At 62.7% G+C, this 110,642-nt stretch carries 115 protein-coding genes, 1 tRNA gene and 3 pseudogenes (1 of these 119 running past the window's edge); 48 read left to right on the forward strand and 71 right to left on the reverse strand.

The genetic code is table 11. The features are described 5' to 3' along the window. Positions 1-156: 156 nt before the first annotated feature. The 4 genes and pseudogenes from NKJ20_RS14135 to gcvA (NKJ20_RS14150) form a co-directional block, all read right to left on the reverse strand. The gene (locus tag NKJ20_RS14135) at positions 157-1,461 is read right to left on the reverse strand and encodes an ABC transporter substrate-binding protein (protein WP_352744751.1); all 1,305 of its coding nucleotides are present in this window, start codon (positions 1,459-1,461) and stop codon (positions 157-159) included. Between the two features lie 162 nt (positions 1,462-1,623). After that, a pseudogene (locus tag NKJ20_RS14140) lies at positions 1,624-3,064 on the reverse strand (hypothetical protein). Positions 3,065-3,233: 169 nt separating this feature from the next. Then, positions 3,234-4,538, reverse strand: coding sequence for a nicotinate phosphoribosyltransferase (gene pncB, locus NKJ20_RS14145; protein ID WP_254815847.1), 1,305 nt, complete (start codon positions 4,536-4,538; stop codon positions 3,234-3,236). A 192-nt stretch (positions 4,539-4,730) separates the two neighbouring features. Beyond that, on the reverse strand, positions 4,731-5,705 hold the full coding sequence (gene gcvA, locus NKJ20_RS14150) for a transcriptional regulator GcvA (RefSeq protein ID WP_352588631.1): 975 nt from the start codon (positions 5,703-5,705) through the stop codon (positions 4,731-4,733). A gap of 183 nt (positions 5,706-5,888) precedes the next feature. Here gcvA (NKJ20_RS14150) and speB point away from each other — a divergent pair, with 183 nt between their 5' ends. The 4 genes from speB to NKJ20_RS14170 all read left to right on the forward strand — a co-directional run bounded on the left by speB (position 5,889) and on the right by NKJ20_RS14170 (position 9,215). Next, positions 5,889-6,950: an agmatinase gene (speB, locus tag NKJ20_RS14155; RefSeq protein WP_352744756.1), complete on the forward strand. Its 1,062-nt coding sequence runs from the start codon at positions 5,889-5,891 to the stop codon at positions 6,948-6,950. A 136-nt stretch (positions 6,951-7,086) separates the two neighbouring features. Then, a complete protein-coding gene (locus NKJ20_RS14160; RefSeq protein WP_352744758.1) occupies positions 7,087-7,896 on the forward strand; it encodes a transporter substrate-binding domain-containing protein in 810 nt (269 codons plus the stop codon). A 6-nt stretch (positions 7,897-7,902) separates the two neighbouring features. Further along, positions 7,903-8,571, forward strand: a complete 669-nt coding sequence (locus NKJ20_RS14165; RefSeq protein WP_292662374.1) for an amino acid ABC transporter permease — start codon at positions 7,903-7,905, stop codon at positions 8,569-8,571. Continuing rightward, positions 8,568-9,215, forward strand: a complete 648-nt coding sequence (locus NKJ20_RS14170; RefSeq protein ID WP_352744761.1) for an amino acid ABC transporter permease — start codon at positions 8,568-8,570, stop codon at positions 9,213-9,215. The genes NKJ20_RS14165 and NKJ20_RS14170 overlap by 4 nt, the downstream gene beginning before the upstream one ends. Before the next feature lie 16 nt (positions 9,216-9,231). Here the strand turns inward: NKJ20_RS14170 and NKJ20_RS14175 are convergent, their stop codons facing one another. Next, complete coding sequence (locus tag NKJ20_RS14175; protein ID WP_352683033.1) at positions 9,232-10,635, reverse strand: MATE family efflux transporter; 1,404 nt, start codon at positions 10,633-10,635, stop codon at positions 9,232-9,234. Positions 10,636-10,868: 233 nt separating this feature from the next. Between NKJ20_RS14175 and NKJ20_RS14180 the strand changes: the two genes are divergently transcribed. Next, positions 10,869-11,450 (forward strand): histidine phosphatase family protein, encoded by a 582-nt coding sequence (locus tag NKJ20_RS14180; protein WP_352456011.1) that lies wholly within the window; start codon positions 10,869-10,871, stop codon positions 11,448-11,450. A 14-nt stretch (positions 11,451-11,464) separates the two neighbouring features. Here the strand turns inward: NKJ20_RS14180 and NKJ20_RS14185 are convergent, their stop codons facing one another. From NKJ20_RS14185 to gcvA (NKJ20_RS14225), 9 genes are all read right to left on the reverse strand, one after another. Next, complete coding sequence (locus NKJ20_RS14185; protein WP_352744763.1) at positions 11,465-13,051, reverse strand: FGGY-family carbohydrate kinase; 1,587 nt, start codon at positions 13,049-13,051, stop codon at positions 11,465-11,467. Continuing rightward, positions 13,048-13,731: an HAD family hydrolase gene (locus NKJ20_RS14190; RefSeq protein ID WP_352455927.1), complete on the reverse strand. Its 684-nt coding sequence runs from the start codon at positions 13,729-13,731 to the stop codon at positions 13,048-13,050. Before NKJ20_RS14190 ends, NKJ20_RS14185 begins: the two co-directional genes overlap by 4 nt. A gap of 15 nt (positions 13,732-13,746) precedes the next feature. Next, a complete protein-coding gene (locus NKJ20_RS14195) occupies positions 13,747-15,225 on the reverse strand; it encodes a mannitol dehydrogenase family protein (RefSeq protein WP_352455926.1) in 1,479 nt (492 codons plus the stop codon). A 71-nt stretch (positions 15,226-15,296) separates the two neighbouring features. Then, the gene (locus tag NKJ20_RS14200) at positions 15,297-16,067 is read right to left on the reverse strand and encodes an L-iditol 2-dehydrogenase (protein WP_023676990.1); all 771 of its coding nucleotides are present in this window, start codon (positions 16,065-16,067) and stop codon (positions 15,297-15,299) included. After that, positions 16,064-17,068: an ABC transporter ATP-binding protein gene (locus NKJ20_RS14205; protein WP_023676991.1), complete on the reverse strand. Its 1,005-nt coding sequence runs from the start codon at positions 17,066-17,068 to the stop codon at positions 16,064-16,066. Before NKJ20_RS14205 ends, NKJ20_RS14200 begins: the two co-directional genes overlap by 4 nt. Positions 17,069-17,119: 51 nt before the next feature. After that, on the reverse strand, positions 17,120-17,944 hold the full coding sequence (locus tag NKJ20_RS14210) for a carbohydrate ABC transporter permease (RefSeq protein WP_352744765.1): 825 nt from the start codon (positions 17,942-17,944) through the stop codon (positions 17,120-17,122). 11 nt (positions 17,945-17,955) lie between these two features. After that, positions 17,956-18,828, reverse strand: a complete 873-nt coding sequence (locus NKJ20_RS14215; RefSeq protein WP_023676993.1) for a carbohydrate ABC transporter permease — start codon at positions 18,826-18,828, stop codon at positions 17,956-17,958. Positions 18,829-18,941: 113 nt separating this feature from the next. Continuing rightward, positions 18,942-20,252, reverse strand: coding sequence for an ABC transporter substrate-binding protein (locus NKJ20_RS14220; RefSeq protein ID WP_352744767.1), 1,311 nt, complete (start codon positions 20,250-20,252; stop codon positions 18,942-18,944). A 207-nt stretch (positions 20,253-20,459) separates the two neighbouring features. Continuing rightward, positions 20,460-21,371 carry a transcriptional regulator GcvA gene (gcvA, locus tag NKJ20_RS14225; RefSeq protein ID WP_292662413.1) on the reverse strand — a complete coding sequence of 304 codons (912 nt, stop codon included), beginning with the start codon at positions 21,369-21,371 and terminating at the stop codon, positions 20,460-20,462. Positions 21,372-21,481: 110 nt separating this feature from the next. On the opposite strand from gcvA (NKJ20_RS14225), the gene NKJ20_RS14230 reads away from it, so the two are divergent. After that, positions 21,482-21,667, forward strand: coding sequence for a hypothetical protein (locus tag NKJ20_RS14230; protein ID WP_254815832.1), 186 nt, complete (start codon positions 21,482-21,484; stop codon positions 21,665-21,667). Between the two features lie 75 nt (positions 21,668-21,742). Here the strand turns inward: NKJ20_RS14230 and NKJ20_RS14235 are convergent, their stop codons facing one another. Beyond that, positions 21,743-22,702 (reverse strand): sugar-binding transcriptional regulator, encoded by a 960-nt coding sequence (locus tag NKJ20_RS14235; protein WP_023676997.1) that lies wholly within the window; start codon positions 22,700-22,702, stop codon positions 21,743-21,745. A 360-nt stretch (positions 22,703-23,062) separates the two neighbouring features. Here NKJ20_RS14235 and NKJ20_RS14240 point away from each other — a divergent pair, with 360 nt between their 5' ends. Next, positions 23,063-23,695: an HAD family hydrolase gene (locus tag NKJ20_RS14240; RefSeq protein ID WP_352744770.1), complete on the forward strand. Its 633-nt coding sequence runs from the start codon at positions 23,063-23,065 to the stop codon at positions 23,693-23,695. 22 nt (positions 23,696-23,717) lie between these two features. Here NKJ20_RS14240 and NKJ20_RS14245 read toward each other — a convergent pair whose 3' ends face one another. The 8 genes from NKJ20_RS14245 to ureC all read right to left on the reverse strand — a co-directional run bounded on the left by NKJ20_RS14245 (position 23,718) and on the right by ureC (position 29,804). Next, positions 23,718-24,485 carry a class II aldolase and adducin N-terminal domain-containing protein gene (locus NKJ20_RS14245; RefSeq protein ID WP_352619420.1) on the reverse strand — a complete coding sequence of 256 codons (768 nt, stop codon included), beginning with the start codon at positions 24,483-24,485 and terminating at the stop codon, positions 23,718-23,720. 83 nt (positions 24,486-24,568) lie between these two features. Then, entirely contained in the window at positions 24,569-25,210 is a 642-nt protein-coding gene (gene ureG, locus NKJ20_RS14250; RefSeq protein WP_352588667.1) for an urease accessory protein UreG, read from the reverse strand. Continuing rightward, positions 25,207-25,647 (reverse strand): DUF3995 domain-containing protein, encoded by a 441-nt coding sequence (locus tag NKJ20_RS14255; protein ID WP_352744773.1) that lies wholly within the window; start codon positions 25,645-25,647, stop codon positions 25,207-25,209. The genes ureG and NKJ20_RS14255 overlap by 4 nt, the downstream gene beginning before the upstream one ends. Next, positions 25,644-26,108, reverse strand: a complete 465-nt coding sequence (locus tag NKJ20_RS14260; protein ID WP_352744776.1) for a hypothetical protein — start codon at positions 26,106-26,108, stop codon at positions 25,644-25,646. Before NKJ20_RS14260 ends, NKJ20_RS14255 begins: the two co-directional genes overlap by 4 nt. Beyond that, positions 26,105-26,806 (reverse strand): urease accessory protein UreF, encoded by a 702-nt coding sequence (locus NKJ20_RS14265; RefSeq protein WP_502894894.1) that lies wholly within the window; start codon positions 26,804-26,806, stop codon positions 26,105-26,107. The genes NKJ20_RS14260 and NKJ20_RS14265 overlap by 4 nt, the downstream gene beginning before the upstream one ends. Further along, a complete protein-coding gene (locus NKJ20_RS14270; RefSeq protein ID WP_352744781.1) occupies positions 26,787-27,395 on the reverse strand; it encodes an urease accessory protein UreE in 609 nt (202 codons plus the stop codon). The genes NKJ20_RS14265 and NKJ20_RS14270 overlap by 20 nt, the downstream gene beginning before the upstream one ends. A 55-nt stretch (positions 27,396-27,450) precedes the next feature. Beyond that, entirely contained in the window at positions 27,451-28,044 is a 594-nt protein-coding gene (locus NKJ20_RS14275; RefSeq protein ID WP_023677004.1) for a hypothetical protein, read from the reverse strand. A 47-nt stretch (positions 28,045-28,091) separates the two neighbouring features. Continuing rightward, on the reverse strand, positions 28,092-29,804 hold the full coding sequence (gene ureC / locus NKJ20_RS14280; RefSeq protein ID WP_502894895.1) for an urease subunit alpha: 1,713 nt from the start codon (positions 29,802-29,804) through the stop codon (positions 28,092-28,094). A gap of 179 nt (positions 29,805-29,983) precedes the next feature. Between ureC and NKJ20_RS14285 the strand changes: the two genes are divergently transcribed. Together NKJ20_RS14285 and NKJ20_RS14290 are read left to right on the forward strand one after the other, a co-directional pair. Then, positions 29,984-30,367 (forward strand): hypothetical protein, encoded by a 384-nt coding sequence (locus NKJ20_RS14285; protein ID WP_023677006.1) that lies wholly within the window; start codon positions 29,984-29,986, stop codon positions 30,365-30,367. Between the two features lie 126 nt (positions 30,368-30,493). Beyond that, positions 30,494-30,988: a hypothetical protein gene (locus NKJ20_RS14290; RefSeq protein WP_352744784.1), complete on the forward strand. Its 495-nt coding sequence runs from the start codon at positions 30,494-30,496 to the stop codon at positions 30,986-30,988. A 26-nt stretch (positions 30,989-31,014) separates the two neighbouring features. On the opposite strand, the gene NKJ20_RS14295 is transcribed toward NKJ20_RS14290, so the two are convergent. Genes NKJ20_RS14295 through NKJ20_RS14310 form a run of 4 tightly spaced genes read right to left on the reverse strand, consistent with a single transcriptional unit; the run spans position 31,015 to position 32,800 of the window. Beyond that, the gene (locus NKJ20_RS14295) at positions 31,015-31,320 is read right to left on the reverse strand and encodes an urease subunit beta (protein WP_023677008.1); all 306 of its coding nucleotides are present in this window, start codon (positions 31,318-31,320) and stop codon (positions 31,015-31,017) included. 29 nt (positions 31,321-31,349) lie between these two features. Then, positions 31,350-31,607: a DUF1272 domain-containing protein gene (locus NKJ20_RS14300; protein WP_352744787.1), complete on the reverse strand. Its 258-nt coding sequence runs from the start codon at positions 31,605-31,607 to the stop codon at positions 31,350-31,352. Positions 31,608-31,626: 19 nt separating this feature from the next. Further along, the gene (locus tag NKJ20_RS14305; protein WP_023677011.1) at positions 31,627-31,929 is read right to left on the reverse strand and encodes an urease subunit gamma; all 303 of its coding nucleotides are present in this window, start codon (positions 31,927-31,929) and stop codon (positions 31,627-31,629) included. A 28-nt stretch (positions 31,930-31,957) separates the two neighbouring features. Beyond that, positions 31,958-32,800 (reverse strand): urease accessory protein UreD, encoded by an 843-nt coding sequence (locus NKJ20_RS14310; RefSeq protein WP_352744789.1) that lies wholly within the window; start codon positions 32,798-32,800, stop codon positions 31,958-31,960. Between the two features lie 202 nt (positions 32,801-33,002). Between NKJ20_RS14310 and NKJ20_RS14315 the strand changes: the two genes are divergently transcribed. The 3 genes from NKJ20_RS14315 to NKJ20_RS14325 all read left to right on the forward strand — a co-directional run bounded on the left by NKJ20_RS14315 (position 33,003) and on the right by NKJ20_RS14325 (position 35,311). After that, positions 33,003-33,257 carry an acyl carrier protein gene (locus NKJ20_RS14315; RefSeq protein ID WP_023677013.1) on the forward strand — a complete coding sequence of 85 codons (255 nt, stop codon included), beginning with the start codon at positions 33,003-33,005 and terminating at the stop codon, positions 33,255-33,257. Positions 33,258-33,261: 4 nt separating this feature from the next. Further along, positions 33,262-34,470 carry a beta-ketoacyl-[acyl-carrier-protein] synthase family protein gene (locus NKJ20_RS14320; RefSeq protein ID WP_352744792.1) on the forward strand — a complete coding sequence of 403 codons (1,209 nt, stop codon included), beginning with the start codon at positions 33,262-33,264 and terminating at the stop codon, positions 34,468-34,470. A 136-nt stretch (positions 34,471-34,606) separates the two neighbouring features. Then, on the forward strand, positions 34,607-35,311 hold the full coding sequence (locus tag NKJ20_RS14325) for a glutathione S-transferase family protein (protein WP_352455912.1): 705 nt from the start codon (positions 34,607-34,609) through the stop codon (positions 35,309-35,311). A 21-nt stretch (positions 35,312-35,332) separates the two neighbouring features. On the opposite strand, the gene NKJ20_RS14330 is transcribed toward NKJ20_RS14325, so the two are convergent. From NKJ20_RS14330 to NKJ20_RS14345, 4 genes are all read right to left on the reverse strand, one after another. Next, positions 35,333-35,461: a hypothetical protein gene (locus NKJ20_RS14330; protein ID WP_302893450.1), complete on the reverse strand. Its 129-nt coding sequence runs from the start codon at positions 35,459-35,461 to the stop codon at positions 35,333-35,335. Continuing rightward, positions 35,448-35,708, reverse strand: a complete 261-nt coding sequence (locus NKJ20_RS14335) for a hypothetical protein (protein ID WP_352455911.1) — start codon at positions 35,706-35,708, stop codon at positions 35,448-35,450. The genes NKJ20_RS14330 and NKJ20_RS14335 overlap by 14 nt, the downstream gene beginning before the upstream one ends. Positions 35,709-35,778: 70 nt before the next feature. After that, entirely contained in the window at positions 35,779-36,399 is a 621-nt protein-coding gene (locus NKJ20_RS14340) for a nucleoside triphosphate hydrolase (protein WP_352744795.1), read from the reverse strand. 76 nt (positions 36,400-36,475) lie between these two features. After that, entirely contained in the window at positions 36,476-37,582 is a 1,107-nt protein-coding gene (locus NKJ20_RS14345; RefSeq protein ID WP_352744798.1) for a hypothetical protein, read from the reverse strand. A 247-nt stretch (positions 37,583-37,829) separates the two neighbouring features. Here NKJ20_RS14345 and NKJ20_RS14350 point away from each other — a divergent pair, with 247 nt between their 5' ends. Next, the gene (locus NKJ20_RS14350) at positions 37,830-38,720 is read left to right on the forward strand and encodes a D-alanyl-D-alanine carboxypeptidase family protein (protein ID WP_352744800.1); all 891 of its coding nucleotides are present in this window, start codon (positions 37,830-37,832) and stop codon (positions 38,718-38,720) included. Between the two features lie 33 nt (positions 38,721-38,753). Here NKJ20_RS14350 and NKJ20_RS14355 read toward each other — a convergent pair whose 3' ends face one another. Further along, positions 38,754-39,560 carry an AraC family transcriptional regulator gene (locus tag NKJ20_RS14355; RefSeq protein WP_352449499.1) on the reverse strand — a complete coding sequence of 269 codons (807 nt, stop codon included), beginning with the start codon at positions 39,558-39,560 and terminating at the stop codon, positions 38,754-38,756. 202 nt (positions 39,561-39,762) lie between these two features. Here NKJ20_RS14355 and NKJ20_RS14360 point away from each other — a divergent pair, with 202 nt between their 5' ends. Beyond that, positions 39,763-40,683, forward strand: a complete 921-nt coding sequence (locus NKJ20_RS14360) for a zinc-binding dehydrogenase (protein WP_352449500.1) — start codon at positions 39,763-39,765, stop codon at positions 40,681-40,683. Between the two features lie 163 nt (positions 40,684-40,846). After that, positions 40,847-40,923: transfer RNA gene (locus NKJ20_RS14365), tRNA-Arg, on the forward strand. Here the strand turns inward: NKJ20_RS14365 and NKJ20_RS14370 are convergent. Beyond that, complete coding sequence (locus NKJ20_RS14370) at positions 40,894-42,177, reverse strand: hypothetical protein (RefSeq protein ID WP_352449510.1); 1,284 nt, start codon at positions 42,175-42,177, stop codon at positions 40,894-40,896. The genes NKJ20_RS14365 and NKJ20_RS14370 overlap by 30 nt on opposite strands. A gap of 466 nt (positions 42,178-42,643) precedes the next feature. Here NKJ20_RS14370 and NKJ20_RS14375 point away from each other — a divergent pair, with 466 nt between their 5' ends. The 3 genes from NKJ20_RS14375 to NKJ20_RS14385 all read left to right on the forward strand — a co-directional run bounded on the left by NKJ20_RS14375 (position 42,644) and on the right by NKJ20_RS14385 (position 46,459). Next, positions 42,644-45,049 carry a DGQHR domain-containing protein gene (locus NKJ20_RS14375; RefSeq protein WP_352744803.1) on the forward strand — a complete coding sequence of 802 codons (2,406 nt, stop codon included), beginning with the start codon at positions 42,644-42,646 and terminating at the stop codon, positions 45,047-45,049. A 40-nt stretch (positions 45,050-45,089) separates the two neighbouring features. Next, on the forward strand, positions 45,090-45,920 hold the full coding sequence (locus tag NKJ20_RS14380) for a DNA adenine methylase (protein WP_352449513.1): 831 nt from the start codon (positions 45,090-45,092) through the stop codon (positions 45,918-45,920). 305 nt (positions 45,921-46,225) lie between these two features. Continuing rightward, positions 46,226-46,459, forward strand: a complete 234-nt coding sequence (locus NKJ20_RS14385; RefSeq protein ID WP_352449514.1) for a hypothetical protein — start codon at positions 46,226-46,228, stop codon at positions 46,457-46,459. A 106-nt stretch (positions 46,460-46,565) separates the two neighbouring features. On the opposite strand, the gene NKJ20_RS14390 is transcribed toward NKJ20_RS14385, so the two are convergent. From NKJ20_RS14390 to NKJ20_RS14400, 3 genes are all read right to left on the reverse strand, one after another. Continuing rightward, entirely contained in the window at positions 46,566-46,880 is a 315-nt protein-coding gene (locus NKJ20_RS14390; protein WP_352744924.1) for a hypothetical protein, read from the reverse strand. Between the two features lie 73 nt (positions 46,881-46,953). Next, positions 46,954-48,249 (reverse strand): cytochrome P450, encoded by a 1,296-nt coding sequence (locus tag NKJ20_RS14395; RefSeq protein ID WP_352744806.1) that lies wholly within the window; start codon positions 48,247-48,249, stop codon positions 46,954-46,956. Positions 48,250-48,299: 50 nt separating this feature from the next. Beyond that, a complete protein-coding gene (locus NKJ20_RS14400) occupies positions 48,300-48,827 on the reverse strand; it encodes a metallophosphoesterase (RefSeq protein ID WP_352744807.1) in 528 nt (175 codons plus the stop codon). 227 nt (positions 48,828-49,054) lie between these two features. Here NKJ20_RS14400 and NKJ20_RS14405 point away from each other — a divergent pair, with 227 nt between their 5' ends. Beyond that, positions 49,055-49,384, forward strand: coding sequence for a hypothetical protein (locus tag NKJ20_RS14405; RefSeq protein ID WP_352744809.1), 330 nt, complete (start codon positions 49,055-49,057; stop codon positions 49,382-49,384). Positions 49,385-49,485: 101 nt separating this feature from the next. Next, positions 49,486-50,034 (forward strand): DNA-3-methyladenine glycosylase, encoded by a 549-nt coding sequence (locus NKJ20_RS14410; RefSeq protein ID WP_352744812.1) that lies wholly within the window; start codon positions 49,486-49,488, stop codon positions 50,032-50,034. A gap of 33 nt (positions 50,035-50,067) precedes the next feature. Here NKJ20_RS14410 and NKJ20_RS14415 read toward each other — a convergent pair whose 3' ends face one another. Beyond that, complete coding sequence (locus NKJ20_RS14415) at positions 50,068-50,334, reverse strand: DUF3606 domain-containing protein (RefSeq protein ID WP_352744814.1); 267 nt, start codon at positions 50,332-50,334, stop codon at positions 50,068-50,070. Between the two features lie 175 nt (positions 50,335-50,509). On the opposite strand from NKJ20_RS14415, the gene NKJ20_RS14420 reads away from it, so the two are divergent. Further along, entirely contained in the window at positions 50,510-51,028 is a 519-nt protein-coding gene (locus NKJ20_RS14420) for an EF-hand domain-containing protein (RefSeq protein ID WP_352744816.1), read from the forward strand. A 170-nt stretch (positions 51,029-51,198) separates the two neighbouring features. Then, positions 51,199-51,540, forward strand: coding sequence for an antibiotic biosynthesis monooxygenase family protein (locus NKJ20_RS14425; RefSeq protein WP_352744819.1), 342 nt, complete (start codon positions 51,199-51,201; stop codon positions 51,538-51,540). Positions 51,541-51,571: 31 nt separating this feature from the next. On the opposite strand, the gene NKJ20_RS14430 is transcribed toward NKJ20_RS14425, so the two are convergent. From NKJ20_RS14430 to NKJ20_RS14480, 11 genes are all read right to left on the reverse strand, one after another. Continuing rightward, positions 51,572-52,405, reverse strand: a complete 834-nt coding sequence (locus NKJ20_RS14430; RefSeq protein ID WP_352744821.1) for an SMP-30/gluconolactonase/LRE family protein — start codon at positions 52,403-52,405, stop codon at positions 51,572-51,574. Between the two features lie 11 nt (positions 52,406-52,416). Beyond that, positions 52,417-54,195, reverse strand: coding sequence for a CoA-transferase (locus tag NKJ20_RS14435; protein ID WP_352744823.1), 1,779 nt, complete (start codon positions 54,193-54,195; stop codon positions 52,417-52,419). After that, a complete protein-coding gene (locus tag NKJ20_RS14440) occupies positions 54,192-54,977 on the reverse strand; it encodes an enoyl-CoA hydratase/isomerase family protein (protein ID WP_352682969.1) in 786 nt (261 codons plus the stop codon). Before NKJ20_RS14440 ends, NKJ20_RS14435 begins: the two co-directional genes overlap by 4 nt. A 2-nt stretch (positions 54,978-54,979) precedes the next feature. Next, on the reverse strand, positions 54,980-56,185 hold the full coding sequence (locus NKJ20_RS14445; protein WP_352682967.1) for a CaiB/BaiF CoA transferase family protein: 1,206 nt from the start codon (positions 56,183-56,185) through the stop codon (positions 54,980-54,982). Between the two features lie 18 nt (positions 56,186-56,203). Further along, entirely contained in the window at positions 56,204-56,989 is a 786-nt protein-coding gene (locus NKJ20_RS14450; protein WP_352744826.1) for an SDR family NAD(P)-dependent oxidoreductase, read from the reverse strand. 1 nt (position 56,990) lies between these two features. Then, the gene (locus NKJ20_RS14455) at positions 56,991-57,986 is read right to left on the reverse strand and encodes an ABC transporter permease (protein ID WP_352501149.1); all 996 of its coding nucleotides are present in this window, start codon (positions 57,984-57,986) and stop codon (positions 56,991-56,993) included. 30 nt (positions 57,987-58,016) lie between these two features. Continuing rightward, the gene (locus NKJ20_RS14460; RefSeq protein ID WP_352449528.1) at positions 58,017-59,549 is read right to left on the reverse strand and encodes a sugar ABC transporter ATP-binding protein; all 1,533 of its coding nucleotides are present in this window, start codon (positions 59,547-59,549) and stop codon (positions 58,017-58,019) included. Next, the gene (locus tag NKJ20_RS14465) at positions 59,539-60,522 is read right to left on the reverse strand and encodes an ABC transporter permease (protein ID WP_352744829.1); all 984 of its coding nucleotides are present in this window, start codon (positions 60,520-60,522) and stop codon (positions 59,539-59,541) included. Before NKJ20_RS14465 ends, NKJ20_RS14460 begins: the two co-directional genes overlap by 11 nt. 138 nt (positions 60,523-60,660) lie before the next feature. After that, positions 60,661-61,692 (reverse strand): sugar ABC transporter substrate-binding protein, encoded by a 1,032-nt coding sequence (locus NKJ20_RS14470; RefSeq protein WP_352744832.1) that lies wholly within the window; start codon positions 61,690-61,692, stop codon positions 60,661-60,663. Between the two features lie 23 nt (positions 61,693-61,715). Further along, a complete protein-coding gene (locus NKJ20_RS14475) occupies positions 61,716-62,567 on the reverse strand; it encodes an IclR family transcriptional regulator (protein WP_352744835.1) in 852 nt (283 codons plus the stop codon). Continuing rightward, complete coding sequence (locus NKJ20_RS14480; protein ID WP_352744837.1) at positions 62,567-63,709, reverse strand: extracellular solute-binding protein; 1,143 nt, start codon at positions 63,707-63,709, stop codon at positions 62,567-62,569. Before NKJ20_RS14480 ends, NKJ20_RS14475 begins: the two co-directional genes overlap by 1 nt. A gap of 613 nt (positions 63,710-64,322) precedes the next feature. Here NKJ20_RS14480 and cyoA point away from each other — a divergent pair. The 4 genes from cyoA to cyoD are packed head-to-tail and all read left to right on the forward strand — an operon-like array spanning position 64,323 to position 68,327. Next, a complete protein-coding gene (gene cyoA / locus NKJ20_RS14485) occupies positions 64,323-65,246 on the forward strand; it encodes a ubiquinol oxidase subunit II (protein WP_352455886.1) in 924 nt (307 codons plus the stop codon). Between the two features lie 2 nt (positions 65,247-65,248). Continuing rightward, positions 65,249-67,255, forward strand: coding sequence for a cytochrome o ubiquinol oxidase subunit I (gene cyoB, locus NKJ20_RS14490; RefSeq protein ID WP_023677047.1), 2,007 nt, complete (start codon positions 65,249-65,251; stop codon positions 67,253-67,255). Next, positions 67,252-67,902 carry a cytochrome o ubiquinol oxidase subunit III gene (gene cyoC / locus NKJ20_RS14495; RefSeq protein ID WP_352744839.1) on the forward strand — a complete coding sequence of 217 codons (651 nt, stop codon included), beginning with the start codon at positions 67,252-67,254 and terminating at the stop codon, positions 67,900-67,902. The genes cyoB and cyoC overlap by 4 nt, the downstream gene beginning before the upstream one ends. Beyond that, entirely contained in the window at positions 67,899-68,327 is a 429-nt protein-coding gene (gene cyoD, locus NKJ20_RS14500; protein ID WP_352744842.1) for a cytochrome o ubiquinol oxidase subunit IV, read from the forward strand. Before cyoC ends, cyoD begins: the two co-directional genes overlap by 4 nt. A 178-nt stretch (positions 68,328-68,505) precedes the next feature. On the opposite strand, the gene NKJ20_RS14505 is transcribed toward cyoD, so the two are convergent. Then, the gene (locus NKJ20_RS14505; protein WP_352744844.1) at positions 68,506-68,973 is read right to left on the reverse strand and encodes a YbhB/YbcL family Raf kinase inhibitor-like protein; all 468 of its coding nucleotides are present in this window, start codon (positions 68,971-68,973) and stop codon (positions 68,506-68,508) included. Positions 68,974-69,153: 180 nt separating this feature from the next. On the opposite strand from NKJ20_RS14505, the gene NKJ20_RS14510 reads away from it, so the two are divergent. The 3 genes from NKJ20_RS14510 (at position 69,154) to NKJ20_RS14520 (ending at position 71,030) form a co-directional block, all read left to right on the forward strand. Further along, entirely contained in the window at positions 69,154-70,335 is a 1,182-nt protein-coding gene (locus tag NKJ20_RS14510; RefSeq protein ID WP_352744846.1) for a DUF3182 family protein, read from the forward strand. Between the two features lie 90 nt (positions 70,336-70,425). Further along, complete coding sequence (locus tag NKJ20_RS14515; protein WP_023677052.1) at positions 70,426-70,797, forward strand: SpoIIAA family protein; 372 nt, start codon at positions 70,426-70,428, stop codon at positions 70,795-70,797. 17 nt (positions 70,798-70,814) lie between these two features. Continuing rightward, a complete protein-coding gene (locus NKJ20_RS14520; RefSeq protein WP_352449539.1) occupies positions 70,815-71,030 on the forward strand; it encodes a hypothetical protein in 216 nt (71 codons plus the stop codon). A 39-nt stretch (positions 71,031-71,069) separates the two neighbouring features. On the opposite strand, the gene NKJ20_RS14525 is transcribed toward NKJ20_RS14520, so the two are convergent. Beyond that, positions 71,070-71,393, reverse strand: a complete 324-nt coding sequence (locus NKJ20_RS14525) for a hypothetical protein (protein WP_352449540.1) — start codon at positions 71,391-71,393, stop codon at positions 71,070-71,072. 200 nt (positions 71,394-71,593) lie between these two features. Continuing rightward, positions 71,594-72,031 carry an Lrp/AsnC family transcriptional regulator gene (locus tag NKJ20_RS14530; RefSeq protein WP_352449541.1) on the reverse strand — a complete coding sequence of 146 codons (438 nt, stop codon included), beginning with the start codon at positions 72,029-72,031 and terminating at the stop codon, positions 71,594-71,596. Positions 72,032-72,160: 129 nt separating this feature from the next. On the opposite strand from NKJ20_RS14530, the gene rocF reads away from it, so the two are divergent. Further along, entirely contained in the window at positions 72,161-73,081 is a 921-nt protein-coding gene (gene rocF / locus NKJ20_RS14535; protein WP_352449542.1) for an arginase, read from the forward strand. A gap of 3 nt (positions 73,082-73,084) precedes the next feature. Then, the gene (ocd, locus tag NKJ20_RS14540) at positions 73,085-74,152 is read left to right on the forward strand and encodes an ornithine cyclodeaminase (protein ID WP_352571844.1); all 1,068 of its coding nucleotides are present in this window, start codon (positions 73,085-73,087) and stop codon (positions 74,150-74,152) included. Between the two features lie 16 nt (positions 74,153-74,168). On the opposite strand, the gene NKJ20_RS14545 is transcribed toward ocd, so the two are convergent. Continuing rightward, positions 74,169-74,330 carry a hypothetical protein gene (locus NKJ20_RS14545; protein WP_352449544.1) on the reverse strand — a complete coding sequence of 54 codons (162 nt, stop codon included), beginning with the start codon at positions 74,328-74,330 and terminating at the stop codon, positions 74,169-74,171. Positions 74,331-74,601: 271 nt separating this feature from the next. Here NKJ20_RS14545 and NKJ20_RS14550 point away from each other — a divergent pair, with 271 nt between their 5' ends. From NKJ20_RS14550 to NKJ20_RS14565, 4 genes are all read left to right on the forward strand, one after another. Beyond that, positions 74,602-76,551, forward strand: a complete 1,950-nt coding sequence (locus NKJ20_RS14550) for a PrkA family serine protein kinase (RefSeq protein WP_352449545.1) — start codon at positions 74,602-74,604, stop codon at positions 76,549-76,551. A gap of 19 nt (positions 76,552-76,570) precedes the next feature. Next, the gene (locus NKJ20_RS14555) at positions 76,571-77,893 is read left to right on the forward strand and encodes a YeaH/YhbH family protein (protein WP_352449546.1); all 1,323 of its coding nucleotides are present in this window, start codon (positions 76,571-76,573) and stop codon (positions 77,891-77,893) included. Then, positions 77,893-79,431 (forward strand): SpoVR family protein, encoded by a 1,539-nt coding sequence (locus NKJ20_RS14560; protein WP_352701946.1) that lies wholly within the window; start codon positions 77,893-77,895, stop codon positions 79,429-79,431. The genes NKJ20_RS14555 and NKJ20_RS14560 overlap by 1 nt, the downstream gene beginning before the upstream one ends. 99 nt (positions 79,432-79,530) lie before the next feature. After that, positions 79,531-80,022 (forward strand): DUF1772 domain-containing protein, encoded by a 492-nt coding sequence (locus NKJ20_RS14565; RefSeq protein ID WP_352449548.1) that lies wholly within the window; start codon positions 79,531-79,533, stop codon positions 80,020-80,022. Positions 80,023-80,142: 120 nt separating this feature from the next. On the opposite strand, the gene NKJ20_RS14570 is transcribed toward NKJ20_RS14565, so the two are convergent. Beyond that, positions 80,143-80,388 carry a hypothetical protein gene (locus NKJ20_RS14570; protein ID WP_023720508.1) on the reverse strand — a complete coding sequence of 82 codons (246 nt, stop codon included), beginning with the start codon at positions 80,386-80,388 and terminating at the stop codon, positions 80,143-80,145. Between the two features lie 48 nt (positions 80,389-80,436). Further along, positions 80,437-82,437 carry a protein-L-isoaspartate(D-aspartate) O-methyltransferase gene (locus NKJ20_RS14575; RefSeq protein ID WP_352449549.1) on the reverse strand — a complete coding sequence of 667 codons (2,001 nt, stop codon included), beginning with the start codon at positions 82,435-82,437 and terminating at the stop codon, positions 80,437-80,439. 302 nt (positions 82,438-82,739) lie between these two features. Between NKJ20_RS14575 and NKJ20_RS14580 the strand changes: the two are divergent. Both NKJ20_RS14580 and NKJ20_RS14585 read left to right on the forward strand, forming a co-directional pair. Continuing rightward, a pseudogene (locus NKJ20_RS14580) lies at positions 82,740-85,149 on the forward strand (phosphoketolase family protein). Then, positions 85,149-86,330, forward strand: a complete 1,182-nt coding sequence (locus NKJ20_RS14585; protein WP_352449551.1) for an acetate/propionate family kinase — start codon at positions 85,149-85,151, stop codon at positions 86,328-86,330. Before NKJ20_RS14580 ends, NKJ20_RS14585 begins: the two are co-directional and overlap by 1 nt. A 37-nt stretch (positions 86,331-86,367) precedes the next feature. Here NKJ20_RS14585 and NKJ20_RS14590 read toward each other — a convergent pair. Beyond that, positions 86,368-86,524, reverse strand: a pseudogene (locus NKJ20_RS14590) (histidine kinase); the annotation flags it as partial. Between the two features lie 160 nt (positions 86,525-86,684). Next, positions 86,685-86,900, reverse strand: a complete 216-nt coding sequence (locus tag NKJ20_RS14595) for a KTSC domain-containing protein (protein ID WP_352449552.1) — start codon at positions 86,898-86,900, stop codon at positions 86,685-86,687. Positions 86,901-87,029: 129 nt separating this feature from the next. Here NKJ20_RS14595 and NKJ20_RS14600 point away from each other — a divergent pair, with 129 nt between their 5' ends. Next, positions 87,030-87,632: an alpha-ketoglutarate-dependent dioxygenase AlkB gene (locus NKJ20_RS14600; protein WP_352744850.1), complete on the forward strand. Its 603-nt coding sequence runs from the start codon at positions 87,030-87,032 to the stop codon at positions 87,630-87,632. A gap of 54 nt (positions 87,633-87,686) precedes the next feature. Here NKJ20_RS14600 and NKJ20_RS14605 read toward each other — a convergent pair whose 3' ends face one another. Further along, positions 87,687-88,151 carry an NUDIX hydrolase gene (locus NKJ20_RS14605; RefSeq protein WP_352449554.1) on the reverse strand — a complete coding sequence of 155 codons (465 nt, stop codon included), beginning with the start codon at positions 88,149-88,151 and terminating at the stop codon, positions 87,687-87,689. Between the two features lie 120 nt (positions 88,152-88,271). Here NKJ20_RS14605 and ku point away from each other — a divergent pair, with 120 nt between their 5' ends. The 4 genes from ku (at position 88,272) to NKJ20_RS14625 (ending at position 91,591) form a co-directional block, all read left to right on the forward strand. Beyond that, complete coding sequence (ku, locus tag NKJ20_RS14610) at positions 88,272-89,105, forward strand: non-homologous end joining protein Ku (protein ID WP_352744852.1); 834 nt, start codon at positions 88,272-88,274, stop codon at positions 89,103-89,105. Positions 89,106-89,198: 93 nt separating this feature from the next. Then, positions 89,199-90,599 (forward strand): PAS domain-containing HWE histidine kinase family protein, encoded by a 1,401-nt coding sequence (locus tag NKJ20_RS14615; RefSeq protein WP_352744855.1) that lies wholly within the window; start codon positions 89,199-89,201, stop codon positions 90,597-90,599. A gap of 75 nt (positions 90,600-90,674) precedes the next feature. Beyond that, positions 90,675-91,046: an avidin/streptavidin family protein gene (locus NKJ20_RS14620; protein ID WP_352457824.1), complete on the forward strand. Its 372-nt coding sequence runs from the start codon at positions 90,675-90,677 to the stop codon at positions 91,044-91,046. Positions 91,047-91,174: 128 nt separating this feature from the next. Continuing rightward, entirely contained in the window at positions 91,175-91,591 is a 417-nt protein-coding gene (locus tag NKJ20_RS14625) for an HD domain-containing protein (protein WP_352457823.1), read from the forward strand. 31 nt (positions 91,592-91,622) lie between these two features. On the opposite strand, the gene NKJ20_RS14630 is transcribed toward NKJ20_RS14625, so the two are convergent. Further along, positions 91,623-92,033, reverse strand: a complete 411-nt coding sequence (locus NKJ20_RS14630; protein WP_352473066.1) for a DUF427 domain-containing protein — start codon at positions 92,031-92,033, stop codon at positions 91,623-91,625. 63 nt (positions 92,034-92,096) lie between these two features. After that, positions 92,097-92,999 (reverse strand): alpha/beta fold hydrolase, encoded by a 903-nt coding sequence (locus NKJ20_RS14635; RefSeq protein WP_352744857.1) that lies wholly within the window; start codon positions 92,997-92,999, stop codon positions 92,097-92,099. A 243-nt stretch (positions 93,000-93,242) separates the two neighbouring features. Here NKJ20_RS14635 and NKJ20_RS14640 point away from each other — a divergent pair, with 243 nt between their 5' ends. The 3 genes from NKJ20_RS14640 to NKJ20_RS14650 all read left to right on the forward strand — a co-directional run bounded on the left by NKJ20_RS14640 (position 93,243) and on the right by NKJ20_RS14650 (position 96,289). Continuing rightward, entirely contained in the window at positions 93,243-94,058 is an 816-nt protein-coding gene (locus tag NKJ20_RS14640; RefSeq protein WP_023677076.1) for an endonuclease/exonuclease/phosphatase family protein, read from the forward strand. Between the two features lie 63 nt (positions 94,059-94,121). Beyond that, positions 94,122-95,522 (forward strand): phospholipase D family protein, encoded by a 1,401-nt coding sequence (locus tag NKJ20_RS14645; protein ID WP_352449561.1) that lies wholly within the window; start codon positions 94,122-94,124, stop codon positions 95,520-95,522. 479 nt (positions 95,523-96,001) lie between these two features. Then, the gene (locus NKJ20_RS14650; RefSeq protein ID WP_352744861.1) at positions 96,002-96,289 is read left to right on the forward strand and encodes a hypothetical protein; all 288 of its coding nucleotides are present in this window, start codon (positions 96,002-96,004) and stop codon (positions 96,287-96,289) included. A gap of 47 nt (positions 96,290-96,336) precedes the next feature. Here NKJ20_RS14650 and NKJ20_RS14655 read toward each other — a convergent pair whose 3' ends face one another. The 12 genes from NKJ20_RS14655 to NKJ20_RS14710 are packed head-to-tail and all read right to left on the reverse strand — an operon-like array spanning position 96,337 to position 108,211. Beyond that, positions 96,337-96,591, reverse strand: a complete 255-nt coding sequence (locus NKJ20_RS14655; protein WP_352744863.1) for a cytochrome C oxidase subunit IV family protein — start codon at positions 96,589-96,591, stop codon at positions 96,337-96,339. Next, positions 96,588-97,226: a cytochrome c oxidase subunit 3 gene (locus tag NKJ20_RS14660; RefSeq protein ID WP_352744865.1), complete on the reverse strand. Its 639-nt coding sequence runs from the start codon at positions 97,224-97,226 to the stop codon at positions 96,588-96,590. Before NKJ20_RS14660 ends, NKJ20_RS14655 begins: the two co-directional genes overlap by 4 nt. Beyond that, on the reverse strand, positions 97,223-98,860 hold the full coding sequence (ctaD, locus tag NKJ20_RS14665) for a cytochrome c oxidase subunit I (RefSeq protein WP_352744867.1): 1,638 nt from the start codon (positions 98,858-98,860) through the stop codon (positions 97,223-97,225). The genes NKJ20_RS14660 and ctaD overlap by 4 nt, the downstream gene beginning before the upstream one ends. Next, positions 98,857-99,828 carry a cytochrome c oxidase subunit II gene (gene coxB / locus NKJ20_RS14670; RefSeq protein WP_352701979.1) on the reverse strand — a complete coding sequence of 324 codons (972 nt, stop codon included), beginning with the start codon at positions 99,826-99,828 and terminating at the stop codon, positions 98,857-98,859. Before coxB ends, ctaD begins: the two co-directional genes overlap by 4 nt. Continuing rightward, complete coding sequence (locus NKJ20_RS14675; RefSeq protein ID WP_352744870.1) at positions 99,825-100,577, reverse strand: SCO family protein; 753 nt, start codon at positions 100,575-100,577, stop codon at positions 99,825-99,827. The genes coxB and NKJ20_RS14675 overlap by 4 nt, the downstream gene beginning before the upstream one ends. Next, the gene (locus NKJ20_RS14680; protein ID WP_352744873.1) at positions 100,574-101,026 is read right to left on the reverse strand and encodes a hypothetical protein; all 453 of its coding nucleotides are present in this window, start codon (positions 101,024-101,026) and stop codon (positions 100,574-100,576) included. The genes NKJ20_RS14675 and NKJ20_RS14680 overlap by 4 nt, the downstream gene beginning before the upstream one ends. Further along, positions 101,019-102,167, reverse strand: a complete 1,149-nt coding sequence (locus NKJ20_RS14685; protein ID WP_352744875.1) for a hypothetical protein — start codon at positions 102,165-102,167, stop codon at positions 101,019-101,021. Before NKJ20_RS14685 ends, NKJ20_RS14680 begins: the two co-directional genes overlap by 8 nt. Further along, entirely contained in the window at positions 102,164-102,697 is a 534-nt protein-coding gene (locus NKJ20_RS14690; protein WP_352457837.1) for a c-type cytochrome, read from the reverse strand. The genes NKJ20_RS14685 and NKJ20_RS14690 overlap by 4 nt, the downstream gene beginning before the upstream one ends. Positions 102,698-102,699: 2 nt before the next feature. Further along, positions 102,700-103,227 (reverse strand): DUF3341 domain-containing protein, encoded by a 528-nt coding sequence (locus NKJ20_RS14695; protein WP_352744878.1) that lies wholly within the window; start codon positions 103,225-103,227, stop codon positions 102,700-102,702. Next, on the reverse strand, positions 103,224-104,591 hold the full coding sequence (nrfD, locus tag NKJ20_RS14700; RefSeq protein ID WP_352744881.1) for an NrfD/PsrC family molybdoenzyme membrane anchor subunit: 1,368 nt from the start codon (positions 104,589-104,591) through the stop codon (positions 103,224-103,226). Before nrfD ends, NKJ20_RS14695 begins: the two co-directional genes overlap by 4 nt. Beyond that, complete coding sequence (locus NKJ20_RS14705) at positions 104,584-107,571, reverse strand: TAT-variant-translocated molybdopterin oxidoreductase (RefSeq protein ID WP_352744883.1); 2,988 nt, start codon at positions 107,569-107,571, stop codon at positions 104,584-104,586. Before NKJ20_RS14705 ends, nrfD begins: the two co-directional genes overlap by 8 nt. Then, positions 107,555-108,211: a cytochrome c3 family protein gene (locus NKJ20_RS14710; RefSeq protein ID WP_502902808.1), complete on the reverse strand. Its 657-nt coding sequence runs from the start codon at positions 108,209-108,211 to the stop codon at positions 107,555-107,557. Before NKJ20_RS14710 ends, NKJ20_RS14705 begins: the two co-directional genes overlap by 17 nt. 202 nt (positions 108,212-108,413) lie before the next feature. Here NKJ20_RS14710 and NKJ20_RS14715 point away from each other — a divergent pair, with 202 nt between their 5' ends. From NKJ20_RS14715 to NKJ20_RS14725, 3 genes are all read left to right on the forward strand, one after another. Continuing rightward, positions 108,414-108,737 (forward strand): hypothetical protein, encoded by a 324-nt coding sequence (locus tag NKJ20_RS14715; protein WP_352744888.1) that lies wholly within the window; start codon positions 108,414-108,416, stop codon positions 108,735-108,737. A gap of 9 nt (positions 108,738-108,746) precedes the next feature. After that, positions 108,747-109,844, forward strand: a complete 1,098-nt coding sequence (locus NKJ20_RS14720; RefSeq protein ID WP_352744890.1) for an FAD-dependent oxidoreductase — start codon at positions 108,747-108,749, stop codon at positions 109,842-109,844. 62 nt (positions 109,845-109,906) lie between these two features. After that, positions 109,907-110,642: the 5' portion of an SDR family oxidoreductase gene (locus tag NKJ20_RS14725; protein WP_352449577.1), read on the forward strand. 236 nt of this gene lie beyond the right edge of the window; only the first 736 of its 972 coding nucleotides appear in the window; it begins with the start codon at positions 109,907-109,909; its stop codon lies beyond the right edge, outside the window.

The following is a 110,642-nucleotide window of genomic DNA, read 5'->3' on the forward strand; positions in this document are numbered from 1 at the left end:
ATCCCGAACCCCCTCGCGCAAAACGCGCAAAACTGTTCGCGATGTCCTCGCACACCTGTTCGCGATGTCTCCGGTCCAAACACCCCCTTGAGGGGGAGATGTCCGGCAGGACAGAGGGGGGTGGGCCGAAGCGCACTGTGCTTAATGAAACCAAGCTCACAGCGCCTGCGTCGTGTAATCCCCTTCCGGCTCGTAGAGGCCGTCCTCGATCTTGGTCTTGTGGACGACATTCAGCCGGCCGCCTTCGACCTTGGAGATGTTCTGGATACCAAAGCACTGGTGGATTTTGCCGTTGAAGGTTTTCGGTCCCTGCGGATGCTCGGGCCCCTCGGCGAACTCGGTTAACGCCTCGGTCGCCTCGACCAGCTTGGCGCGGTCTTCCGGCCCCTTGTAGCCGGCGTCTTCCATCGCCTTCTTGACGACGTAGAGCGTTTCCCAGCAGCCGAACATATGCGCGGCGGTGGAGACGTCCTTGGGGTCGCCGACAGCGGCACCGTTGTCGTCGATGCCGACGGCGGCGCGGTAGGCCTTCTGTGCGGGGGAATCATCGGGCTGCGCGTAGCGCGGCGAACCTTCCCAGAAATGGCTACCGTCGAGGAATTCGAGGCCGGGGCTGTTGATGTCGGTAGCTTCAAGCGAATCGATGAAGCCGAACAGCTGCGGCCGATTGGAGCCGTAGAACTCGCCGAGCTCCTTGACGAAGGTGAGCACCGCCGGGCCGACCATGACGTGGTAGATCACCTCGGTCTCTGCGGGGATCTGCGGGAAATATTTGGTGAAGGAGGATTCCGTCGGGGGGATGGCGATCTGGGCGATAACCTCGGCGCCTTGCGCCTTCAGGGCCGGCGGAAGGTAGTCGCGATGGTCGTAGCCGAAGGCGAAATCGGGAAATATCTGCGTCACCTTCTTGCCGGCATTGGCGGCAATCCATGGTGCCATCGACTGGATCTGGCTCTTCACATCGGTGATGCCGGGCTGGAAGACGTAGCGGTTCAATTTGGTCGAGGCGACGTGGTGGCCTTCGCTGACAACGAAATAGGGCATCTTGGCCTCGCCGGCGGCCGGCGCCGAGCCGATGACGACATGCGAAAACAGCGTGCCGTAGACTATATCGGTCTTGTGCTGGGAGGCGAACTTGCCGACGACTTCGGCGCCCCGGCCGGGATCGGTGCCGTCATCCTCGATGATCACCTCGACCGGCCGGCCGTTGATGCCGCCGGCTTCGTTGATCGCCTTGACCGCGGCGGCAGTGGTCTTCTCGTACCAGCGGCCGTAGGCGGCGCCGATGCCGGTGCGGTGCGACTGGAAGCCGATCTTGATCGGCGCCGAGCTCTGCGCCTGGCTGTAACGCACGAAACCCGGCGCGACGGCAAGACCGGCGCCGGCGGCAAGGCCCTTCAGCACCGTGCGGCGGGTGAGAGCGGATCTGGAGAGATCGAAAAACCCATTCTTGTCAGTCACGGCAGTTCCCCTTGTTTTTGAGCTTTGACCAATGGCTGTAGCAGGCAGGCCACTCTTGTTAAGAGGGGCGAAAATTGCATGTGTACAAACTAAATCACCAAAGCTCTGACGTGGCAAGCGAGCTTTCCCCAAGGTTCGATTGACGGGCATCGCACACCTCGTTCATCCGGCGCTCGGCGTCGCAAGCAGCCATAGGCCGAGGACGGTGTAGGCGATCATCAGCACGGTGAGCGGGAACTGGCTGAGCGCGGCGCGAGCCGGAATGGCGTGCAGCCGCCAGGCCAAGCCATGGGCGACAAGCACAGCAAGCATGTGGCCGGCTATGATGACGCCAGCCTGGAGGTTCCACAGCCGCCACGCCGAACCGGCACCGGCGACGACGCCGGCTTCAATTGACATGTCGGCGGTACCGAACAGGTTCCAGCCCAGCGCAAACGGGTCGGAGAGAGCGGCAATCGCATATTGGCCGTCGACCAGCAGCGCCGTTAGATAATGCGCGAAGTGGTAGGCGAGCGCGATCGGTACGATCGACCAGACCAAAAGCCCGGCGGCGTGACCGAGCGAATGCTTGCTGCCGGCAAGGTTCTGGCCAAGAAAGACGGCGAGCGCGAACACGGCCGCAAGCACGGCAAAGGTCAGCACAAGGCCGAAGCTGCCGATGCCGATCAAAGCGGTGCGTCCCGGAAATTCCAGCGGATTGATGCCGAACCAGCCTAGCCAGAAGAAGGTTTTCGACAGGCCGTCGAAGGACACCGACGACAGCGCAAGCAGCAGGAAAGCGACGCCGCTGAGCGGTAGCGGCGCGGCAGCGAGTAGCTTGGCGCCCGGCCAGCAGAGTTTTAGCCGGCCGTCTGCACTACGTTCGACGATGGCGAAGCGCGCCACCATGGAAAAGAACACCGTCAGGAACTCACCGCGCAGGGTCCAGTCGCGGTAGCCGAAGACCTGCATGGCGGCGAAGCTCAGCAGCCAGTAGAGGCCGGCGGCCCAGGCCAGCCGCGCCGGATCGTCGGGCGCAGGGTCGATCAGCTCGAACCAGGCGAAGGCGAAGAACAGCAGGAAAGCCGGCCAATAGCCGAGCCGTTGGGGGAGCAGATACGGCTGCGTTCTGCCGGACAGGCGCGAGGCGACGCGGCATGGCCCGTACCAGGGGTTGAGCCACGACCAGAGATCGCCGGCGAGCCCCTGCAACAGAGCCAGGCCAACCCAGAGCAGCGTCCATACGGTCAGCGGCAGCGGATTGGAGAGCGGATCGCGGCTGCCGAAGAGGCCGGCGGCAATGAGGATTGCAAAGCCGGCAAAGGATGTCAGGCCGACGGCAGTCCGCGCGGGTGTCACCGAAGGTGAACAGCGGCAGGCGCTTGCGCCAGAAGCGGTCGAGGGAGTCCGGCGGTAGTAGCGCCAAGACAAGGAAACTGGCGGCAACCGCGAGCGCGCCGCCGGCAAGGTAGTAGCGGGTGGGAAGGAGCAGGACGTGGCCGCGGTCGGAGGCGTGGGCGAACGCGGGCGTGGATGGGAATGCCAAGAAAGCGACGAGGCCGGGAAAGGGCCTGATTGCAGAAATGCAGCGCTCTACGGCGCCCCCCTCTGTCCTACCGGACATCTCCCCCTCAAGGGGGGAGATCGGCGATTCCGCCGTTCGCTCTCCTTCTGCAACTTTAGCGATTGGCGAAAGCAGCAATGAGGGCGCAATCTCCCCCCTCGTGGGGGAGATGTCCGGCAGGACAGAGGGGGGCGCGAAGGAACTCATACTACGCAAGAGTTCCCCACCCTCACACCTTCACCAACTGCTCCACGCGGTCCTTCTGGCCGAAGATGCGCAAATAGCGCTCGATCTCTTTCTCGTCGCCTGTCGACTTGGCCGGATTGTCGGAAAGCTTGACCGCCGGCCTGCCGTTGGCTTCGGTGACCTTGCAGACCAGCGAGATGGCGTCTAGCCGGTTGGTCTCGGTCGGCGCGCAGCCCTCGAAATCGTTGGTCAGGTTGGTGCCCCAGCCGAAGGACATGCGCACCTTGCCGCGGAAGTGGCGGTAGGTTTCCTCGATGGTCTCGACCTCCAGCCCATCCGAGAAGATGAGCAGCTTCTGCTTGGGGTCCTTGCCCTTTTCGCGCCACCAGGAAATGATTTTCTCGCCGCCTTCGATCGGCGGCGCGCTGTCGGGGCGGAAGCCGGTCCAGTCGGCGACCCAGTCCGGTGCATCGCGCAGGAACGCCGCGGTGCCGAAGGTGTCCGGCAGTACGATCAGCAGGTTGCCGCCGTAGTAGCGCTGCCAGTCCTGCAGCACGTTGTAGGGCGACTGTTTCAATTCCTTTTCCGAATTGGTGAGCGCGGCGAACACCATCGGCAGTTCATGGGCATTGGTGCCGAGCGCCTCGAGATCGTTGTCCATGGCGAGCAGCACGTTGGAGGTGCCAGTGAAGGCCTCGCCGATGCCCTCCTTCAACGCTTCGACGCACCAGCGCTGCCACAGGAAGGAATGACGGCGGCGGGTGCCGAAATCCGAGATGCGGATGCCGGGCAGCGCCTTCAGCCGCTCGGTCTTGGCCCACATCTTGGCCTTGGCGCGGGCATAGAGCACGTCGAGCGCGAACGGCCCGAACGCCCGCATGGCCGCGCGAGATCGAAGTTCATTGATGATTGCCAGCGCCGGGATCTCCCACAGCGTCGTGTACATCCACGGACCGCTGAAGGCGAGTTCGTATTGGCCGTCGCGCTTGGAAAGCTCGTATTCGGGCAGCCGGAAATTTTCCAGCCAGGCGAGGAATTCCGGTTCGAATATCTGCTTGCGGCCATAGAAGGTGTTGCCGCCGAGCCAGATCATCTCTTTCTTAGAGAAGCGCAAGGTGCGGGCATGGTCGAGCTGCTCGCGCAGCTCCGTCTCGTCGATCTCCTCGGCAAGGCGGACCGAGGTGGTGCGGTTGATCAGCGAGAAGGTGGCGTCGACCTTGGGATACATGCCCCAGATCATCTGCAGCATCAGAAGCTTGTAGAAATCGGTGTCGAGCAAGCTGCGGACGATCGGGTCGAGCTTCCAGGTGTGATTGTAGACGCGCCGCGCTATATCGGTCTTTGCCATCGCTCAATGCGCCTTCGCTGCTCGCTCTAGCTTTTGTCTAGCGCAATTCCGGACGGAAAACCGCTGCGCACTTTTCCTGGAATTGCTCCAAATGCCTCTTAGCATCGAATTTTTGAACGCGCCTCCCGCTTTGCGGGCTGGCCCGACAAAAAGAAGCCCCTGCGGCAAGCGGCGCCTACGGCAGTTTCGGCCTTAGGAAGCGGTCTTGGCGCCGACCACCTTGAGCGCCGGACGCTTGCGGCGAGTGCCGATGCGGCCCGCCACCGGCGCGTCGGCGCGGCGGTCGGCCTGCTCTTTCTCGGCAAACAGCCAGTCGATGAACAATTGCACGATCGGCGCCGACCGCATCTCGTTGCGGCAGACGACATAGAAATCGTCGACGGCCGGCACGGAAAGACTGAACGGGGCGACAAGCAGGCCCCTGGCGAGCAGTCCGCTTGCCGTCACCGTATCGCCGAGCGCCACGCCATGGCCGTGGACAGCGGCCTCGGTCGCCATGCGCGCGTCGCCAAGATGGTGGCGGCGGCCGCGCTCCAGGTCCAGCGCGTCAGCGGCGGCCAGCCAGGTATGCCATTCGCGGCCGTCGTCGCCATGCAGGAAGACGTGATCGGCGAGGTCGCGGACGGTGCGGATCGGGCGGTTGTTGATCAGCGTCGGGCTGACCACCGGGAACAGTTCGAGGCCCGACCATTTGCGCATCCAGCAGTCGGTCCAGCTGCCGTCACCATAGTGCACGCAGACATCGATATGCGGTGCGCGGACGTCCTTGGCATCATTGGATGGGATCAGGGTCAGCCTGATATCCGGATATTGCGAGGTGAAGCTGCCCAGCCGCGGGATCATCCACAGCAACAGTAGCGCCGGCACGCAGGATACAGAGAGAACGCCGGTGCTGGCCGGCCTCGTCATGCGCTGCGTGGCGGCGGCAATGCCGTCGAAGGCGGTCGACACCGCCGGCAGCAACTCGGCGCCGTGCGGCGTCAGCTTCACCCGCTGACCGGCACGCTCGAACAGCTTGACACCCAACGATTGCTCGAGCGCCTTGATCTGATGGCTGATGGCGCCGTGGGTGACGTTGAGCTCAGCCGCCGCCTTGCTCAGCGAGGCGTGGCGCGCCGTCGCCTCGAAGGCGCGCAGCGGGTTGAGCGGTGGCAAACGCTTGGCCATTTGGACCCTAGGCTCTGTGAGATTTTCTCACAGATAACACACTAACAATATCAATTGATTTTTCAATGCAGCTACGGGACACTTTGCCCAGGCATTGCATCAAGACGTGAAATCTGCAGGCAGCCGACGGCTGCGGCTATCGGGGCCGCTGTCCGCGCGCCGCACCAGCCATGGAGGACCGACATGGGTTACGACCGCGGCAAGCTCGAAGCGTTGCGCCGCAAATACGGCGAGAGCCATGGCGGCGAAATGTTCGACCCGAAATTCCAGCGTGTCGCCGACAAGATCTTCTCCAAGACCGGCACGCGACTGGCGCCCTATTCCGGCATTCCGACCTTCCTCGCGGCGCCCTATCGTGAAATCGCCGCCGACAATCCGGATTTCGGCGATCTGCAGGTGGCGATGCTCGGTGTGCCGATGGATTTGGGCGTCACCAACCGGCCGGGCGCCCGCTTCGGGCCAAGGGCGTTGCGCGCCATCGAGCGCATCGGCCCCTACAATCATGTGCTGGAATGCGCGCCGACGCATGAGCTGAAGGTCGCCGACATCGGCGACGTGCCGTTCCAGAGCCGCTACCGGCTGGAGACCAGCCATGACGACATCGAACGCCGCACCAACCAGATCGTCGACGCCGGCGTCCTGCCCTTGTCTGTCGGCGGCGACCATTCGATCAGCCACCCGATCCTGAAGGCGGTCGGCAAGAAGGCGCCGGCGGGCATGATCCATATCGACGCCCATTGCGATACCAGCGGCCTGTTCGACATGACCAAGTTCCACCATGGCGGGCCGTTCCGCAACGCGGTGCTGGACGGCGTGCTCGACCCGAGCCGCACCATCCAGATCGGCATTCGCGGCTCGGCCGAATATCTGTGGGAGTTCACCTATGAGTCCGGCATGACCGTCGTGCATGCCGAAGAGGTGACCGGCCTCGGCATTCCCGCCATTATCGAGAAGGCGCGCAGGATAGTCGGCGACGGCCCGACCTATGTCTCCTTCGACATTGACAGCATCGATCCGGCCTTCGCGCCGGGCACCGGCACACCGGAAGTCGGCGGGCTGACGACGCGCGAAGTGCTCGAGCTGCTGCGCGGCCTGAAGGGACTCAACATCGTCGGCGGCGACGTGGTCGAGGTGGCACCGCAGTACGACGCGACCACCAACACGGCGCACGCCGGCGCGCAGGTGCTGTTCGAGATCCTCAGCCTGATGGTCTTCAGCCCGGCAATCACCGGCAAGGCGGGCTGACACGCTCGACCATGATCCCGAAAGTGGGAACCGGTTTTCGGAGAAGATCATGGTCCACTAGAGAATCCAAAGGCGACCGCCGCGCTGGAGCCGGCGGTTGCACGCAAACAAACAAGCTTCCAGCAGGGGAATGACAATGACACTTCACATGAAACTCAAATCGTCCATCGCCGCCGTGCTGATGCTCGGCGCGACCGGTTTTGCTTTCACGACGCAGGCCGTCAATGCCGACGCGATCGACGACATAGCCAAGGCCGGCGCAATCAATGTCGGCATCTTTTCCGACTTCCCGCCCTTCTCCTCGGCCAGCGCCGATATGAGCATCAAGGGCTACGACATCGACGTGGCGCAATCCATCGCCGACCAGCTCAAGGTCAAGCTCAATCTGGTCAGCGTGACCGGCCAGAACCGCATCCCGTATCTTACCGACAAGCGCGTCGACCTGCTGATGAGCGTCGGCTACTCCAAGGAGCGTGAGCAGGTGATCGATTTCGCCGCCGCCTACGCGCCCTATTACATCGCAGTCATCGGCCCGGCAGCACTCTCGGTCAAAGGCAAGGAAGACCTTGCCGACAAGTCGATCGCCGTCAATCGCGGCACGCTGGAGGACACCTCGCTGACCGAGGCGGCACCTGCCTCGGCCGACATCCGCCGTTTCGACAACTATAATTCCGTCATCCAGGCGTTCATCTCGGGCCAGACCCAACTGATGGTGGTCGGCAACGATGTCGGCGCCCAGGTGCTCGCCCGGCAGGAGGAACTGAAGCCGGAGCAGAAATTCCAGCTTCTCACCTCGCCCTCGCATATCGGCCTCAACAAGAAGGAAGACCGCCTCAAACGAGCGGTCAACGATGCGGTCGCCAAGATGCTGGCCGACGGCAAACTGGACGAAAGCTCGAAGGCCTGGCTGAAGACACCGCTCGATCCCGCCAATCTCAAGGATTGACGGCCAGTGACCTATAGCCTCGACTTCGGCTGGCTTGCCGGGGCGACAGGGGCGATCGCGCGCGGCGCGGCCACGACGATCCTGCTGATCGCCGTGACCACGCTGGCGGGAACGTTGCTCAGCATCCTCGGCGCCGCAGGGCGGCGGAACGGTCCGCTCCTGCTCAAGCGGGCGATCGGCGTCTATGTCGAGGTGATCCGCAACACGCCGTTCCTGGTGCAGCTGTTCTTCATCTTCTTCGGGCTGCCCAGCATCGGCGTCAGGCTCGATCCGGTGCTGGCAGCCATGCTGGCGATGACGCTCAACATGGCCGCCTATACGATCGAGATCGTTGGCGCCGGGCTCGACGCGGTGCCGCCCGGGCAGACGGAAGCGGCACTGGCGCTTGGGCTCAGGCCGCGCCAGGTCTTCATCAAGATCGTGCTGCCGCAGGCGCTCAAGGTGATCTATCCGGCGCTGACCAGCCAGATCGTTATCATGATGCTGGAATCCGCCGTGGTATCGCAGATCGCCGTTCGCGAGCTGACCTATGAAGCCGACATGCTGCAGGCGCGCACGTTCCGGGCTTTCGAAACCTATTTCGTCGTGACGATGGTCTATCTCATCCTGTCGATTGGGCTGCGCCGGCTGCTGGTCGGCGGCGGGCGCCGGCTTCTCGGAGCCGGCGTGTCATGATCGAATTCACCTTCTGGGACATTCTGCGCAACCTGCTGCTGGCGGCGCGCTGGACGGTGCTCTTGTCGCTGGCCGCCTTTGTCGGCGGGGCCGTGGTCGGCATGATCGTGCTGTTCTTCCGGATCGCCAAGAATAAATGGGCGCGCCGGTTTGCCTCCGGCTACATCGCGCTTTTCCAGGGCACGCCGCTGCTGATGCAGCTCTTCCTGATGTTCTTCGGCTTGCCGATGCTGGGCCTGCGCATCGAGCCGTGGACCGCGGCGGTGCTTGGCCTGACCTTCTTTGCCAGCGCCTATCTCGCCGAGATCTGGCGCGGCGGCGTCGATGCACTGCCGCGCGGCCAGTGGGACGCCGGCGCCAGCCTCGGCCTGCACTATCTGCAGGAACTCCGGCTGATCATCTTGCCTCAGGCGTTTTTGATCACCCGCGCACCGACCGTCGGCTTCCTGGTGCAGCTGATCAAGTCGACCGCGCTGACGTCGATCATCGGTTTCGAGGAGCTGGTGAGGACATCCAACGCGATCAACAATGCGACCTTCGAACCGTTCAAAGTCTATGGGCTGGTAGCGCTGATCTTCTTCGTCATGTGCTTTCCGCTGACGCAATACGCACGTTCGCTCGAGCAGCGGGCGGCGGCCCGCTGAGCGGGCGACCAGCAATTCAACGCCCGAATACCAGCGGCGGCGCGATCCTGTCACGCCGCAGCCAGCGCACCAGCAGGAGTGCTGCAACCACCGCCAGTCCCGACGACAGGCCGATCCAGATGCCGACGCCGTTGAAGCCGAAACGGAAGGCCAGCAGCACGCCGAGCGGCAGCCCGATGCCCCAATAGCCGATCGCGGCATAGATCATCGGCACCTTGGTGTCGTGCAGGCCGCGCAGCATGCCGCTGGCGACCGCCTGCGCACCGTCAAAAACCTGGAACAGCGCGGCAAAGGCGAGGAACGACACGGCAAGCGCCACCACCTCGGCATTAGCCGGATTGCCCAGATCGATGAAGGCGCCGATCAAGAGATGCGGCCACAGGATCATCACTAGCCCCATCAGCGCCATGAAGGAGACACCGACGACATATGCGGTCCAGCCAGCCCGGCTGACACCTTCCGGATTGCCGGCGCCGTGGGCAAGTCCGACGCGCACCGTCACCGCCTGGTTGAGGCCGAGCGGCACCATGAAGGTGATCGAGGCGATCTGGATGGCGATCGCATGGGCGGCAAGCGAAGCCGCATCGATCAGGCCCATGAGAAAGGCCGCCGCGTTGAAGATCGTCACCTCGAACGCCAGCAGGCCCGCGATCGGCAGGCCGAGCCGCAGCAGGCCCTTGAAGCGCGGCCAATCGGCGCGCCAGAAGCGTCCGAACAGACGATAGCGCCGGAATTTCTTCTCAAGCATCACCACCGCCGCCATGCCGGCGAACATTAACGTGCTGGACAGAGTGGTGGCGAGGCCGGAGCCGGCGATGCCCATCGATTGAATGCCGAGATTACCGAACATGAACAGCCAGTTGAAGAAGGCGTTGCAGGCGACGGCAACGAAGACGATGATCAGCGCCCAGCCCGGCCGCTCCAGCGCCGAAATGAACGAGCGCAGGACGATGTAGCCGAAAAAGGGCAGCACCGCCCATTCGAGCCAGCGCAGATAGATGCCGGCCTGGTGCGCCAGCGCCGGTTCCTGACCCATGGCCAGCAACACGCTCTCGCCGTGCCAGAGAAGGGCCCATATCGGAATGCAAATGAGGATCGCCAGCCACAGACCCTGGCGCACGGTGCGGCGCAGGTCGCGCACCGAGTGCCGGCGACGGCCGAGCTCGGTCGCCATCATCGGCGAGGTCGCCAGCATCAGGCCGAGCCCGAAGATGAGCGGCATGAAGTAGAGGTTGGCACCAAGCGCACCGCTGGCCAGCGTGTCCGGCCCCAGCCGCCCCATCATCATGACGTCGGTAGCGGTCATCGCGGTCTGGCCGAGATTGGTCAGCACCATCGGCCAGGCGAGCGCCAGCATCGCCCTGATTTCCCGACGCCAAAGGTTTTCCGGCGCGCGAGCGTCGGCTTCGATCGCAGACATTCTAGTTTTCCGCCTATCCGATTGCGGCACGTCGGCAAGAGCCGGAAGCCGCGTCTCAGCGCGGAAAATGGCCAAGACCGGCCGGATTCCGCATTACGACGGGTTTGTCTATCAAATGGGCACCGGTGGCAAGAGGCTGACTTGCGGAAGGGTTAAGCCAGTCGGTTCAATGCAGGCTATTGGAGAGGCTATGGAAGCCGCTATGGTCGCGGCAGATCCATTTGAAAGGCAGCCTGATGAGCGCGTTTCCCGAAATCTATCTGGTTCGGCATGGCGAGACGGAATGGAGTGCGTCCGGAAAACATACCGGCCGAACCGACATACCGCTGACGCCGGCCGGCGAGGAAGCGGCAAGGCGGATCGCTGAGCGGCTCAAGGGCCTGTCCTTCTCGGCGGTGTGGTCGAGCCCGTCGCAGCGCGCCTTCAACACCTGTGCGCTGGCCGGCTTCGGCTCGTCAGGCGTGAAGAAGGACGATCTGGCGGAGTGGGATTATGGTGCCTATGAGGGATTGACCACCAAGCAAATCCTCGCCGAGCGCCCCGGCTGGCGTCTCTTTCGCGACGGCTGCCCGAGCGGCGAGTCCGCCACGGATGTCGGCTCGAGGGCGGACCGGATCGTCAGCCAATTGCGCGAGGTCGGCAGCAATGTCCTGGTCTTCTCAAGCTCGCATTTCCTTAGGGTGCTGGCCGCACGCTGGCTCGGCCTGCCGCCGCAAGCCGGCGCGTTTTTCGTGCTGGATACCGCCAGCATAAGCGTGCTCGGTTACGAGCACGACCTTGACGAGCCGGTCATCCGGCGCTGGAACCAGAGATAGCAACCGATCCCGATTTATCGGATCGCGTCCAGCGCCTGCCTTTGCCTGTGCATTTCGAGAAACACGCGGTAGTCGCGGTCGAACCGGCCGGCGGCAGCCGGATTGGGCTCTCGCGTCTTGCCGCCTTGCTGCATGGCGACGCAGGCGGCATTCAAATCGGGAAAAAGCCTAGCCGCGGTGGCGGCAATCATGCCGGTGCCGAGCAGCACCGCCTCGTCCGCCAGCGGCTCGACCACCGTGCAGCCGGTGGCATCGGCATAGAGCTCCATCAACAGCGGGTTCTTGGTGTGGCCGCCGGTGACGTGCAGCGTGTCGATCAGATAGCCGTTCTCGTTCAGCGCTTCCAGCACATGACGGACGCCAAGCGCGATGCTGACGGCGGTGCGCCAGTAGAGCTTGCACAGACTGTCGAAGGAGGCATCCAGCGTCAGCCCGCTGATGACGCCGACGGCATGCGGGTCGGCGAGCGGCGAGCGGTTGCCGTGAAAATCGGGCAGTACGTGCAGCCTTGCGGCGAGGTTGTCGCCCTCGGCGGCGCGCAACTCGGCGACGCGGTGGGCAATCCTGGCATGCATGGCGGCATCCGCCTCGCCGCCGGCGCCATGCCAGCGGATGATGTGGTCGAGCAGCGCGCCGGTGGCCGACTGGCCACCTTCCGACAGCCACAGGCCGGGAAGGGCTGCGCCATAATATGGGCCCCAGACACCGGCGAAAGGCTGCGGATCGGGCGACATCGCCATGACGCAGCTCGACGTACCGGCAATCAGGGCCAGATGGCGGCCGATGTTCGTCGCGTCACCGGCGAAACCGCCGAGCACGCCAAGCGCGCCGGCATAGGCATCGATGACGCCGGCGCCGACCCGGCATTTTTCGGTGAGGCCAAGCTCCGTCGCGGCTTGCGCGCCGAGCGGGCCGATATCGGCACCGACCGGGCTTGCCTTTTCCGGCAGGTTGCCGTGCTCAAAGATATCGCCGAGCCCGACTGCTTCGAAGAAGTCGCGCCGCCAGCCGGTCGCTTCATGGGCTAGATAGGTCCATTTGGCGGTCAGCGTGCATTGTGAACGGGAGAGCGAGCCGCTTGCCTTCCAGGTGAGGAAGTCGGTGAGGTCGAATAGACAGCCGGCTTCGTTCCATGTTCCGGGCAGGTTGCGCTTCAGCCACATCAGCTTCGGCGTCTCCATTTCCGGCGACATGACGCCGCCGATATAGTCGAGCACAGCGTGGCCGCTTTCAGTGCATTCGTCGGCCTCGGCAATTGCGCGATGGTCGAGCCAGACAATGGTGTCCCAGCGCCTTTCACCAGTGACGGACACGCTGAGCTGGCCGCCATGCCGGTCTCGCACCACCAGCGAGCAGGTGGCATCAAAGGAGATGCCGACGATATCCTCGGCCCGCACGCCCGCCTTTTCGCGGGCAGCGCGGACGGCCATGCACACCGCCGACCATATATCCTGCGAATCGTGCTCGGCATGGTCGGCCTTCGGCTGTTGCATGGCGATCGGGTGCTCGGCGCGGCCGAGCAAGGCGCCACAGGTGTCGAGAATGCCGGCACGAGCGCTTCCGGTGCCGACATCGACCGCGCAAACGAAACTGTTGGTCAAGGTGTTCTTGCTCTCGCTCCCAGGCCTGCAATCAGATCGGGCAATTGCAGCATGTCAGCGAATATAAAGTCCGGCTCACTCGACGCAAGCCGCGCTTTCAATGCCGGGTTGCCGGTGTGCGAGCCGCCGGTGAAGGCAAGGACGCGCATGCCGGCCGCCCGCGCCGCTTCGATGCCGGCCGGGCTGTCCTCGACGACGAGGCAGTTTCGCGGGGCCGCTCTCATTTTATCTGCTGCATGGAGAAAGAGATCGGGCGCCGGTTTGCCCCGCGCCACCATGGCGGCGCTGAACAAATGCGGCTCCAGCAGCCCAAGCAACCCGGTGACGTCGAGCGCATAGCGGATGCGTTCCAGGGTGCCGGAGGAGGCGACGCAGCACGGTACGCCGAGCCTCGGCAGGACCTGTGCGATACCTGGCATCGGTTTCAGCTCCTCGCGGAACCTGCGCATCAGTTCGGAGCGCATCTCGGTCAGATGCTGGTCGGTGAGATCGAGCCCGAAGTCGCTTGCGAGGATTTCGCGGACGCTCTTCATGCTCTTGCCGAGGAAGTGCTCGTAGGCAATGTCCTCGCTGACGTTGCCGCCGGCAAGCGCGATCATCTCCAGCAACGCCGAGACGGACAGCATCTCACTGTCCACCAGCACGCCGTCACAGTCGAAAATGACCAGTTCAGGCGTCATCGCGCTGGATCGGCTTCAGAGGTCGCCGGCGAGATAGCGCGTCAGTGTCGCGCGCGCGCCGTCCGCCCACAGCAGTCTCAGCGCTTGGCCGAAGGCTTCAGCGAACGGCGGCGAGCGGCCGACATCGCCATAGATGTCCTCCATGGCAAGCCAGGCGGCAGGCATGTCCCTGGCCGCCTTGGCCGTCGCCTGCAACCGGCCCCAGTTCGGGTCGTTGGGCTCGGTGACGGCACCGGAATCCGTCGTGCCGAAGCAGTAGCGACACCAGAGCGCCGATTCCAGCGCAAGGCCGGTGACACTTTTGCCAGCCTTCAGCCGGTCGGCGATGGTCGGAATGATGAATTTCGGCTGGCGGTTGGAGCCGTCGAGGCAAAGCCGGCGTATGGTGTCGCCGATCTTCGGATTGGAGAAGCGGTGCTCGATGAGCTGGTAGTAATCTTCGAGGTCGGTGTCCGGAACCGGCGGCACGGTCGGGATGATTTCGTCATGCTCGAGCTTGTCGAGGAAGCCGCGTACCAGCGGCTCCTGCATCGCCTCATGGACGAAATGGATGTCCATCAGCCCGGCCGGATAGGCGATGGTCGCATGGCCGCCATTGAGGATGCGGATCTTCATCAGCTCATAGGGCGCGACGTCGCTGACGAACTGCACGCCGACCTTTTCCAGCGGCGGGCGGCCGTCGGTGAAACGGTCCTCCAGCACCCATTGCTTGAACGGTTCGCAAAACACCGGCCAATTGTCGTCGAGGCCGAACTCGCTGGAGAGAATGCCGCGCTCGCGGTCGGTGGTGGCCGGCGTGATGCGGTCGACCATGCCATTGGGAAAGGCAACGTTCTCGCTCACCCAGTTTGCCAAACCTTCGTCGATCAGCCGCGCAAGGCCGATGACGCCATCTGAGGTGACGTGGCCGTTATGGGGGATGTTGTCGCAGGACATAATTGTGAAGGGCACGATACCGTCGGCGCGGCGGCGCAGCAGCCCGGCGAGGACGAGGCCGAAGACGGTCTTCGGCGTCGCCCCCGGCTCAGCGTCGGCAACGATGTCGGGATGTGTCGGATTGAAGACGCCGGATGCCGGATCGATGAAATAGCCGCCCTCGGTAATGGTCAGGGAGACGATCTTGATCGCCGGATCGGCAAGCCGCTCGACGATTGCGGCCGCATCGCCCGGCACCAGGAAGTCGATCATGACGCCGGTGACGCGCGCGCTCATATGGCCGCTGTCCTGCTCGACCACGGTGGTCAGCCAGTCCTGCTCCTGCAACTTGCCGCGGCCGACCTTCTCGCCCTCGAAGACGCCGGCGCCAACAATGGCCCAGTCGTGGCCGACACCCGAATTGAACAGGTCGTCGAGATAGACGGCCTGGTGCGAGCGATGGAAATTGCCGACGCCGAAATGCACGATGCCGGCCTTGAGCGCGGCGCGATCATATTTCGGGCCGGCGACCTTGGGCGGCAGCTTGGCGAGGATGGAAGAAGAGAGTTTCACGGTCATCTGCTTTTACCCTTTAGCGGGACGGCTCTTCCCCCCGTGGAGGAGACGGGGGGAAGAGCGCCTTCGCCCCCTCAACTCATCCACTGGCCGCCATCGACATTATAGGTCTGGGCGACGATGTACTCGGCCTCATCGCTGGCCAGGAACACCGCCATGCCGGTGAGGTCTTGCGCCGTGCCCATGCGGCCATAAGGCACGGCTTCGCCGACCAGCCTCTTCTTCTCGCCCCTCGGCCTGTTCTCGAACTTGGCGAACAAGGCATCGACATGGTCCCAATGCTCGCCGTCGACGACACCCGGGGCGATGGCATTGACGTTGATGCGGTGTTTGATCAGGTCGAGCCCTGCCGACTGGGTGAGCGAGATGACCGCCGCCTTGGTGGCGCAGTAGACGGTGACCAGCGCCTCGCCGCGGCGCCCGGCCTGGCTTGCCATGTTGATGATCTTGCCGCCCTTGCCCCGGGCAATCATCGAACGGGCGGCGGCCTGCAACGTAAACAGCGTGCCGGCGACGTTGACCGAAAACAATTTGTCGTAGCTTGTCTTGGTGATCTCGACGATCGGCGCCAGGTCGAACAAAGCAGCGTTGTTGATCAAGATATCCAGGCCGCCGGCCCTGGCTTCGACCGCCTTGACGGCTTCATCGATAGACGCGAGATCGGTGACGTCGAGCTTTACCGCGTAGGCGTTGCGGCCGATTTCCGAAGCCGTCTTCTCGGCGGCTTCGAGATTGATGTCGCCAATCGCGACCGTCGCCCCTTCGCGCATGTAGGCTTCGGCAAACGCCCTGCCGATGCCGCGCGCCGATCCGGTAATCAGCGCCGATTTACCCCGGAGCCTCATTGCAGCATCGCCTTCCCGTCGGCGCCGAAACGATGCAGCTTGGCCTTTTCCGGCGTCAGGTAGATCGTGTCGCCGTGATGGGCGGCCAACTCGCCGTCGGCACGCACCGTCAGCTGCCCGACACCATCCGCCTGGACGTGCAAAAACGTGTCGGAGCCGAGATGCTCGGCAACCCCGACCGTCGCCTTCCAGTCGCCTGACGTCTTCGAAATGTTCATATGCTCCGGGCGGATGCCGACTGTCTTGGCGCCATATTTGGCGGCCGGCGCGCCTTCGATCAGGTTCATCTTCGGCGAACCTATGAAGCCGGCGACGAACAGGTTCTTCGGCGTCTTATAGAGCTCCATCGGCGAGCCGACCTGCTCGATATTGCCGGCATTGAGCACGACGATCTTGTCGGCCATGGTCATCGCCTCGATCTGGTCGTGGGTGACGTAGACCATGGTTGTCTTGAGCTGGTGATGCAGCTCGCTGATCTCCAGCCGCATGGTGCCGCGCAGCGCCGCGTCGAGATTGGACAAAGGCTCGTCGAACAGGAAGGCCGACGGCTGGCGCACGATGGCGCGGCCGATGGCGACGCGCTGCCGCTGGCCGCCGGAGAGCTGGCCGGGGCGGCGGTCGAGGTAGTTGGTGAGGTTCAGGATCCGCGCGGCGTCCTTCACCTTCTTGTCGATGGTCGCCTGGTCCTCGCCCGCCATCTTCAGCGGGAAGGCGATGTTCTTGGCCACCGTCATGTGCGGGTAGAGCGCATAGGACTGGAACACCATGGCCAGCTTGCGCTTGGCCGGCGCCTCGCCGGTGACGTCGCGACCATCGATGATGATGGTGCCGCCGCTGGTATCCTCGAGACCGGCGATCAGACGCAACAGGGTGGATTTGCCGCAGCCCGACGGGCCGACGAAGACGACGAACTCTCCGTCCTCGATGACCAGATCGAGGCCGGGGATGATGGACGTCGCCCCGAAGGATTTGGAGACGTTCTTGAGCGTGATGTTTCCCATGGTTTCCTCCCCCGAAGGGCTATCTTTTCGTTTTGCGTCAGGCGATGCCCGCTACTTTACCGCACCGAATGTCAGGCCTCGGACCAGCTGCTTCTGGCTGAACCAGCCCATGATCAGGATCGGCGCGATCGCCAGCGTCGAGGCGGCCGAAAGCTTGGCCCAGAACAGCCCCTGCGGGCTGGAGAAGGAGCTGATGAAAGCGGTGAGCGGCGCGGCCTCGGTGGTGGTCAGCCGGATCGTCCAGAACGCCTCGTTCCAGGCGAGAATGATGTTGAGCAGCATGGTCGAGGCGATGCCGGGGACCGCCATCGGCGTCAGCACGTAGATGATCTCGTTCCAGAGCGATGCGCCGTCCATGCGCGCCGCTTCCAGGATCTCGCCCGGGATCTCGCGAAAATAGGTGTAAAGCATCCAGACCACGATCGGCAGGTTGATCAGCATCAGCATGACCATCAGGCCGATGCGGCTGTCGAGCAGACCGGTATCGCGGAAGATCAGATAGATCGGAAACAGCACGGCGACGGCCGGCATCATCTTGGTGGAAAGCATCCACATCAGGATGTCCTTGGTGCGTTTGCCCGGCGAAAACGCCATCGACCATGCCGCCGGTACCGCGACAAGCAGAGCCAGGATGGTAGAGCCTACCGAAAGGAACACCGAGTTTAGGAAGAATTTGAAATAGCCGTTCTGCGCCTGGACCTCGGAATAGCTCTCCGTGGTTCCCGAAGGGAACAGGTTGAAACCCTGGATGGCCTCCTGCTCCGACTTGAACGAGGTGATGATCGTATAAAGGATCGGGAAGAAGATCAGCAGCGCAACGATCCAGGCGGCCGCGGTCGCAATCGTCTTGTGCTGGGTGGTGACTGCACGTGCCATCTTATCCTCCCTTATTTATCCAGGTTCTTGCCGACAGCGCGCATGGCGAAGAAGGCAACGATGTTGGCGAGAATGACGGCAATGATACCGCCGGCGGACGCCTGGCCGATTTTGAACTCCAGCAATGCCTTCTGATAGACGAGGAAGGGCAGGTTGGTGGAGGCGTAACCCGGGCCGCCATTGGTGGTGACGAGGATCTCGGCATAGACCGACAGCAGGAAGATCGTCTGGATCAGGATGACGACGGTTATGGCGCGCGACATATGAGGCAGCGTCAAATAGATGAAGCGGCTGATGAAGCCGGCGCCGTCCATTTCGGCGGCTTCCTTCTGCTCGACGTCGAGCGACTGAAGCGCGGTCAACAGGATTAGCGTAGCAAACGGCAGCCATTGCCAGGCAACGATGATGATGATCGCCAGGAGCGGGTGCTGCCCGAACCAATCGATCGGCTGCCCGCCGAAGAAGCGCGCAATATCGGCGAAAACCCCGTACTGCGGATGCATGATCATGTTCTTCCAGACCAGTGCTGCCACCGGTGGCATGACGAAGAACGGCGAGATGACAAGGATGCGGACGATGCCCTGTCCCCACATCGGCTGATCGAGCAGAAGGGCGAGCAGAATACCGCCGATCACCGTGATCAAAAGCACGCTGACGACGATGGTGAGCGTGTTGAGGATCGACTGCAGGAATGCCGGGTTGGAATAGAACAGCGCGTAGTTCGAAAACCCGACGAAGCCGTCGCGCATCGGATTGAGCGGGTTGTATTGCTGGAAGGAAAACCACAGCGTGAATGCCAGCGGCACAATCATCCAGACCAGCAGCAGCACCACGGATGGCGCCATCATGAAACGGGCAAGCGAACGGGTCTGCTGAGTAGCCATGACGGTCACCCTTCGAGGTCGGCCAAGTTTTCAGCGGTGTGAAAGCTGGCCGCCCGAACTGGGATTCGGGCGGCCGTTGCCGGTCGCCATTGGCAACCGGCACCGGGAGGAGCTTACTTGATGTAACCGCCCTCGGTCATCGTCGCGGTGGCGGCGTCCTGCGCCTGCTTCAAGGCATCGTCGACGCTCGACTGGCCGGCAAGTGCCGCCGAGAAGAGCTGGCCGACGGTGGTGCCGAGACCCTGGAACTCAGGAATGGCGACGAACTGGACGCCGACATAAGGCACCGGCTTGACGGCCGGGTGCGTCGGATCGGCGGAGTTGATCGAGTCCAGCGTCATCTTGGCGAAAGGTGCTGCCTTCTGGTATTCGGGATTGGCATAGAGCGACGAGCGCGTTCCCGGCGGAACGTTGGCCCAGCCTTCCTTCGAGGCGACGAGCTCGGCATAGTGCTTGCTGGTTGCCCAGGATACGAACTTTTGAGCGGCGTCGGCCTTCTGCGTGCCGGCGGGGATGGCTAGCGACCATGCCCACAGCCAATTGCCGCGCTTGCCGAGGCCATTGTCCGGCGCCAGCGCATAGCCGACCTTGTCGGCGACGGTGGAGTTCTTCGGGTCGGAAACGAAGGAGGCAGCGACGGTAGCGTCGATCCACATGCCGCATTTGCCCTGCTGGAACAGCGCCAGGTTTTCGTTGAAGCCGTTGGACGACGCGCCCTCGGGGCCGTCGGCCTTCATCAGGTCGACATAGAACTGCAGCGTGTTCTTCCATTCGGGCTGGTCGAATTGCGGCTTCCAGTTCTCGTCGAACCAGCGCGCGCCGAACGAGTTCGACATGGCGGTCAGGAAGGCCATGTTCTCGCCCCAGCCGGCCTTGCCGCGCAGGCAGACGCCGTTCACGCCGTTGGCGCGGTCGGTCATCTTGTCGGCGGCCTGCTTGATGAAGTCCCAGGTCGGTGCATCGGGCATCTTGAGCCCGGCCTTTTCCATCAGGTCCTTGCGGTACATGACGAAGGAGCTTTCGCCGTAGAACGGGGCTGCGTAGAGCTTGCCGTCGACCGACAGGCCGCCGGCTATGGCCGGGATGATGTCCTTGACGTCGTAATCGTCGCCGAGTTTGTCGAGCGGCAAAAGCCAGTTCTGCTTGGCCCAGATCGGCACTTCGTAGGTGCCGATGGTCATCACGTCGTACTGGCCACCCTTGGTGGCGATGTCGGTGGTGACGCGCTCGCGCAGGACGTTTTCCTCGAGCGTGACCCACTGCAGCTGAATGTCGGGATTTTTGGCGGTGAAGTCGTCGGTCAGCTTCTGCATGCGGACCATGTCGCCATTGTTGACCGTGGCGATGGTGATGGATTCGGCATGCGCGGCGAAAGCGAGGGCGCTGGCCGAGAACAGGCCTAGGGTGAACGTGCGAAGTTTCATCAAAATTCCTCCCATAAACCAAGATGAGCATTTGCCTTGGCTGTGAGCAATTACTCACTTGCGATGAATTATGTCAAGACGGATTCGTTGCTGCAGCGCAGCACGCCGGGTCTCGTGCAGCGGCAAGCGTTTGCGGCATGTCTGACGAAGGATTCGGCCGGGCTGATTGGGCCCGGCGCTTTGCTATCGGGCTTGCTGGGATTCAGCCTACTGGCAAGCGATCTCGCTCAGGATCCAATCGCGGAAGGCGCGGATCTTCGGCACGTTGCGTCGTGCCGTCGGATAGACTAGCCAATAGGCGTGGCCGTCGTCTCCGACCAGATCAAAGGGCTGGATCAGGCGGCCGTCGGCAAGTTCGGTCTTGAACAGCGCCTTGGTAACGATCGCCACGCCGTGGCCGGCAATCGCGGCATTGGCCTCGTAGGCCTGCGCGCCCATGCTGGTGCCGGGACGCTTGGCCAGCTCCTCGACCGGCAGGCCGGCGGCGGCAAACCAGTCCCGCCACCAGATGTCACCCGGGTCGAGGATCGGCAGCCGCAGCAGGTCGGCCGGCTCCTTGACGCCGCCGATGCTTGCCGCGAGCTTTGGACTAAGGACCGGCGTGAAATCGGCCCTGAAAAGCATATGAGTCTCGACGCCCGGCCAGTTGCCGCCGCCGGAGCGGATGGCGATGTCGATATCCTCTCTGGCAAAGTCGACAACCCTGTTCGAAGTATCGACGCGCACCGCCAGCGACGGATGCGCGACCTGGAACGAACCGAGATGCTGCGCCAGCCAATTGGAGGCAAATGTCAGCAGCGTCGAAACGCAAAGCACGCCGTCGGCGCCGGTGCGCGCGGCGGCATAGGCGCCGCTCAACAGCGCGAACGCCTCGCTGACCGCGGGCGCCAGGCGCTGGCCGGGTTCGGTCAGCACGATCTGTTTTGGCTGGCGCAAGAACAGGGGCGCGCCGATGCGCTCCTCCAGAAGCTTGATCTGATAGCTTGCCGCCGCCTGCGTCATGCCAAGCTCCTGGGCGGCCTTGGTGAACGAGAGATGCCGCGCCACCGCCTCGAACACCCGGATCGCCTGAAGCGGAGGAAGCTGCGAAACCAGCTGTCGTGAATTGAGCTCCGGCATAAGCCCTCCTTATGGGCAGTGATCGACGTTTGATTGGCGGCACCGGCCGGTCCTACCGATATTCTGTATTGAAGATCAATTACGCCTAGAGATAGCGAAGGCTGACGATCATGACCACAATACAGGAAAAGCTGCTTCTTGCTCCAGCCCATGGCTGGTTTTCACGGTTGGCGCGGGGATTGGCAAGGCACGCGGCGCGGAAACGGGCCTATCTCGACGTCCGGGAGCTGCCGCCGCATCTGCAGCGCGACATGGGCTTTCTCGACGGCAACGATCCTTGCGGCCGGCACCAGTAGTGACGCTCGTTTTATCGGGGATTCAGATGCGTTTCGATTTCACATGATCGTTTCCGACCGCCAGCGGCTCGGAGATCATGCGCCCGCCAGCAAGGCGGCGGCGGTCCGCTCATCGGTGATGAGGCCGTTGACCAGCCGCCGGTTGACGGCGGCGAAGATGCCCGGCAGCTTGCGGTCGCCCATGGCAAGCGCGATCACCAGCGACTTTTCGCGCGACGGCAGCGGCGCCGACGACACCCGATCATTGGTGATGCCCTCGATCATGCGGCCGTCACGATCGAATACCCAGCCGACGATCTCGGCGACGCCGCCGGCCTTCTGCAGCGCCTTTAATTCACCCTCCGAAATGAAGCCGTCCTCGTAAAGCGGCGCCTTCGGGCCGAGATCGCCGATGCCGACAAAGGTGACGTCGGCCTCGGCCGCAAGCGCCAGCGTCGGCTGGATCATCGGCTGGCTGAGCAGCATCTCGCGCTCCTCGGGCGAGGAAGCGATGACCGGCAAAGGCATCGGAAACGAACGCGCCTTGACCCTGTCGGCCATGGTGAAGATGACGTTGTAGAAGGCCGCCGAGCCGTCCGGCGAGATGTTGCCGGTCAGCGACACCACTTTGTGCTGCGGGCATTCCATCGGCGGCAGTTGCTCGATCGCGGCCTTCAGCGTGCGGCCGGTGCCGATCGCCATGACGATCGGCACCGGCGACCGCAGCCGCCGTTCGATCTCGGCCGCCGCCGCCTCGGCGACGCCGATGACGGTGGAGGAAGAAGAAGGGTCGCTCGGCACCACCTCGACCAGATCAAGCGCAAAGCGCGATTTCAGCCGTGCCGCAAGGTCGAGGCAATTGGCGATCGGATGGTCGACGCGCACCTTGATCAGCCCTTCGGAGACTGCGAGCGACACCAGCCGCTGCGCCGTCTGCCGCGAGATGCCAAGCGTGGCGGCGATCTGGTCCTGGGTGTTGCCTGCGACATAATAGAGCCAGCCGGCACGCGCCGCGTCGTCCAGCCTGTTGCCGCCGCTGTCCTGCCGCGAATTCAAGTTCCTGCCTCCCAACCCCGCCGAGCATAAGAGGCGGAGCGCAGTAGTTTCGCAGGGAATGAACTTGCGCGCAATTGCCTATTGTAAGAGCAATTGCTTAGTGATGAAACTTGGTGTTTGGAGCGAAGTGACAGGTCGACCCAGTCTCGTTGCAACAGCAAGGCTGTCGAGGTCGCACCAGTCCCGGTTCTAAAGCGCGTTGCGTTCGATCGGCCTCATGCGGCGCGTTTTAGGTTCCTTTTTATGCATGTCGTCATCGCAAAACCGCTGCACACTTTGCGCGACATGCATTAGCGGGGACGCGGCGGTTTATCTCGCGCGCTAAACGCTTTAAGGAATTTTTTGAGAATGGAGCCTTGCATGACGCCGAAAGCGGTTTTCTGGGATATGGACGGCACGCTGGTCGACAGCGAGCCGCTGCACGAGGCGGCGCTGATTGCGGCGCTGCGCGGCGTCGGCATCGCGCCGCCGGCCGACCTGCATGAGCGCGTGCTCGGCATCGCCGCATGGCCGGTCTACGAAATGCTGCGCGACGAGTTCGGCCTCGACCTGCCTTTCGACGACTGGATCGTGCGCAAATACGATCACTATCTGCCGATGGCCGAAACGCTGACGCCACGCACCGGCGCGATCGAGATTTTCAATGAGCTGCGCGCGCTTGGCGTGCCGCAAGCGGTGGTGTCCAACTCGGACAGGCTGATCGTCGATGCCAATCTGCGCGCCGTAGGCCTCGTATATCCCGGCATGAAGACGGTCAGCCGCAACGACGTGCGTGAAGGCAAGCCGCATGCCGAACCTTTCCTGCGCGCCGCCTGGTTGGCCGACGTCGATCCCGCCGAGGCCGTGGCGGTCGACGACAGCGTGACCGGCGCCACGGCGGGGCTGGCAGCTGGAATGAAGACGATTTTCTGGCCAGAGGTGCCCATGGAGGGGCCGCCGGGGGCGATTGTCATCAACAGCGCCGGCGAATTGCGGGCCGAACTCGGGCTTTAAGCCAGGCCCGGCGGGACCGCGCTCAACTCCGGTAGGCAGGCTCCTGCTCGTCGAGGATCGCCTTCAGTTCGGAAAGGTGGCGCTCGGCCTGGCCGGGATAGTCTTCCTGTTCCCTTGCCGCTTTCTCCGCGATCTCATCCGACAGTACCCGCAGCGGCCGGCCGGTCCACAGCGCCTTGATATAGGTTTCGGCGGCGCGCTCGAAATAGAACATGCGGTTGAAGGTGTCGGCGACGCTGTCGCCGATGACCAGCACGCCATGGTTGCCCATCACCATCACCTTGACCTTCGGGTCGACAAGAAGCTGGGAGCAGCGCTCGCCCTCTTCCTCGAAGGCCAGCCCGCCATAATGAGCGTCGACGACATGGCGGTTGAAGAAGATCGCCGAGTTCTGGTCGATCGGCGGCAACGTCGAGTCGGCGAGCGAGGCAAGCACGGTGGCGTGGATCGAGTGGACATGCATGACGCAGCGTGCATGACGCACGTTGCGATGGATGGCGCCATGCAGGCCCCACGCCGTCGGGTCGGGCGCATTCGGGCCGGCCAGCGTGTCGGGATCGTTGGCGTCGATCAACAGCAGGTCGCTCGCCTTGATGCGCGAGAAATGCACCTGGTTGGGGTTCATCAGGAACTGCGAGCCATCGTCGTTGACCGCCAGCGAGAAATGATTGGCCACCGCCTCGTGCATGTTGAGCCGCGCCGTCCAGCGGAAGGCGCAAGCGAGATCGACGCGCTCCTCATAAAACGGCAGGTTGGTCAGCACTTCCTTCTGCAGGCGGGCGATGCTCATCGTAACCTCCGTGAAAGAGGCGAGGATGCCGCGCGACTGGAACGCGCGCAACCGGTTTCGTTTGGTGCAGGCGAACGCGATTGCTATGCCGCCGTGCTGGTGGCAGTGCCGGCTCTCAGCCCGCCATACTCGACGATGAAATCTATCACCTCCTGAAGCCCTTTGCCGCGCGACAGGTCGGTGAAGCCAAACGGCCGTTTGCCGCGCATGCGGGCAGCGTCGCTTTCCATCACGTCGAGATTGACGTTCACATAGGGCGCAAGGTCGCTCTTGTTGATGACCAGGAAATCCGACCGCGTGATTGCCGGGCCGCCCTTGCGCGGGATCTCCTCGCCCTGGCAAACCGAGATGACATAGAGCGTCAGGTCGGCAAGGTCCGGCGAGAAGGTGGCGGCGAGGTTGTCGCCGCCCGATTCGATGAAGACGATGTCGAGATCCGGGAATTTTCTGGTCATTTCGGCGATCGCCTGCAGATTGATCGAGGCGTCCTCGCGAATGGCGGTGTGCGGGCAGCCGCCGGTCTCGACGCCGATGATGCGATCCTCAGGGAGCGCCTGCAGCCGGGCCAGCATCATGGCGTCTTCCTTGGTGTAGATGTCGTTGGTGACGACGGCGATGGAGAACTCGTCACGCAGCGCCTTGCAGAGCTTTTCGGTGAGCGTCGTCTTGCCGGAGCCGACCGGGCCGCCGATGCCGATGCGAAGAGGACCGTTGGCTTGTGTCATCTAGGGAACTCCGTGATGGCAAGAATGGCGAAGCCGAGGCCGATCAACAGACAGAGCGGCGAATAGTAGCTGACATCAAGCCGCGCGAAAGGCTGTTCGGGCGCCAGCCGGCGCCACCAGGGCGTGAAGCCGGCAATGCCGCGCGCCAGGAAGACCAGCGCGATGAGTAGCGCTGTGGCGGCGAGCCCTGCCTTGGGAAAGGGCGTGGCAAACACGCCTTCGAGCGCCATCGGCCATAGCGTCGCCAGGCCGAGGCAGGCGGCGACGGCGAAGCTGGCGAAGGGCGCCGGCATTTCGTCGACGCCACGGAAGCCGACCACCGCGCGGGCGCAGGAGGCGGCGTCCCTGCCCGGCCAGATGCCGCCAATGCCCCAATAAACATGCAGCGTGGTGATCAGCAGCAGGACCAGCGAGAGCGCGAAGGCGAGAATGATCATGAGCTCAGACCCGAGGCAAACAGGTAGCTTCCGCCAACTTTGAAATTCCAGCCACCATTGTCCTCGCTATGGTCAGGCCTGAACCGCAGTGTTGCGCCACCAGCAAAACGAATTTCTGCTTGTTGCCGAAATCCACGCAACTGTGTCCCGACGACTATGGTCCCGATCATCAATTCGATTTCCTTGGCGATCCGACGTGGATTGTCTGACGAGCGCAGACTATAGCCGTTGGGACCACGCAACTCCCATGCAGCGGAGGCCAAAAAGAGATCGCGCTTGGCAATCCTGGAATAACCAGTGCGACGTTTGCCGCTCCTGCGCTTTGCGTAGCGACGCGGCTCAGTTGCACCAAACCCGAGGTTGATCGTCGATCCGATCGAATGCCCGACCACACAGACCGACAACTGGCGAATGCCATTGAGTGCCTCGACAAGGTGAAGCCTGTTCGCGCTGAGGCTCATGAGCGGAACAGCCGCGAATATTGCGTCTCGTGCTTCATCGCCATGATGTCCGAGACGAACGCGCAGCCGCCGAGATCGTCAAGCGTCGAGCCGGAAGCGCGAGCGGCAGTTTCCAACGCCAGTGGCTCGAAGCCGGCGAGCAGCGCGGTCGCTCCGGTCTGGCCAACGATGCCAAGCCGGATCGCAGCCTGGACGAGATTGGAGAAGAAGGCCTGCAGAAAGGCCGCCAGGGCGTCCCGCAGCGCAATGCCGTGATCGCCGGCAACGGCGCCGACGGCAACGCAATAGGCACATTCGGCCGGCAGGCGATCCAGCACCTGGCACGGCCAGGCGAAGGCCGCCTTCAGGAAAGCAGCGCCCTGCAGCATGGTCTCGGCATGGCGCTCGCGCGAGCCTGCCAGAGCTTCGGCAAGGGCGACGATTTCATCGAGATCGCCGGTTTCGCGCGCCCTGCGCCAGCTTTCGGCAAACAGCACCGCATCATTCCAGCCCGAACCCATCTCGAACAGCGTTTCCAGCCACGCGGCGAGCTCTTTGCTGTCGGCAACCAGCCCGGCATGCACGGCTTGCTCGAGACCATGGCTGTAGGAAAAGCCGCCGACCGGGAAGGAAGGCGACAGCCACGCCATCAGCCGCAACAAAGCAATATTGGAAGGCTGGGCAACGTTGGAAGGCTGGTCAGTCATGGTCATGGTCATGCGAATGGCTGTGGGAATGCGATTCGCTATGGCCATGGGAATGCGATTCGCTATGGCCATGGGAATGCGCTTCGGCGTGGCTGTGCGCATGCGCCTTGGCATGAGCGTGGCCGTGGCCGCCATGCCCGGAATAGGCGCCGCGCACCGGCTTGAACGGCTCGGAGACGTCGCTCACCGTGGCGCCCAATCCCTCCAGCATCGCCTTGATGACATGGTCGCGCAGAATGAGGATGCGCCCAGCTTCGATGGCGGCTGGGAGATGGCGGTTGCCGATGTGCCAGGCAAGCTCTGCCAGATGGACAGGGTCGCTGGCCCTGATATCGTAGAGCGGCTCCTCGGCGGCGATGATCTCGATGTGGCGGCCATCCTCCAGCACCAGCCGGTCACCATGGTTCAAGGTCACCGGTTCGGGCAGGTCGACCAGCACCTTGTCGCCACGGGCCGTTTCGATGGCGCGACGGCGCAGATGCCGCTCGTCATGGGCAAGCACCGCCCGGTCGTATGGCGTGGTGGTTCCGGCTTCGCCTGCGGCCAGGACGGCGACGGCGCGCGGGAATTTGGTGAAGTCGGTGCGAATATCGAGCTTCATGTAAGACTGCCTCTCCCAAAAGCCTAGCCTATCGCGTCCGCCGCCCCAATGGGGCTCAGACGATCGTGTCGAAGAGCCGCAGGATGAACGATATCTGATAGACGAGCGCGCCGGCGACAAAGGCGATGTGAAAGCGGCGGTCGCGCAGCAGGATCGCAATGACGCAAAGCGCGACGAAAACCGGTGTGCGGATCAGATATTCGACGCCAAAATGGGCGAAATGCTCCGGCCCTTTCAGCAGCGTATCGATCACGTCGAGCAGATAGGTCGCCGCCAGCAGGCCGAAGAACCAGGCCCGGCGCGAATAAAAGAAATCCTCATAGCTGGTGTAGTCCAGCATCGAATCCGGAAACAGCAGCGCGCAGAGCAGGAACAGCGTGACGGCGTAGAAGATGATGAACAGGTATTTGCCGAAGGTCCAATTCTCGATCTGGAACAGGCCGAACTCCCACCACCAGAAATGCACCAGCATTAAAAGCACCGACGCAACCCAGGCGAGGTGCACGGGATAGAGCCGGTATTGGCCGGGATGCTGGACGATGCGGGCGACCCCCGACAGCAGGCGGGTGACGCCGAGGCCGATCACCATGCCCAGGACGATGCGGATATGCGGGAAAATGTCGTGGGCGTAGGGGAGTTGCGGGTCCATAGGCCTGGCGCGGCATGTTCTACATCGGTCGTTCTAACGCCTATGGTTCAGAACAGGAAGTAGCGTTGCGCCATCGGCAGCACGGTAGCCGGCTCGCAGGTCAGGAGTTCGCCGTCGGCGCGGACCTCATAGGTTTCGGGGTCGACCTCGACATGCGGCGTGGCGTCATTGAGCACCATCGAATGCTTGCCGATGCCGCCGCGGGTGTTTTCGACCGCGACCATCTGCTTGTCGACGCCGAGCCTGCCGCGCAGGCCGGCGTCGAGCGCGGCCTTCGAAACGAAGGTCACCGACGAATTGGTCATCGCCTTGCCGTAGGCCCCGAACATCGGCCGGTAATGTATCGGCTGCGGCGTCGGGATCGAGGCGTTGGGATCGCCCATCGGGGCGGCGGCGATCATGCCGCCGATCAGCACCATGTCCGGCTTGACGCCGAAAAAGGCCGGATTCCACAGCACGAGGTCGGCGCGTTTTCCCACCGCCACCGAGCCGATGTCCTTCGACAGGCCATGCGCGATGGCCGGATTGATGGTGTATTTGGCGATGTAGCGGCGGACGCGGAAATTGTCGTTGTCGCCGGTCTCCTGCGGCAGCGAACCGCGCTGGCGCTTCATCTTGTCGGCGGTCTGCCAGCAGCGGATCGCCACTTCGCCGACACGGCCCATGGCCTGGCTGTCCGACGAGATGATCGAGAAGGCGCCGATGTCGTGCAGAATGTCTTCGGCGGCGATGGTTTCCTTGCGGATGCGGCTTTCGGCAAAGGCGATATCTTCGGGGATCGACGGCGACAGATGGTGACAGACCATCAGCATGTCGAGGTGTTCGGCCAGCGTGTTGATCGTGTAGGGGCGGGTCGGGTTGGTCGAGGACGGAATGACGTTAGGCAGGCCGCAGACCTTGATGATATCAGGCGCGTGGCCGCCGCCGGCGCCTTCGGTGTGGAAGGCATGGATGGTGCGGCCCTTGATCGCCGCGACCGTGTTTTCGACGAAGCCGGACTCGTTCAGCGTGTCGGTGTGGATCATCACCTGCACGTCGTAATCGTCGGCGACCGACAGGCAGCAGTCGATTGCAGCCGGCGTCGTGCCCCAGTCCTCGTGCAGCTTCAGCGAGCAGGCGCCGGCGAGCACCATCTCCTCGAGCGCGGCAGGCAGCGACGCGTTGCCCTTGCCCGACAGGCCGATATTCATCGGGAAGGCGTCGAAAGACTGGATCATGCGCGCCAGGTGCCACGGCCCAGGCGTGCAGGTGGTGGCCAGCGTGCCGTGCGCCGGGCCGGTGCCGCCGCCGAGCATGGTGGTGATGCCCGACATCAGCGCTTCCTCGATCTGCTGCGGGCAGATGAAGTGGATATGCGCGTCGAAGCCGCCGGCGGTCAGGATCTTGCCCTCGCCGGCGATGATCTCGGTGCCGGGACCGATGATGATGGTGACGCCGCCTTGGGTATCCGGATTGCCGGCCTTGCCGATCGCGGCGATACGGCCGTCCCTGAGGCCGATATCTGCCTTGACGATACCGGCGGTGGCATCGACGACCAACGCATTGGTGATGACGGTGTCGACCGCGCCTTGCGCGCGCGACACCTGGCTCTGGCCCATGCCGTCGCGGATGACCTTGCCGCCGCCGAACTTCACCTCCTCGCCGTGAAGAGTGAGATCCCTTTCGACCTCGATGAACAGCTCGGTGTCGGCGAGCCGGACCTTGTCGCCGACGGTCGGGCCGTACATCTGCGCATAGGCGGCGCGGGTGATTTTAGCCATCAGCAATTGCTCCCGAAATACAGCCCGAAAATACCGCTTGTCGAAGCCAGGCCCCACATTGCCGCCATCCTATGGTCACGCAATGACCCGCTGAGCGACACTTTCCGATCCCATTTAGCGTTTGAGGTGGCCGGGCCACCCCAAAACGACCATTTGCCAATCGATGGAAAGGAACATCCATGCGCAAAACGACCCTTCTGGCAGCCGCCGCCACGCTGGTGCTCGCAACCGCCGCCAGCGCCCAGCAACAGCCTGCGCAGCAGCCCAGTCCGGCGCCGGCTGCGCCTGCTCCTGCCGCGCCCGGGGCGCAGCCGCAGGCGCCCACCATCCAGGCGATCAACGTCGTCGATATCAAGGATCTGCCCGCGGACACTCAAGCCAAGGTCAACGAGGTGATCGCCAAGCGCAGCGATGCCGACCTGCAGAAACTGCGCGGCTCGATCGACGCGACACCGCAGGTCAAATCCGCGCTCGAAGCCAAGGGGCTCACCTCGGCGCAGGTGATCGCCGCCAGCATGAGCACCAATGGCGCGCTGACGCTGATCACCAAGAAAGCGAGCTGACGAGACGATGCGGCGGGCCGGCGCTCGGCCAGCCCGCCGCATCGCGAAGGGAACCTTCACGGGGGACGTTACGTTTCGGTCCTGTCGCCCTGACACGAGCCTCGAAAAGGACCCTGAGAACGAGCGATGGCGACCACCACCTTCTCCGACACCAGATGGCTGCATGGGATTGCCGCGACCGCGTTTCTGGCAGCCAGCATTCCGCACGCCGCGCTGAACGCGCAGAGCCTCGATAGCGCCGAGACCGTCAACCGGATCGTCGGCTCGGAGGTCGGCCAGGAAGAGACCCAGACAAATGCGGAAGCCGGCAAGGTCAGTTCGGCGATCGACCGCACGCGTGAAAACATCGCCGCCGTGCGCAAGACATCCAAGCTCGACAAGGTCGATATCGTGTTTCTTACCGATGCCGCGCGCACCGAAGGCGGCCCGCCGCCGGCGATCGAAAACAAGGTCAGGCAACATCGGGACGACATCGCCGAGCTGCGCAAGGAGATCGAGGCGAACGCATTGCTGTTCAACGCCATCGATTCGCGGCGAGTGCAAACCGAGGACGTTCTGGCGGTGGAATTCGACGATCCGGGAAAGGTCGTCATCTATGCGGCGGCCAAGCCGCCCGGCTGAGCCGAAACTGCTCGACGCCTTCGATCTCACAGCGCGCCCATGATCTTCTGCTGAAATCCGTAGACCTCGCGCTTGCCGCCGAACGGCACCAGGGTAACGTCGCGCTCTTGGCCGGGCTCGAAACGCATGGCGGTGCCGGCAGCGATGTCGAGGCGCATGCCGCGGGCCTTGTCGCGATCGAATCTCAGTCCCTCATTGGTCTCGAAGAAATGATAATGGCTGCCTACCTGGATCGGCCGGTCGCCGCTGTTGGCTACCTTCAAGGTGACCGTCGCCAGACCCTTGTTCAGTTCGATCTCGCCGCTTGCCGTGATGATTTCACCTGGGATCATTGATTGCCTTCCGTTTCACGGTCGCAGGATCAGGCGGCCTTGCGGGCCGGACCACAGCCTTCTGCCTTGAGGACGCGCTTGGTGGAGGCCGGATATTTCGTCAGCAGCGCTGCCGGACGGATCGGGCGGGCCGAGAAGTTGCCGCCGCAATTCGGACAGGCGCCGCCGAGCACGTTTTGTGCGCAGTCGGCGCAAAAGGTGCATTCGAAGGTGCAGATCACCGCATCCGTCGCATCGGGCGGCAGATCCTTGTCGCAGCACTCGCAGTTGGGACGCAGCTCAAGCATTTTCCTCTCCTTGGCGGTGTTATCTGATCGGCTCGTGCACGGTCACCAGCTTGGTGCCGTCTGGAAACGTCGCCTCGACCTGCACATCGTGGATCATTTCTGCAATGCCTTCCATCACCTGGGCCCGGGTGACGACATGGGCGCCGGCCTCCATCAGCTCGGCGACCGCGCGGCCGTCGCGGGCACCCTCGACGACGAAATCGGTGATCAGCGCGATCGCTTCCGGATGATTGAGCTTGACGCCGCGTTCGAGCCGCTTGCGGGCCACGATCGCCGCCATGGCGATCAGCAGCTTGTCTTTCTCCCTCGGCGTCAGATTCATGCTTTTTCCTGCGGTGACACAATCGAAATCAGAGTGACCATAATTTGGGCAGGCCCGCCCGTCCGTTGAGCAATTCGACAAGCGGCACCAGCCGCTTGCGGAGCTGGTAGCCGTCCTCAGCGAACAGCCTCGCAAGAAGCTTGCCAGATTTCCGCACGCTCCAGAAACTGACGCCGCCCTGGCCGCCGACTATGCCCCGGGCCGGCTCGAGCAAAGCCTCTGCCCGTGGCGATACCATCAGCAGCGTCGCCACGGCGACGGCACCGCCGGCCGCTGCGGGACGGTTCAAGGTCGCCGCAATGTCCGGGCCGATGCGGAACTCCTCTGCATGGACCAGCGCCGCGTCCTGGCGGACGCGCCAGCGGTCGTGGAAATGGCCTTGCGAAGCCCGTTCACCCATGGCCAGGCGGCCGAAGACGGTAGCCTCCAGGATCAGCGCCTCGGCTCCGGTGGCAAGCTCCACGTCAAGGCTGCGGGCAAAGGCCGAGCGGTCGAAGACGATGGTTTCCTGTGGCAGCCAGGCAATGTGGCCGTCTTCTCCGACGGTCAGCTGCACCCGCACTTCGGCGCGGTCGGATGCGGCGCGATAGATTTTCTCGCAGGCCTGCGTTGTTATGGTTGCGGAGGCGCCGGCACCGACATCGACCTCCCAGGCGAGACGGTCGCCACCGGTCAGCCCACCGGCGGTGTTGATCAGGACGGCTTCGAGCGGATCGGCCGAGACCGCCGGCATGCGGATCTTGGCCGAACCGTCCTGGTACAGACGCCGAAGACGCGTGCGGCCTCCGTTCCAGTCGCAGCCAAGCCGCGCGACGCCGGCAACACGCTGGGCCGGCGGCACTGAAGTCAAGCTATATGCGATCGTATCCACGACACCAACGTTAAGCACTGCGGCGGCTTTGTCGATATATAGCTTGTTGCTTGACAGCGTTTCGGTTTCTATAGAGGGAGCCACCTTGGTACGGTCACCGGCGCCTGGCGGGGGTAAAAGGCGACGATGACGACGTAATCGAGGACAAAAGGGGCGCTGATCAGTTGGCGTCGGGAAACGACAGAGTTGGGGAAGAAACCGAATGGCTGACCAGCTGGCAAACGATATCATCGCCAAGATCAAGGCTCATGCCGAGCCGGGCGGCGAGGAAATCACCACCAGTACCGAACTGACCGCCCTTGGCATCCATTCGCTGGAACTGACGGAGATCATCTTCGATCTCGAGGAAGAGTATGGCATCGAAATCGAGATGAACACTGTCGATGCCTGGAGCAATCTGAAGAATGTCGGCGACATGGTCGAGGCGGTTCGCGCGCTGATCGCGAAAAAAGCCTGACTGAATGCACAAGCGCGTCGTCATCACGGGCATCGGCGGATTATGCGGGCTCGGCACCAATGCATCGGCAATCTGGAATGAAATGCGCGCCGGCCGTTCGGCAATCGGCGCGATCGACAATCCGCTGCTGCATGATCTGAAGGTCAAGGTCGGCTGCGAAATCAAGGCGCTTCCCGAGCACGGCATCGACCGCAAGCAGGTCGTGTCGATGGACCGCTTCAGCCTTCTGGCGACGATCGCCGCGCGGGAGGCGGCACAGCAGGCGGGATTGAACCCGCACGCGGCCAACACCTACCGGATGGGCACCATCGTCGGCGTCGGCGTCTGCGGCTGGGAGGCAATCGAAGAGAACTATCGCGCCATCCTGCTCGAAGGCAAGAACCGCGCCGGCATCTTCACCGTCCCGAAAGTAATGCCGGGCGCAGCAGCCGGCCATGTCAGCATGAATCTTGGTCTGCGCGGGCCGGTGTTCGGCATCACCTCTGCCTGCTCGTCATCCAACCACGCCATTGCCTCGGCGGTCGATCAGATCAGGCTCGGCCGCGCCGACGTCATGGTCGCCGGCGGCACCGATGCGCCGCTGGTCTGGGGCATCCTCAAGGGCTGGGAGGCCCTGCGGGTACTGTCGCCGGACACCTGCCGGCCGTTTTCGGCCGACCGCCAGGGGCTCGTGCTCGGCGAAGGCGCCGGCATGGTGGTGCTGGAAACATATGAGCATGCCATGGCGCGCGGCGCCGCCATCCTTGCTGAAATCGCCGGCGTCGGCCTTTCCGCCGACGCCTCCGATATCGTCGCGCCAACCATCGAAGGGCCTGAGGCGGCGATGCGCTTCTGCCTCGTCGATGCCGGGCTCAATCCCGAGGACGTCGACTATCTCAACGCGCATGGCACCGGCACCAAGGCCAACGATCAGATCGAGACGGCGGCGATCAAACGCGTGTTCGGCGGCCATGCCTACAAGCTTTCGGTGTCCTCGACCAAATCGATGCACGCCCACTGCCTCGGCGCCTCCGGCGCGCTGGAAATGATCGCCTGCGTGATGGCGATCCGCGAAGGCATCGTGCCGCCGACCGCCAATTATCGGGAAGCCGACGCCGACTGCGATCTCGACATCACGCCGAACGTGGCGCGCGAACGCACCGTGCGCACCGCGATCAGCAACAGCTTCGCCTTCGGCGGCACCAATGCGGTGCTGGCGGTCAAGGCCGTGTGACCGCACCCCTTGCGGGTCCTTCACCGGGGCCGGCGAAACTTTCCATGCGCATATTGATCGCGCCAGGCGTCGCGCCTAACTCTCTGCGACCCGCCATGACCGTGCCGCTCGGCGCGGTCCCCTACCAGGAGTTTCGATGACCGATCTGTCCGCGTTTCCGATTGCCAGGCGCTGGCCGGCGAGCCACCCCGACCGCATCCAGCTTTATTCGTTTCCGACGCCGAACGGGGTGAAGATATCGATCGCGCTGGAGGAACTTGGCCTGCCTTACGAGCCGCATGCCGTCGATATCGGCAAGAACGAGAGCTGGACCCCGGAATTCCTGTCTTTGAACCCGAACGGCAAGATACCGGCGATGATCGATCCGGACGGCCCGGGCGGCAAGCCGATCGGCTTGTTCGAATCCGGTGCCATCCTGCTTTACCTCAGCGACAAGACCGGCAAGCTGGTCCCGGCAGACGCGACGCTGCGTTATGAGACGATCCAGTGGGTGTTCTTCCAGATGGCTTCGATCGGGCCGATGTTCGGCCAAGTCGGATTCTTCCACAAATTCGCTGGGCGCGAAATCGCCGACAAGCGCCCGCTGGAACGTTATCGCGACGAGTCGCGACGGCTGATCGGCGTCCTCGAAACGAGGCTCAAGGGCCGCAGCTGGATCATGGGCGACGATTACACCATCGCCGATATTTCGATGCTTGGGTGGGTGCGCAATCTGATCGGCTTCTACGAGGCGCGGGAACTCGTCGGTTTCGACGATTTCCCCAGCGTGGGCGCATGGCTGGAGCGTGGCCTCGCCCGACCGGCGGTGCAGAGGGGCCTCACCATTCCGGCCAGAAACTGATCTTACGTCGATTCCGCTCGGCTATTTTGCCTTGGTCCGGGGCTTTGAGCCGCCCTTGCCGACTACGGAAGCAGCAAGCGACGCCGCACCTTTGGCGGTGGCAAGCACGGCACCGGCGGCGACATTGGCCGTTGCTTTAACAGTGCGCATTGCGCTGCCTGCGATCGATCCTCTGCTGCTTGCCGATCTTTTGGGCTTGGGTGCAGCGGCTTTGGTCGCGGCAGGCATCACCTTTTTCGGCGCCGCCTTGCCAAAGCTGGGCTTTGCCGCATCCTTGGAGCGGGCCGCCGCTGCCGGGCCGGCGCTGGTTTTCACTCGAGTGGTTTTTGATCGTGTTGCCCTGCCCTTGGCGGGCGCAGGCTTTCTTGCCATGGTTTCCATCGAACGGTTCCCTCATGGGCACAATTGCCGTGTCCGGGATAACGGCCTGAAACTGTCAAGGTTCCGGCCGGGCGGTTCCTTGCAAGTCAGGCCAGGTCGCCGACCACCAGGTCGGCGGGCCGCCGACGGGCAAGCACGCGGTCGATGTTCGGCATGTCGTTGGAAGCAATCCAGGCGCGCGCGTCCTCGTCGGAGCGGCCGTGCTCGTGCCATCGCTCCAGCAGTCGGCGCTCGAGCTCGGCGCGCGGCACATCGACGAAGATCGAGAAGTCGAACAGCGGCGCCAGCCGCGACCAAGGTTCTTCGTTGAGCAGCAGATAATTGCCTTCGACCAGGATGAATTTGGTGTCGGCGGCGATGATCGCAGCGGCGGCGCGCGACAGCTCCATGCTGCGGTCGAAGACCGGGATGGCGATATCCGGCTCGCCGGCGCGGATGCGCTTCAGCAGCGCTTCGAACCCGGCAAAATCAAAGGTTTCCGGAGCACCTTTTCGCGCGCGAAGGCCGCGTCGATCGAGAACGACGTCATCGTAATGGAAGCCATCCATCGGCACGACTTCCGCCGTGCCTTCCGGCAGCAGGTCGTGCAAGCCTGTCGACAATGTCGACTTGCCGGCGCCGGGCGGACCGGCAATGGCAACGATGAAGCGCGGCGCCTTGCCGGCGCGCTTGAAAATGGCAGCAGCGATATGGGCGATTTCTGACATTGGCCCCCTTACCGTGGTTCTGGCGCATTTTGGCGGCAGTTTTCGAAAATTTCAAACGCCGGATTGTGCCAAGCCTTCAATCGGGCCTGGATTGACCGATCCGCAGGAAATCGCTGTCGAAGGCGATGTCGCGCACGGCACCGTCAGCCGCCAGGATGCGCATGTGGCCCGGCGAGGTCGTGACGTCGTGCGGCGGCTCGCCGGATGGCCACGGCAGTGCGCCGATGACATGGCGGAACGAAAAGCGGCGCCCTTCGGAAAGGGCAAAGGCGGTCGCCACGCCTTCGCGCTTCAGCCAATTGTCGCCGAGCGATGCGGCGTGGCCGACGGCCGTGCGGCCGTCCTCGATGCCGAGCACGCCGCGGTGGCGGCCACTCCATGGCGCATAATCGCGCCCGCCATTGCTGACCCACAGCATGGTGACCGGCAGTTCGGCCGGGTTCTTCAGCACCAGCACGAGATCGGCTTCCGCCTGGCGCGCCAGCGCCGTCCAGCCCGGCCCGCCATGATCGGCCTCGACCAGCGTCACGAAGTCCTCACGCAGCTGGTCCATGCGATAGGTGGTCAGGTCAATCGTGCCGCCGTTGGCGACGGGAAAGCGCGTCAGGTCGGCGGTTCGCGCCGGGTAGGCGAGCAACGAGCGGCCGCGGGCCGGATCGGGCTCCGGCGCCTCACTCGGCGTTGCGGCAAGGCGCTTGGGCGAGAAGGCCAGCCTGCCGCCGGCCGTCATCACCGTCATCGGGTGGTGGGCGACGGGAATGGCGCCGGCGCCGCCGGAAAAGACGTGCTCCTGATAGAGAAAGGGATGATCGTCGCGCAAGGTCAGGATCTTGTCGACGGTTGCGCCCATGACCGGGCGCTGCAAGCGGAAGACGGCGCGCCAGCCGTCGGCCGTTGCCGCGCTGTCGACCACGTCCCAGCGGCTATTTGCCGGCCAGCCATGCAAAGGTGCCGCTTCGACGTCGCTGATCGAGAACGGCGCGCAGAGGAAATCGCCGGACAGGTGGACCGTCCCTTCAGGCAGGTCTTTCGGCAGCATCTCGCGCGGCTCGCCGACCCAGGGTGCGCGATGCAGCGGCTTCAGCCGGCGGCCATCGATATCGACCGTCATGTCGGCGAGATGGCCGACGGCAAGATCGACCGATACCGAAATGCCCTTCGCCGTGATCGTGACCGTATCCATGTGCACCTACCGATTCAGCCCGATTCTGCCAGCCCGATTCTGGCGGCCCGATTCTGTCGGCGCCAGCAAAGCCCACTCGCCGCCGGTTGCGCAAGCGCGGTGGCCGGCAATTCACATCAGGCGGCGCCACGTCGGCCTGTGGACAGGGCACCGTTCGAGGGCCAGACCGATATTAACCAAATGGACTGTGCCTTTGCGTTAAGATAGCTTCGCCTCGTCTCAGAAACTGCCTGCCTTCGGAACTGACTTGTCCGCCTTCCGGTTCTTTTCGTCCATCCACAAATGCGTCGCTGTGCTGGCGCTGCTGCTGTTTGCTGCCGGCTGCACGACTGTCACGCCGCCCGACAGCGTGCTGGCGGTACCGGCGCCGCCGCAGAAATATGCCGCCATGGTCATCGATGCCGGCACCGGCAAGACGCTGTTCGAGGTCAACTCGACGGCGCCGCGCTATCCGGCGTCGCTGACCAAGATGATGACGCTCTACCTCCTGTTCGAGGCGCTGGACCAGGGCCGCATCAGCAAGGAGACGCAAATTCCGGTGTCGGACAACGCCGCCCGGCAGCCGCCGACCAAGCTGCGGTTCAGGCGCGGCGAGACCATCGACGTCGATTCGGCGATCCGCGCCATCATCGTCAAATCGGCCAATGACGTGGCGGTCGCCGTTGCCGAATATCTCGGCGGCAGCGAAGAGGCGTTCGCCGGCATGATGACCGCCAAGGCGCGCCAGATCGGCATGAGCAGCACCGTGTTCCGCAACGCCTCGGGCCTGCCGGACGGCGACCAGCACACCAGCGCGCGCGACATGGCGGTGCTCGGCATGGCGCTGCACGCCCGCTTCCCGCAGCATTTCCACTATTTCTCCGAAAGCGACTTCATGTTCCGCGGCAGGCTGGTGCGCGGCCACAACGACATGCTCGGCCGGGTGCGCGGGGTCGACGGCATCAAGACCGGCTACATCAGGGCTTCGGGCTTCAATATCGTCACCTCCTATAATGCGGACGGGCACAGGCTGATCATCGTGGTGATGGGCGCCGACAGCGCGCGCCAGCGCAACGACCACGTCGAGGCGCTGATCCAGCGCAGCCTGTTGCCGACCTCCGAGGCAAAGACGCGGCTGCTGTATGCCGAGGAGCAGTGACAGTTGAAGTCCGAGTGTTGACCGCGTGCGGGTTCAGGCGACAAACGCAGAGCCGCCGTTTTGCGCGACACTGCTGAGATACTTTGCCGGCGGCTTGCCAAGCGCTTTCTTGAACATGGTGATGAAGGCGGTGACCGATTCGTAACCGAGATCGGCCGAAATCTGCTGCACGCTGGCGCCGGAGGCCAGTTCGCGCATTGCGACGATCAGGTGCAGTTGCTGGCGCCAGCGCCCGAAGGTCAGCCCTGTCTCTTTCACCACGAGACGTGCGAGACTGCTCTCGCTGAGCGCGGCGCGACTGGCCCATTCCGCCAGGGTGCTGCGATCGGCAGGATCTTGCGCCAACGCCGCGGCGATGCGCCTCAAGCGCGGCTCGGACGAGATCGGCAAATGTAGCTGCTGGACAGGCATGCGCGGCAGTTCGGTGAGCAGAGCCCTGGTCAGGAGCTCGCCCCTGGCGTCATCGTCCTCAACGCGATCCGTCAGCTCGATGATGAGCTCGCGCAGCAACGGCGTGATCGAAAGCGTGCAGCACCGGTCCGGCAGGTCGGTAGCTCCCGGTTCGATATAGACGAAGAAAATCCGGGCGTTGGCGGTCGCGATATTGCTGTGCTGCATGCCACCCGGAATCCACACCGCGCAATGCGGCGGCACCATCCACAGGCCGCTGGGGACGCGACATGTGACGCCGCCGCCCAGCGCGAAGACAAGTTGCCCCTTGCGGTGGTGGTGGTCCGGCACCTCCGCCCTGGTCTCGGGAACGTCAACGCGCACGGCGATTGCCGGGGCGAGGACGTCATCCGGATCGAAAGGCCAGGGGTAGCGGAGAGGCTGTCTCATGTTGACTGATTTTAGCGATCGACTGCCAAGATATCTAAATTACTCAAACAGGAAAGTCGATAGTTTAGGGATGAGTAACTCAGAAGCCGACAGGCGGGCTTCCATTTAGTCATGCCCTGCTTGCGTTCTGAACGTCGGACCAACAAGCCCGGCGCACGAAAACAGGCTGGCGTCCGCCATGCAGCAAGAAGGGACGATACCAATGCTCGCCTTGGTCACATCTTCCGACAGCGCCACCGGGTTGCGGCTCGCCGAGTTTGGTGAGCCCGAGCCCGCCCCGCATGAGGCGCTGGTCTCGGTCCGGGCAGTCTCGCTGAACCGCGGCGAACTGCGCCTGCTCAACATCCGTCCGAACGGCTGGGTGCCTGGCCAGGACGTCGCCGGAATTGTCGAGCGCGCCGCGGCCGACGGCTCCGGGCCGGCCGTCGGCGCCCGGGTTGCGGCTCTGGTCGACGAGGCCGGGTGGGCCGAACGGGTCGCCGTTCCGACCGACCACCTCGCCGTCCTGCCGGACGACGTCAGCTTCGTCTCCGCCGCCACTGTTCCGGTCGCGGGCACGACCGCGCTGCGGACCCTGCGCCTCGGCGGCGACCTGGCCGGCCAGCGGGTCCTGATTACCGGCGCAAGCGGCGCCGTCGGCCGTTTCCAGATCCAGATCGCCCGCCAGCAGGGCGCGTCGGTGGCGGCGGTCGCCGCCCCCCGGCATGCCGACGATCTCCGCGGCCTCGGAGCCGAGCGGGTCGTCGAAACGATCGAGCTGGCCGAAGGACTGTTCTCGCTGATCACCGAATCGGTGGGCGGCGATAGCCTCGCCCACGCGATCGAACGGATCGCGCCCGGCGGGACCGTCGTCATGTTCGGCTCTAGCAGCGGCGAACTCACGCCCATCGGCTTCCGCCAGTTCGTTCCGGGGCACGAAGGCGCGCGGCTGCAGACCTTCGCCTACTACGCTTCCGGTCCGGAGGTTGGCGCCGACATCGCCTCGCTGCTCGCGCTGATCGCAGCCGGCCGGCTCGAAACGCGCGTGGTCCTGACCGTGCCGTGGCGGGACGTCGGCCTAGCCCTCGACGCGCTGCGGCAGCGCAGCATCAGCGGCAAGGCGGTGCTTACCGTGACCGAATGAGCAGGCGGTGGCGCCGGACGGGACGGTGTCTGTCTCCCCCGGGCTGCAACGGCAACTTGAGCCCGCTGGCGATTGCCCGTTGAAGCCGGCGCCTGCTTCCGCTAAGAAGCCGTGGCTGGCCGGTTTACCGGCTGGTTCGTTTTTGGGATCACCGATCCTGAAGGCACCCGTAGCTCAGCTGGATAGAGCGCTGCCCTCCGAAGGCAGAGGTCACAGGTTCGAATCCTGTCGGGTGCGCCAGTCGCTCAATTCAGAAGTCGAGATCTGCACCGGCTGGCCATTCCAGCCCTCGGGCTCGATTTTGACACGGCGCTCGACGAGACGGTCGCCGACCGTCGCGAGAACCTGGCCACGTATTGTTTCCTTGAGCTCAGCGCCATTCAGCGAAATTCTGACTTGTCTCGTGCGTCCTTGCTCCATTTCCCGGCGGATGATCCTCTCAGCGTCTGCGGCGAGAATTAAAGCGATGGCGCTCGCTACATCATCGAGAAGGCCCCAAACCTGTGATCGCACTCGAAGGAGTTGAAGCGCTTCAAAGCTCGCGATGAGCTGCACCTCGTCACCGACTATTATCTCGCGGCAGAGGACAAGGCTGAGGCCGCCCCACCAGCTTTGTTTGAAAATCGCAACTTTGGCGCGGCCATCAAGTCCGACGTGCTGAAGTCTCTTCGGCGTCCATTCGATTTTGAACAGGCAATGACCGTCTCCGACGACTCTCAAACCTTCTGGGTAGCTAGCGAAGAGTCCATGCGCAGCGTCATTCCAACTCCCGAAAATGTGATAAGGACTGATCGTGCCCCACGGCTGGTGATTTGCGGCCCATCGGCCGTCCATCGGTCGCAAGGGTGCGGGCGCGAGATCAGGGAGTGGGCGTGGAGGATCGATTTCCTTGCTTCTTCCTGGCGAATTCGGATGACGAGCCAAGATATTATCATCGACACGCCCTCCACGTTCACGATCGAAAATCAGGCGGCACGGCACCCCGAGCTGCTGCAGGTCAGAAATGCCGACACGCACGCCGGCGAAAAGGGGGTGCCGGCGTTTGCCGAACAACGCTCGTTCGATCAGCCAATTTTCTTCATTCCACAAGACCCGGGGCACGTCCTTGTGAGCTAAGAGAAGGCGCTTGACGTGTGCCTTCATGGCATTCCAGTCTGCGTCAAAGGGTGGTCGCCTACTGGTAGTAAGAGCTATGTCAATGTCCCCGACAGTTTCCTCAGCCCGCATCGTGCTGCCGAAAAGCCAGACTTGATCGATGAAGCTCGCGCCATTGGTATCTGCATTTAGCGCTGCCGCGCGATCAAGCAGTTCGTCGATAAGCTTCAGTGCACGCGAAAGGGCCGCTCGCTTCGTTGCCTTAGCGTCGGCAATTGCTTCGCCCGCTGCGGACAGTTCGTACCGACTTTCCTTTTCCACGATCAGGCCACGATCAAGGCACTCCTCGAAAACGACGGCTCCGTTGCGGGAATTACCAAAGAGGCTCTTCAACTCCACAAAACTGTTCGGCGAGCGAGTTCGGCGGAAAGCACGGAGAGCCTCCTTGAAAAGGGTAACTCGATACCCCGCAATTTTCAGCCCTTGTGGTAGTGTAACGCCCATAGCGTACGACAGTAGACATCGATAGACATCAAGTCACCACTCTGCTGGTTCATTCTTCATCTTCCCGTTCTCCAGGCGAAGTCAGCGGTGTCGGATGACAATCAGAACGAAAAACAATCCCATGGAATTCCCCGTTCCGCCGGGCGCTAAGATGGTCATGCATTTGTCTATCAGGTCCGGTGGCCGTTTCGTAATGTGGCGAAGATGCCCGATTCGGGGCGCATCATGCTCTAGCTCGTGACGTAGAACGAACGAAAAGCAATCACGAAAGGCGGGACAATCCCAGCGAACAGTTGACCTCACCTCAATAAATGATTCCATGAGTTACTACTATGATCCGAATCGCGAGCGGAGAGAAAGAATGACGGACATCTCCTACGCAGAAGCAGCCGAAAGCGAAGCCGCCCTCGCAACAACAAGGATTGACGTTAAATCGGTTTCGATTGCACTCAAGCCATTGCTTATCGATAGCCTCGCTCTTGCCAAAGCCTACAAGACACGCAGATCCCCTATTGTAAAAAAGACAGTACACATCGCGGACACTGACGACGCGGAGGCCAAGGGCTGGAAAGTTCTCAGACGTCAGAAGCGTGTGACGGTCGTCCAAAAGGCTAAATCCATAGCCGCAAGTTTGGAGGACCGTGTCTGGTGTCTGTGCAGAGATATGGGTTACTCCGTCCTGAACGGTGGAGCTTTCAAAATCTCGTATTCGCGAACCGACGGCTCGACGGGTACCAAACAGATTGACGTTTTCGCGAAAGATTCCGAGACGGCGCTTGTCTTTGAATGCAAGTCGAAGGAGGTCCGTGGCAGGAAGTCACTGCAGAAGGACCTGCATGAGACCGCGTTCTTAAAAAAGTCCGTCGCAAATGCCATTCGGTCCCATTTTGGCGAAGGGTATAATCCAAAAATTGTATGGATCTATGTCACTGACAATATAGTGTGGACAGAGCCGGACGTCGCGCGAGCTTCTGGAGAAGGAATACGCATAATAACCGAAAACGAGCTTCAGTATTTTGAAGCTTTTATTAAGCACGTCGGCTCTGCAGGAAAATATCAGTTCTTGGCCGAGTTCCTCAAGGGCCAAGAGATTCCTGCCTTAAGCGGATACAAGGTCCCCGCCGTCAAGGGACGACTTGGAACAGAAAACTTTTACTCGTTTACTATTCCAGCTGGCCATCTTCTTAAGATCGCATTTGTCAACCATCATGCTTTAAACAACCCCGACGGCACTCCCGCTTACCAGCGCATGGTTGAAAAGAAGCGACTTCAAAGCATCGGAAAATTTATCACTGACGGTGGTTATTTTCCTACAAACATCCTTATTAACTTCACCGATCCATGTGTTTTTGAGCCTCTCTCTAAATCCGACAACACAATAGAGGGCCTAAAATTTGGCCATTTGGTTCTGCCAAACAAGTTCAAAAGCGCTTGGGTAATTGATGGTCAGCACCGGCTGCTTGGATTCACAAACCTGCCGGAAGAATATTTGAAACAACCGCTTTTTGTTGTCGCGTTCGAGCAAATGGCCACCGTAAAGGAGGCTGAACTTTTCATAACGATAAACCACAAGCAGAAAAGCGTCCCGGCGAGCCTTTTAGTGGCCCTGCAGGCCGACCTTCAAATGGGCAGTGACGATCCCGATGAAGCGCTGTCAGCGATATCATCGTTTCTCATTCGGAAGTTGGCGCTAGATTCAACGAGCCCTTTCTATGGTCGTTTCCAAACTCCGGGTGTGCCAGCGTCTGATGCGCAAGTGCTGACGGTGCCTGAGATTCAGAAGGGTTTGAAGCGATCCCAACTCCTAGGTCGCGTCGTTAAGAAGGTTCGTCTTGGTGGATATCTTTCGGATGCCACCGATTCCAGCACTCTCGATCGGGCGAGACGAGCAATAAATAGCTATTTTAGAAGGATTGAAGATGCTGTTCCCGAAAAATGGGCGGCAGGGCGTACCGCGCATATCGTTACAAACCCTGGGATACGAGCGCATCTTTTGCTGCTTAATGAAGTACTGAGATTCCAGCATGCTGCAGGAAAGATCGATCCTGTTCTTGCATCACTCGATGAGATTGACGCCTGCGTAGCCAAATTTTGTAAGCCACTGATCGATTGGCTCAAGACCGCCGATGCGGTAGACATTGAAGCTCGATTTGCTAAGCAATACGGCGAGGGTGGCGTTCGTGACTACTTCTTTCACCTCTGCGATTTGATCACATCTGAGACGCCAACATTTGGACCCGACGAATTTCGCGATTATAAAGCAAAGTCAAACGACGAGAGGCGCGCTCAAGCAAAACTCGACGTCGAAGACATGACGAAGCTTATTTCTGGCGTCGTAGTTGAAAAATTGAAGGACATCTATGGGAAAGACGAACTTCCTTCTGGGGAGAAGAAGTACTGGGAGCTCGGAATCGCTGATAGCAAGATAAAACAAGCGGCCTATAACGCCCAGCAACAAGTTAGACCGGAAAAGCGAGCTCCGAAGGAGGCGTACTTACACCTAATAGATTTCGAGACGATTATAAAACAGAAAGGAAATTGGGAGTACTTTAAGACAATCTTCAGCATTCCACTGGGTGGCATTAATCCAAAATCAAAGGAATACCACGTTGACTGGATAAAAGAGTTCAATGACATTAGGAATGTTGCCTCACACAGTTCAATATACAGGCAACTGACGGATGACGATCTAAATTTTCTTGTTTGGTTAAAGGGCGTCCTTTACGAGCGCTGCGAAGCGGCGGAAATCCCTATCGATGAATTTTAGTGAGAATCAATCTTCGGATCGTGGGGACAAGGTAAGCCGAATGAGCTGGACATTCCAAACGGACGAAATTGTTGTCCCGTTTCTAAAATGGGCCGGCGGGAAGAGGTGGTTTTGCGAAAATCATCTTCATTTTGTCCCGGAATTTAAGGGGCGCTATATCGAGCCATTTCTCGGCAGCGCTGCTGTTTTCTTCGCGTTGCGTCCCCAGAAAGCTTTCTTAAGCGATCTGAATTTGGATTTGATAACTACCTATAGCGCGATCCGTGATGCACCTTTAGAGGTTGGCCGATTGCTGCGATACCATCACGCTCGACATAGTGACAGTCACTACTACGCTACACGGGCGGTGAAGCCGAAGCCGTCGATTGAGCTGGCAGCATGGTTCATTTACTTGAACCGAACTTGCTGGAACGGCCTATACCGGGTTAATTTGCGCAATCAGTTTAACGTTCCAATTGGTACAAAGACTGACGTAATCATGCAGACAGACGATTTTGAAAAGACGTCCGTTTCTTTGCAATCGGCCACGTTGTCTGTGACCGATTTCGAGAGCACCATTGACATGGCAGAGGCAGACGATTTCGTATTTGTTGATCCTCCATATACGGTAAAGCATAACTACAATGGGTTCATAAAATACAACGACAAGATCTTCTCTTGGGCTGATCAGATTCGGCTTCGCGACGCTGTAGTCAGGGCCGCTGGGCGCGGTGCCTCGATAATGGTGCTAAATGCCAACCACGAGTCAGTTCGCGATCTGTATTCCGGAGTTGGTGAGCAAACCACGCTGGCACGAGCAAGTGTGATAGCGGCCAGCGCCGCGAGTAGATCATCCGTGGAAGAATTGATGATATGCGCAGGCGGGCGCTAACATGTTGTGGCTTTCCAACGAGACCGGGCTCGCTCCGGTGAAATGGTAAGCGAATCTGCGGGCTAGCGTTGGGCGATTCGCACCGCAGCTCAGCAGCGTTCCCCTCCGAAGGCAGAGGTCACAGGTTCGAATCCTGTCGGGTGCGCTAAACTTGCGATTTGCCGATTTCTATTTCGGCTATTCGTAAGCCAAAGGTCGAATCCAGCCCTGCCCCCTCACGACGGTCATCTTCGATCCCGCCGATCGCCTTGGAACTCAATCGGCCTCGAACGACTTCTTCGTGAGATAGATCGAAGGAGCGCCCCGTGCCCGCACCACCCGAAATGGATTTCGTCCTCGAAAAGCTGCCTTTGAGGATCGGCGCCTATATCCCCGACGACTTGCTGGAGGACTGGTTTGCGCCGGGAACCGGCATGAACCCGGTCAGCAAGGAAGCACTTGCCGCCGCCAAGACTTACGGCTGGCGCTTCGAATGCGAGTTCAAGCACTACCCCAACCGCAAGGAAGGCGTGTTCTGGAAGTGGGTGCCGGCGATCTGACCGGCGCTGGACGGTTCATCGTTCCGCGGAAACGCAGAACCGGTCTATCTTATTGTTTGACGCAAATACCGGACGGAAAACCGCTTCACACTTTTCCTGGAATTGCTCAGCCTCCGCCTATCGGCGTCGTCACCTTGCCGGTTCCGCCGCATTCGGGGCAGGTGCGGCCGTCGATCATGCCTGACCCTGCACAGCGGCGGCAAATATTCTCGCCAGCGCCTGGAGTGCCTGCGGGGACTTCGTCCGTGTTGGTCTGACCGGCTTGCCGGGGGTTGCCCTGCAGCTTGTTTCTCAGCCGGGCGACCCAGCGTTCGTCGACCTCGAGCGGCCTGCTGCTGTCGTCCGGCAGGCCTTCGCCGGATTGGCCGATGGTTTCATTGCGCGGCCGGTCGTTCGCGCCTGTCGTGATCTTCTGAGCCATTGCGTTTGCCTTTACGCCTTGCAATTTTCGAACGCCTCAGCTCCGCAGAGGTTCCGGTTCGACCGGCAGCCTTTCAGCCGGGTTTTCGCCGCACATTATCTATCCTGAACCCGGATTTCGGCCGCGCCGGCATGCGGGCAAGCGAGACGGTCATATCCTGATCAGGCACCTGGTAGGCCATCGACCGCGTCAGCAGGCGAACCGCTTCCATGATCAGCGCGACGGTGACGGCTTCTCCGGGGCAGCGATGGGTAGCCGCCGGATCTCCGCCGCCATGCGGGATGAAGTCGAAGCCGTGGGTTTTCCAGCTCAAGCCGCGCTCCGGGATAAACCGGGCCGGCTCCACAAACAGGCGGCGATCGTGGTTGGTGCCGTGCAGGTCGAGCAGAACCCAGTCGCCTTTGCCGAAGCGGTAGCCCTTCCATTCGAAGGGGTGGCGGGCGCGGCCGCCGATGAACGGGAAGAACGGATAGAGCCGGCGAACCTCCTCGGCGAAGGCTTCCAGCCCGTCGTCATCGCCGGCGGCGAACTTATCGTACCATTGGCGGTGCTGGTGAAGCGCCAGCGCCGCAAACATGATGAAGCGGCCGATGGCGACAACCGGCCGGATGATGTTGATGATCTCGACCGCGGCACTGGCAAGATCGAGCGGCATTCCCTCGGCATCGACATGTTCGCTGACCAGGCGGACCGGGCTGTTTGCCGGCAAATCAAGCGCGCCGCTTCGAACGCGCCGTACAAGCTCGCCGATAGTGCGTTCGGTCCGGCGGCGCCGCCACAGCGCCAGCATGGTCGACGGCCCGACGCCGCCGGCGTTCTCGACCATGCCGCTGAGCCCGCGGCAGAGTTCGGCGCGATCCTTGTCGGCGGGGATGCCGGCCCAATCCGCTGCCGCCTGGGTCAGGACGAGGTTTACGGCGTCGAACAGGACGATCTCGTCACGCCGCTGCCAGTCTTCCAGCTGGTCGAGCCAGGCGCGACGGAAGGTTGCGCGGAGCCGCTCGATCTGGTCACCATCCAACAGGATCGACAGGAAAAGCGCCTTGCGGCGGCGGTGAGCGGCGCCGTCGAGCGCCTGGACGCTGCCCTTGTCCTGTAGCAGCCGCAGCGTGGTCTGCGGCATCGCACCAATTCGGGTGAAGTGGTCGCCGCCATAAAACATCTCGGCAGCCTCGGCACCGCGGACGCAGATTGCCGGCCGCAGCATCAGGCGCGTGGCAATGATGTCGGTGTTCATGCGCCGGCAGCGGGCCGAAATGAAGTCATAGCCTTCGCGCAGCAGGGCCAAGGTGCTATCGAACGCGGCGCGCGGAATGGGTTTTGCGGCATGATTGCCGCCGTCGGCATCGATCAGTTCACGTCTGTTCATGGCGTGCTCCCTGGCGTTGAAACTCCTCAACGCACGGCCGGCACTTTCGATCACTCGATTTTTTGACGGCTTTGCCGCGCCGCCCTTCGGCCGCGGCCGGCAAGGATGGTGGTCAGCGTGACCGGACGAAAATCCCAGCTGTCGACGCCGACGTCATACTGGCGCGTGACCGGGGTCAGCCTGCCGTGGGAATGGCCATGCAGGTCGATCGATTTCCTGCCGATCTGGTTCCAGGTGCGAAAAGGGTAGTGGCAAAGGATCAGCAGACTGCCGTCGAGCGCCAGCTCCTTGTAGTGCTGCGTGCTCGCCCAACCCGTGGCCTCGATGGTGGCCGCAGCATCGTTGTTGCCGATGATCAAATGCTTGCTGCCATGAAGAGACGCCAGAAGCGACGACACGAACGCGGCCGATCCCCTGGCAAAATCACCGAGATGCCAGACCTCGTCGTCCAGCCCGACAGTCTCGTTCCAGAACGCAATGAGGGCCCGGTCATGTTCCGCCAGCGAGCCGAACGGGCGGCGGTCGATGCGCAAAATGCGCGGGTCGCTGAAATGCGTGTCGGCGGTGAAGTAGATCATGCGCTGGAGCCTGTTTCGAACTGCCGATCTGGGCGCGTGGCGCACCAAGTCCATGTTGCTCTCCCGATGCTTGCTCAACCCGCTCGATCGCCGGTTGTTCCTGGAAGCAGGCCCAGGCGGTTTCCGCTCGTCTGAACTTCAAAAAGGGGGAACTTTGAAACGGGGGAACTTTGAAATGAGACGCAGGTTAGAATGCTTGAGGCCGATGCTCTGAAAGGACCTCGACAATGACCGACGCAGAACCTCTTGGGCGAAGCCCGGCTCAAGCGCGGGGCGATATCGATGCCGGGCGCGAAGGGGACAAGACCCCGGGCATCGATCCGGCTGCGGCTCCCATGGAAACGGACGCGGAATCCGCCGGCAACGCTCCGCCGAAGAGCCCTGCCCCGCGCCATGAAACGCCGAAGTTTACCAACCAGGCGAGCTATGCCAATGCGATGCGCCCGCTGACGGATGAGCCCGACGTCCAACCGAGCAGATATGGGCCAGTCATGGTGATTGCCGCCATCGTCGTGCTGGCCGCTGCAGTTTTCATCGGCGCGGCCATGCTGCGCTGAATACAGCCGTTCCAGACCCGCGGCGCAGTGGCTGGACATTTTGCTTCCGGTCCGAGAATTTGTTGTCGCGCCAGGTCCAGGCGCGATCAGTCCGGTGCACGTTGGCTACGAACCATCAATTCTTTGCCCGTGACGCCACCATCGTGGCGCGCGATATGATTGGCGCCTCGCTGCTTTTGCACGGCGTTGGCGGCAGCATCGTCGAGACCGAGGCCTATCGCCCGGATGACCCGGCTTCGCATGCTTTCGGTGGCAGGACGGTGCGCAACGGCGCAATGTTCGGCGCCCCGGGCAGCGCGTATGTCTATCGCTCCTATGGCCTGCATTGGTGCCTCAATGCCGTGTGCCTGCCCGGCAGTGCCGTGCTTATCCGCGCAATCGAACCGCGATTAGGGCTGGAGGTGATGCGGGCCAATCGCGGCCTTGACGATCCCCGGCTGCTTTGTTCGGGACCGGGTCGCCTTTGCCAGGCGCTGGCAATCGACAAATCCCATGACGGGCTGCCGCTGGACGTGCCGCCATTCGAATTCAGGCAGCCGGGCGACGCCAGCGCCGTTCTAACAGGCCGCCGGATCGGCATTTCCAAGGCTGTCGATGCCGAGTGGCGGTTCGGACTGCGCGACTCGGATTATCTGAGCCGCAAGTTCTGATGCCCGCGGCAGCGGCAGAGCAGCTGCCTGGCATCACTCGTCGGGTTTGCCGAGATGCATGGGTATCGCCTGCTGGCGGGCTTCCCTGGTCACCTCGTCGGCTCCGGCAGGTGAAATCCCTCGCAACGCCTTCGCGGCTACGGTCAGCCGGCCGCGATCATTGCCGAAGCTTTTGATCAACTGACGGACCTGGTCGGCCGTGATGCCGTTCTGTTGGGCAAAATACTCGACTTCACGGTCGTCTTCCGTAGCAACGCGGTCGCGCTCGCGGAAATCTCGCTTGCTCTTATCGTCGGCCATTTTTTCCTCCTGGTGGAGCGTCGCATCCATGGCAACGTGGACAACGAGCTTTCGTTGCCGCGATCGGGCGGACTTTTCCGCCGTCGTGCCGACTGCCCAGGAACCATGAGGCGAGCAGCCGGTTTGGCTTGGATGCAGACATATTCGGCTACAATTCATACCGATGGAGAATACGATGACGCTCGCAAGCAAAACCACCGTAATTGCCGCGGCGCTGGCCATGTTGGCCGCGCCGGCATTCGGCCAGACGAGCCCACCTGCGCCGGCCGCGCCGGCACCGGATCGTGGCGCCGAACCGTCGCCCGGAATGAGCGGGCAGAGCCAGGATGCCATGCGCGAAATGATGCGCCAGATGATGACCGAGATGCTGGAGGAGAGAATACAGGAGGATCGCGGGCCCCGGGCGGAACGGCGAGGTCCCGACCGCTGGCATCGCGACTACAGGATGGGCCCACCTGAGCGAGGGTGGGAGATGGGAGGGCGCGGCGGCATTCCACGCGGGATGCATGGCGCGAAGATGCGAATGATGTTCGCCATAGTAGATGCGGACGGCGATGGCGCGCTTTCTCAGAGCGAAGTCCAGGATTTCGTCGGGCGAATATTCAACGCCGTCGATGAGGACGGTGACGGCAGCGTCGACATGCAGGAAATCCGGTCCTTCTTCCACGGAGCAGGCGCCGAGGATCAGGAGTAAGTCTCCTACCGGTCGGCAGGAGGCCTGTCTGGGGCGGCGCGAGCTCGTCGGCCGGGGAGGATAAAAAATCGCCGGCAACTGGATACCAGGCTGCCAGCCGGGGAGATGCGTTCCTTGGCTGGCCTTGCCGAACGCCGCGGACCAAGCAGACCAGCAGGAATTCATTGGCCATGACAGAGAAAGCTACGGAGAAAACCCCGACCATCGCTCGTATCTGGCGCGGCAGAACCGCGCCTGAAAAGGCAGATGCCTACGAGAGTTACAATTACGAGGCCGGCATCAAGCCGCTGATCGAGAAGGCCCTGGGCGTGCAGACCTTTCGCGAGGACACGCCGACCCATTCGGAATTCGTGACGATCTCCTATTGGGAAAACGTCGAGGCGATGGCGGCGCTCACCGGCGGCGATCCGACAAAAATCCACCATCTCGAGCGGGACGAAGAGTTCCTGATCGAGTTGCCGTCGCGGGTGCAGGTGTTGCGCATCCGCTCGAGTCACGGGCGGCTGCAATAGCCCTGAGGAACGCCGCCCGGTTCGGCCCGATCTAGGAAATCGCCGTCAAGTCGATTTCGGTGATGTGCCAGCGGCCAAGATTTGCGGTGTAGAGCTTGTCGCCCTTGAAGGCGATGTTGGTGGGATGGGCGAGCGTCGTTGCCGCCGGATCCTCGATCAGCACCTCGAGCCCGCTATCTTTTCGCCAACGATAGATGCGGCTCGGCTCGTAGCATGAGATGAACAGCGACCCGTCCGGCGCCAAGGCGACGCCATCGGGAACGTTGTTCACGCCGTCCACGACGAGCTGGCGAGGTCCTGCCGTGCCGTCGGCACGGATCGGCACATAGCTGACGCAGGCTGCATGGCTTTCCACGACGTAAAGTCCGTTCCCATCCGGCGCCATCGCCATGCCGTTGGCGAAGGCCATGGTCTCGCTGCACCACAGGCCGCCTTCGCCGGTCTTCAAATCGTAGCGAAAAATGCCGGAGCGGTTGTCTTCGCCTACGCTGTCGGAAACGTAGAGCCAGCCGCGTGTCTCGTCGACGATCGGATAGTTCGGCACGCGGATGCCGGCCGAGGCGAAGCGCTGCATACCAGCCGTCGCGGCATCCCAGCGAAAGATCGCCGCATGTCTCAAATCGCATGCAAAACAGTTTCCCGCGCTATCGAAGGCGATGCCGAGCAGAAAGCCGTCCGTGCCGCCCATGCGTTCGACCGAGCCGCCATCGGCGGCCAAGCGCAGCAGGTCGCCGGTTTCGGTGCCGCACCAGATCGAGCCGTCGCGATGGATGGCCACGCCTTCCGGATGCGCGACGCGCGGGCTGGTGAAGATGCCATTGAAGAAGACCCTCGCGGCCGACATTTCGAGCAACGGCTTTGCCATGCGCACCCCCTTCAATCCGGTGCAGTAGTATGCGACCGCCGTGCGGCAATACAGAGCTCGACCATCAGCCGGTCGGTGGCGAGGATCTCGGCGATCAGGGCGCTGCGCTCCCTGGCGCTGACGAATTCGAGGCGGCGCAGGCCGAGCGGGTCGATGCGGTTTCGCAGGATGTCGAGCGTCTCGTTCGAGGGTAACGCAAGTTCGCGGCAATCGGCATCGAATGTCAGGGCAAAGCCGGTGGCATCCTGGAGCTGCTGGCGCGTCACGCCCGGCATGGTTTCGATGACGGCCAATTGCCGGCTCTCCCCGTCGAGCCGAAACACGCAAAGGTCGGTGAACACCAATGCCGCGCCGGTCCGATAGCCCATCGGCTCGCGTTCGGCCTCAGTCAACAGGCCGCGCGCCGAGCTGGCAATCTCGACCGTCTCGACCAGCGACTGCACGGAATGGCGGGGGACGTAGAGCAGATAATCGCGATGCATGTTGGCGACGTCGGCCATGCCGCCTTGCCCGGGCAGCCGGATAAGGCTGCCGTCAGGCTTGCGCAGCGCAATGGTGTTGACGCGCCCACGGCGGTCGACCTGCGCGGCACCGACGATCTCATGCGTCACCGCGCCGGCCTGGTAGTAGGTCGAATAGGTGTCGTCGCCGCCGGCATGCGCCACCGCCGTCTCGCAATCGAGGCTTTCGATCAGCGACAGGATCATCGGGCTCGGTGCTATGTCGAGATGGCCGCAACTCATGGTGGCGATGATCATGTCCGGCGCGTGCGTCGCTTTGGCCAGCCGGTAGGCGACATTGGCGAGCGGCGACACCGCGCCGGCACTGGCAAAGCTCTCATTGTCGAGCTCAGCGGCGATGCGGGCGGCGATGATCTCGTCGATGGACGCCTCCTTGTTGCCGTGCACGAGCCTGGGCATTGCGAGGACTGTTTCAGCGCGGACTTTTGCAGCGTCTTGAACCCGCTCCGGCACGCCTTCCGAAGGCATGCTCAGGCTGTCCGACAAAGGTATTTCCTTGGCCGCGAACGCCCCCGCCAACGCTTGATAATCCGTCACATAGAATGGCAGGCAGGAGGCGGGATAGGCGCCGCCTGGTGCCAGCGCGATCGCCGACACCTGGTTGCGGGTCAAAATGCTCTGCCGACCATCATGCCGCAGCGCTCCGACCGGGACGATCTCCTCGACCGTCACCAGCACCTCGCGCGCCGCGCCGGCCATGGCGAAATCCAGCGCCCGTGGTCCGATGATCTGGACATTGCCGCTCTCGTCGGCACGCTGGGCATGGACGACGAACGTATCGAGCCGCAAGGCCGGGATGATCCCGGTCGTGATTCCCGCGATCGGATCGGGCGCGGCGATCGCACCCGGCACGCGCGCCAGCATGTCCGAACCCTCCGGAAGCTGAAACGGCATCAACGGCAGGTTCTGCTGCCCCGCCCGCAGCGCCTGGATCATGGCCAGCGCCGTCCAGTCGCGGACCGGCACGGCATTGGTCTCGGCAGCCGCGCGGAAGCGCGGCGGCAAGCCAAAAATATCGAGGCTGGAAAAGCAGATATCGACCTCCGCCACGGCATTCGCTTCGAGAAGCAGTTCGAGCGGCAGGCCGCCGGCCCAGCAGACATAGCGAAGATCCTTGACGCCCATGCGGGCGATGGCCCGCAACAAGGCGATCGGCAGCCGGGCAAAATGATGGCCACCGACACCGAAGACGTCGCCGCCGCCGACCATCGCGGCCAGGCCCTCGACATCGGTGAAGCGCGGCCGGTTTTGCTTGACCAGGGACGTCATTTCGCAGCCTTCGGCCGCATCGCGCTCTTTTCAGCAAATTCCTTGACGCGCCGCTGGCCGGTCTCGCTGCGGTACAGGCCACCCAGGACATCGCGCTCCATGGCAAGGCCGTCGGCCAGATCGCCCGACACGGCATGCGCGGTCAGCGCCTTCAGCGCCTCGATTGCGGCGGCCGGTTCGGCGGCGATCATGCCGGCGAGTTCCAGCGCCCGCGGCATCAGCCTTTCGGCATCGACGATCTCGTTGACCAGCCCGGCGCCGACGAACTCGGAAGCCGGCACGATGGCGCCGGTCATCAGCAGAAAATTGGCGCGGTTGCGGCCGAGCTTCTGGACGCTGCGCTGGGTGCCGCCGCCGCCGGGGACCAGCCCGAGCTTGATCTCGGGCAGGCCGAGCTTCGCGAACTGGTTGGCGATGACGATGTCGCAGCACAGCACCAGCTCCATGCCGCCGCCGAGCGCAAAGCCGTTGACCGCGGCGATGACCGGCTTGCGGTTGTTCTCGACCGCCGCATACATGCGCGTGCCGGCGGCCTGGAAGGCGTCGAACTCGATAGCTGTCTGGGCAGCGTATTCCTTGATGTCGGCGCCGGCCATGAAGCCGCGCCCCTCGCCGGTCACCACGATCGCGCCGACGCTGTCATCCTGCGACAGCGCCTCGAAAAGCTCGGTGATCTCGCTTTGCATCAGCCGGTTCATGGCGTTGAGCTGATCGGCGCGCCGGAAGGTGACGACTGCGACGCGCCCGGATATTTCCAAGGTGAGTGTCTGGTAAACGCTCATCGTCAGGCAGCATCCACGGTCATGTCGCCGGACGCCTCCAGCGCGGCGATCTCGTCGCTGTGGAGGCCGAACTCGGCCAGTATCTCGCGGCCATGCTGGCCGACCAGCGGCGCCGGCCGCTCGATGGTTGCCGGCGTCTCGCTCATCTTGACCGCCGGCGCGACCACCCTGACCTTACCGCCTCGCGGATGGTCGTAGCTGGTGATCATGCCCATGTGCTTGACCTGCGGGTCCTCGGCTGCGCGCCTTATGTCCTTCACCTCGGCACACCAGATGTCGGCTGCCAGCAGCCGCGCCAGCAGGTCCTGCGTGGCAAACTTCCTGGTTTCGGCGTTGACCTTGTCGAACACCTCGTCGCGCCTGTCGAACAGCGTCTTCAGATCGTCGTAGACAGCAAGCTGCGGCGCGTCCAGCAGTTCATACAGCGTCTTGAACGGGCTCATGGCGATCGACACATAGCCGCCGTCCTTCGCTTCATAGACACCGAACGGCGCCTGCATGCCGGGGTGGCCGATGCCGGAATTCGGGCGCACGAAATCCTCGCCGAGATTGAGCACGGCGACATATTCCTGATTGAGATGCGCCAGCATGCCGGCGAGCAGATTGACCTCGATCTTCTGGCCCTTGCCGGTCTTCTCGCGATAGTAGAGCGCCGACAGGATGCCGTAGACCATGTTCATGGCGCCGATCTGGTCGGCCAGGCCGGCACCGGCCGGAACAGGAGCCTGATCGCCGCGGCCGGTGTTGGAGATCAGCCCGGACAATCCCTGGATCAGCATGTCCTGGCCGGGGCGCTCGACATAGGGGCCTTCTTCGCCAAAGCCGGAGCCCGAGCAATAGATAATGGCGGGATTGACCGCCCTGAAATCCTCGTAGCCATAGCCGAGCCTGGCGAGCACGCCGGGGCGGAAATTCTGCACCACCACGTCCGCCTTCTTGGCCATGTCCATGATGATGGCATGCACCTTGCGACTTTTCAGGTTGAGCGCGATGGAGCGCTTGTTGCGGTTCCAGGCGAGGAAATTCGGGCTTTCGGAGCCGCCGACCCATTTGGCGAAGAAGGTCATGCCGCGGAACATGTCGCCGGCGCCGGCACGCTCGATCTTGATGACGTCGGCGCCCATGTCGCCGAGCAGCTGCGTGGCGAACGGCCCTTGCAGCAGATGGCTGAAATCGAGAATGCGGACGCCTTCGAGGGCTTTGTTCATTTCATGTCTCGTTGGTTGTCAAAGCAGGTCGGGTACGTAGCGGGGTGCTGCGGTGAGGCCGCCGTCGACGCGCAGGTCGGTACCGGTGGTGAAGCCGGCGGCGTCGGAGGCCAGATAGACGGCGGCTTCGGCCACCTCGGACGGTTTGCCGATGCGGCCGAGCGGATGCATCTTGACCCAGGCCTTGGCGAGATTGCCGCCGATCTCCTTGACCAATTTGTCGTTCATCGGCGTGTTGATGGTGCCGGGCGAGATCGAGTTGACGCGGATGTTGAGCGGGCCGAACTCGACCGCCATCTGGCGCGTCATTGCCATCACCGCGCCCTTGGCGCCGGCATAGGCGGTCCAGCCGTCGAGCCCGATGTGCCCTTGCGCCGAGGCCATGTTGATGATCGAGCCGGATTTCTGCGCGATCATGTGCGGCAGCGCATATTTGCAGCCGCGGAACACGCTGGTCAGGTTGACCGCGATCAGCCGGTGCCACTGCTCGTCGCTCATTTCGTGAACCGGCATGCCGCCGATGGCGATGGCGGCATTGTTGACGAGAATGTCGAGATGGCCGGTCTTGCCGACGGCTGCGGCGATAAGAGCGGCGATATCGGCCTCGTCCGCGACGTCGCAATGGATGTAGTCGGCGCGGTGGCCGGCGGCGCGCAGTTCCGCCGCAAATTTTTCACCCTTCTCGTCGGCGATGTCGCCGAGGAAGACGTGCGCGCCTTCCCTTGCCATCGCCTCGCTGATCGCGTGGCCGATGCCGTCGGCGGCGCCGGTGACGATTGCGGTTTTCCCTTTGAGACGATCCATATCAGCCTCCAATGGCGCGCCGGCGCTTTGCTTCGTCGAAGGCGACGGCGGCAATGATGATCATGCCGGTGATGACCAGTTGCCACTCGGTCGGCAGGCCGAGACCGCGCAGCCCGTTGGACAGGAACTGCAGGATCAGCACGCCGAGCGCCATGCCGGTCAGGCTGCCTATGCCGCCGGCAAGGCTCACCCCGCCGAGCACGGTGGCGGCAACGACCTGGAACTCGAAATTCAGCCCGGCGGTATGCTGCGCCGAACCGACGCGGGCTGCCAGGATGATGCCGGCAACCGTTGCCAGCAGCGCGCTGATGATGAAGCAGGTGAACTTGACGCGGCGCACGTCGTAACCCGCCAGCCGTGCCACTTCCGGATTGCCGCCGACGGCATAGATCTGCCGCCCGAACGGCCGGTGCTGCATCACGTAGGCGAAGACGGCGAGCAGGACGATGGCGATGACAGCCGAATAGGGAACGACGTTGAACAGGCGGCCGTCCGACAGCGCGATGAAGCTGTCGAGCGCGGCATCGTCTGGAATAGCGCGCTGGCCGGTATAGAGATAAACGCCGCCGCGCATGATGAACATCGTGCCCAGGGTCACGATCAGCGAGTTGATGCCGGCATAGGCCGTCAGATAGCCATTCACGACGCCGATGATCAGCCCGAACAGCAGCGCGCCACTGATGCCGAGCAGCAGAGAATTCGTGTCATTCATGATGATGATCAGCGGCAGGGCGATGGTCGCCAGCAGCGAGCCGATCGAGATGTCGACCTCGCCTGATATGAAGACGATGGCGCAGCCGATGCCGGCTGTCAGCGCCAGCGAAGCCTGACCGAGCACATTGGTGATGTTGCGCACGGAGAAGAAATTCTCGGCGGTGAAGGAAAAGAACGCGATCACCAGGATGAGGCAGAGGAGCAATGCCAATTCCTGGCGCGCGACGAGCCGCGCCAGCATGGACGGCCCAGCTTTCATGGTGTCGGTGCTTGCCAGGCTCATCGCTTGGTCCCTTTGCGAAGCGTCATCGTCTTAGCCGATTGCCGCATTGAGGATGTTCTCCTGCGTGGCCTCGTCGCGAGGCATGATCGCGGTGAGGCGGCCTTCGCACATCACCGCGATGCGGTCGGCAAGCCCCAGCAGCTCGGGCATTTCGGACGTCATCATGACGACCGCCAGGCCCTCGCCGGCGAGCCGGTCGATGAGCGCAAAAATCTCCGACTTGGCGCCGACGTCGATGCCGCGGGTCGGCTCGTCGACGACGATCACCTTCAGACCGCGCATCAGCCAGCGCGAGATCAGCACTTTCTGCTGATTGCCGCCGGACAGATTCTTGACCTGCTGGAACAGGCTGGGCGTCCGGATGCGGAAACGGTCGACATAGTCCTGCACCGCCTTGCGTTCGCTGACCTTGTCGACGAAGCCCATTCTGGCGAAGGCGCCGAGTGAGGCGAGGCTGGCATTCTGGTAGACCGGCAACTCGCCCATCAGCCCCTCGCTCTTGCGGTCCTCGGTGAGCAGGCCGATGCCGAGCCGGACGCCGGTGTGCGTTTCGTGCGGCAGCAGCCGGCAGCCATCGACCGAAATGGCGCCGGAAGTGATCGGGTCGTAGCCGACGATGGCCTTGGCGAGCTCGGTCCGGCCGGCCCCCATCAGGCCGAAGAAGCCGAGGACCTCGCCGGCATGCGCCTCGAACGACACATCCTTCAGCTTCTTGGCGGTGCTGAGCCCCTCAACGGAAAGCGCGACCTTGCTGCCCGGCGCGCCGCGCTTGCGAGGGAACAGGTTTTCGATGCGCCGGCCGATCATGTCCTGGATCAGCGTGTCGTTGGTGTGCTCGCCGATCGGCCTGGTCGAGACGTGGCGGCCATCGCGCAGCACGGTCACGGTGTCGGCGATCTCGAAGACCTCGTCGAGCTTGTGGCTGACATAGAGCACCGCGATGCCGAGCGCGGCCAGCCGGCGGATGACGGTGAACAGCAGCGAGACCTCGTTCGGCGTCAGCGAGGAGGTCGGCTCGTCCATCACCACGACGCGGGCCTCATGGGCGAGTGCGCGGGCGATCTCGACCATCTGCTGCTGGCTGACCGGCAGCGATCCCGTGCGCGCCGCCGGGTCGACATTGAAGCCGATACGCTTGAACAGAGCGGCCGCATCGGCACGGATCTTCTTCCAGTCGATCGAGCCGCCTTTGCCGGTCGGATAGCCTTCGAGGAAGATGTTTTCGGCGACGCTGAATTCGGCGATCAGCGCGATCTCCTGGAACACCACCTTGATGCCCTCTTTCAGGCTATCGCGCGGCGACTTGATGTCGGCCTCGCGGCCGCGCAGGCGGATGGTGCCGGCATCCTTGCCGTAGACCCCGGCCATGATCTTGATCAGCGTCGACTTGCCGGCGCCGTTCTCGCCCATCAGGGCATGGATTTTGCCGGGTTCCAAGGTCAGATCGACATTGTCCAGCGCCACCACGCCGGGAAAACGCTTGCCGATACCGCGCATCTCCAGCGCCGGCACGCTTTTGTCGACAGCCACGGTTTCGCCGGGGTGAAGGAAATCAACCGACATTGGCTCTGTTCCGCACGATGTCGAGATAGGTCGCCAGGATGATGACGATTCCAGGCACCACCATCTGCAGATCCTGGTTCCAGCCGAGGATGATGATGCCGTTGTCGATGACCTTCAGCACGAGCACTCCAAGCAACGTGCCGAGCAGCGAACCGCGGCCGCCAAGCAGGCTGGTGCCGCCGAGGATGACGGCGGCAATCACCGTCAGCTCGAAGCCGCGGCCGGCGGTCGGCTGGCCGGCATTCATCAGCGACGACAGGATCATGCCGGCAATGCCGACGCACAGGCCGGTGACGACGAAGGCGAACAGCTTCAGCCGTTGCGAGCGCACGCCGGAGAGGCGGACCGCTCGCTCATTGGCGCCGACCGCGTACAGATAGCGACCGAGCGTGGTGAAGCGCAGCGTCGCCGCAGCCAGCGCGAAAATCACCGCGGCAATGACTACGGGCAGCGGGACCGCGCCGATATAACCAGCGCCGAGATCGGTGAAGCCGGCAAGCCGGTGATGGTTCTGCACCGCCTCGCGGGTGAACAGGTAGACGCCGCCCTGCAGCATCATCATGGTGCCGATGGTGGCGATCAGCGAGTTCACCTTGAGCCTGGTGACGACCAGCCCGTTGAACAGGCCGACGGCACCGGCAAAGGCGAGCGCCGCCAGCAGCCCGAGCGTCAGGCTGTGCGTTGAATTGAGCACGGCCATGCCGATGCAGCCGACAAAAGCCAGCGATGCACCGACCGACAGGTCGACTTCCGCGGTGATGATCAGCATCGTCATGCCGGAGGCGACGATCAGCACCAGCGCGCATTGGCGCAGGATGGCGATGATGTTGGCCTCGGAATAGAATTGCGGCGCGGCAATCGAAATGGCGATGCAGAGCACGGCCAGGATCACGCCGAGCACCAGCTGGCTGCTGCCCAGCAGCTGGCCGCCGATGAAACGCCTTGGCGCGGAGGATTGCGTAAGCTCGCTCATGTCCATTTCATTTCCGGGCCGCATCGGGTGCCGTCGCCGTCTGGAAACTGCCGGCCAAAACAGGGCGGTTGACCTGTTTTGTCGTCGGCATCCGATCCGATGCCCTTCCCGCCGCGCGGGAAGGGCTAGCCGGAATCCTTACTTCTTCAGATCGGCGGAAGTTTTCATGCATTTTTCCGGTGGCTGAAGCGCATTGACGGCATCCCATTTGATTTTGCGTGTGGTGCCATCGTAGTCGTAGAACTTGTTCCAGTCGTCGCCGTTCATCGGCGCGGTCGGGCTGACGATGTGCTCCGGCACCTCTTCGCCGTTGAAGAGCTTAACCGCTGCATCGATGGCGGTGTAGCCTTCCTTTTCCGGGAACATCGCGGCTTCGATGCGATAGGACGGCTCGTTCTGCATTGCATTGATGAAGGCGAGGCCTTCGCCGCCGGTGCCGACAGTCAACAGGCCGTCCTGCGACTTGCCGGCCGCTTTCCAGGCCTGAAGGCCGCCGAGCGACGAGGAATCGTTGATGCCGTAGATGATGTTGATGTCGGCGTTCTTGGCAAGTGCCGCCGAAGAGACTTCGAGCGCGCGGTCCGGATTGCCACCGCCGTCGAGGTCGTGGACCATGACCGCGTCGGGGACGATGGTCTTGAGGCCATCCATGAAACCCTGCGACCGCAGCACCGTGGCGGACAGCAGCGGCAGACCGACATTCATCACCTTGGCTTTGCCTTCGAGCTTTTCCTTGGCGTATTTGCCGGCTTCGACGCCGGCGGTGTAGCCGGTGTCGTAGTCGCAGATCGCGACCATGGTGGTCATGCCCTTGACCGGATTGCCTTCGAGCACGACCGGAACATTGTTGGATTTCGCCTGGCGCAGCAGCGGCACGACGCCTTCCTCGTTGACGGGCGTGATGATCAGGACGTCGACGCCCTTGGCCATGAAATCTTCGGCGGCGGAGACCTCCTTGGCAACGTCCAGATTGGCGTCCTGCACCTCGAGCTCGATACCGAGTTCCTTGGCGCGGGACTGCATGCCCTTGATGACGTTCTGATACCACTCATGCGTGGCGTAGTTGGTGACGTAGCCGATGCGCTTCGGCACGTTTTCGGCGTGTGCCGCGGCGGCGCTCAGAGCAAGCACCGCCGCCGAGGCAAACAGCATCGATTTGGACCAGTTCATGTTTCTTCTCCCTGTATTTCTTGTCAGTTGCTGAACGGATAGTCCCGCCGTTCCGGGTCGGCACGTGAAGAGGCGGCAGCTTCGCCCGCGCCCAGCGCCGCCGATATCGTCTCGGCCGCCGCCTTCGTCCGCTCGAAGACGGTGCTGCGATCGAAGCGGGCGGCCTTTTGCGGCAGGAAGGGGACGGTGAGCGCGGCAATGACGGCGCCGGTATGGTCGCGCACCGGCATCGAGATGTTGGTGCAGCCCTCGACAGCCAGCGAGGCGCGCATTTCATAGCCGAGCCTTGCGACCTCGTTCAGCCGCGCTTCGATTTCCGCCCGGCTGCCTTGGCCTTCGCCTGCGGCGACGATCCGTTCGACGATGCGGTCAAGCTCGGCGCGGCTCGAATGCGCCAGCAGCACCGCGCCGGAGCTCGTTTCGAGGATCGGGAAATGCGAGCCAAGGGCAACCGAATAACGCATCGGCAAAGGCGAATCGATCTGCAGCACGACCAGTGCGCTCTCGCCTTCGCGCACGACCAGATGGCAGCTCTGGTCGGCATTGGCGGCGAGGCCGCGCATCACCGGCAGCGCACATTCGACCAGGCGGTTTACCGGCGGATGCATATGCGCCAGCTCGAACAGCTTCAGCGACAGGCGGAAGCGGTCCGATTGCGTCCGGAAAATGTAGCCGCGCTTCTCCAGCAACAGCAGGATGCGGTAGATCTCGTGAATGGAGCGCCCCATTCCGGTGGCGATCTCGGTTTGGGTCAGCGGCTCGCCGCTGGCAGCCATGAATTCCAGTATGTCGAGCGCCTTCTCCACCGCCGGCACCCGATAGCCGTTGCGGCCGCTTTCGCCTTCGTCGACGATCTGGGCAATATCGGCGGCCATTACGCGACGCTCCGTTGCGGCTGGCCATCCCTGGTCTCGCGATAGAGCCGGTTCAGCCGGTCCGCGAGCTCGGCCGCCTGCAATTCGCCGGCGATCGCCGCCGCGGCATGAGGGGCGCATTGCCGGAAGAAGCTGATGAAGCCCGGATGGGTCGGGCGCAGATAGGAGGCTTGGATCGTCGCCAGCGTCGAGGCGAAGAAGCCGCCCGAGAGAGCGTTGACCACGGTATCCTGCCACGCCGCCAGCGACCCCGGCTGTCCGCCGGATTTCACATAGTCGCCTCGCTGATAGCCGGGCGAGCACAGAAACAGCGCGTAGTCGATGGCGGCTTGCTTGTGTTGCGATTGGGCGCTGACGCCGATGCCGGCGCCGCCGAGCAAGGCGCCGGCGGATCGCGGCGTCGGCACGTCGGCGAAGCGCAGATGCGGCCTGTCTGCCTTAGAGGCGTAGTTCACATAGCCGAAGGCGAACGGCACGTAGACCACGTCGTCATGCGCGATCATGTGATCGTAGCAACGGATCGGGTTCCATTTCGGCGAGTTCGGATGCGACAGCGCCGCAAGCTGGCGCAATTGCCCGACGGCCCGCTCGATTTTTTCCCCGGCGATGAACTCGTCGCCGTCTTCCCGGGGCTCACCCAGCGTCAAAAGCAGGCACATGGCGTCAGTCGGCACCAACGGCAGCCCAAGCCATTTGCCGTCCTTCAAGGCGCGCCGGCCGAGCTCCAGCACCTCGTCATGGCTGCGCGGCAGCGGTCCGTAGCGCTCCAGGAGATCGGGGCGATACGAGGCAACCTGACAGGCAGCATCGATCGGCAACGCCCATTGAAGCCCGTCCCTTGCGTAGGATTGCCAGGATGCGCCAACCGAATCCCGTTCGAAGCCGCGGCGCTGCTCGGCCGACAAATCGAACGGCACCATCAGCCCGCCTTCGGCTATATCGCCGATGAACGGATGGTCGAACACGACAAGATCATAGGCGCCGAGCACCGGACCAAGCGCGCCCTCGCCGAATTCGTAGAGGCTGCGGCGGTCCCATTCGATCTCAAGACCGGGATTGGCGGCACAATACGGCCCGATGCTGGCGTCGAGCGGACCCCAGCAGCGTCGGTGATCCCACGCGAGACCGCGCAGTCTTGTCATGCCCGAAATTCCTCCCAGAGGCGGCCATGCGCCGGCCCAGCCGATTAGTAGCAACTATTTTCACCTAGACAAGTAGTTTTTACATACGCAAAGCCAGTCCTCGCTTCCGTTTGGCGAGAAAGCCGCCCAACCATCCTTGGTGCGCATCGCGTTGCCGCCGGCCTGCAACCAAAGGCTGCGATGGATCTGGCTTTTGGGGAACTTTCGCGACGAACATTCGTTCGGTTGGCGCAGCCATCTGGAGCAGCATCACTGGAATCAGCAGCCACGTCGCAGGGAGCGGACTAAATGGACCAACCGTGGGCGCGGCCATGAACCGGTTTACCGCCTTGGCATTCGCCACGTTTCTGGCGATAACTTCGATCTGGGTCCTGTTCCTGGTTTCTTAAGATTTGGCTCTGGTTTTTCAAGATTTGGCGCTGGTTTGTTAGGATTTGGAGGGGTTCTCGACAGGTCGACCGCTTAACGACAACATCCACGGCATGCGGTTCTGCCAGCCGGAGCCGCGTGTGTGAAGAAACTGTCGCCAGGAGCACACCGGCACGCACATTCGGGGTTGGCAGCCACGCTGCCTGCAACGTTCCAATCAGTTTTCAGGAAACGGCGAGATCTCATGCTGCTGAGGGTGATCGTTCGAAACTGTGCCGCCATCCGTCTTGGCTGCCTCGGCGCGACGATCTTGCTGGTCGGGCTGCTTGCCGGCTGCCAGGGCGGCGTGCTCGATCCGCAAGGGCCGGTGGGGGCGGCGCAGCGGACGATCCTGCTCAATTCGGTTGCTATCATGCTGGCCATCGTCATCCCGACGATCGTGGCGACGCTCGGCTTTGCCTGGTGGTTCCGGGAAACCAACACAAGAGCGTGGTACCTGCCGGAATGGGCCTATTCCGGACGCATCGAACTGGTGGTCTGGTCGATCCCCATCCTCGTCATCCTGTTTCTGAGCGGCATCATCTGGATCGGGTCGCATGACCTCGATCCAATGAAGCCGCTGGATTCGCAGCAAAAGCCGCTTGAGGTGCAGGTCGTCTCGCTCGACTGGAAATGGCTGTTCATCTACCCCGAGCAGAATGTCGCGAGCATCAACCAGCTCGTGGTGCCGGCGGGCAGGCCGGTGCATTTCTCGCTTACCTCGGCAAGCGTCATGAACGCGTTCTTCGTGCCTCAGCTTGGCGGCATGATCTATACGATGAATGGCATGACGACGCAGCTTCACCTGCAGGCGGATCAGCCGGGCGAATTTTATGGGCGGTCGGCCCATTTCAGCGGTGACGGTTTTCCAGGCATGCAATTCGTGCTGCATGCAGTCGCAGCGGATGCCTTCGACGCGTTCGTCAATTCGGCGCGAAGCCAGGGACAGGCACTCGACAAGGCCAGCTACCAGGAACTAGCCAGACAGAGCCTGGACGTGCCGGCTTCGACCTATCGCTCGGTCGAGCCGGACCTTTTTCATGAAATCGCGACGCAGGGCGTTCCGCCCGCGCCCGGCCCCCAGGCCGGTCGCCCCGGGCCGAGCGTATCGCCCAAGGCAGGAGGCTGACAATGCTCGGAAAATTGAGCTGGGACGTCATTCCGTTCGATCAGCCTCTGCCTATGATCGCCTCGGCGGTCGTCGCCCTGGCAATCCTCGGCGTGCTGGCCTGGGTCTTTCTGGCCGGCCATTTCCCCTATCTGTGGCGCGAATGGATCACCAGCGTCGATCACAAGCGGATCGGCGTGATGTACACGCTGCTGGCGCTGCTGATGCTGCTGCGCGGCTTCAGCGACGCCGTCATGATGCGGTCCCAGCAAGCCCTCGCCTTCCAGGCGCCCGGCTATCTGCCGCCCGATCACTTCAACCAGGTCTTTTCCGCCCACGGCACCATCATGATCTTTTTCGGGGCGATGCCGTTCGTCATCGGCCTGATGAACCTGGTCGTGCCGCTGCAGCTCGGCGTCCGCGACGTTGCCTTTCCAACGCTCAACTCGGTGAGCTTCTGGCTCACCGCCACCGGTGCGCTGCTGGTCAACATCTCGCTGGTGATCGGCGAATTCGCCCGTACCGGATGGCTGCCCTATCCGCCGCTCAGCGAGACCGCCTACTCACCGGGCGTCGGCGTCGACTATTATCTGTGGGCGGTGCAGATATCGGGCGTCGGAACGCTGCTCACCGGGATCAATTTCGTCACCACGATCCTGAAGATGCGGGCGCCCGGCATGAGTTACCTGCGCATGTCGATGTTCTGCTGGACCTCACTCGCCGCCAGCCTGCTCATCGTCGCCGCCTTCCCGATCCTCACCGCCACGCTCGCGATGCTGACGCTCGACCGCTATTTCGGCTTTCATTTCTTCACCAATGAAGCCGGCGGCAACATGCTGATGTTCGTGAACCTGATCTGGGCCTGGGGCCATCCCGAGGTCTATATCCTCGTCCTGCCGGCGTTCGGCATCTTCTCGGAGGTCATCTCCACCTTCTCCAGCAAGCCGCTGTTCGGCTACCGCTCGATGGTGGCCGCGACGCTCTTCATCTGCATCGTCTCCTTCATGGTGTGGCTGCACCACTTCTTCACCATGGGCGCCGGGGCCGACGTCAACGCCGCGTTCGGCATCGCCACCAGCATCATTGCTGTCGGTACCGGCGTGAAGATCTACAACTGGATGTTCACCATGTACGGCGGCCGCATCCGCTTCGCGACGCCAATGCTGTGGTCGCTGGGCTTTATGGTGACGTTCGTCATCGGCGGCATGACGGGCGTGTTGCTGGCCGTGCCGCCGGCCGATTTCCTGCTTCACAACAGCCTGTTCCTGGTGGCGCATTTCCACAACGTCATTATCGGCGGTGTGCTGTTCGGCGCCTTCGCGGGATATACCTACTGGTTTCCCAAGGCATTCGGTTTCCGGCTGCACGAGGGCTGGGGCAAGCTGGCCTTCTGGCTGACGCTGATCGGCTTCTACGTCACTTTCGTGCCGCTCTACGCTGTTGGCCTGCTCGGCATGACCCGCCGAATGCAGCATTTCGACGTGTCGGCATGGTATCCCTGGGTGCTGGCTGCCGGCGTCGGCATGTTAATCACTACCGCCGGCGTGGTCGCGCAGATCGTACAGCTCGTCGTCAGCATCCGGCAGCGCGCGGCGCTTCGCGACGCCACCGGAGATCCCTGGGACGGCCGCTCGCTGGAATGGGCCACGCCCTCGCCGCCGCCGGTCTTCAACTTCGCCGCGCTTCCGCATGTCGAGGGCGAAGAGCCCTACTGGAGCATCAAGCAGCGGGCACGCGAGCAAAACCGGCTGCGCGACGAGCCTGACTACGAGCCGATCGAGATGCCGCGCAACAGTCCCACCGGGTTCATCTGCGCCTTCTTTGCGACCGTAATGGGTTTTGCCCTCATCTGGCACATCTGGTGGATGGTGGCGCTCGGCGCGCTCGGTGCTTTGGCCACCTTCGTCGTATTCGCGTGGCGCGACATCCCCGAATACGTGATTCCTGCCGCCGAAGTCGCCCGGATCGACCGCGCCAACCGAAGTGCCCGCCGCGAGGCGCTGGTTACCTACACAGGGCCAAGGCCATGACCGCGATCGACGTTCGAGAGCGTGACCCTTACCGCCTCCATGGCGGGCACGGCCATGCACCCGGCCACGGCGACGGCGGCCCGGCACCGATCCGGATCGTCGTGGGCTACGGCTTCTGGATCTTCCTTCTGAGCGACATCGTGATGTTCTCGGCCTTCTTCGCGGCCTATGCCGTGCTGGCGGGCAAGACGGCGGGCGGACCAAGCGGAGCCGAGCTGTTCGACCTGCGCAACGTCGCGATCGAGACGGCCGCTTTGCTGTTGTCGAGCTTCACCTGCGGTCTCGCCAGCCTCGCCGTGACAGCGCGGCGAAGCTCCTGGTTCTATGTCGCGATGGCTGTCACCTTCGTGCTCGGCGCCAGCTTCATCCTGCTCGAGTTGCGCGAGTTCGCGCATATGGTTGCCAGCGGTGCCGGACCGACGCGCAGCGCTTTCCTGTCGGCGTTCTTCACGCTGGTTGGATGCCATGGCCTTCACGTCACGGCGGGGCTGCTGTGGCTGCTCACGATGATGGCGCAGATCTTCGCCAAGGGATTCCGCGACAATATTCTTCGGCGTTTCATGTGCTTCAGCCTGTTCTGGCACGCCCTCGACATCATCTGGGTCGCCCTGTTCACGGTGGTCTATCTCCTGGGAGCAAGTCGATGAGCAATGCGGACGATCGCCACGCGCAACGGCGCGACACCGATGGGCTGGAGCGCTACGACATCGATACGGCGCCGGGTGACGAATACCTCGGCGACACCGAGGTCGGATCCGGGCTACGCGGCTATGTGATCGGCCTCGGGCTGGCAACGCTGCTGACCATCGCCTCGTTCTGGTTGCTGGGAACCAACCTGATATGGGCACCCGGCATTCCGGTGGCGCTGATTGTGCTGGCGATCGCCCAGATGGGCGTGCATCTCGTCTTCTTCCTGCACATCACGACGGGGCCGGACAACACCAACAACGCTCTAGCGCTTGCCTTCGGCGTGCTGATCGTAGTTCTGGTGATTGGCGGCTCGATCTGGATCATGGCCAATCTCGACCACAATTTGATGCCGATGAACGCGATCATGAACATGAACCGCTGATGCATGTCGCGCAAAAGCATGCCCTCGGGCTTGACCCGAGGATGTGCAGCGGTTTTGTGATAACGACATGCGTAAAAACAAGAATCTAAAGCGCGTCGCATGAGGCCGATCGAACGCGACGCGCTTTAGCGATTATTCCGGCCATTCGCCGCAGTTCATGCGACAGCGAGCTCCGGTCTCAAGCCCGTTCGAATGTGCCGACGAGCTCGGCCTCTCCCACGACGTGCGGCGCGGCCTGTTTCAGCACGTCTTCGACGGCAGCCTTCTCGCCGAGACGCAGCGTCTCGACGTCGAGCGCAAGAAGCCGGAAATGGTAATGGTGGAGCCCATGCCCAGGCGGCGGCTGGGGACCGTCATAATGAGGATTGCCGAAATCATTGACGCCGTGTCCGAGGCTCTCGGTCTTGGCGCCGGCGGTCGTGCCTTCGGGAAGAAAGTTGCGCTGTGCGTCGATGTCGTAGACCGCCCAATGACGGAACATGCCTGAAGGGGCGTCGGGGTCCTCTACGGCCAGGACGAAGCTTTTGGTTCCTTGCGGCGCGTCCGTCCACTCCAATGGCGGCGAGACGTTGCCGCCATCGCGGGAATAGCGCGGCGGTATTTTTTCGCCATCGGCAAAGGCAGAGCTTTTGAGCGTGAAAGCCATGTCTCCATCTCCCTGTCTGAGATTCCCTCATAAACAGCTACGAGCCGCCGATGTTCCGGTCGCCGCCCCGGTCAAACCACGGTCAAACCGGATTGCCGGCCGTTGGCCGGAACATTCGCCGAGGAAGCGGGTTTTTCGGTTCGGACGCATCGCCGCGGAATGGCGGCAAGAGGCTCGGCAATGGACGAAGGGCGCGACATGACCGGGCTAAGCGGTATGCAATCAAGCGGGGCAAAAGGTGTTGTGGTCGCATTCTCCGTGCCGGGCGGCGAGACAATCTATACCCACGAGCGGGAAACCGTCGCTGCCGTTGCGCGTACGATTGCGGCGTTGAAGGGCTTTGCCTTCCGCCAGGGCCTGCGTGGCGGCGGCGGTGACAGTGGCCGACTGTATTTCGTGCCGGACGACAGCCTGCTTGCCGTCGATGCGCTCCAACTGGGCATAAACGGGCCGGACGACCTCTTCGGCGGTGTGGTGCCCTGGCGCCTCGCAACCACCAAGGCCATAACCCACGAGCTGGTGGACGGGTCGGCGGCACGGCCAAAAGAATGGCCAGCCGGCTTCGGCAGAGCCGTCGGCGCGGCCGTACTGCCCGGCTATACCGCATTTTCACGCGATGACGCGCTGCGCGCAGCGGAACGTCTGCTGCAGCTCGGGCTGGTCCGGTTCAAGCCACCGCGCGCTTCGCGGGGCCGCGACCAGCACACCGCCGCGACCGTCGCCGATATCGAAAGGCTGCTGGATCGATATCCATCCTCCGACCTGAGGGAATACGGCCTTGTTCTCGAAACGGAGCTTCGCGACATCGTCACGCTGAGCATTGGCAGAACGGCGATCGACGGAACATCGGTCGCCTATTACGGCGTGCAGCGGATGACGGCCGACAATGCCGGACAGCCCGTTTACGGCGGATCCGATCTGGTCGTCGTGCGCGGCGGATGGGAGGCGCTCGACAGGCTGCAGCTTTCTCCGGCGCTAAGTTTGGCTGTGGCGCAGGCGAGGACCTACGACGCGGCGATGGATGGCTATCCCGGATTTTTCGCCTCACGGCGCAACTACGACATCGGCCAAGGTGTCGATTCCTCGGGCATCTGGCGATCGGGAGTGCTGGAAGCCAGTTGGCGGATCGGCGGCAGCAGCACGGCCGAGCTTGCGGCAATGGAGGCCATGACGCGTGACCCCGACGTGCAGATTGTGCATGTCTCCGCCGTCAAGCAGTTCGGCAACACCGCGCAGCTGCCGCTGAATGCAGTAATCCACTTCGACGGAGAGGACCCTGAGGAGGGCCAAATCAGGCGTTACACCGTCGTCACCCAGGCGATCCGAGGGCCGATCGGGGAAGCCGGCCGATCGTCATTTTAGGTCGAAGTGAAACACGCCTTTGGCAGGGAACATCCGCGAATGGCCCGAGTTTGTTTCAGGCAGCCAGCCAGTCAGAAACCGGAGGAAAAAATGATCGAGATGATTTCCGCTCCCCAGAACGTCGCCGCCTTTCGTGTCACCGGCACTGTGACGGCGGACGACTACGACAGAGTCATCCCGGCAATCGAAGCGAAACTGAGCGACCATAAGGACATCGGCGTCCTGACCGATCTTACTGATTTCGAGGACATGACGGCTGGCGCCTTGCGGCGCGACCTGCAGTATGGGCTGAGCAAACTTGGCGAGCTCCACCGCTTCAAACGTGCCGCCGTGATTTCCGACAAGCAATGGATCAAGGCAGCTACGGAAATGACAGACGCGCTGTTTCCGCAAATCGAGGCGCGGGTGTTCCCGGAGGACGAAAAAGCCCAGGCCCTGAAATGGGTGGCAGGCGTACAATAGCGGTGTTGGGGAGTGCCATGCCGTTCGACAAACGACAGGATTCAGAAGGCCTCTGGGAGGTCTATGACAGCGAGAGCGGCGAAGCCGTCGTGGTCGGCGGGTTGCCGCTTTCCGGTCTCGACGAAAGCGAAGCCGATGAAGCGATCGAAAAGCTCAATCGGGGCGATCTGACGTCGGACAACATCCCCGAGACGGTTCGGTCAGGGTGGCCTCCGACCAAGGACGGTTTGTGATGACAGCCTGACGGACGTCACCGAGGACCGGTCGCGGATCTACGACGAGGCCTTGACCCCGAGCTTGCGGGCTTTGTCCTCAAAGTCGTCGCGAATATCCTCGATCGTCGGCAGATGCAGGCGCCGCAGTTGGGCGTGCAACTTTTTGGCGGCATCTGAGCTCAGGTCGCGCTTGAAATTGGTCGCGACCTCCTCGGCCGAGCCGTAATGGCGATAGCGCTCGATCTCGGTCTTCGTGGCTTGCTGGACGTGCTCGAGCGTCTTGCGCTCGGCATCGGATTTTCCGTCCGGTTTGGCCCGCATGACCGGATTGAAGGCTTTGCTGATAACGAATTCGACGAGTTCCTGCTGGGCGTGAGCCATGATTGTTCTCCCTCGAAGCTGTCCGAGCCTAGAACGGTTCATCGGGGGAAACGCTGAACCGATCTCTCTTGTTTTGACGCAATTCCGAACGGAAAACCGTTTCACACTTTTCCCGGAATTGCTCTAACCGCGGCGGCAATTGAAGGTTCCGTGGCTTCGGATTTCGTTATCGCTACAGGTCCAAGGCGGTTCCTCGAAGGTCACAGCCGCGCCTTGGTGGTGCGCGGCGTTGCCAGGAGCAGGCTTGTTTCGCTGCCGGTAATTCCGGGGATCAGGCGGATACGTCTCAGCACCGCGTCGAACTCGCTCAGGGTCTGGGTTCCGAGTTCTATCACCAGGTCCCACCGGCCATTGGTGGTGTGGATGGTCGAGACCTCGGAGAAGCCGCCCAGCGCCCGAATGACGCGATCGGCGGCGTGGCCTTCGATCTCGATCATCATGATGCCACGCACGCGCTGATCGACCGCGTCGGCGCGCAGAATGACGGTGTAGCCGACGATGACGCCGTCTCTTTCAAGCCGCTCGATCCGGGACCTTACCGTTGCCCGGGAGACACCCAGGCTAACGGCAAGGTCGGAAATGCTGCGCCGGGCGTCGTGCCGCAAAGAGGTGATGATCTGCTCGTCGAGGCGGTCCATGATTGCTCACAACGGAAGTAGATGCTGCCGCTATGGTAAGGCACTTCGACAAATTTGCCAATTTGACATGTTCATTCTGCCAGCGATGCCGGCTTCAATAAAGGCATCGTAATTGGCGGGGTATGACAAATGCATTGCACGATCGTTGGGGCGCCGATCCAGGCCGGCTCAGGCCGCATGGGCTGCGAGATGGGGCCGAGTGCGCTGCGCACGGCCGGCCTGGCCGGCGCACTGACCGAGCTCGGCCATACGTTGACCGACCTCGGAACGATCGTCCCTGCCGACATGCGTCCTGTCGTACACGGCAACGCGGCGGTGAAGGCGCTGCCGGAAATTGCGGCCTGGACGGCGGCAATCAGCGAAACGGCCTATGCCGCGAGCGCCGATGCGATGCCGATCTTTCTCGGCGGCGACCACAGCATTTCGGCCGGCACGCTCGCCGGCATTGCCCGCCGGGCGGCGAATGCCGGCCGGCCGCTCTTCGTGCTGTGGCTCGATGCGCACCCCGATTTTCATACGCTCGACACGACGACCAGCGGCAATTTGCATGGTGTGCCGCTCGCCTATGCCAGCGGGCAGCCCGGCTTCGAGGGCTATTTCCCCCGCCTTGCAGCGCAGGTGGAGCCGGCTCGCATATGCGCGCTGGGGATCCGCAGCGTGGACCTGGCGGAAAGGGATGCATTGCGCAGAGCCGGCGTGACGGTCCACGACATGCGTTCGATCGACGAGCACGGCATCGCGCAACTGCTTCGCGCCTTTCTCGAACGGGTGAGCGCCGCCAACGGCATGCTCCATGTCAGTCTCGACGTCGATTTTCTCGACCCGTCGATCGCCCCGGCGGTGGGCACCACCGTTCCCGGCGGCGCCACCTTCCGCGAGGCGCATCTGGCGATGGAAATGCTGCATGACAGCGGCCTCGTCAGCAGTCTCGACCTGGTCGAGCTCAACCCTTTTCTTGACGAGCGCGGCCGCACCGCCACGCTTTTGGTCGACCTGACCGCAAGCCTGATGGGCCGGCGGATCATGGATCGCCCGACGAGGGGGTTCTAAGCCATGACCGTCAATTTGAACATCGTTCCATTCGTCAGCGTCGACCGCATGATGAAGCTGGTGCTTGCCATCGGCATCGAGCGTTTTCTGGTCGAACTCGCCGCCTATATCGAAGAGGATTTCAGGCGTTGGGAGCTGTTCGACAAGACGCCGCGCGTCGCCTCGCACAGCATTGACGGCGTCATCGAGCTGATGCCGACCAGCGACGGGCAGCTTTACGGCTTCAAATATGTCAACGGGCATCCGAAGAACACGCGTGACGGCCGTCAGACCGTGACCGCTTTCGGCGTGCTTGCCGATGTAGGCAACGGCTATCCGATGCTGCTTTCGGAAATGACCATCCTGACCGCCCTGCGAACGGCGGCCAGCTCGGCGGTTGCCGCGAAATACCTCGCTCCCAAGGCCGCCCGGTGCATGGCGATCATCGGCAATGGCGCGCAATCGGAATTCCAGGCGATTGCGTTCAAGGCGCTGCTTGGCGTCGACAGGCTGCGCCTCTACGATATCGACCCGGCGGCCTCGACCAAATGCATGAAGAACCTTGCCGGCATGGGTTTCGACATCAAGCTCTGCGCGTCGGCGCAGGAGGCCGTCGAAGGTGCAGAGATCATCACCACGGTGACCGCCGACAAGCGGTCGGCAACAATCCTGACCGACAACATGGTCGGGTCCGGCGTGCACATCAACGCGGTCGGCGGCGACTGCCCGGGCAAGACCGAGCTGCATCGCGACATTCTGCTGCGCTCGAATATTTTCGTCGAGTATCCGCCGCAGACGCGCATCGAAGGCGAGAGCCAGCAGCTCGATGCGGACCATCCGATCACCGAATTGTGGCAGGTGATGACAGGAAAGGCAGCAGGCCGGACGGACGCCGGACAGATCACGCTGTTTGATTCCGTCGGCTTTGCGATCGAGGATTTTTCCGCGCTGCGCTACGTCCGCGATCAGCTTCAGCGGACCGGCCTTTACGAGGAACTAGACCTTCTGGCCGATCCCGATGAACCGCGTGACCTGTTCGGCATGCTGCTGCGCGCCGAAAAAGTGGCCGGGCTGGCGGTTGCCGGCAGCTGAGCTGCGATCCTGTCGGTCAGTCCTTCTTTTCCTGGTACAGGCGCTCGGTGGCGCGGTCGCTTTCCCTGCGCTCCGCCGGGCTGCGACGACGCTGGGTGAGCAGGGCGTAGGCGATCAGGATTGCCAGCAGCAGTGGACCGCCTGCAACAACGAGCAACCACAAACTAGTCTCAAACATCGAACCGTCTCCTTTCCTTCACAACCGGGAAGGACCAGAACCGTTCCTCCGTCTTATCGGAGGTCGCCCGCACGGCGTGGCGCGATTCAGGATTTAATGCTTCGAGCGGGGCGTTCCACGCCTTGTCTGCACTCAGGATGCCCTTATCTAGAGTCTTATCATTCGGTCACAGGCACTCTCTGCAAAGTGAAGGGAACCACAAGGGCTTTCCGACATTTGGTTGTTCAAGAGACAAACGTGCAGCCACACCGGCTCCGGGGCTAGGAATACCATGCGTGAGAATCAATCCGACGTCTTCGATCTGTTTTCCGAGGTTTACAAGAATGCGGCGCAGGAGGAGATAAGCCTCCAGCAATATCTGCTTGCCTGCCGCGAGGACAAGTCGATGTACGCCTCGGCGCCCGAGCGGATGGTCGAGGCGATTGGCGAGCCGACCTTTGTCGATACCAGCAAGGACGAGCGGCTTGGCCGTATTTTTTCGAACCGGACGATCAAGATCTATCCGACCTTCGCCGACTTTTACGGTATGGAGGATACGATCGAGCGTATCGCCGGTTATTTCCGCTATGCCTCGCAAGGGCTCGAGGAACGCAAGCAGATACTCTATCTCCTCGGCCCGGTCGGCGGCGGCAAGTCCTCGCTTGCGGAGCAGCTGAAAAGGCTGATGGAGCAGCGTCCGATCTATACGCTGAAGGTCGGCGGCCAGGTCAGCCCAGTGTTCGAATCGCCGCTCGGGCTGTTCGACCCCGATCGCATGGGCGACCTTTTGGAGGACAAATACGGCATCGCCCGGCGGCGACTGAACGGCCTGATCTCGCCCTGGGCGGCCAAGCGCCTCGACGAATTGTCCGGCGACATCTCCAAATTCAGCGTCGTCAAGCTGATGCCGTCCAGGCTTCGCCAGATCGGCATCGCCAAGACCGAGCCGGGCGATGAGAACAACCAGGACGTTTCGGCCCTGGTCGGCAAGGTCGACATCAGGCAGCTGGAAAACTTCAGCCAGTCCGATCCGGATGCCTATTCCTATAGCGGCGGGCTGAACCGGACCACGCAAGGACTGCTCGAATTCGTCGAGATGTTCAAGGCGCCGATCAAGGTGCTGCATCCGCTGCTGACCGCGACCCAGGAAGGCAGCTACAACGGCACCGAGAATTTCGGCGCTTTCCCCTATCAGGGCATCATCGTTGCCCATTCCAACGAATCGGAATGGCTGCAGTTCAAGAACAACAAGAACAACGAGGCGTTCCTCGACCGTATCCTGGTGGTCAAGGTGCCGTATTGCCTGCGGGTCACCGAAGAGCGGCAGATCTACGAGAAGCTGTTGCGCGAAAGCGAATTGGCTAACAGCCCCTGCGCTCCGGAAGTGCTCGATATCCTCAGCCGGTTCACCGTTTCGACCCGCCTGGCCGAACACGACAATTCGCCGCTCTACACCAAGATGCGCGTCTATGACGGCGAGAACCTCAAGGAAACCGATCCCAAGGCGAAGTCGGTCCAGGAGTACCGAAACGCGGCCGGTGTCGATGAAGGCATGACCGGCGTCAGCACCCGCTTCGCCTTCAAGATCCTGTCGCAGACCTTCAACTACGACACCGAAGAGGTGGCCGCCGATCCGGTGCATCTGATGTACATCCTGGAAGAGGCGATCAAGCGCGAGCAGTTCCCGAAGGAAACAGAGGCGGACTATCTCGATTTCATAAAGTCCGAGCTGGCGACCCGTTATGCCGAGTTCATCGGCCACGAGATCCAGAAGGCTTATCTGGAATCCTATAGCGAATACGGCCAGAACCTGTTCGACCGCTACATCGCCTATGCCGATGCCTGGATCGAGGATCAGGACTACAAGGATACCGATACCGGCCAGATCCTCAATCGCGAGGTTCTGGACAACGAACTGTCGCAGGTCGAAAAGCCGGCCGGCATCGCCAATCCCAAGGACTTCCGCAACGAAGTGGTGAAGTTCACGCTGCGCGCGCGGGCCAGAAACCACGGCCGCAACCCATCATGGACAAGCTACGAAAAGCTGCGCGAAGTCATCGAGAAGCGGATGTTCGGGCAGGTCGAAGATCTGCTGCCGGTGATCAGCTTCGGCTCCAAGCAGGACAGCGTGACGGAGAAGCGGCATACCGAATTCGTGCAGCGGATGATCCAGCGCGGCTACACCGAGCGCCAGGTCCGCCGGCTGGTGGACTGGTACATGCGGGTGAACAAGGCGGGTTGAAGCCAGCCCGGGGTAACATATGCCGATCTTCATCGATCGCCGACTGAACCCGAAGGACAAAAGCCTCGGCAACCGGCAGCGTTTCCTGCGGCGGGCGCGCGAAGAGTTGAAGCGCACCATCCGCGATCAGATCCGCACCGGCAAGATCGCCGACGTGGACGCCGAGCATGCCGTTTCGATGCCGGCGCGAGGCACCGGCGAGCCGAGCTTCAAGGATGCCCGGAACAGCGGCAGCCGCCAGCACGTCCTGCCCGGCAACAAGCATTTTGCCCCAGGCGACCGGCTGCCTAAACCCGGCCAGGGCGGCGGCATGGGATCCGCCCCGGGGAGAACCGAATCGGAGGACGATTTCCGTTTCGTGCTGTCGCGCGAGGAGGTGCTCGACCTCTTTTTCGAAGACCTCGAACTGCCTGATATGGTCAAGCTCAACCTCAAGGAGATCCTCGCCTTCAAGCCGCGCCGGGCCGGCTTCGCCGCGACCGGCTCGCCGACCAACATCAATGTCGGACGCACGATGCGCAACAGCCATGGCCGCCGCATAGCGCTCAGGCGCCCCAAGCAGGAGGCGGTCGACGCTGTCGCGCAGGAGATCGCGACGCTGGAGGCGAAGCCGCAAAACGCCGAGATGCGGCAGCGCATCGTGGCGCTTCAGGAAGAGCTTGAGCGGCTGGAGCGCCGCCGCAAGCGGATCGCCTTTGTCGATCCGGTCGATATCCGCTTCAACCGCTTCGACGCCCAGCCGGTGCCGAACGCCAATGCGGTGATGTTCTGCCTGATGGACGTGTCCGGTTCGATGGGCGAACGCGAGAAAGATCTGGCCAAGCGCTTTTTCGTGCTGCTGCACCTGTTCCTGAAACGGCGCTATGACCGCACCGAGGTGGTCTTCATTCGCCACACGCACGAGGCGCAGGAGGTGGACGAGGAAACCTTCTTCTACAACACTCAGAGCGGCGGCACGGTGGTTTCCACGGCGCTCGAGGAGATGCACCGCATCGTCGAGCAACGCTATCCCAGCCGCGAATGGAACATCTATGTCGCCCAGGCCTCGGACGGCGACAATTTCGTCACCGATTCGGAGCGCTGCATCACCCTTCTCGACGAACAGATCATGCGGCTTTGCCAGTATTTCGCCTATGTCGAGATCCTCGACGAGCGTGAGAGCCACATCTTCGGCGCCACCGACAACGGCACGTCGCTGTGGCGTGCCTACAGTGCGGTCAAGCTGAGATGGTCGAACTTCCAGATGAGCCGCATCGCCACGGCGGCCGACATCTACCCGGTTTTCCGCCAGCTCTTCGCCAGACAGCCGGGTTATCAAAAGAGCGCTGAAAGAGGGGGCTGATGGCGAGCAAATCCGGGTTGCTGTTTTCCGGTTCCGACTGGGATTTCAGGACGCTGTCGCGTGCCTACGAGACCATCGAGGCGGTCGCCACGGAAGAGCTCCACCTCGACGTCTATCCGGTGCAGATGGAGATCATCTCCTCAGAACAGATGCTCGACGCCTATTCCTCTGTCGGCATGCCGCTGATGTACCGGCACTGGTCGTTCGGCAAGCACTACCTCTACCAGGAATTGCTCTATCGCAAAGGCGGACGGGGGCTGGCCTATGAACTCGTCATCAATTCCAATCCCTGCATCGTCTATCTGATGGAGGAAAACACCATGGCTCTGCAGGCCCTGGTGACGGCGCACGCGGCACTCGGCCATAACCATTTCTTCAAGAACAATTATCTGTTCCAGCAGTGGACGGATGCCAGCGCCATCCTCAGCTATCTCGACTTCGCCAAGGGCTACATTGCCCGCTGCGAGGAGCGGCATGGCGTCGATGCGGTGGAAGAGATCCTCGATGCCGCACATGCGCTGATGGAACAGGGCGTGTTCAGATATCACCGGCCGCCGAAACTGTCGTCGGAAAAGCAGCGCGAGGGCGTTCGCGAGCGCCTGGAATACGAGGAGCGTTCCTACAATGACCTATGGCGCACGCTGCCGCCTTCGAAGGACGGCACCAAGCCCCGCGAGACGGATACAATGGCGGAGCGCAAGAAATCGCTCAAGCTGCCCGAGGAAAACCTGCTTTATTTCCTTGAGAAGAACAGCCTGATCCTGGAACCCTGGCAGCGTGAGGTCATCCGGATCGTCCGCGTCATCGCGCAGTATTTCTATCCGCAGCGCCAAACGCAGGTGATGAACGAGGGCTGCGCCACCTTCGTGCATTACACGCTGATGAACCTTTTGTTCGACCGCGGCCTGATCGGCGAAGGCGCCATGCTGGAAGTGCTGCGCAACCATTCGAACGTGATCTTCCAGCCGGGCTTCGACGATCCGCGCTTTTCCGGCATCAACCCTTACGCGCTGGGCCTCGACATGATGCAGGACATCCAGCGCATCTCGACCGCGCCGACCGCCGAGGACCGCGACTGGTTTCCCGATATCGCCGGCAATGGCGACTGGCGCCAGACCCTGCTGGACGCCTGGGCCAACCATCGCGACGAGTCCTTCATCCGCCAGTATCTGAGCCCTACCCTGATCCGGAAATGGCGGTTCTTTGTGCTTGCCGATGCGGCCAACGATCCGCACTACGAAGTCGCCTCGATACACAATGAGCGCGGCTACGAGAGCATCCGCGCCGCACTCGCCCACAGCTACGACATCGGCGCCAGCCGGCCGGACATCCAGGTGGTGGACGTGGACCTGCTCGGCGATCGGCATCTGCGCCTGCAGCATAAGGTCAAGGACGGCATAGTGCTGGAAGGCGGCAGCCGCGACGCCACGCTGCGCCATATCCGCAAGCTCTGGGGCTACGAGGTCAGCATGGCCGCGGTCGACGCGCAGACCGGCGCCACAGTCCACGAACGGTCGACCAGCCAGATCGGGGAATGACCGAACCGGACTTGCCGGCGAAGTCGGGTGTCGTTGCCTTTTCCGGATCACCAACGACCCTATCTACGCGCGCACCTTGACATGGTCGGGAGCAGGAGCATGCGCGCATTGATGATCGCCACCCTTCTTCTGGTCGCCGTCTCGATGGCGCTCTCGCTCGCGCACGCACTGGAATTGCCCGGCAAGTTGCGCCTCAAGGAGGCCACCTACAAATCAGTGCAGGCGATCTATTATCCCGGCTTCACGATCGGCGGCTTCGCCGAAATCGGCGGCATCATTGCCCTCGCCATCCTGCTCTACCTGACGCCTTATCCAAGCGCTCGATTCTGGTGGACCCTGGCGGCGCTTGCCTTCCTGCTGGCGGAACATGCGACCTATTGGTTGATCACGCATCCCGTCAATAATTTCTGGGTGCAAGACGTTGCCATGCCGCAATCAGCCGCGACGTTTTTTTCAATGTTCTCTCGAAAGCAGACCGGCGACTGGAGAGACTTGCGCAACGTCTGGGAGGCTTCGCATGTCGCCAGGGCAGGCCTGGCGATGCTGAGCCTCGTCTCAATTGCTATCGCCGCGACATTTTTTGCCGAATAGCGCCGAGGAGATCAAGACGGCGCCCTCGTCCGCCAATTTGCGGCTACGAACGCTGCATCCGTCAGATCAGAGAACGGACCCGGCGGCCGTATTGTCTTAACGTCAAGCGATCCTGCCATTTCAGCGGTCGGCGCGATGCTTGTTGTGGGCGCTTTCCTGGTGCTCGCCGCGGATGATGTTGCGGTCGTCGGGATCGGCAATGTCCTTCGGGTCCGATCTGAGCTCGGCACCGCGCCGGAACGCCTCGCGCTCTTGCCTGGTCTTTTTCAAATCCGCTTCCGCGTCGAAATCCTTGCCGGCGTTTTTCGTGTTCTCGCGCTCTTCGATAATGCGCAATTGCTGCTCATGAGTCTTTTTTCCGGCCATCGGTGACCTCCTTCTTTTGATTTTCCGCTTTGCCAGGGTCCAAATTCGCTACAGCCCGAAAGGATAGGTCTCGGGAAGGCCTGTCCCAACATGTTCCGGCCCAAGCGGCGTCACGGCACTGGTTTCATCGAACCAGACGAAAGCATCGAACTGGCGGGCGAGCGAGGCGTCCGCATAATGGCTGTGGAGCTCGGTTTCGGGCCGGTAGATGACGCCGATAAAGCGTTCCAGCCGGCGCTCCAGAAGCCGTTCGCGCAGCGTGTCGTCGCGCTCGAAATCGAGCAGGAAAGGCGAGACGCCGCTGTCGTGGCAAAGCCGCTCATAGCTGTCGTTGTGGGAAGGCCGAACCGGTTTCACTTCCATGTCGCCGTCCCAGTCGGTGGCGGCGGCCACCGTCCCGGAATGCGTACTGAGCCCGATCAAGGCAACCTCGTCGCCAAAACGCTGGCGGCAGAGCTGGCCGATGTTCAGTTCGTCCCTGACGATCCCCATCTCGGTGTAGCGGGCATCGCCGATATGGGAATTATGTGCCCACACCACCGCCTTGGCGTTCGGGCCGCGGGCCTGCAGCAGGTGCTCCAGCGTTTCGAACATATGGGTGTCGCGCAGGTTCCAGGATTGCGCGCCGCCATAATACATAGTGCGGTAATAACGCTCGGCGGAGGCGACCAGGCGGGCATTCTGGCTCGCGTCGAGGAAATCGATGCCGTCCTGCTGCGCGTAGTCGAGCTCTCTGGAAAGCAGTTCCCGGCATTGCTCGAGCACGGCCTTCTCGCATTTCTGGTAACCGGAGGTGAGTGCGACACGGCCATAGGTGGCCGGGTCGTTCTGCCACGGCGTCAGGCAGCCATAGCGTTCGCGCGCGATCCTTGCGGCCTGTGGGTCGACCCGATCGAGATATTGCAGGACCGCCGCTATCGATCCACCCATATTGTAGATGTCGAGGCCATAGAACCCGGCCCGCCGGGAGGATAGCCTGATCCGCTCATTATGCTGTCGCATCCAGTCGACGAACACGGCGACATCGGTGTTGCGCCACATCCAGGTGGGAAAGCGCTGGAACGGCGGATCGGCGCCGGGCCGCGGCGGCCGATGGCGGACGTAGCGGTCGATCGCCGCGGCATCGGGCCAGTCGGCCTCGACCGCGACGATGGTAAAGCCATGCTTCTCGATCAGCGTGCGAGTGATCGCCGCGCGCGCGCGATAGAACTCAGATGTGCCGTGGCTGGCTTCGCCGAGCAAGACGACGCGGCGGTCGGCAAACCGGTCGAACAGCGCACCGAAGGCCGGATCGTCGAAATCCGGAAGCGGTTCGGCGGCGGCCGCTATCATCTGCGGCAGGCTGCTCCTGCGCTGATGCCGGTGCGGAAGATCGGCCGCTATTTGGCTGTCGCTGCCTGGCTCGCCCCAGCCTTGCTCGCCGATCAGCGGAACAAACCGCACGCCGCCGAAATCCTCCTCGGTGTAAGTTGCGGCGCCGGTGCGGGTGACCTTGAGCAGGCGCTGCGAGTCGAATTCATCGCCGACCGGGATGACAAGCCGGCCGGCGACGTCGAGCTGTTCCTGCAGGGCGAGCGGCGCGCCGGGGCCAGCGGCCGCAACCAGGATCGCATCGAAGGGTGCCGCCTCGGGCCAGCCCTTGGTGCCGTCGCCGGTGCGGACTTCGATATTGTCGTAGCCAAGCTTTTTGAACCGCTGCCTTGCCGTTTCAGCCAACGCGGCGTGGCGCTCGATCGTGTAGACGCGTTCGACGATCCGGCTCATTACGGCAGCCGCATAGCCCGAGCCGGTGCCGACCTCTAGGACGTGGTCGCCGGCTCCGATCTCCGCCATTTCGATCATGAATGCAACGATATAGGGCTGCGATATCGTCTGACCTTCGGCGATCGGCAGCGGCCCGTCCTCATAGGCGAATTCTTCGAAACCAGGCTCGACGAAAGCCTCGCGCGGGACCTCGCGCATCGCCTGAAGGACATTGCGGTCGCGAATGCCACGGCGGCTCAAGTGGATGTCGACCATTTGGTTGCGGGCATGGGAGAGATCGAGCATCTTTTTGCTCCTCCTATGGGCCTCCGCTACAATCGCCCAAGCTGCTCAACGCCACCTCGGCCGGCTCGTATCTCAGGGCCTCGGCAGTCCCTTTGGATTCAAGCAATGCGGTGCATCTCCCTAACCGTTAGCAAGCCCCGAGGTTCCCCAAAAGACCGACCCGCTTTTGTGTGGCGAGGCGGGTTGCAGGATCGGCAAGCGGGCGCTGGCCACGCCGCCCAAACTTATTTCGAGGCAAATCCTTTCTCCGACGCGACGCCACCCCAGATAACGACGGACGAGGGTATTCCGGAGGCATTTCCATGAACGACGAGGCTCGCACCACTGCGCAAACAACCGGCCTTGACCAGGTCGATCTGATGGACCGCTACTGGCGCGCCGCGAACTACATTTCGGTTGGCCAGATCTATCTGCTCGACAATCCGCTCTTGCGTGAGCCCTTGCGGCCCGAGCACATCAAGCCACGGCTGCTCGGCCATTGGGGCACGACGCCCGGCCTCAATTTCATCTATGTGCATTTAAACCGGATTATCCGTGAACGTGGTCTCGATGTCCTGTTCATCTGCGGGCCGGGTCACGGCGGCCCGGCAATGGTCGCGAACACCTGGCTCGAGGGCACCTACAGCGAAATCTATCCCGAGGTCGGCGGGGACGAAGACGGCCTGCGCAAGCTGTTCCGGCAGTTCTCGTTTCCCGGCGGAGTGCCGAGCCACGCGGCTCCGGAGACGCCCGGCTCGATCCACGAAGGCGGAGAGCTCGGCTATGCGCTGGTCCATGCCTTCGGCGCCGCCTTCGACAATCCGAACCTTGTGGTTGCCTGCGTCGTCGGCGACGGCGAAGCCGAGACCGGCCCGCTCGCCGCGGCCTGGCATTCCAACAAGTTCCTGAACCCGGCATCCGACGGTGCCGTCCTGCCGATCCTGCATCTCAACGGCTACAAGATCGCCAACCCGACGATCCTCGGCCGCATGGAAGACGAGGCGTTGCGCAGCCTGTTCCTCGGCTATGGCTACGAGACCTTCTTTGTCGAAGGTCATGAACCTGCCACGATGCACCGCGAGATGGCCCGCACGCTCGATACCGTGCTCGACCGGATCCACTCCATCCAGGAGCCTGCAAGAGCCGCGGGCTGGAAGGGAGAGCGGCCGCTGTGGCCGATGATCGTGCTGCGCAGCCCAAAGGGCTGGACTGGGCCGAAAGAGGTCGACGGCAAGAAGGTGGAGGATTTCTGGCGTTCGCATCAAGTGCCGGTGTCGAATGCACGCGGCGATGCGGCGCACCGCCAGATCCTGGAAGACTGGATGCGCAGTTACGAGCCGGAAAAACTGTTCGATAAAGGCGGCCATCTCCTGCCGGAGCTCGCGGCGCTGGCGCCCACAGGGTCAAGACGCATGGGTGCAATACCCTACGCCAATGGCGGCCTGCTGAAACAAGACCTGGTGCTCCCCGACTGGAAAGGCCTGGCGCTCGACGTACAGCGTCCGGGCGGTGCTGTCGGAGAGGCGACGCGGACCGTCGGAAGCTATCTTCGCGATGTGATCCGCTTGAACGCCGATGCCAGGAATTTCCGACTGATGGGGCCGGACGAGACGTCCTCCAACCGCCTCGACGATGTGTTCGAGGTCACGGATCGGATCTGGATGGAGCGGATCGAGCCTTACGACGTCCATCTTTCCCGCGACGGCCGCGTCATGGAAGTGCTCAGCGAGCACCTTTGCCAAGGCTGGCTGGAGGGCTATCTGCTGACCGGCCGCCACGGCCTGTTCTCGTGCTACGAGGCGTTCGTCCACATCGTCGATTCCATGGTCAACCAGCACGCCAAATGGCTGAAGACCTCCGGCGAACTTGCCTGGCGCAAGCCGATCGCCTCGCTCAACTACCTGCTGACCTCGCATGTCTGGCGACAGGATCAACGGCTTCAGCCATCAGGACCCGGGCTTTGCCGATTTCGTCGCCAACAAGAAAGCCGACACGGTAAGGCTCTATTTCCCGCCCGACGCCAACACGCTGCTGTGGATCACCGACCATTGCCTGAAAACCTACAACCGCATCAACGTCATCGTCGCCGGCAAGCAGCCGGCGCCGCAATGGCTGTCCGCCGAAGGCGCGGAAGCACACTGCCAGGCCGGCGCCGGCATCTGGGAATGGGCCGGGACGGTTGCCAAGGACGAAGATCCGGATGTGGTCCTGGCCTGCGCCGGCGACGTGCCGACGCTGGAGACGCTGGCTGCAGCCGATATCCTGCGCTCGGGCATTCCGGACCTGAATATCCGCGTCGTCAATGTCGTCGACCTGATGATTTTGCAGTCGAATTCCGAGCATCCGCATGGCTTTGCCGACGACAGGTTCGACGCGCTGTTCACCAGGGCCAAGCCGGTCATCTTCGCCTATCACGGCTATCCCTATCTCATTCACCGTCTGACCTACCGGCGCGCCAACCACGACAACATGCATGTGCACGGCTTTCGCGAGGAAGGCACGACGACGACGCCGTTCGATATGGTGGTGCTCAACCAGCTCGACCGCTATCATCTGGCGCTCGCCGCGATCGCGCGTGTGCCGGGGCTGGCCGAGCGGGCGAAGGATCTTGCCGCGGCGTTGCACGGGAAATTGGCTGAGCACACGGCCTATGTCCGCGAACATGGCGAGGACATGCCCGAGATCCAGAAATGGTCCTGGCCGCAGGACGGCGCGACGAGGGCCGGCGATTGATGCGACGATCGATCCTCGCGCTGAATGCCGGCTCTTCCAGCATCAAGTTCGGGCTTTACGATCTTGAAGCGTCCGCCGAGCTGGATCTTGCCTCGCGCGGTTCGCTGGATTTGGGCGATGCGCCAAGGCTGACCGCAAAAGCCGCCGATGGGGCGGTGCAGTGCGATCGGCCACTTGCAGCAGACGCATCGCCCGATTTAGGCATCGGCCAGATGCTGCAATGGATCGAGAACGAACTTGGCGGAAGGAAATTGATCGCCGCCGGCCATCGCATCGTCCATGGCGGACGCGAGTTCGTCGAACCTGTCCGCCTGACGCCGACAATTGTCGAGGCTCTCGACAGGCTGACCCCGCTTGCGCCACTGCACCAGCCGCGCAGCCTCGCGCCGATCCGGGCGCTTGCCGCGTTGCGGCCCGACCTGCCGCAGGTCGGATGCTTCGACACCGCCTTCCATCGGACCATCGAGCCTCTGGTCAGCCGTTTCGCGCTGCCGCGCCGCTATGAGGCAGACGGCATCCACCGCTACGGCTTTCACGGGCTTTCCTACGAATATGTCGCCGGCCGGCTCAAGCAGATATCGCCCGATCTGGCGGCGAAAAGAACCATCGTCGCCCATCTCGGCAATGGGGCGAGCCTGTGCGCCATGCGCGCCGGGCGCAGCGTCGATACGACGATGGGCTTTTCGGCGCTTGACGGCCTGGTCATGGGCACGCGCTGCGGCGCCATCGATCCGGGCGTGCTTTTGTACCTGCTGCTGGAAAGAGGCGTTTCGGGAGAGGCACTGCAGCACATGCTCTATGAGGAATCCGGGCTGCTCGGCGTGTCCGGTATTTCCGGCGACATGCGCTCGCTGGAAGCCAGCGACGACGGCCGGGCCCGCGAAGCGGTGGAGCTTTTCGCCTTCCGCGCCGCCAGGGAAGTTGCCGCCCTCGCCAACACGCTGGGCGGGCTGGAATGCCTGGTGTTCACCGCCGGCATCGGCGAGCACTCGGCCACGGCCCGTAAAGCGATTTGCGACAGGCTTGACTGGCTCGGCGTGGCGATCGACGAGGCCGCCAACAGCTCTCATGCCGCGCTGATGAGCCAGGCGGAGAGCAAGGTGGAAGTCCGCGTCGTGGCGACCGACGAAGAAGGTGTCATCGCCCGCCACACGCGCAAGGTGATGGAGGGGCCCGGCTGAGGCGGATGGCCTCGAATGGCGGCGCTTGCTCGACCGGCTACGTCGCGAGGGCGGCCGATCTGTTGAACACGATGGTCACCCGCGTTCCTTTGCCGGGGGCAGAATCCACCTCGAACCGGGCTTTGGCATTTTTCGGTCAGCGATTGAGCGATCAGTGCTCCGAGCTTGCCGGGTTTCGGCCAGGTCTCGCCTTCGCTCGGTTTTTTCGGCTCGGCGGACATTCCAAGCTTTCGATGTTTCGGGTGGGACCATGATCAATATCAGGTCGCTCGCCAACTGCGAAGGCCGCTCATTGCCACCACGCGGCCAGGCATGGCGGAGAGCCGAGATCGTGGTTGAGAAGCGGCTGAAGGCTCAGCTCGACTGGCTCTGCTCGACCAGATGGTATTTGTACCGGTCGCGAATATGCTCGTTGAAGAACCGGCCCTTTGACGAGGCTTTGCGGAATGCCGCGTGGACCTGCGGCGGCACGTCCTCGTAATCATAGCGGTTTCCGCTCGGGACGAACCATACGGAGAGGATCCTCGTCGCCGGTTGGTAATCGATGCTTCTGATCGCAGTTGAAGGCATCCTCGACAGGTCCAATGCTCGGCAGTGCTCCATTCCATATCGTCATGTGAATAACCCTGCACGGAGAGCGAGGTTCCTTGCTGCCGAAGCAGCCTTGCCGCTACGGGCCGGCTTCACCAAATACGGTTGATGCCATCGCCCAAGACATCGGCTGCAGCCCGCCAGGGCGATCTCTTTGCCGCCGCCGACGACCTGCCGGAAGGATTCCGCTACCGGCCCGAACTGATCACGCCGGACGAAGAAGCAGCGTTGGCGAGCCAGCTCGCAAGCCTGCCTTTTCAGGCCTTCGACTTTCACGGCCATCTGGCAAACCGGCGGGTGGTCGGTTTTGGGCTGCGTTATGATTACGACCGGCGCGAAGTCGTCGAGGCACCGCCGATACCCGGCTTTCTGCTGCCGCTCAGGGAAAAGGTTGCAGCCTTCGCCCGCCTGCCCGCCGAGACCTTCGTGCAGGTGCTGATCAACGAGTACCGGCCGGGCGCCGGTATTGGCTGGCACCGCGACAAGCCTCATTTCGAGGCCGTCGCCGGTGTTTCCCTGCTGGCCGCCTGCAGCTTTCGCCTGCGGCGGAAAAACGGCACGCGATGGGACCGCAAGACGGTCACCGTCGAGCCAAGATCGGCCTATCTGATGACGGGCGCCGCGCACAGCGAATGGGAGCACAGCATTCCGCCGGGGGCGGAGCATCGCTACTCGATCACGTTGCGCACGCTGCGGCCGCAACGCGCTTAAAGCAGAGCGGTGAGGAAGCCCGAGCACTGCCCTAAGAACTGGGCTGAAACAAATTCATCCGTCGCCATGCCGGCCGGCAAAGTCCGCCAGCATGGCGCGCTGGCCTTTCAGGATCTTGAGGTTGGCTTCAGGCAGGGAGAACCAGCCCGCTTTGTCGACTTCGGCAAATTCCTTCATCGAGCCGGACCTTGGCGGCCATTCCATGACAAAGGTGTTGCTGCTGATGGCGTCGCTGTCGAAATCCGCCTCGACGCACCATGCGATGACGAGCTTGCCGCCCGGCTGCCTGTAGCTGCCAAGGTGTTCGAAAACGCCATCGATGGCGACGCCTAGCTCCTCTTCGGCCTCGCGTTTTGCCGCCGCCAGCTCGTCCTCGTTCTCGTCGACCAAGCCCTTCGGGATCGACCATGCGCCGTCGTCCTTCGTCGCCCAGAATGGGCCGCCCGGATGCACCAGCAAGATCTGGAGATGTCCTTCCCTTCGGCGAAAGATGAGCAATCCTGCGCTGCGTTGGGCCATTCCGCTATTTCCCCTGACGAAAATGAAACGAACGTCCGGGCCGGCATGTGGAACAGCCTGCCATGGCGGAACGATTTCCGCGCGCAGCCGTTCCGTCCGTTCGACAAATGAGTGATCGACATGGCGACGCCGCGAGCTGCCTGGAAGGGCTTTATGAAAGTCGGATCGGTTTCCTGTGGCGTCAAGATCATCGGTGCCGTCAGCGAGGCCGAGAAAGTGCATTTCAGGATCCTGAACCGCAAGGACGGTCTCCCGGTCAAGAGCGCCTATCTAGACGAGGAGACCGGCGACACGGTCGCGGCGGCGGAGCAGGTAAAAGGCTATGAGGTCGAAAAGGGTGAGTTCATCCATATAGAGCCGGACGAAATCAAGAAACTGAAGATGGTATCGCAGCATACGCTCGAGATCGGCGAGTTCGTGCCTGCCGCCGAAATCGACGCACGCTACCTCGAAAAACCCTACTATCTCGTTCCGGCCGATGCGCCCTCCACGGAGGCTTTCGCGGTGATCCGGGACGCCATGGCCAGGAAAAAGGTAACAGCCCGCTCCTGCGTCGTGCTGTACCAGCGAGGCCGAGAGGTGCTGATCCAGCCGCTGGGCAAGGGCATGCTGATGACGGAATTACGCAACCACAATGAAGTGGTCGCGGCGGACGCGGTGTTCGAAGGGCTGAAGGCTCGCAAGGTCGATCCCGAGATGCTGGAAATCGCGCAATTGCTGATCGACAAGAAGCCCGCCAAATTCGACCCGTCGAAGTTCGACGATACTTATGAACAGGCGCTGGTTGCAATGATCGAGGCCAAGCGCAAGGGCAAGAAACCGCCCAAGCCGGCACCTGAGCCCAAGACGAACGTCATCAATCTCGCCGATGTTCTGCGCAAAAGCCTGGCGCAGGAAGGCGGCAAGGCTCCCAGCAAAAAGCCGAGAACGGCCCCGAAACGCAAATCAGCCTGAATGTCCGAAAGCGGATCGAACGGAACCGAAAACGCTCGCGCGCATTTAGATGACGTAGCAATCCGTCGGCAAGCCAAGCGGAGCGGGGGACTGGTGGACGTCGTTGAACTAAGGACTGGCGGGATCCCGCAAGTTTCCTCCGCCGATCTGATGCAGGCGTTGCCTGTGGCCGTCTACACCACCGACAAACAAGGCTACATTACCTTCTTCAACGAAGCCGCTGCCGATCTCTGGGGATATCGTCCGGTTATCGGCCAGGATCGCTGGTGCGGGTCATGGAAGCTTCGCCACCTCGACGGGCGACCGATGGCGCATGACGAGTGTCCAATGGCCGTTGCCTTGCTCGAGGAGCGGGACGTTCGTGGGGGCCGAGCCATCGCCGAGCGGCCGGACGGCCAACTCATCCCGTTCAGTGCGCATCCGGTCCTGCTTCGCAATGAAGCCGGCGAGGTTGTCGGTGCCATCAACACCCTGCTCGACCTGCGCATGCAGACGCTGGCCGACGACGCCGGCATAAGGCTCGCCGCCATCGTCGAATCCTCGATGGACGCCATCGTGTCCAAAGACCTGAACGGCATTATCACCAGCTGGAACGACGCGGCACAACGCCTGTTCGGCTATACGCCCGCCGAGGCGATCGGGCGCCCGGTGACGATCCTCATCCCGCCCGACCACCTGGATGAGGAAGCCATGATCATCAGCCGCATTCGCGCCGGCGAACGGATTCCTTCATACGAGACTATCCGGCAGCGCAAGGACGGCACCCTGGTTCCGGTTTCGCTCACCATCTCGCCGATACGCGACGGCATCGGGCGTATCATCGGCGCCTCCAAGATCGCGCGCGACATCAGCCCCCACAAGGAAAGCGAACGGCGCATCCGCACACTCATGCGCGAAGTCAACCATCGCGTTAAAAACCAGTATTCGGTGATCGTCTCGATGATCCGCGAGACCAGCAAGCTGGCCGGTACGCCAGAGGCCTTCCTTTCACGGGTCCGGGAACGCATCATGGCGCTTTCGGAATCGCACGACCTCCTGGTCGATGCGGAATGGCGTGGCGCGACCATCGGCGAATTGATCCATGCCCAGACCAAGGCCTTCGCGACACAGGCCCGGCTGTCGATGAGCGGGCCGATGATCATGCTGCAGCCGAACGCCGTGCAATATCTCGGCATTGCCTTTCACGAGTTGGCCACCAATTCGGTAAAGCACGGAGCGCTGTCGCACCATGACGGACGGGTCGAGGTCGAATGGACCGTGACCCCAGCCGCCGATGGCAGCGATGGCTTCCGCCTTGTCTGGCGGGAGCTGGACGGACCATTGGTCGATGAAAACACGCGACGCGGTTTCGGAACGGTTGTGCTCAAACGCGTCACGCCGCAGGCGCTCAGCGGCACCGGCCGCCTGGAATTCGCCAGGCACGGCATCAGCTGGACGCTGGAAGCGCCGCTGCGCTTCGTTCAGATGTCGATGGCTGGCATCGCGGCTGATTGAAGGCCGCTGCCTCGGCCGCGGCTTGGCGGCCGTGTGTTAGCGCAATCCCTGTGGTAGCAATCAGGAGGAGCAGCGATGAGTTGGCTGGGCACCTGGCGGAATCAGTACGGGTCGGTGGTCGAACTGACCAGCGAAGAGGGCGGACGGATCAGCGGAACCTTCCGGACGGCGCTGGAGGACAGCGCCTTTTTCGGGATGACGGTGCCGCTGTTCGGAGCCTGCCGTGGAGACGTCATCGGCTTCACTTGCGCGGCCGAAGGGCGGGTCGGAGCCGCAGCGGTGAGCTATACCGGCATTCTCAGGGATGGGAAGCTGGAGATGCTGTGGCACACCGTTGCGGAAGCCGCTTTGTCGGCGGAAAAGGAAGGTGCCCCGGCCCGAGCCAGGAAACTGCCCGCCTGGCGCGCCTTTGGAACCAGCCTCGACAGTTTTGAACGCGTCTCCTGACGTGTCGGGCCCGCCGCCGCGGCATTCAGCTCGCAAGTGAGGCAGCAGGGTTCCCGCGGTGCATCGGAACTCGCGCTGACGATGGCGCGTTAGCCAGGACATGCGCTGTTCGTTACGGGGTCGACCCAATGAGCGTGCTTTATCGCGCAGCGAAAATCGCCGAACAGGCCCATGCCGGACAGTCTGACAAGACAGGGCGGCCCTATATCGAACATTGCCGTCGGGTTGTCGATGCCGTCGAAACGCTCGACCAGAAAGCCATCGCCTATCTTCACGACGTCGTCGAAAAAGGCGACGGCTGGAACCGCGACCGGCTTGAGGCGGCCGGGTTTGGACCGTCCATCGTATCGGCCGTCGATGCCATGACGCGGCGGCCGAATGAGGGCGATGCCGCGTTCGTTCGCAGGGCTGCGGCCAACCCGCTGGCATTGCCGGTCAAGCGCGCGGATCTCGCCGACAATCTATGGCAGGCACGGCAGATCGGTGCCTCGACAGCGAAATACGAAGACGGCCTGCGCATTCTCAGGGAAGAGTTCGCGAGCTGACGGACAGCTGGCGGCTGTCGCCGATGTGGGTCTACTCGGTGACGTGCGGCGTGTGCCGCTTGTCTTCCGCGGGATCGGCGTCGATCCGCGCCCTGCCGGGATCGAACGCACCATGGCGGGCGATCGCCAATGCCGGGGTGTCGGGCGTCTCGTAGGCCCACATGAAGTCTTCTGCCGACGAACCGACCGCATGAACACGCCAATAGCTTGCCGTGCCCTTCAGCGGGCCGTGGCTCGTCGTGTTCGTCTTCTCCAAGAGGTCGAAATAGATGTCCTCGAAGGGTATGTAGAAAACAGGATCATGGCCGTCTTCATAGAGCACCTTTGCCCGCTCGCTCGACGCAATAATGGCATCGGAGAACCGGACGGTCACGGTTCCATCAAACGGGACAATCCTGAGCGGGCCTGGGCGGGGGGCGGAATCTGCGGCTAAGGACTGCATTCGACTTCTCCGTTGACTGCGCTGCCTTCCCGAAACGTACTATCGCCGGTCAGGGTTCCAGTTCTACGCTTCTCCTCTTCCGAAACTGTCGAGGAACCCGACAAGGTGATCGGCAACGCGCTCGGGTGCTTCGCGCGTCGGAAAGTGGCCGATGCCAGCCAGAAGCTGGCGCTCGTAATGGGCCGTGAAGTATAGTTCCTTGCCTTCGGACGATTGTGGCAGCACAACGCGGTCGGCATCGCCGTGGATCGTCAGAGTAGGCGCGGGAATGGACTTGGCGGAAATCTGGCGCCGGGCAAGATCGGCGTAGCGCGGATCGGGATCGGCTTCGCCCCAGCGAACCCTGTAGGAGTGCAACGTCACGTCGGCCCAATCGGGATTTTCGAAGGAAGCGGCAACGCTGTCAAAAAGCTCTTCCTCGAACCAGCCGGGCGGGCTCCAGCTTTCCCATTGAAAATGCGCGAACGCCTTGCCTTGCTGGCGAACGATCTCGGCGCCGCGATCCGTTGCCATGAACCATTGGTACCAGAATGCCCTGACCTGGTCCAACGGCGGCGTTGCGAATTCGCCCGGCTGCCAGCCAAGCGACAATGCCGAGCAGCACCGTATCCGTTCGGGAAATACCGAGGCGAGCAGGTAAGCGATCCGCGCGCCCCAATCGTGGCCTACGACCGCAAAACGGCCGAGGCCAAATGCGTCGGCGAAATCGATCACGTCCTGAGCCATGGCGGCAATTTCACCGGATCGCATGGTCTCGTCCGACAGGAAGGTGGTTTTGCCGAACCCACGCAGCCACGGCGCAAAGGTGCGGAAGCCGGCACGATGCAGGACAGGCGCAATGCGCGTGAAGGTGGTTGCGTCGTTCGGCCAGCCGTGGAGAAGCAGAACGGGCGCGCCGGCTCCAGGGCCACCGGCGATGTACGCGATGCGCAGCAACGGCGTGGTGCAGAAGGTGGGTGTTTCCATGATCCGGCCATCCCGTTTCGATCACGCCGCATGGCGTCAGATCGTTTTCGGCGCAAGTTTGCTGAACCGCGCGCGGCTGCGATTGTTCCATGACAGAGGCGGACTTCCAATGAAACCTCACCGCTGCTCGCGGTGGAAGAAGACCGACGGGAACGGTTTTCCAAGGTCGTCGTTGTTTCAGACCTCCGCACGCGCCATAATCGCAATGGCCGCCACTCGCCGACTCAACAGCAAATGGACCACATGCTGGATCGATCGCCTACCCTCCCAAGGTCGCTTGGCGCTGCGCTGCGAAGGGAAGTGCCGCGGTTTGCGGCACCCGGCAATGAAATTTCATGCACTACGGTCGCATCCTACAATGTGCATAAATGCGTCGGCACCGACGGCAGGTTCGATCCGGAGCGGGTCGCGGCCGTGGTCAAGGAACTCGACGCCGACATCATCGCTTTGCAGGAGGCCGACGAAAGAACCGGAAGCAGGCAGGGATTGCTGGATCTCGCAGCACTCGAGCGCGACAGCGATCTCGTCCCCACACACATCCCGGAAAACCGCCGCAGCCATGGCTGGCATGGAAATCTGATCCTGGCACGCCGCGGCGTGGTCGAAAGCGTGAACCAGATCCGGCTGCCCGGCCTCGAGCCGCGCGGCGCGGTGATTGCGGACCTGGAGCTGAAGGGCGTCTCGCTCAGGATCATAGCCGCGCATTTCGGCTTGCTGCGGCGCTCGCGCTCGCAGCAAGCCAACGCACTTGTCGAAGCCACGCACCCGGTTCTGCGGCCAACAATCCTGCTTGGCGACCTCAACGAATGGCGCGTCCGCAACAGGTCTTCGCTGCTGGCCCTGCTGCCGCATTTCGGTCCGATCGATGCGGTTCTGCCGAGCTTTCCGTCGCGCTTTCCGCTGTTTGCGCTCGACCGCATCCTGGCCAGGCCGCCGCACCTGATTTCCAGCATCGAGGTGCACAAGACGCCGCTGGCGCAGCGGGCTTCCGATCATCTGCCGATCAAGGCCCGGCTGAACCTGGACGCGATACGGCAGCCGCGACTGCAACCAGAATGAACCTGAAGGGTTGTTAGTCAGATTTCAGACGGTTTGCTTCGCTGATGTTTGTCGGTGCACTTTATGGATACAGCCATTTCGCGGTTTGCCCGGGACAAGATCGCTGCCGGCAATAGCGGGCTGGTGCTGATCGCCGACAATTATGACGCGTTTGCCGCACGAATCCTTGCCGCGCGCAGTGCCACCAGCAGCCTCGACCTGATGTACTATCTCTGGCACGACGACCATAGCGGCCGGCTGCTGATGCAAGAGGTCGTCAAGGCGGCGGAGCGCGGTGTCCGCGTCCGCATGCTGCTGGACGATATAAATCCGCGCAACAGCGACGCCGCTTACCTGGCGCTCAACAGCTACAAGAACATCGAGCTGAGGCTGTTCAACCCCAGCGGCATGAGGAACGGCAGCATCTTTCGCTCGCTGGAGATGGTTGCCCGGCTGTTTGCGATGACCCGCCGCATGCACAACAAGGCCTGGATCGCCGACGGGAGCCTGGCCATCGTCGGAGGAAGAAATATCGGCGATGCCTATTTCGACGCCGCGGAGACAAATTTCCGTGATCTCGACCTGTTGCTTCTCGGTCCTGCCGTAGGGCAGACGATGCAGATCTTCGAGGCGTTCTGGAATTGCGAGGCGGCAAAGCCAATCCAGCTGCTCAACCCGGCTGCGGTGGGCTCGCGCGCCGATTTCCTCGATAATCTCGATGCGACCGCGGACGGCCAGCTTTTGAACAGCCTCAGTGCCTGGCGCACGATCACGGAGTTCATTGCAGCGCACAGCGACGTCTGCTGGACGAAAGGCGTTCGCGTCATTTCCGATCCGCCGGAAAAGGTGCGCGGCAAGCGGCGCAGGAACTGGCTGACCAAAGAGCTGCTTCCCGCTATCGCGGCGACCAGGCAGCGCCTCGAAATCGTCTCGCCCTATTTCATCCCCGGCCGCACCGGGTTGGCCATCCTGTCGAAGCTGGTGGATCGTGGCGCCGAGGTTGCAATCCTCACCAACTCGCTCGCCGCGACGGACGTCGCCGCCGTGCACGGCGCCTATGCCAGATACCGCCGCAAGCTGCTTAAAAAAGGTATCCAGCTTTTCGAATTGCAACCCTTCAACCGCCAGGCCAACATCTCCGTTTTCGGCTCAAAGGGAGCCAGCCTCCATACCAAAGCCTTTACGGTCGACGACACGCTGGGGTTTGTCGGTTCCTTCAATTTCGATCCGCGTTCGGTGTCGTTGAATGCGGAAATGGGCGTGCTTTTCCACGATGCCAATCTGGTGATGGAGTTGCGCCGGCTGTTCGAGCACGAAAAGTCGCCGCAGACGAGCTATCAACTGGTCCTGGACAAAGGGGCCTTGCGGTGGCTCGGCATGGCGGATGGCGAGATGCGTCAATATTCGCGTGAACCGGAGGCCAGTCTCTATCGGCGCATCGTTGCAGCGCTGGTTGGCTGCCTGCCGATCGAATCGCAATTGTAGAAGCGACGGATTTGTCGGAACGGAACTCTTTGTCGGAACGGAACTCGGGGATCACGAGTTGTAACCCGTGTCCGGAGCATGCCGATGAAGACCACGATATACAGTTTTCTTGCCGAGCTCTTGCCGTTCTGGATGGCGCATAAACGCAAAATGCGCGCCGACCGCGCCGCTGAGCGGCCGACACGACCGGCTGCTGCCGATGACGATGGTCGGCCGACAAGCGATCCGAATCGAGCAACACCGGCGCGTCGGCGCAACACGTCTTAGGGCGGGATGCTTTCAAATTAGATCCCGCTCCAACTGTCTGGTTAGACGCAATTCCGCGACGCCAAGTGATTCCATTTGGCTGCAGAAGCTCCAGTTCCTAAGCGATCACGCTATCGTCAAGTATCGCTACCCGAAATCCGGCGTTGCCAAGCATCCATTTTGCAGCACGTACGTTAATGTGCACTACAGGGTTGCCGCTATAGGTGAGCGCCATGAGTGACAGTGCGATAGAATTCTTGCAGGACTGGATCCACGAAAACGTTCATGTGCCGCCGCCTCCGATCAAGCTTGAAAGGGAGGCGGAAATCCTCGCCAGGGAATGCAAGGAAGAGGCGGCCGATGCCGGCGTACCCATCGAAGACATCGAGGAAGAGGTTGGCGACCTCAAGGATCTGCTCGTCGCCAAGCTCGAAGACGCAGCCGAGGACGAGGCCCGGCAACTCAATGGCCACGGCCAAAAGATTTCTACGCTGGCGGCCGGGCAAAAGCGGGCCATATGAGGCCGGTCCGAGCGCAGGCAAGGCATCACGAGGTGCGCCGCTTCGGCCTATTGTCCGATCAGCGTCAGCCCGAACAGGATCATCAGCCAAAACCCGGCAGCAGCGACCGCAAGACGCGGCAGGACGCCGTCGTTGGCGAGATGCATGAACAGGATGGCGATGACGGCGGTCTTGGCCGCGGCGATCACCAGATTGAGTGCCGAATTGAAGCCGCCGAGCGCGAGGAAGGACGAGCCGACGGTCAGGGCCAGCAAGGCTAAAAGCCCGATATAAGCAAGCGTGAGTTTGCGGAACTCGCTCATCTGTTGATCAGATAGAGGACGGGGAACAGGAAGACCCAGACGACATCGACGAAATGCCAATAGAGGCCGATTGCCTGCACGCGCCGGAACCGGCTGGCCTCGATCGTGCGTGGCCACAGCGCGAGGATGCCGCCGATGACGATTACGCCGCAAATCAGATGCAAGGCGTGCAGTGACGTCATCGCGAAATAGAGGCCGAAGAAGAATTCGGCATGAACAGGATCCGGGCCCTTATAGATGAAAGGTGCGCCGAGCACCGGCGCCAGCCCTTCGCTGAATTCCCTGGCGTACTCCGTCGCCTTGATCGCCAGGAAGACGACGCCGAGCAGCGCCGTCGCAGCCAATGCCCAGCCAGCGGCGCGCCATCGCCGCGCGACCGTGTACATATGGGCGAGCGCCATGGCAAAACTGCTGGTGATCAGGACGACGGTGTTGGCCGTGCCCAACGGCAGCGACAGATGCTTCGCCGCGCCGGCGAAGGCGTCGCCATAACTCAACCGGGCGAACATGAAGACGAGCAGGATGGCGCCGAACAGCATCGCCTCGGAGCCGATGAACACCCACATGGCGAAGCTGTCGGCAGCCGTTTCGCGAGCCGGCCGGTCGAAGGCGATGCTTGTCGTCGGTGACTTCAAACCAGATCCTCCACCGGGTCCGACCGTTTCTCGGTCAGGCCTTTCATTGGATAGTCGTAGGCTGGTCTGGTGACGGTCGGCATGCGATCGAAATTATGCGCTGGCGGCGGCGAGCTTGTTTGCCATTCCAACCCGGTCGCTCGCCACGGATTGGCCGGCGCCTGCGCGCCTCGAAACAGCGACCATGCCAAGTAGAGGAGCGGCATCAGATGGCCGATCGCCAGCACCACGGCGCCAGCCGACGACAGGATGTGCCAGAAAGCGAATTCCGGCGGATAGGTATGGTAGCGCCGCGGCATGCCCAGAAAGCCGAGCACATATTGCGGAAAAAAGGTCAGGTTGAAGCCGATGAAGGTCACAGCCGCGGCTATACGGCCACAAACCTCCGAATACATTCGGCCGGTGAGTTTCGGCCACCAGAAATGCAGCCCTGCCATGTAGGCGGCCACCATGCCGCCTACCATGATGTAGTGGAAATGGGCGACGACGAAATAGGTGTCGTGAACGTGGACGTCGATGGCGAGCGCGGCAAGGAAAAGGCCGGCCAGCCCGCCGAAGGTGAACAATGCCAGGAAGAACAGCGCATAAAGCATCGGCGTCTCGAAGCTGATTTCGCCCTTGCGCAGCGTCAGGCTCCAGTTGAAGACCTTTATCGCCGATGGGATCGCGACGCAGAAGGACAGGAACGAAAACACCACGCCGGCATAGGCCGACTGCCCGCTGACGAACATGTGGTGGCCCCAGACGAGAAAGCCGAAGACGGCGATCGCCATCGAAGCCAGGGCGACGGCCTTGTAGCCGAACAGCGGCCGGCGGCTAAAGCAAGGCAGCACTTCCGAGACCACTCCCATACCTGGCAGGATCATGATGTAGACGGCGGGGTGCGAGTAGAACCAGAACAGATGCTGGAACAGCAGCGGATCGCCGCCGAGGGCGGGATTGAAGATGCCGATGCCGAAGACGCGCTCCAGCACGATGAGGATCAGCGATGCTGCAAGCACCGGCGTCGCCAGCACCATCACCAGGCTGGTGGCGTACAGCGTCCAGACGAAGATCGGCAGCCGGAACCAGGTGAGGCCAGGCGCTCGCAAGGTGTGGACGGTGACGATGAAATTGATGCCGGTCATGATCGTCGAAAAGCCGACAATGAAAACGCCGAATGCCGCGGTCGAGACAAAGCCGTTGGCATAGAGCGTCGACAGCGGCGTGTAGAAGGTCCAGCCGGTGTCGACGCCGCCCAAAACCACCGAGGCGAGCGCGAACAGGCTGCCGAACATGAAGACGTACCAGCTTGCCAGGTTGAGCCGTGGAAAGGCGAGGTCGCGCGCGCCGATCATCAGCGGCAGCAGGAAATTGCCGAGCGTTGCCGGGATCGACGGCACCAGGAAGAGCCACACCATGATGATGCCGTGCAGCGAAAACAGCCGGTTGTAGACATCGTCGGAGACCAGGTCGCCGGCCGGCGTCGCAAGCTCGATGCGCATCAGCACGGCAAAGGTTCCGCCGAGGAAGAAGAAGGCCGTCAGCGAGACGAAATAGAGCCACGCCACCCGTTTGTGGTCGGTTGTCAGCAGCCAGGAGCGCGGCCCGGCACCTTCTGCGAGATAGCTTGCCGACGCCAAATCGCTGCTCATTGCGGCGCCTCGTTTTTTGCCGCCGGGAACGAGGGAGATTGGAGCGATAGGGATTTGAGATAGGCCATCAGCATCTGCAGTTCGGCTTCGTCAACGAGACCGTCGAAGCTCGGCATCACCGGCTGGTAGCCGGCGGCGATTTCCTTGTTCGGGACAAGGATCGAATCGCGCAGATAGCGTTCGTCGGCGATGACCGTCTGCCGGTTGGCCAACGCCACCGGCTGGCCGAAAACCCCATCGAGGCCGGGCGCCCGCACCTTGCTGGAATTGCCGTGACAGCCGGAGCAGCCGAGCGCGCGGAACAGTTTCCCGCCGCTCGTGGCAAGGCTTTCGCCTTCACCTTGACTGCCGAGCCATGATGCATATTGCTCCGGCGCCAGCACCGTCACCCAGCCGCCCATCTCGGAATGCTGCGTGCCGCAATATTCGGCGCAGAACAGGTGATAACGCCCCGGCTGCGTGGCGATGAACCAGACATTGGCCGTGCGTCCGGGAACGGCATCCTGCTTGACCCGAAAGGCTGGCACGTAGAAGGAGTGGATGACGTCCTGTGATGCCAGCGACACCACCACCGCCTTGCCGACCGGCACGTGCAGCTCGTTGATCTCGCGCTGGCCGCCGGGATGGCGGAATTCCCACATCCATTGCTTGCCGAGGCCGGCGATCTCGACGGCGTCCGGTGGCGGACGGTCGCGCCGGACAAAAAGGACTGCGCCCCAGCCGAAGAAGATGAAGGCCATCACCAGGCTGGCAATGGTCCACGTCATCTCCAGCGGCAGGCTGCGGGCACGCGCCCCGGTACGGTCGGCTGCGGAGCCGATACGATATTTGACGGCGTAGCCGACAACGAGAACGGTCAGGAACAGGCCGAGCGCGACTGCGAAAGCCAGCAATGTGTAGAACAAGGCATCGACGCTGCCTGCGATGGACGAGGCTTCCTGCGGGAAAAACCGGATGCCGAAGCTCACGCCCGCCTCCCGCGCGCCAGCAGCAGTATGGCCGTCGCCAACCCCACCACCATCACGATGCTGGCGAGCTTCAACGCAGCCCAGATCGCCGGCGTATATCGCCCCTTGGACGCATCGAAGCCGGCGCAGAGCAGGAAGACATGATCGGCGATCGAGCCGAGCCTGCCGGAAGATGCCTCGACAAGGGCAAGCTCAAGATCGCGCGGCGTGAAGCTCAGCGCCGGCAGCACCTGCGCTATCCGGCCTTTTGGCGTCAGCGCGATGACCGCGATCGGATGGGCGAATTGGTCGATCGGGGCGTGGGTGTCGAAACTGATGCCGGCTTCCGCGGCAAGGGCGCCGCCGGCGCCGTCGGCACTGGTCAGGAACCGCCACGCCGACAGGTTCCTCGCGTCGGCCGCCGCGGCGACCGTGGCTTGCGCATCGCCCGCATCTTCGGGCGTGTCGGCGGCATCGATCGAGACGAACAAAGCGCGATAGGTGTCGGGGTCGAGCGAGGTCTTTTTCAAATCCGAGGCGACCGCCTGTTGGGTCACACCACAAAGGTTCGGGCATTTGTCGTAGCCGAAAATCAGCAGCGCCGGCCGGCCGGCAAGCATTTGGCCGATCGTGCGCTGCTCGCCGGACGCATCGCGAAACACCCGGTCGAGGCTGAGCTGCGCGCCGATCTCGGGATCGAAGGCCGGGCGTGCGAAAGCCATGGCCGGCAGTGCCGCGAGAAGGGAAAAAGCAGTTAGCCAGGCCTTCACGGCCGGCCTCCCTGGCCTGGCGCGGTCCGGCAGCGCGCGGCCTGTGGCGCGCGTGGTATCTCGGCCTCGACCAATCGGCAGTCGGCGCCGGCGGCCGGCGCCGGCTGCCCCCAGTTCGGCAAACCATGGCTGACGATCGCCCACATGGCGTCCTCGATCGGAATGCGGGCAATGCCGGCGGTGCGGTCGACCCAGCCGACCTTGTTCAGCTCCCGCTCCTCCGCCTTGCGGAAGGCAGCGAGGTCGTCTTCCGGAAAGCGCTGCAAGGCTGGACTGCCCCGCTTGCCGACCGATGACGGTCCCGGCAGCGGCCAGAACGGCCTGGTGTCGAAGATGAACCCGAGGACGATGACTGTTGCGGCCAGGAGCAGCAGCAGGCCGGCCGCGAAGGCAAGCAGCGCGCCCGGCCAGACGTCACGCGTTTCGGGATGGCGGGCCGCCCTAGCCATGGACCGGCCTCCGGCACCAGAGGGCGATCCGGTCCGGCCGGCCAAGCACGAAAAGCAGCAGCGCAAGCCAGAGGCCGCCAGCTCCTGCCAGCGCGGCAAGATCGTACCAGAATGCGATCACATTACCGTCCGCCAACGGCGGTCTGATCCGCCACAGGACATCGACGTAGTGGCCGGCCAGCACGATGCCGCAGATCGACAGCAGGCCGGCATGGCTGCGCCTCAGATCCCGGCTGAGCAGCTCGGCAAAGGGGACCGCGAATTGCAGCGCAATCAGCAGCCAGAGCAGATACTGCCAGCCATTGCTGCTGCGGATGAGGTACCAGCGGATCTCGTTCGGCAGGTCGCCGCCCCAGGTCACCAGCCATTGCATGAACGACAGGTAGGTCCACAGCAGCACGAAGCCGAACAGCATGTTGGCCAAATCCTCGCTGAGCGCGACATCCTCCTCGCCGCCCGGCATGACCTCGATCGAGCGGTTCACGCACAGTACCGTCATCGCCAGGGCGTAAGCGCCAACGACTTCGGCGGACGCTTCCAGCAGCGCATAGATGGTCGAGGAGAACTCCGGCTCGAGCGAGAGCATCCAATCGATGGCAAAGATCGTGAGCGCCAGCCCATGCGCAATCAATCCAGCGGCATAGGCCTTGCCGCGGCCGGCGCTGCCGTGGCCGCCATCGGCCGTTGTCCAGTCGAGCACACGCCACGCCAACACCAGCCAGATCGCGCCGCAGGCGGCAAAGCGCAGCAAAAAGAACGGAACGTTCAGATAGAAGAATTTCTGGCGCACGGTCTCAGGCAATGCAGCCGCGTCGGCACTCGCCCAAGGAAAGACCAGGTCAAGCCAGACCAGAACCGGCAGCAGCAGAAGCAGCGCCAGCGGCAGCGTCGCGACGAGAGCGCGCAGCGGCTGGCGGATTGCCTCGCCCCAGCGGCCGCCGGTCAGCCCATGCACCATCAGGATGGTCAGCGCGCCGAGCGGTAGGCCGAGCAGGAAGAGCGCCGCAGGCAGCCAGCCGGCCAACATGGCTCTGAAGTCGAAGGCCAATCCCGTGGCGCAAAGCACAAGTCCTACGGCGGCCACGGCAAGCGCCGGCAAAATCAAACGTTCGGCGGCAAGCCGCATCATCGCCCGCATCATCGATCCGGCTCCGCATTGAGCTCGGCGCGGAGGCTTTCCGGCAGCTCGGCAATTGGTGCATCGCGCGAATATTGCAGGGCGCGGATATAGGCGACGATCGCCCAGCGGTCGGCAGGCGGGACACGCGCCGCGTAGGAATACATGGCGCCATAGCCGTTGCTGATGACGTCGTAGAAATGCCTGTCGCTCGCCTTGCGCAACGCGTCCTGATGATAGGTGGGCGGCGCCGGAAAGCCCCGCTCGACGATCATGCCGTGGCCGTCGCCGGCGCGGCCGTGGCAAGGCGAACAGAAGATGTCGAAGCGCTGCTGGCCTCGCCGCAGCAGCGTCATCGTGACCGGATAGGGAAACGTGTCGGGTACCGGCGAAAGATCGGCATCGCGTGCGACCGTGTCCTCGACCGGCGCCCGCGCCGACATGCCGTCGGCGAACTGGTTGCTGCTTTCGAGCGGATCGTAGCGCGGCTGGTCCTCCATGTCCTGCCGGCAGCCGGCGACCAGCAAGGCTGCCGACAGCAGGATCGTGCGCATGTTCACGCCTCCACCTCCTCGACGGTTTCGGCGCCGAGCCGTGTCAGCTGGCCCTTGGTCACGCCCTTGCGGAACTTCGGATCGGCGGCCTCGACGAGCAGATAGAACTTGCCGCCGCGCGCATAGGTGAAGCTCGTGGCGTTGAAGACCGGGTGATAATATTCGGGCAGGCGATTGGCGGCCAGCATGCCGAAGAATGCGGCCAGCGCAGCGCCAAGTATCGCGGCCTCGAAGGCGATGACGAGAAAGGCCGGCCAGGAATGCAGCGGCCGGCCGCCGACATTGAGCGGAAAATCGATCTCGACCGAATAGAGGATCAGGCCATAGACAAACACCGCGCCGGCGACGGCGCCGCCAAGGATGGCCCATGGCAAGCGCGTCTTGCGCATGCCGAGCATGTCGGCCAGCCCATGGACATGGAACGGTGAGAACGCGTCCATGCGCCGGTAGCCGCGCGCCCGCATGGTGCGGACCGCCTCGGTCAGCGCTCCGGGATCGGCGAAAGCCGCAATGACGCCGTAAAGGCTCATCTTGCGCCGCCCCTCTCCCCGGCCAGCTCCTCGACCTCGAAAATGGTGATGGCCGGCAGGACGCGGATGAACAGGAAGACCAATGCGAAGAAGGTGCCGATCGAGCCGAACAGGATGCCGAAGTCGAGCCACCTCAGTGATTGTTCGCCCCAGGACGACGGCAGGTAATCGCGGCTTGGCCCGGTGACGACGATGACGTAGCGCTCGATCCACATGCCGACATTGATGATCAGGGCAATGGCGAAAAGCACCGCCATGTTGAGGCGCACCCGCCGGAACCAGAGCAATTGCAAAACAGCGCCGTTGCAGGCGAGCATGGTCCAGAACAGCGGCGCATAAGGTCCGAAGGCGCGCTGCCACATCATCGTGCGCTCGTAGGTTTCGCCCGAATACCAGGCGAAGAAAACCTCGGAGGCATAGCCGTAGATGACGATCATGCCGGCGGCGATCATCAGCTTGGCGGCATTGTCCATGTGCCGCAGCGTGATCAGATCCTGGACCGAAAACGCCCAGCGCAGCGGGATGGCGATGGTAAGCACCATGGCGAAGCCGGACAGCAGCGCGCCGGCAACGAAATAGGGAGGAAAGATAGTCGAATGGAAGCCCGGCGTGATGGCGAAGGTGAAGTCGAGCGAGACGATCGAATGCACCGAGACGACCAGAGGCGTGGCCAGTGCCGCCATCAGGAAATAGACCGTCTGGTAGCGCGCCCAATGAAAGGCCGAACCGCGCCAGCCGAGCGCCAGTATCCCGTAGAACAGCTGCGCCGGGCGCGATTTCGCCCGGTCGCGCAGGACGGCGAGATCGGGCAGCAGGCCCATATACCAGAACATCAGCGAAACGCTGGCATAGGTGGCGATCGCCGCGAAATCCCAGACCAGTGGGCTGCGCCATTGCGGCCAATGCATATGCGTGGTGGGTAGCGGCAGCAGCCAGTAGAAGAACCATGGGCGGCCGAGATGCAGGATCGGGAAAAGCCCCGCCATCGCCACGGCAAACAGCGTCATCGCCTCGGCAAAGCGGTTGATCGAGGCGCGCCATGGTTGGCGCAGAAGCAGAAGCACCGCCGAGATCAGCGTGCCGGCATGGCCGATGCCAATCCACCAGACGAAATTGCCAATCATCGTGCCCCAGACAACCGGAATGTTGACGCCATAGGCGCCAACGCCGACTGAGATCAGATAGGTAATCGAATAGAGAAAGATGAGGACGAAGACGAAGCAGGCGAAAAACGCGGTCCAGAAATAGCGCGGCAGCCTGCCGTCGAGGACGATCGCACTGATACGGCCGCTGATCTCCGGAAGGTCGTGCCGGCCGCGCAGAACGGGCAGTGCGCCCGGTTTTCCAGCAATAGCCTCAGCCATCGGCTTTCCCGCCTGGCGAGAGACGGCCGTTGATATTCCTGATCTTGCCGAGATAGGTGGTGCGGGGTCGCGTGTTGAGGTCCTCGAGCAAGGCGTAGTGTTGCGGCGCTGCTTTTTCCTGCACGACAGCGGCGCTCTTGCTGTTGAGGTCGCCGAAAACGATCGCTTGCGTCGGGCAGGCCTGCTGGCAGGCGGTCACCACTTCGCCGTCGGCTATGTGGCGGTTTTCGATCTGCGCCTTGATGCGTTTTTCGGAAATGCGCTGGACGCAGTAGGTGCATTTTTCCATCACACCGCGCGAACGGACGCTGACGTCCGGATTGTGCGCGGCCTGTTCCGGTCCAGCCGCATCCTTCTCGAATTTCTGGAAGTCCAGGAAGTTGAAGCGCCGCACCTTGTAGGGGCAGTTCTGCGAGCAGTAGCGCGTGCCGATGCAGCGGTTGTAGACCTGCGCGTTCAGCCCGTCATGGGTGTGGGTGGTGGCGTTGACCGGACAGACGACCTCGCACGGCGCCTTCTCGCAATGCATGCAAGGCACCGGCTGGAAAAAGACGTCGGGATCGTCGAGCGGACCGGAATAGTACCGGTCGATCCGCAGCCAATGCATCTCATGGCCGAGTTCCGACTCGTCCGGCCCGACGGTGGCGATGTTGTTTTCTGCCTGGCAGGCAGAGACACAAGCCATGCAGCCGATGCATGCCGACTGGTCGATCGACATGCCCCAGGCTTCCTGGCTGTATTGCCAGTCGGGATAGAGCGATCCGGTTGGCGCGGGCGGGGCGCCGTCGCGCACGAAGTGTGGATTTTTGCGGAAGGCCTCGAGCGAGGCATGGCGAACGATCGCCCTGCCCTCCATCGCCTGGTGGTGCTGCGTGGTGATGACCCGCGCGCTGCCGTCCTGCGGCGCGACCGTGGCGCCATAGACGATCCAGGGAGCCTCGAGGCTTCGCAGCCTGTACGCGTCGTGGCCGTCGGCGAGTGCTGCCACCGAACCGAGCTTCCGGCCGAAGCCCAGAGCAAGTGTCACGGTCTCGTCGGAATGGCCAGGTATGATCCAGACCGGCGCATCGATGTCCGTGCCGTTCGAGGCGATATTGATGACCCGGGCGTTTTCCACCTGAAGCCGCCCCGCCGTCGCCGGCGACATTAGCGCTGCATTGCCCCAGACGATCTTGCTCAGCGGCCGCGGCAATTCCTGCAGCCAGGACGAGTTGGCATTGCGTCCGTCGCGCAGCCAGGGATCGGCAACGAAACGGATTTCGACGCCTTTTGCCGCTTCGATGCGTGGCTTCAGGCCACGCAAATCCGGGGGCATCGCAACTTCGACTGGAGTGCTGGCACTGCCGGATACAAAGCCGTCGCGAAGCGCCTTTCGCCACGCGGGATCGTCCAGTGCTTGCGCCCGCGTCGTTTGCGCCCAGGTCCGGCGGACGAGCGGCAGCGCAGAAACAGCTAGTTCACCGCCAAGCACGGCCAGGATTTCATGCACCGTCCGCCCCTGGTAAAGCGGCCTGATCAGCGGCTGCACGATCGACGCGGTTCCGTCATGGGCGCGCAGGTCACTCCAGCTCTCGAGGTCATGCGCAGCAGGGACATGCCAGTGTGCGACGAAGGCGGTTTCGTCGCGGTAGAGACCCCAGTGGACAAGAAGCTTCAGCTGCGAAAACACGTCGCGGACATCGAACCCCGCAGGTGCGGTGTGGAGAGGATTGGCGCCGAGTATGACAACGGTGTCGATATCTCGCGCGGCGATCGCCTGGCAAAGTGCAGCGAGGTCGCCCTCGATGGGCATCGCGTCGGGCGGCTCGATCAGTTCCAAGGTGTTGCCAAGCGCACCAAGCCGCGCATTCATGGCAAGAGCCGCGGCATGGACGAACGGTGTTTGATGGGCGCCCGGCACGATCAGCGCCGCGCGGCCGGCCGCCTTCAGGTCGTCCGCAGTGGCAGCCAACCAGGCCGGGTCCAGTGCCAAGGCGCTTGGCGCCGCTTCGCCGCCAAGCACCGCGCTCAGCGCCGCGGCGACGGCTTCGACCTCGCTCGGCCGCACCGGCCTGCGGTGATCGGCGGCAGCGCCGGTGATCGTCGGCGTCGATTCCACCGCATAGACCCGGCTCATCGTATCGTCCGCCCGGCGCACGCGACGCCGCGCGGCAAAGTCACGGGCGTAAGCGAGACGGCCGGGGCCCTCGCCCAGGAAATCCGCGTCGAGACTGACAATCGCGTCGGCGCGATCGAACCGGTAGACCGGTGCAAGCGCCCTGCCGAAAAGGGTCTGCGTGGCTTCGGCGCCGGACGGCGTTGCCAGGGGATCGTGCTGGAACAGCCTCAGCCTGGGGTAGCGCGCGCGCAGCGCCTCCAGCTGCGCCTTCATGGTGGGCGAGGTCGTCGCCTCGATCAGCAGCGCCGCGCCGGCACCGCCTGAGCCGGCCAGCCGCGAGGTGAGCTCGGCCATGTCGGCAAGGAAGTCGCCATAGGCCGCCGGTTCGCCGTGTTTCAGCGGCATGCGCGAGCGATCGGGGTCGAAAAGCGACAGCACCGCCGCCTGCATGATGGCGTCCGTCGCACCGCGCGAGGCCGGATGGTCGGGATTGCCTTCCACCTTGGTCGGCCGGCCCTCATGGCTTTCGACCACCGCACCGATACCGTAGCCATCGCTCGAAAGCGTGGTCGCGTAATAAAGCGGCTTGCCGGGAACGATGTTTTCCGGCTGGCGGATATAAGGCAGGATGTCTTCGGCCCGGCTGCAGGCGGCAAGCCCGGCCAGCGTCAGCGATGCACCCATCAGCTTCAGCAGCGTGCGCCGGTCGAGCCGCGGGATGCGCTCGGCGATCGAGGGAAATTCGGCATCGACGAAGCGGCGGAATTCCGGCGTATCGGCGAGCTCGTCGAGGCTTCGCCACAGCTCCGGGCCGGGCGAAAGCCGTTCGCCCAGGCCGGCCATGTCTGGAGCCGCGATCGGTTTGTCAGCGGTGGCAGACATAACAGTCGGTCATGGTCTCGGGGTGGATATCGAGAAGGCTGACGAGTGACCGGCGGATTTCGGCGATGCCGGCCGGTGGCTTCCAGTGCATCAGGAACACGTCCTGCGGCGGACGCAAATTAGGCTCGGGATCGCGATGGCATGCCAGGCACCATTCCATCGATAGTGCGTGCGCCCGCCGCATCAGCGGCATGTCGTCGACCTCGCCATGGCAAGTCTCGCAGGCGACGCCTTTAGCGATATGGATCGAATGATTGAAATAGACGAAGTCGGGGACACTGTTCACCCGCTGCCACTGCAATGGCTGCCCGGAAGCAAGGCTTGCCCGTATCGGCGCCAGCATGTCCGCGTTGGTGAAAAGCTGCGAATGGCAGGTCATGCACACCTCGGTCGCCGGCAGACCCGCCGATGACGAAGTCTCGACGCCGCTATGGCAATAACGGCAATCGATGCCAAGCTCGCCGACATGGTGCCTGTGGCTGAACGGCACTGGTTGCGCCAACGGCCGGCCAACGCCGGTGACGAAGTCCGAACGCAGGATGGCGGTGCCGCCGAGAGCCGCAAAGATCGCCATGAAACACGCGCCCCACAGAGCGAAGCGTGAAATGCCGTTGGCGCTCCTTGAAAAGACCTGCGGCATTCCCTCGCCGATTTCGCATCCAGCAAACCGTATTCACCCCCCAAAACCCCTAACTGCGGCTGCGTGGGTAAGTTCCGGCTGGGGCAGCGGAGATCACAGAATGGTTACCTCGCCCTGGCCCATCAGGTCGGGCTGACCGGAAACCATCGAACCCTCCATACGTTCGGATGAGGTCACGTTCTGTTTCACCCGGATAAGCATCATGATCATCCCCCACCCCCATCCCATTCCCCGCCGGTCCGGCGTTGCCTTCTGGTGGACGATGTTCGTCGGCGCGCTGCTGACGATCCTCGGCCTGCTGATCGGAGGGGGCGGTGCCTGGCTGATCGCGCTGGGCGGATCCTGGTACTATCTGCCCGCCGGGATCGCCCTGCTGGCCGCCGGCAGCCTGCTGCTTGCCGGCAATGCCGCCGGTGTATGGCTTTATGTCCTGACCTGGCTGGCGACCCTTGCACCCGGCGGCCACCATTTCATGGAGACCAGGATCGGCGACGACATCATTGCCTACGCACTGCCAAAAAGCTGACGCCTGACGATGACGGCTTCGCGGGACGCTTCCATCCTGATCGTCGGCGCCGGCCCGACCGGGCTGACGGCGGCAGTCGAACTGGCAAGGCGCGGCATTGCACCTCGCATCATCGACCGCAAGGAAGGCCCGACGCCGCTCGCCAAGGCGGTCGGCATCAGTTCGCACAGCCTCGACATCCTTGAACCGTCCAAAGTCGCTGCCCGATTGCTCGCCGAAGGATTGAAAATTCGCCGAGCCCGTTTCTGCTTCGAAGGACGAGCGCTCGGCGAGATCGATTTCTCGATCCTGCCCCACCGCCATAATTTTCTGCTGTCGCTGCCGCAGCGCGACACCGAATCGCTGATGACCGATACGCTCAAGGGATTTGGCATCGACGTCGAATGGCGAAGCACATTTGTCGGCATGGTCGAGCACAAAGGCCGGGCCGAGGTGCGGATCGAGGCGCCAGACGGCCGTGACGAGGCAAGTTTCGACCTTGTCTTCGGAGCCGACGGTGCGCAAAGCACGGTGCGTGATGCCATGGGCATCGGCTTCGATGGCTACACGCATCGGCGGCAATGGAGCATTGCCGACGCCGACATCGACGATTGGCCCTATGAGCCGATGGCCGCCCACGCATTTCTTCACAGGAACGGCGACGTCGGTTTCGTCATCCCGATCGGCGAGAAGCGCTATCGCGCGGTCTCCAACACCGAGGATGCGCTGGCCCGCATCCCCGGCAATTACCGGATCACGCGGTTGTTGCGGACCGACCGCTTCCATATTCCGGTGCGACAGGCACCGCGTTATCAAACCGCATGCGCCTTCCTGGGAGGCGATGCCGCGCATGTCCATTCGCCGCTGGGCGCGCGCGGCATGAATCTCGGCATCGAGGACGCCGCGTCATTCGCCAGGCGTTTCGTCGACGGCACGCTTGCCGGCTACACAAGCGAACGCCACCCGGTGGGGCAACGGTGGATCACGCTCAGCGAGCGCATCCTCTCGCTGGCCCAATCGGACAACGGCATCATGCAAGGCGTCAGGAACGCGGCCTTCAGCGCCGTCGGCTATCTGCCGCTGCTGCAACGGCCGCTGCTGGAGCGTGTCGCCGGGCTCAAGGAATGACGTGGTCGCATAAACCTTTTCGCCGGACATGCGTTGTTGGGTTTCAAGCCAGGGAGATGACCATGCAGATGAAATCGGAAATCGCCGGCGAGGCCGCCAAGCAACGGCACATCCAGCGCCGGATCGACGAGAAGGACAAGTCCAAATCCAATGGCAGGCAAAAAGGCGCCATGCAGGCCGGTGCCCGCAAATATCCCGAGCCGCCCTTCCCCGAGCAGCACCAGCCGAAGCCGGGGCATGAATGGGCGATCGAGCCGGCGCCGCTTTACGATGCGCCGTACTATATCGGATCGAAAAAGCTCGACGGCAAAGTGGCCGTCATTACCGGCGGCGATTCAGGCATCGGCCGTGCGGTGGCCGTGCTCTATGCGCGTGAAGGCGCCGATGTGGCGATCGTCTATCTCTCGGAGGATAGGGACGCCAAAGATACCAAAAGGGCCGTCGAAGCGGAAGGCCGGCGCTGCATGCTGATCAAGGCCGACGTCAGCGAACGCAACCACTGCCACAACGCGGTGGCTGAGATCGTGCAGGAGTTTGGGCGGATCGACGTGCTGGTCAACAACGCCGCTTTCCAGATCCACTCCAGCGATTTCAGCGAGCTGACCGAGGAGCATTTCGACACGACGCTGAAGACCAACCTCTACGGCTATTTCCACATGGCGCAGGAGGCCGTGCCGCACATGAAACCCGGTTCGGCGATCATCAATACCGGTTCAGTGACCGGCATCGAGGGTTCGAAGCAACTGGTCGATTACTCCATGACCAAGGGCGGCATTCATGCCTTCACCCGCGCGCTCT

It is taken from the genome of Mesorhizobium sp. M0185 (assembly GCF_040322175.1).
GTDB lineage: Bacteria > Pseudomonadota > Alphaproteobacteria > Rhizobiales > Rhizobiaceae > Mesorhizobium.

Bases quoted from the DNA above. Each gene is read 5' to 3' on its own strand.
- pncB (WP_254815847.1), bottom strand. From the start codon at position 4,538: ATGGCAAAGACCGATATAGCGCGGCGCGTCTACAATCACACCTGGAAG.
- gcvA (WP_352588631.1), bottom strand. From the start codon at position 5,705: ATGGCCAAGCGTTTGCCACCGCTCAACCCGCTGCGCGCCTTCGAGGCG.
- speB (WP_352744756.1), top strand. From the start codon at position 5,889: ATGGGTTACGACCGCGGCAAGCTCGAAGCGTTGCGCCGCAAATACGGC.
- NKJ20_RS14160 (WP_352744758.1), top strand. From the start codon at position 7,087: ATGACACTTCACATGAAACTCAAATCGTCCATCGCCGCCGTGCTGATG.
- NKJ20_RS14170 (WP_352744761.1), top strand. From the start codon at position 8,568: ATGATCGAATTCACCTTCTGGGACATTCTGCGCAACCTGCTGCTGGCG.
- NKJ20_RS14175 (WP_352683033.1), bottom strand. From the start codon at position 10,635: ATGTCTGCGATCGAAGCCGACGCTCGCGCGCCGGAAAACCTTTGGCGT.
- NKJ20_RS14190 (WP_352455927.1), bottom strand. From the start codon at position 13,731: ATGACGCCTGAACTGGTCATTTTCGACTGTGACGGCGTGCTGGTGGAC.
- NKJ20_RS14195 (WP_352455926.1), bottom strand. From the start codon at position 15,225: ATGACCGTGAAACTCTCTTCTTCCATCCTCGCCAAGCTGCCGCCCAAG.
- NKJ20_RS14200 (WP_023676990.1), bottom strand. From the start codon at position 16,067: ATGAGGCTCCGGGGTAAATCGGCGCTGATTACCGGATCGGCGCGCGGC.
- NKJ20_RS14205 (WP_023676991.1), bottom strand. From the start codon at position 17,068: ATGGGAAACATCACGCTCAAGAACGTCTCCAAATCCTTCGGGGCGACG.
- NKJ20_RS14210 (WP_352744765.1), bottom strand. From the start codon at position 17,944: ATGGCACGTGCAGTCACCACCCAGCACAAGACGATTGCGACCGCGGCC.
- NKJ20_RS14215 (WP_023676993.1), bottom strand. From the start codon at position 18,828: ATGGCTACTCAGCAGACCCGTTCGCTTGCCCGTTTCATGATGGCGCCA.
- NKJ20_RS14220 (WP_352744767.1), bottom strand. From the start codon at position 20,252: ATGAAACTTCGCACGTTCACCCTAGGCCTGTTCTCGGCCAGCGCCCTC.
- gcvA (WP_292662413.1), bottom strand. From the start codon at position 21,371: ATGCCGGAGCTCAATTCACGACAGCTGGTTTCGCAGCTTCCTCCGCTT.
- NKJ20_RS14230 (WP_254815832.1), top strand. From the start codon at position 21,482: ATGACCACAATACAGGAAAAGCTGCTTCTTGCTCCAGCCCATGGCTGG.
- NKJ20_RS14240 (WP_352744770.1), top strand. From the start codon at position 23,063: ATGACGCCGAAAGCGGTTTTCTGGGATATGGACGGCACGCTGGTCGAC.
- NKJ20_RS14245 (WP_352619420.1), bottom strand. From the start codon at position 24,485: ATGAGCATCGCCCGCCTGCAGAAGGAAGTGCTGACCAACCTGCCGTTT.
- ureG (WP_352588667.1), bottom strand. From the start codon at position 25,210: ATGACACAAGCCAACGGTCCTCTTCGCATCGGCATCGGCGGCCCGGTC.
- NKJ20_RS14255 (WP_352744773.1), bottom strand. From the start codon at position 25,647: ATGATCATTCTCGCCTTCGCGCTCTCGCTGGTCCTGCTGCTGATCACC.
- NKJ20_RS14260 (WP_352744776.1), bottom strand. From the start codon at position 26,108: ATGAGCCTCAGCGCGAACAGGCTTCACCTTGTCGAGGCACTCAATGGC.
- NKJ20_RS14265 (WP_502894894.1), bottom strand. From the start codon at position 26,806: ATGACCATGACCATGACTGACCAGCCTTCCAACGTTGCCCAGCCTTCC.
- NKJ20_RS14270 (WP_352744781.1), bottom strand. From the start codon at position 27,395: ATGAAGCTCGATATTCGCACCGACTTCACCAAATTCCCGCGCGCCGTC.
- NKJ20_RS14275 (WP_023677004.1), bottom strand. From the start codon at position 28,044: ATGGACCCGCAACTCCCCTACGCCCACGACATTTTCCCGCATATCCGC.
- ureC (WP_502894895.1), bottom strand. From the start codon at position 29,804: ATGGCTAAAATCACCCGCGCCGCCTATGCGCAGATGTACGGCCCGACC.
- NKJ20_RS14285 (WP_023677006.1), top strand. From the start codon at position 29,984: ATGCGCAAAACGACCCTTCTGGCAGCCGCCGCCACGCTGGTGCTCGCA.
- NKJ20_RS14290 (WP_352744784.1), top strand. From the start codon at position 30,494: ATGGCGACCACCACCTTCTCCGACACCAGATGGCTGCATGGGATTGCC.
- NKJ20_RS14295 (WP_023677008.1), bottom strand. From the start codon at position 31,320: ATGATCCCAGGTGAAATCATCACGGCAAGCGGCGAGATCGAACTGAAC.
- NKJ20_RS14300 (WP_352744787.1), bottom strand. From the start codon at position 31,607: ATGCTTGAGCTGCGTCCCAACTGCGAGTGCTGCGACAAGGATCTGCCG.
- NKJ20_RS14305 (WP_023677011.1), bottom strand. From the start codon at position 31,929: ATGAATCTGACGCCGAGGGAGAAAGACAAGCTGCTGATCGCCATGGCG.
- NKJ20_RS14315 (WP_023677013.1), top strand. From the start codon at position 33,003: ATGGCTGACCAGCTGGCAAACGATATCATCGCCAAGATCAAGGCTCAT.
- NKJ20_RS14320 (WP_352744792.1), top strand. From the start codon at position 33,262: ATGCACAAGCGCGTCGTCATCACGGGCATCGGCGGATTATGCGGGCTC.
- NKJ20_RS14325 (WP_352455912.1), top strand. From the start codon at position 34,607: ATGACCGATCTGTCCGCGTTTCCGATTGCCAGGCGCTGGCCGGCGAGC.
- NKJ20_RS14330 (WP_302893450.1), bottom strand. From the start codon at position 35,461: ATGCGCACTGTTAAAGCAACGGCCAATGTCGCCGCCGGTGCCGTGCTT.
- NKJ20_RS14335 (WP_352455911.1), bottom strand. From the start codon at position 35,708: ATGAGGGAACCGTTCGATGGAAACCATGGCAAGAAAGCCTGCGCCCGC.
- NKJ20_RS14340 (WP_352744795.1), bottom strand. From the start codon at position 36,399: ATGTCAGAAATCGCCCATATCGCTGCTGCCATTTTCAAGCGCGCCGGC.
- NKJ20_RS14345 (WP_352744798.1), bottom strand. From the start codon at position 37,582: ATGGATACGGTCACGATCACGGCGAAGGGCATTTCGGTATCGGTCGAT.
- NKJ20_RS14355 (WP_352449499.1), bottom strand. From the start codon at position 39,560: ATGAGACAGCCTCTCCGCTACCCCTGGCCTTTCGATCCGGATGACGTC.
- NKJ20_RS14360 (WP_352449500.1), top strand. From the start codon at position 39,763: ATGCTCGCCTTGGTCACATCTTCCGACAGCGCCACCGGGTTGCGGCTC.
- NKJ20_RS14375 (WP_352744803.1), top strand. From the start codon at position 42,644: ATGACGGACATCTCCTACGCAGAAGCAGCCGAAAGCGAAGCCGCCCTC.
- NKJ20_RS14380 (WP_352449513.1), top strand. From the start codon at position 45,090: ATGAGCTGGACATTCCAAACGGACGAAATTGTTGTCCCGTTTCTAAAA.
- NKJ20_RS14390 (WP_352744924.1), bottom strand. From the start codon at position 46,880: ATGGCTCAGAAGATCACGACAGGCGCGAACGACCGGCCGCGCAATGAA.
- NKJ20_RS14395 (WP_352744806.1), bottom strand. From the start codon at position 48,249: ATGAACAGACGTGAACTGATCGATGCCGACGGCGGCAATCATGCCGCA.
- NKJ20_RS14400 (WP_352744807.1), bottom strand. From the start codon at position 48,827: ATGATCTACTTCACCGCCGACACGCATTTCAGCGACCCGCGCATTTTG.
- NKJ20_RS14405 (WP_352744809.1), top strand. From the start codon at position 49,055: ATGACCGACGCAGAACCTCTTGGGCGAAGCCCGGCTCAAGCGCGGGGC.
- NKJ20_RS14415 (WP_352744814.1), bottom strand. From the start codon at position 50,334: ATGGCCGACGATAAGAGCAAGCGAGATTTCCGCGAGCGCGACCGCGTT.
- NKJ20_RS14420 (WP_352744816.1), top strand. From the start codon at position 50,510: ATGACGCTCGCAAGCAAAACCACCGTAATTGCCGCGGCGCTGGCCATG.
- NKJ20_RS14425 (WP_352744819.1), top strand. From the start codon at position 51,199: ATGACAGAGAAAGCTACGGAGAAAACCCCGACCATCGCTCGTATCTGG.
- NKJ20_RS14430 (WP_352744821.1), bottom strand. From the start codon at position 52,405: ATGGCAAAGCCGTTGCTCGAAATGTCGGCCGCGAGGGTCTTCTTCAAT.
- NKJ20_RS14435 (WP_352744823.1), bottom strand. From the start codon at position 54,195: ATGACGTCCCTGGTCAAGCAAAACCGGCCGCGCTTCACCGATGTCGAG.
- NKJ20_RS14440 (WP_352682969.1), bottom strand. From the start codon at position 54,977: ATGAGCGTTTACCAGACACTCACCTTGGAAATATCCGGGCGCGTCGCA.
- NKJ20_RS14445 (WP_352682967.1), bottom strand. From the start codon at position 56,185: ATGAACAAAGCCCTCGAAGGCGTCCGCATTCTCGATTTCAGCCATCTG.
- NKJ20_RS14450 (WP_352744826.1), bottom strand. From the start codon at position 56,989: ATGGATCGTCTCAAAGGGAAAACCGCAATCGTCACCGGCGCCGCCGAC.
- NKJ20_RS14455 (WP_352501149.1), bottom strand. From the start codon at position 57,986: ATGAGCCTGGCAAGCACCGACACCATGAAAGCTGGGCCGTCCATGCTG.
- NKJ20_RS14460 (WP_352449528.1), bottom strand. From the start codon at position 59,549: ATGTCGGTTGATTTCCTTCACCCCGGCGAAACCGTGGCTGTCGACAAA.
- NKJ20_RS14465 (WP_352744829.1), bottom strand. From the start codon at position 60,522: ATGAGCGAGCTTACGCAATCCTCCGCGCCAAGGCGTTTCATCGGCGGC.
- NKJ20_RS14470 (WP_352744832.1), bottom strand. From the start codon at position 61,692: ATGAACTGGTCCAAATCGATGCTGTTTGCCTCGGCGGCGGTGCTTGCT.
- NKJ20_RS14475 (WP_352744835.1), bottom strand. From the start codon at position 62,567: ATGGCCGCCGATATTGCCCAGATCGTCGACGAAGGCGAAAGCGGCCGC.
- NKJ20_RS14480 (WP_352744837.1), bottom strand. From the start codon at position 63,709: ATGACAAGACTGCGCGGTCTCGCGTGGGATCACCGACGCTGCTGGGGT.
- cyoA (WP_352455886.1), top strand. From the start codon at position 64,323: ATGCTGCTGAGGGTGATCGTTCGAAACTGTGCCGCCATCCGTCTTGGC.
- cyoB (WP_023677047.1), top strand. From the start codon at position 65,249: ATGCTCGGAAAATTGAGCTGGGACGTCATTCCGTTCGATCAGCCTCTG.
- cyoC (WP_352744839.1), top strand. From the start codon at position 67,252: ATGACCGCGATCGACGTTCGAGAGCGTGACCCTTACCGCCTCCATGGC.
- cyoD (WP_352744842.1), top strand. From the start codon at position 67,899: ATGAGCAATGCGGACGATCGCCACGCGCAACGGCGCGACACCGATGGG.
- NKJ20_RS14505 (WP_352744844.1), bottom strand. From the start codon at position 68,973: ATGGCTTTCACGCTCAAAAGCTCTGCCTTTGCCGATGGCGAAAAAATA.
- NKJ20_RS14510 (WP_352744846.1), top strand. From the start codon at position 69,154: ATGGACGAAGGGCGCGACATGACCGGGCTAAGCGGTATGCAATCAAGC.
- NKJ20_RS14515 (WP_023677052.1), top strand. From the start codon at position 70,426: ATGATCGAGATGATTTCCGCTCCCCAGAACGTCGCCGCCTTTCGTGTC.
- NKJ20_RS14520 (WP_352449539.1), top strand. From the start codon at position 70,815: ATGCCGTTCGACAAACGACAGGATTCAGAAGGCCTCTGGGAGGTCTAT.
- NKJ20_RS14525 (WP_352449540.1), bottom strand. From the start codon at position 71,393: ATGGCTCACGCCCAGCAGGAACTCGTCGAATTCGTTATCAGCAAAGCC.
- NKJ20_RS14530 (WP_352449541.1), bottom strand. From the start codon at position 72,031: ATGGACCGCCTCGACGAGCAGATCATCACCTCTTTGCGGCACGACGCC.
- rocF (WP_352449542.1), top strand. From the start codon at position 72,161: ATGCATTGCACGATCGTTGGGGCGCCGATCCAGGCCGGCTCAGGCCGC.
- ocd (WP_352571844.1), top strand. From the start codon at position 73,085: ATGACCGTCAATTTGAACATCGTTCCATTCGTCAGCGTCGACCGCATG.
- NKJ20_RS14545 (WP_352449544.1), bottom strand. From the start codon at position 74,330: ATGTTTGAGACTAGTTTGTGGTTGCTCGTTGTTGCAGGCGGTCCACTG.
- NKJ20_RS14550 (WP_352449545.1), top strand. From the start codon at position 74,602: ATGCGTGAGAATCAATCCGACGTCTTCGATCTGTTTTCCGAGGTTTAC.
- NKJ20_RS14555 (WP_352449546.1), top strand. From the start codon at position 76,571: ATGCCGATCTTCATCGATCGCCGACTGAACCCGAAGGACAAAAGCCTC.
- NKJ20_RS14560 (WP_352701946.1), top strand. From the start codon at position 77,893: ATGGCGAGCAAATCCGGGTTGCTGTTTTCCGGTTCCGACTGGGATTTC.
- NKJ20_RS14565 (WP_352449548.1), top strand. From the start codon at position 79,531: ATGCGCGCATTGATGATCGCCACCCTTCTTCTGGTCGCCGTCTCGATG.
- NKJ20_RS14570 (WP_023720508.1), bottom strand. From the start codon at position 80,388: ATGGCCGGAAAAAAGACTCATGAGCAGCAATTGCGCATTATCGAAGAG.
- NKJ20_RS14575 (WP_352449549.1), bottom strand. From the start codon at position 82,437: ATGCTCGATCTCTCCCATGCCCGCAACCAAATGGTCGACATCCACTTG.
- NKJ20_RS14585 (WP_352449551.1), top strand. From the start codon at position 85,149: ATGCGACGATCGATCCTCGCGCTGAATGCCGGCTCTTCCAGCATCAAG.
- NKJ20_RS14595 (WP_352449552.1), bottom strand. From the start codon at position 86,900: ATGCCTTCAACTGCGATCAGAAGCATCGATTACCAACCGGCGACGAGG.
- NKJ20_RS14600 (WP_352744850.1), top strand. From the start codon at position 87,030: ATGCCATCGCCCAAGACATCGGCTGCAGCCCGCCAGGGCGATCTCTTT.
- NKJ20_RS14605 (WP_352449554.1), bottom strand. From the start codon at position 88,151: ATGGCCCAACGCAGCGCAGGATTGCTCATCTTTCGCCGAAGGGAAGGA.
- ku (WP_352744852.1), top strand. From the start codon at position 88,272: ATGGCGACGCCGCGAGCTGCCTGGAAGGGCTTTATGAAAGTCGGATCG.
- NKJ20_RS14620 (WP_352457824.1), top strand. From the start codon at position 90,675: ATGAGTTGGCTGGGCACCTGGCGGAATCAGTACGGGTCGGTGGTCGAA.
- NKJ20_RS14625 (WP_352457823.1), top strand. From the start codon at position 91,175: ATGAGCGTGCTTTATCGCGCAGCGAAAATCGCCGAACAGGCCCATGCC.
- NKJ20_RS14630 (WP_352473066.1), bottom strand. From the start codon at position 92,033: ATGCAGTCCTTAGCCGCAGATTCCGCCCCCCGCCCAGGCCCGCTCAGG.
- NKJ20_RS14635 (WP_352744857.1), bottom strand. From the start codon at position 92,999: ATGGAAACACCCACCTTCTGCACCACGCCGTTGCTGCGCATCGCGTAC.
- NKJ20_RS14640 (WP_023677076.1), top strand. From the start codon at position 93,243: ATGCTGGATCGATCGCCTACCCTCCCAAGGTCGCTTGGCGCTGCGCTG.
- NKJ20_RS14645 (WP_352449561.1), top strand. From the start codon at position 94,122: ATGGATACAGCCATTTCGCGGTTTGCCCGGGACAAGATCGCTGCCGGC.
- NKJ20_RS14650 (WP_352744861.1), top strand. From the start codon at position 96,002: ATGAGTGACAGTGCGATAGAATTCTTGCAGGACTGGATCCACGAAAAC.
- NKJ20_RS14655 (WP_352744863.1), bottom strand. From the start codon at position 96,591: ATGAGCGAGTTCCGCAAACTCACGCTTGCTTATATCGGGCTTTTAGCC.
- ctaD (WP_352744867.1), bottom strand. From the start codon at position 98,860: ATGAGCAGCGATTTGGCGTCGGCAAGCTATCTCGCAGAAGGTGCCGGG.
- NKJ20_RS14680 (WP_352744873.1), bottom strand. From the start codon at position 101,026: ATGGCTAGGGCGGCCCGCCATCCCGAAACGCGTGACGTCTGGCCGGGC.
- NKJ20_RS14685 (WP_352744875.1), bottom strand. From the start codon at position 102,167: ATGATGCGGGCGATGATGCGGCTTGCCGCCGAACGTTTGATTTTGCCG.
- NKJ20_RS14690 (WP_352457837.1), bottom strand. From the start codon at position 102,697: ATGCGCACGATCCTGCTGTCGGCAGCCTTGCTGGTCGCCGGCTGCCGG.
- NKJ20_RS14695 (WP_352744878.1), bottom strand. From the start codon at position 103,227: ATGAGCCTTTACGGCGTCATTGCGGCTTTCGCCGATCCCGGAGCGCTG.
- nrfD (WP_352744881.1), bottom strand. From the start codon at position 104,591: ATGGCTGAGGCTATTGCTGGAAAACCGGGCGCACTGCCCGTTCTGCGC.
- NKJ20_RS14705 (WP_352744883.1), bottom strand. From the start codon at position 107,571: ATGTCTGCCACCGCTGACAAACCGATCGCGGCTCCAGACATGGCCGGC.
- NKJ20_RS14710 (WP_502902808.1), bottom strand. From the start codon at position 108,211: ATGCCGCAGGTCTTTTCAAGGAGCGCCAACGGCATTTCACGCTTCGCT.
- NKJ20_RS14715 (WP_352744888.1), top strand. From the start codon at position 108,414: ATGATCATCCCCCACCCCCATCCCATTCCCCGCCGGTCCGGCGTTGCC.
- NKJ20_RS14720 (WP_352744890.1), top strand. From the start codon at position 108,747: ATGACGGCTTCGCGGGACGCTTCCATCCTGATCGTCGGCGCCGGCCCG.